Annotated in this window: 110 protein-coding genes and 2 pseudogenes (2 of these 112 cut by a window edge); 98 read left to right on the top strand and 14 right to left on the bottom strand. The window is 36.5% G+C overall.

Translation table 11 applies throughout. The annotated features are described in order from the left end of the window. On the top strand, positions 1–14 hold the 3' portion of the coding sequence (gene speE / locus ACZDYH_RS21190; RefSeq protein WP_000424696.1) for a polyamine aminopropyltransferase. Its footprint begins 814 nt before the window's first position; 14 of the gene's 828 nt are visible here — the last part of the coding sequence; its start codon lies off the left edge, out of view; its stop codon occupies positions 12–14. A gap of 217 nt (positions 15–231) precedes the next feature. Beyond that, positions 232–1,104, top strand: a complete 873-nt coding sequence (gene speB, locus ACZDYH_RS21185; protein WP_001209831.1) for an agmatinase — start codon at positions 232–234, stop codon at positions 1,102–1,104. A gap of 266 nt (positions 1,105–1,370) precedes the next feature. On the opposite strand, the gene ACZDYH_RS21180 is transcribed toward speB, so the two are convergent. Beyond that, positions 1,371–2,408, bottom strand: a complete 1,038-nt coding sequence (locus ACZDYH_RS21180) for a PTS sugar transporter subunit IIC (protein WP_000996319.1) — start codon at positions 2,406–2,408, stop codon at positions 1,371–1,373. 233 nt (positions 2,409–2,641) lie between these two features. Between ACZDYH_RS21180 and ACZDYH_RS21175 the strand changes: the two genes are divergently transcribed. Beyond that, positions 2,642–3,004, top strand: a complete 363-nt coding sequence (locus ACZDYH_RS21175) for a YxeA family protein (RefSeq protein ID WP_000779921.1) — start codon at positions 2,642–2,644, stop codon at positions 3,002–3,004. Positions 3,005–3,029: 25 nt separating this feature from the next. Here ACZDYH_RS21175 and ACZDYH_RS21170 read toward each other — a convergent pair whose 3' ends face one another. After that, positions 3,030–4,016, bottom strand: a complete 987-nt coding sequence (locus ACZDYH_RS21170; protein WP_044307119.1) for a S66 family peptidase — start codon at positions 4,014–4,016, stop codon at positions 3,030–3,032. 202 nt (positions 4,017–4,218) lie between these two features. Between ACZDYH_RS21170 and ACZDYH_RS21165 the strand changes: the two genes are divergently transcribed. From ACZDYH_RS21165 to ACZDYH_RS21150, 4 genes and pseudogenes are all read left to right on the top strand, one after another. After that, the gene (locus tag ACZDYH_RS21165; RefSeq protein ID WP_000414867.1) at positions 4,219–4,656 is read left to right on the top strand and encodes a YwiB family protein; all 438 of its coding nucleotides are present in this window, start codon (positions 4,219–4,221) and stop codon (positions 4,654–4,656) included. Further along, a complete protein-coding gene (argS, locus tag ACZDYH_RS21160) occupies positions 4,656–6,326 on the top strand; it encodes an arginine--tRNA ligase (protein WP_001086454.1) in 1,671 nt (556 codons plus the stop codon). Before ACZDYH_RS21165 ends, argS begins: the two co-directional genes overlap by 1 nt. 212 nt (positions 6,327–6,538) lie before the next feature. Beyond that, a pseudogene (locus tag ACZDYH_RS21155) lies at positions 6,539–6,757 on the top strand (sigma factor); the annotation flags it as partial. Continuing rightward, positions 6,756–6,896: pseudogene (locus ACZDYH_RS21150) on the top strand (anti-sigma factor); the annotation flags it as partial. The pseudogenes ACZDYH_RS21155 and ACZDYH_RS21150, both read left to right, overlap by 2 nt. A gap of 26 nt (positions 6,897–6,922) precedes the next feature. Here the strand turns inward: ACZDYH_RS21150 and ACZDYH_RS21145 are convergent. The 4 genes from ACZDYH_RS21145 to map all read right to left on the bottom strand — a co-directional run bounded on the left by ACZDYH_RS21145 (position 6,923) and on the right by map (position 20,259). Continuing rightward, positions 6,923–7,297, bottom strand: coding sequence for a hypothetical protein (locus ACZDYH_RS21145; RefSeq protein ID WP_000738221.1), 375 nt, complete (start codon positions 7,295–7,297; stop codon positions 6,923–6,925). Positions 7,298–7,443: 146 nt separating this feature from the next. After that, the gene (locus ACZDYH_RS21140) at positions 7,444–8,844 is read right to left on the bottom strand and encodes a M28 family metallopeptidase (RefSeq protein WP_434713185.1); all 1,401 of its coding nucleotides are present in this window, start codon (positions 8,842–8,844) and stop codon (positions 7,444–7,446) included. A 489-nt stretch (positions 8,845–9,333) separates the two neighbouring features. After that, complete coding sequence (locus ACZDYH_RS21135) at positions 9,334–18,687, bottom strand: SpaA isopeptide-forming pilin-related protein (protein WP_434713184.1); 9,354 nt, start codon at positions 18,685–18,687, stop codon at positions 9,334–9,336. A 777-nt stretch (positions 18,688–19,464) separates the two neighbouring features. Continuing rightward, positions 19,465–20,259 carry a type I methionyl aminopeptidase gene (gene map / locus ACZDYH_RS21130; RefSeq protein ID WP_003313889.1) on the bottom strand — a complete coding sequence of 265 codons (795 nt, stop codon included), beginning with the start codon at positions 20,257–20,259 and terminating at the stop codon, positions 19,465–19,467. Between the two features lie 157 nt (positions 20,260–20,416). On the opposite strand from map, the gene ACZDYH_RS21125 reads away from it, so the two are divergent. Genes ACZDYH_RS21125 through ACZDYH_RS21110 form a run of 4 tightly spaced genes read left to right on the top strand, consistent with a single transcriptional unit; the run spans position 20,417 to position 23,780 of the window. Then, on the top strand, positions 20,417–21,319 hold the full coding sequence (locus ACZDYH_RS21125) for an ABC transporter ATP-binding protein (protein WP_000411129.1): 903 nt from the start codon (positions 20,417–20,419) through the stop codon (positions 21,317–21,319). Next, on the top strand, positions 21,316–22,050 hold the full coding sequence (locus tag ACZDYH_RS21120; RefSeq protein ID WP_001202431.1) for an ABC transporter permease: 735 nt from the start codon (positions 21,316–21,318) through the stop codon (positions 22,048–22,050). The genes ACZDYH_RS21125 and ACZDYH_RS21120 overlap by 4 nt, the downstream gene beginning before the upstream one ends. Further along, a complete protein-coding gene (locus tag ACZDYH_RS21115; RefSeq protein ID WP_000570615.1) occupies positions 22,051–23,181 on the top strand; it encodes a sensor histidine kinase in 1,131 nt (376 codons plus the stop codon). After that, complete coding sequence (locus ACZDYH_RS21110) at positions 23,178–23,780, top strand: response regulator transcription factor (protein WP_000619259.1); 603 nt, start codon at positions 23,178–23,180, stop codon at positions 23,778–23,780. Before ACZDYH_RS21115 ends, ACZDYH_RS21110 begins: the two co-directional genes overlap by 4 nt. Positions 23,781–23,819: 39 nt before the next feature. On the opposite strand, the gene ACZDYH_RS21105 is transcribed toward ACZDYH_RS21110, so the two are convergent. Beyond that, complete coding sequence (locus tag ACZDYH_RS21105) at positions 23,820–25,571, bottom strand: M4 family metallopeptidase (RefSeq protein ID WP_016123892.1); 1,752 nt, start codon at positions 25,569–25,571, stop codon at positions 23,820–23,822. Positions 25,572–25,739: 168 nt separating this feature from the next. Here ACZDYH_RS21105 and ACZDYH_RS21100 point away from each other — a divergent pair, with 168 nt between their 5' ends. Then, positions 25,740–26,597, top strand: a complete 858-nt coding sequence (locus ACZDYH_RS21100; RefSeq protein WP_000542908.1) for a helix-turn-helix domain-containing protein — start codon at positions 25,740–25,742, stop codon at positions 26,595–26,597. Positions 26,598–26,685: 88 nt separating this feature from the next. Next, positions 26,686–26,832, top strand: coding sequence for a quorum-sensing peptide PapR (locus ACZDYH_RS21095; protein ID WP_000734744.1), 147 nt, complete (start codon positions 26,686–26,688; stop codon positions 26,830–26,832). 19 nt (positions 26,833–26,851) lie between these two features. Here the strand turns inward: ACZDYH_RS21095 and ACZDYH_RS21090 are convergent, their stop codons facing one another. The 3 genes from ACZDYH_RS21090 to cls form a co-directional block, all read right to left on the bottom strand. After that, the gene (locus ACZDYH_RS21090; protein ID WP_474887112.1) at positions 26,852–29,530 is read right to left on the bottom strand and encodes a DUF4084 domain-containing protein; all 2,679 of its coding nucleotides are present in this window, start codon (positions 29,528–29,530) and stop codon (positions 26,852–26,854) included. A gap of 123 nt (positions 29,531–29,653) precedes the next feature. Further along, positions 29,654–30,607 carry a UV DNA damage repair endonuclease UvsE gene (gene uvsE / locus ACZDYH_RS21085; protein ID WP_011110499.1) on the bottom strand — a complete coding sequence of 318 codons (954 nt, stop codon included), beginning with the start codon at positions 30,605–30,607 and terminating at the stop codon, positions 29,654–29,656. Positions 30,608–30,639: 32 nt separating this feature from the next. Further along, positions 30,640–31,833: a cardiolipin synthase gene (gene cls, locus ACZDYH_RS21080; RefSeq protein ID WP_000966423.1), complete on the bottom strand. Its 1,194-nt coding sequence runs from the start codon at positions 31,831–31,833 to the stop codon at positions 30,640–30,642. 447 nt (positions 31,834–32,280) lie between these two features. On the opposite strand from cls, the gene ACZDYH_RS21075 reads away from it, so the two are divergent. From ACZDYH_RS21075 to pyrG, 8 genes are all read left to right on the top strand, one after another. After that, complete coding sequence (locus ACZDYH_RS21075; RefSeq protein WP_001086776.1) at positions 32,281–34,392, top strand: (Fe-S)-binding protein; 2,112 nt, start codon at positions 32,281–32,283, stop codon at positions 34,390–34,392. A 9-nt stretch (positions 34,393–34,401) separates the two neighbouring features. Continuing rightward, entirely contained in the window at positions 34,402–35,685 is a 1,284-nt protein-coding gene (locus tag ACZDYH_RS21070) for an acetyl-CoA C-acetyltransferase (protein WP_002025101.1), read from the top strand. Between the two features lie 49 nt (positions 35,686–35,734). Next, complete coding sequence (locus tag ACZDYH_RS21065) at positions 35,735–36,586, top strand: 3-hydroxybutyryl-CoA dehydrogenase (protein ID WP_000538874.1); 852 nt, start codon at positions 35,735–35,737, stop codon at positions 36,584–36,586. 73 nt (positions 36,587–36,659) lie between these two features. Then, positions 36,660–37,790 carry an acyl-CoA dehydrogenase gene (locus ACZDYH_RS21060; RefSeq protein WP_001011179.1) on the top strand — a complete coding sequence of 377 codons (1,131 nt, stop codon included), beginning with the start codon at positions 36,660–36,662 and terminating at the stop codon, positions 37,788–37,790. A 21-nt stretch (positions 37,791–37,811) separates the two neighbouring features. Then, positions 37,812–38,951 (top strand): acyl-CoA dehydrogenase AcdA, encoded by a 1,140-nt coding sequence (acdA, locus tag ACZDYH_RS21055; RefSeq protein ID WP_049107313.1) that lies wholly within the window; start codon positions 37,812–37,814, stop codon positions 38,949–38,951. Between the two features lie 66 nt (positions 38,952–39,017). After that, positions 39,018–39,647, top strand: a complete 630-nt coding sequence (locus tag ACZDYH_RS21050; RefSeq protein WP_000238599.1) for a TetR/AcrR family transcriptional regulator — start codon at positions 39,018–39,020, stop codon at positions 39,645–39,647. A gap of 154 nt (positions 39,648–39,801) precedes the next feature. Next, on the top strand, positions 39,802–40,332 hold the full coding sequence (gene rpoE, locus ACZDYH_RS21045; RefSeq protein ID WP_000346280.1) for a DNA-directed RNA polymerase subunit delta: 531 nt from the start codon (positions 39,802–39,804) through the stop codon (positions 40,330–40,332). A gap of 257 nt (positions 40,333–40,589) precedes the next feature. Then, a complete protein-coding gene (pyrG, locus tag ACZDYH_RS21040; protein WP_000170460.1) occupies positions 40,590–42,197 on the top strand; it encodes a CTP synthase in 1,608 nt (535 codons plus the stop codon). Between the two features lie 31 nt (positions 42,198–42,228). Here the strand turns inward: pyrG and ACZDYH_RS21035 are convergent, their stop codons facing one another. Beyond that, positions 42,229–42,753 (bottom strand): DUF2529 domain-containing protein, encoded by a 525-nt coding sequence (locus ACZDYH_RS21035; protein ID WP_139848937.1) that lies wholly within the window; start codon positions 42,751–42,753, stop codon positions 42,229–42,231. Positions 42,754–42,954: 201 nt separating this feature from the next. Here ACZDYH_RS21035 and spo0F point away from each other — a divergent pair, with 201 nt between their 5' ends. From spo0F to ACZDYH_RS20960, 15 genes are all read left to right on the top strand, one after another. After that, the gene (gene spo0F / locus ACZDYH_RS21030; RefSeq protein WP_000398594.1) at positions 42,955–43,323 is read left to right on the top strand and encodes a sporulation initiation phosphotransferase Spo0F; all 369 of its coding nucleotides are present in this window, start codon (positions 42,955–42,957) and stop codon (positions 43,321–43,323) included. A 210-nt stretch (positions 43,324–43,533) separates the two neighbouring features. Next, positions 43,534–44,391, top strand: a complete 858-nt coding sequence (locus tag ACZDYH_RS21025; RefSeq protein ID WP_001131855.1) for a class II fructose-bisphosphate aldolase — start codon at positions 43,534–43,536, stop codon at positions 44,389–44,391. Between the two features lie 332 nt (positions 44,392–44,723). Then, positions 44,724–46,013 (top strand): UDP-N-acetylglucosamine 1-carboxyvinyltransferase, encoded by a 1,290-nt coding sequence (murA, locus tag ACZDYH_RS21020; RefSeq protein WP_000413254.1) that lies wholly within the window; start codon positions 44,724–44,726, stop codon positions 46,011–46,013. Between the two features lie 116 nt (positions 46,014–46,129). After that, entirely contained in the window at positions 46,130–47,095 is a 966-nt protein-coding gene (gene glpX, locus ACZDYH_RS21015; RefSeq protein ID WP_000442340.1) for a class II fructose-bisphosphatase, read from the top strand. A 718-nt stretch (positions 47,096–47,813) separates the two neighbouring features. Continuing rightward, positions 47,814–49,085, top strand: a complete 1,272-nt coding sequence (gene rho / locus ACZDYH_RS21010) for a transcription termination factor Rho (protein ID WP_001053903.1) — start codon at positions 47,814–47,816, stop codon at positions 49,083–49,085. Between the two features lie 749 nt (positions 49,086–49,834). Beyond that, positions 49,835–50,080, top strand: coding sequence for a type B 50S ribosomal protein L31 (locus ACZDYH_RS21005; protein WP_000643433.1), 246 nt, complete (start codon positions 49,835–49,837; stop codon positions 50,078–50,080). Positions 50,081–50,188: 108 nt separating this feature from the next. Continuing rightward, a complete protein-coding gene (locus tag ACZDYH_RS21000; RefSeq protein ID WP_000280859.1) occupies positions 50,189–50,776 on the top strand; it encodes a thymidine kinase in 588 nt (195 codons plus the stop codon). 266 nt (positions 50,777–51,042) lie between these two features. Then, the gene (gene prfA, locus ACZDYH_RS20995; protein ID WP_000887064.1) at positions 51,043–52,110 is read left to right on the top strand and encodes a peptide chain release factor 1; all 1,068 of its coding nucleotides are present in this window, start codon (positions 51,043–51,045) and stop codon (positions 52,108–52,110) included. Then, the gene (gene prmC, locus ACZDYH_RS20990) at positions 52,110–52,961 is read left to right on the top strand and encodes a peptide chain release factor N(5)-glutamine methyltransferase (RefSeq protein ID WP_001267065.1); all 852 of its coding nucleotides are present in this window, start codon (positions 52,110–52,112) and stop codon (positions 52,959–52,961) included. Before prfA ends, prmC begins: the two co-directional genes overlap by 1 nt. A gap of 112 nt (positions 52,962–53,073) precedes the next feature. Next, positions 53,074–53,934, top strand: coding sequence for a stage II sporulation protein R (gene spoIIR, locus ACZDYH_RS20985; protein WP_033692039.1), 861 nt, complete (start codon positions 53,074–53,076; stop codon positions 53,932–53,934). Positions 53,935–53,983: 49 nt separating this feature from the next. Beyond that, positions 53,984–54,442, top strand: a complete 459-nt coding sequence (locus tag ACZDYH_RS20980) for a GNAT family N-acetyltransferase (RefSeq protein WP_000758437.1) — start codon at positions 53,984–53,986, stop codon at positions 54,440–54,442. A 108-nt stretch (positions 54,443–54,550) separates the two neighbouring features. Continuing rightward, complete coding sequence (locus ACZDYH_RS20975) at positions 54,551–55,591, top strand: L-threonylcarbamoyladenylate synthase (protein ID WP_000557354.1); 1,041 nt, start codon at positions 54,551–54,553, stop codon at positions 55,589–55,591. A gap of 77 nt (positions 55,592–55,668) precedes the next feature. Beyond that, entirely contained in the window at positions 55,669–56,217 is a 549-nt protein-coding gene (locus ACZDYH_RS20970; protein ID WP_000142475.1) for a manganese efflux pump MntP, read from the top strand. A 19-nt stretch (positions 56,218–56,236) separates the two neighbouring features. Further along, complete coding sequence (locus ACZDYH_RS20965) at positions 56,237–56,368, top strand: hypothetical protein (protein WP_001037634.1); 132 nt, start codon at positions 56,237–56,239, stop codon at positions 56,366–56,368. 79 nt (positions 56,369–56,447) lie between these two features. Continuing rightward, positions 56,448–56,726 (top strand): DUF3935 domain-containing protein, encoded by a 279-nt coding sequence (locus ACZDYH_RS20960; RefSeq protein WP_000197472.1) that lies wholly within the window; start codon positions 56,448–56,450, stop codon positions 56,724–56,726. 172 nt (positions 56,727–56,898) lie between these two features. On the opposite strand, the gene ACZDYH_RS20955 is transcribed toward ACZDYH_RS20960, so the two are convergent. Then, complete coding sequence (locus ACZDYH_RS20955; protein WP_000949055.1) at positions 56,899–57,510, bottom strand: flavin reductase family protein; 612 nt, start codon at positions 57,508–57,510, stop codon at positions 56,899–56,901. Between the two features lie 158 nt (positions 57,511–57,668). Next, positions 57,669–58,055, bottom strand: coding sequence for a DoxX family protein (locus ACZDYH_RS20950; protein WP_000968616.1), 387 nt, complete (start codon positions 58,053–58,055; stop codon positions 57,669–57,671). 387 nt (positions 58,056–58,442) lie between these two features. Between ACZDYH_RS20950 and ACZDYH_RS20945 the strand changes: the two genes are divergently transcribed. The 20 genes from ACZDYH_RS20945 (at position 58,443) to ACZDYH_RS20850 (ending at position 72,875) form a co-directional block, all read left to right on the top strand. Continuing rightward, the gene (locus tag ACZDYH_RS20945) at positions 58,443–58,940 is read left to right on the top strand and encodes a PTS sugar transporter subunit IIA (protein WP_000473665.1); all 498 of its coding nucleotides are present in this window, start codon (positions 58,443–58,445) and stop codon (positions 58,938–58,940) included. A gap of 242 nt (positions 58,941–59,182) precedes the next feature. Next, the gene (locus tag ACZDYH_RS20940) at positions 59,183–59,623 is read left to right on the top strand and encodes a low molecular weight protein arginine phosphatase (RefSeq protein ID WP_088859685.1); all 441 of its coding nucleotides are present in this window, start codon (positions 59,183–59,185) and stop codon (positions 59,621–59,623) included. A gap of 97 nt (positions 59,624–59,720) precedes the next feature. After that, positions 59,721–60,164, top strand: coding sequence for a ribose 5-phosphate isomerase B (gene rpiB / locus ACZDYH_RS20935; protein ID WP_000869542.1), 444 nt, complete (start codon positions 59,721–59,723; stop codon positions 60,162–60,164). Positions 60,165–60,230: 66 nt separating this feature from the next. Beyond that, the gene (locus ACZDYH_RS20930) at positions 60,231–60,803 is read left to right on the top strand and encodes a TIGR01440 family protein (RefSeq protein ID WP_000136386.1); all 573 of its coding nucleotides are present in this window, start codon (positions 60,231–60,233) and stop codon (positions 60,801–60,803) included. Positions 60,804–61,056: 253 nt separating this feature from the next. Then, entirely contained in the window at positions 61,057–62,298 is a 1,242-nt protein-coding gene (glyA, locus tag ACZDYH_RS20925; protein WP_000349806.1) for a serine hydroxymethyltransferase, read from the top strand. 272 nt (positions 62,299–62,570) lie between these two features. Further along, positions 62,571–63,200, top strand: a complete 630-nt coding sequence (gene upp / locus ACZDYH_RS20920; protein WP_000517539.1) for a uracil phosphoribosyltransferase — start codon at positions 62,571–62,573, stop codon at positions 63,198–63,200. A 379-nt stretch (positions 63,201–63,579) separates the two neighbouring features. Then, positions 63,580–63,693 (top strand): DUF4024 domain-containing protein, encoded by a 114-nt coding sequence (locus tag ACZDYH_RS20915; protein WP_000232962.1) that lies wholly within the window; start codon positions 63,580–63,582, stop codon positions 63,691–63,693. 26 nt (positions 63,694–63,719) lie between these two features. Then, entirely contained in the window at positions 63,720–63,944 is a 225-nt protein-coding gene (locus ACZDYH_RS20910; RefSeq protein ID WP_001171223.1) for an AtpZ/AtpI family protein, read from the top strand. Then, the gene (locus ACZDYH_RS20905) at positions 63,944–64,336 is read left to right on the top strand and encodes an ATP synthase subunit I (RefSeq protein WP_000567600.1); all 393 of its coding nucleotides are present in this window, start codon (positions 63,944–63,946) and stop codon (positions 64,334–64,336) included. Before ACZDYH_RS20910 ends, ACZDYH_RS20905 begins: the two co-directional genes overlap by 1 nt. A 7-nt stretch (positions 64,337–64,343) precedes the next feature. Continuing rightward, positions 64,344–65,063, top strand: a complete 720-nt coding sequence (gene atpB / locus ACZDYH_RS20900) for a F0F1 ATP synthase subunit A (protein ID WP_000399871.1) — start codon at positions 64,344–64,346, stop codon at positions 65,061–65,063. A 56-nt stretch (positions 65,064–65,119) separates the two neighbouring features. Beyond that, complete coding sequence (gene atpE / locus ACZDYH_RS20895; RefSeq protein WP_000052064.1) at positions 65,120–65,338, top strand: F0F1 ATP synthase subunit C; 219 nt, start codon at positions 65,120–65,122, stop codon at positions 65,336–65,338. Between the two features lie 129 nt (positions 65,339–65,467). Continuing rightward, complete coding sequence (gene atpF, locus ACZDYH_RS20890; RefSeq protein WP_001142618.1) at positions 65,468–65,974, top strand: F0F1 ATP synthase subunit B; 507 nt, start codon at positions 65,468–65,470, stop codon at positions 65,972–65,974. Beyond that, positions 65,971–66,513, top strand: a complete 543-nt coding sequence (atpH, locus tag ACZDYH_RS20885) for a F0F1 ATP synthase subunit delta (RefSeq protein WP_000064683.1) — start codon at positions 65,971–65,973, stop codon at positions 66,511–66,513. The genes atpF and atpH overlap by 4 nt, the downstream gene beginning before the upstream one ends. Positions 66,514–66,524: 11 nt before the next feature. Beyond that, complete coding sequence (gene atpA, locus ACZDYH_RS20880) at positions 66,525–68,033, top strand: F0F1 ATP synthase subunit alpha (RefSeq protein ID WP_000027518.1); 1,509 nt, start codon at positions 66,525–66,527, stop codon at positions 68,031–68,033. Positions 68,034–68,108: 75 nt separating this feature from the next. Next, positions 68,109–68,231, top strand: a complete 123-nt coding sequence (locus tag ACZDYH_RS20875) for a hypothetical protein (RefSeq protein ID WP_000521150.1) — start codon at positions 68,109–68,111, stop codon at positions 68,229–68,231. 216 nt (positions 68,232–68,447) lie between these two features. After that, positions 68,448–69,308 carry a F0F1 ATP synthase subunit gamma gene (atpG, locus tag ACZDYH_RS20870; RefSeq protein WP_000157696.1) on the top strand — a complete coding sequence of 287 codons (861 nt, stop codon included), beginning with the start codon at positions 68,448–68,450 and terminating at the stop codon, positions 69,306–69,308. A 119-nt stretch (positions 69,309–69,427) separates the two neighbouring features. Then, complete coding sequence (atpD, locus tag ACZDYH_RS20865) at positions 69,428–70,834, top strand: F0F1 ATP synthase subunit beta (protein WP_001032593.1); 1,407 nt, start codon at positions 69,428–69,430, stop codon at positions 70,832–70,834. A gap of 20 nt (positions 70,835–70,854) precedes the next feature. Further along, positions 70,855–71,256: a F0F1 ATP synthase subunit epsilon gene (atpC, locus tag ACZDYH_RS20860; RefSeq protein ID WP_000847211.1), complete on the top strand. Its 402-nt coding sequence runs from the start codon at positions 70,855–70,857 to the stop codon at positions 71,254–71,256. Between the two features lie 139 nt (positions 71,257–71,395). After that, positions 71,396–72,181, top strand: a complete 786-nt coding sequence (locus ACZDYH_RS20855; RefSeq protein ID WP_000578820.1) for a DUF975 family protein — start codon at positions 71,396–71,398, stop codon at positions 72,179–72,181. 49 nt (positions 72,182–72,230) lie between these two features. Further along, positions 72,231–72,875 (top strand): DUF975 family protein, encoded by a 645-nt coding sequence (locus ACZDYH_RS20850; protein WP_000622462.1) that lies wholly within the window; start codon positions 72,231–72,233, stop codon positions 72,873–72,875. A 23-nt stretch (positions 72,876–72,898) separates the two neighbouring features. On the opposite strand, the gene ACZDYH_RS20845 is transcribed toward ACZDYH_RS20850, so the two are convergent. Then, a complete protein-coding gene (locus ACZDYH_RS20845; protein ID WP_088859684.1) occupies positions 72,899–75,628 on the bottom strand; it encodes an EAL domain-containing protein in 2,730 nt (909 codons plus the stop codon). A gap of 254 nt (positions 75,629–75,882) precedes the next feature. Here ACZDYH_RS20845 and nuoA point away from each other — a divergent pair, with 254 nt between their 5' ends. From nuoA to galE, 42 genes are all read left to right on the top strand, one after another. After that, a complete protein-coding gene (nuoA, locus tag ACZDYH_RS20840) occupies positions 75,883–76,251 on the top strand; it encodes an NADH-quinone oxidoreductase subunit NuoA (protein WP_000179273.1) in 369 nt (122 codons plus the stop codon). After that, positions 76,242–76,760, top strand: a complete 519-nt coding sequence (gene nuoB, locus ACZDYH_RS20835) for an NADH-quinone oxidoreductase subunit NuoB (RefSeq protein WP_000236331.1) — start codon at positions 76,242–76,244, stop codon at positions 76,758–76,760. Before nuoA ends, nuoB begins: the two co-directional genes overlap by 10 nt. Beyond that, positions 76,757–77,818 carry an NADH-quinone oxidoreductase subunit C gene (locus ACZDYH_RS20830; RefSeq protein WP_088859683.1) on the top strand — a complete coding sequence of 354 codons (1,062 nt, stop codon included), beginning with the start codon at positions 76,757–76,759 and terminating at the stop codon, positions 77,816–77,818. The genes nuoB and ACZDYH_RS20830 overlap by 4 nt, the downstream gene beginning before the upstream one ends. 2 nt (positions 77,819–77,820) lie before the next feature. Continuing rightward, positions 77,821–78,921 (top strand): NADH-quinone oxidoreductase subunit NuoD, encoded by a 1,101-nt coding sequence (nuoD, locus tag ACZDYH_RS20825; RefSeq protein ID WP_000621434.1) that lies wholly within the window; start codon positions 77,821–77,823, stop codon positions 78,919–78,921. Then, positions 78,921–79,922, top strand: coding sequence for an NADH-quinone oxidoreductase subunit NuoH (gene nuoH, locus ACZDYH_RS20820; RefSeq protein WP_000573426.1), 1,002 nt, complete (start codon positions 78,921–78,923; stop codon positions 79,920–79,922). Before nuoD ends, nuoH begins: the two co-directional genes overlap by 1 nt. Positions 79,923–79,947: 25 nt before the next feature. Beyond that, the gene (gene nuoI, locus ACZDYH_RS20815; RefSeq protein ID WP_000677191.1) at positions 79,948–80,367 is read left to right on the top strand and encodes an NADH-quinone oxidoreductase subunit NuoI; all 420 of its coding nucleotides are present in this window, start codon (positions 79,948–79,950) and stop codon (positions 80,365–80,367) included. Then, positions 80,364–80,888: an NADH-quinone oxidoreductase subunit J gene (locus tag ACZDYH_RS20810; RefSeq protein WP_001012812.1), complete on the top strand. Its 525-nt coding sequence runs from the start codon at positions 80,364–80,366 to the stop codon at positions 80,886–80,888. The genes nuoI and ACZDYH_RS20810 overlap by 4 nt, the downstream gene beginning before the upstream one ends. Beyond that, positions 80,881–81,195 carry an NADH-quinone oxidoreductase subunit NuoK gene (nuoK, locus tag ACZDYH_RS20805; RefSeq protein WP_000100079.1) on the top strand — a complete coding sequence of 105 codons (315 nt, stop codon included), beginning with the start codon at positions 80,881–80,883 and terminating at the stop codon, positions 81,193–81,195. Before ACZDYH_RS20810 ends, nuoK begins: the two co-directional genes overlap by 8 nt. A 30-nt stretch (positions 81,196–81,225) precedes the next feature. Beyond that, entirely contained in the window at positions 81,226–83,088 is a 1,863-nt protein-coding gene (gene nuoL, locus ACZDYH_RS20800; protein WP_000568233.1) for an NADH-quinone oxidoreductase subunit L, read from the top strand. Continuing rightward, complete coding sequence (locus ACZDYH_RS20795) at positions 83,085–84,587, top strand: NADH-quinone oxidoreductase subunit M (protein WP_088859682.1); 1,503 nt, start codon at positions 83,085–83,087, stop codon at positions 84,585–84,587. The genes nuoL and ACZDYH_RS20795 overlap by 4 nt, the downstream gene beginning before the upstream one ends. Positions 84,588–84,594: 7 nt before the next feature. Beyond that, positions 84,595–86,109 carry an NADH-quinone oxidoreductase subunit NuoN gene (gene nuoN / locus ACZDYH_RS20790; protein WP_474887161.1) on the top strand — a complete coding sequence of 505 codons (1,515 nt, stop codon included), beginning with the start codon at positions 84,595–84,597 and terminating at the stop codon, positions 86,107–86,109. 202 nt (positions 86,110–86,311) lie between these two features. Beyond that, on the top strand, positions 86,312–86,548 hold the full coding sequence (locus ACZDYH_RS20785) for a DUF1146 family protein (protein WP_000057889.1): 237 nt from the start codon (positions 86,312–86,314) through the stop codon (positions 86,546–86,548). A 51-nt stretch (positions 86,549–86,599) separates the two neighbouring features. Further along, on the top strand, positions 86,600–87,304 hold the full coding sequence (locus tag ACZDYH_RS20780) for a YwmB family TATA-box binding protein (protein ID WP_000767916.1): 705 nt from the start codon (positions 86,600–86,602) through the stop codon (positions 87,302–87,304). A 39-nt stretch (positions 87,305–87,343) separates the two neighbouring features. Further along, complete coding sequence (gene murA, locus ACZDYH_RS20775; protein ID WP_000411274.1) at positions 87,344–88,648, top strand: UDP-N-acetylglucosamine 1-carboxyvinyltransferase; 1,305 nt, start codon at positions 87,344–87,346, stop codon at positions 88,646–88,648. A gap of 206 nt (positions 88,649–88,854) precedes the next feature. Next, positions 88,855–89,874, top strand: a complete 1,020-nt coding sequence (gene spoIID / locus ACZDYH_RS20770) for a stage II sporulation protein D (RefSeq protein WP_000672663.1) — start codon at positions 88,855–88,857, stop codon at positions 89,872–89,874. Positions 89,875–89,973: 99 nt separating this feature from the next. Next, positions 89,974–90,981, top strand: a complete 1,008-nt coding sequence (locus ACZDYH_RS20765; protein ID WP_060851502.1) for a LytTR family transcriptional regulator DNA-binding domain-containing protein — start codon at positions 89,974–89,976, stop codon at positions 90,979–90,981. 182 nt (positions 90,982–91,163) lie between these two features. Continuing rightward, positions 91,164–92,006: an ABC transporter ATP-binding protein gene (locus ACZDYH_RS20760; RefSeq protein ID WP_088859680.1), complete on the top strand. Its 843-nt coding sequence runs from the start codon at positions 91,164–91,166 to the stop codon at positions 92,004–92,006. Beyond that, positions 92,006–92,713 carry an ABC transporter permease gene (locus tag ACZDYH_RS20755; RefSeq protein WP_088859679.1) on the top strand — a complete coding sequence of 236 codons (708 nt, stop codon included), beginning with the start codon at positions 92,006–92,008 and terminating at the stop codon, positions 92,711–92,713. Before ACZDYH_RS20760 ends, ACZDYH_RS20755 begins: the two co-directional genes overlap by 1 nt. Before the next feature lie 162 nt (positions 92,714–92,875). Further along, positions 92,876–93,781 carry a M23 family metallopeptidase gene (locus ACZDYH_RS20750; RefSeq protein WP_001214926.1) on the top strand — a complete coding sequence of 302 codons (906 nt, stop codon included), beginning with the start codon at positions 92,876–92,878 and terminating at the stop codon, positions 93,779–93,781. A 141-nt stretch (positions 93,782–93,922) separates the two neighbouring features. Beyond that, positions 93,923–94,057 carry a hypothetical protein gene (locus tag ACZDYH_RS20745; RefSeq protein WP_000008905.1) on the top strand — a complete coding sequence of 45 codons (135 nt, stop codon included), beginning with the start codon at positions 93,923–93,925 and terminating at the stop codon, positions 94,055–94,057. Between the two features lie 308 nt (positions 94,058–94,365). Then, positions 94,366–94,638, top strand: a complete 273-nt coding sequence (gene spoIIID / locus ACZDYH_RS20740; RefSeq protein ID WP_000544012.1) for a sporulation transcriptional regulator SpoIIID — start codon at positions 94,366–94,368, stop codon at positions 94,636–94,638. 160 nt (positions 94,639–94,798) lie between these two features. Further along, a complete protein-coding gene (gene mreB, locus ACZDYH_RS20735; RefSeq protein ID WP_000457978.1) occupies positions 94,799–95,800 on the top strand; it encodes a rod shape-determining protein in 1,002 nt (333 codons plus the stop codon). Between the two features lie 428 nt (positions 95,801–96,228). Further along, positions 96,229–96,663, top strand: coding sequence for a 3-hydroxyacyl-ACP dehydratase FabZ (gene fabZ, locus ACZDYH_RS20730; protein ID WP_000931959.1), 435 nt, complete (start codon positions 96,229–96,231; stop codon positions 96,661–96,663). A gap of 346 nt (positions 96,664–97,009) precedes the next feature. After that, complete coding sequence (locus ACZDYH_RS20725; protein WP_000467945.1) at positions 97,010–97,687, top strand: CpsD/CapB family tyrosine-protein kinase; 678 nt, start codon at positions 97,010–97,012, stop codon at positions 97,685–97,687. A gap of 261 nt (positions 97,688–97,948) precedes the next feature. After that, a complete protein-coding gene (locus tag ACZDYH_RS20720) occupies positions 97,949–98,692 on the top strand; it encodes a YveK family protein (protein ID WP_474887089.1) in 744 nt (247 codons plus the stop codon). Further along, positions 98,682–99,383, top strand: coding sequence for a CpsD/CapB family tyrosine-protein kinase (locus ACZDYH_RS20715; RefSeq protein WP_016099316.1), 702 nt, complete (start codon positions 98,682–98,684; stop codon positions 99,381–99,383). Before ACZDYH_RS20720 ends, ACZDYH_RS20715 begins: the two co-directional genes overlap by 11 nt. Before the next feature lie 112 nt (positions 99,384–99,495). Beyond that, positions 99,496–100,263, top strand: coding sequence for a tyrosine-protein phosphatase (locus ACZDYH_RS20710; RefSeq protein WP_050293046.1), 768 nt, complete (start codon positions 99,496–99,498; stop codon positions 100,261–100,263). A gap of 242 nt (positions 100,264–100,505) precedes the next feature. Then, on the top strand, positions 100,506–101,378 hold the full coding sequence (gene galU, locus ACZDYH_RS20705; RefSeq protein ID WP_075676672.1) for a UTP--glucose-1-phosphate uridylyltransferase GalU: 873 nt from the start codon (positions 100,506–100,508) through the stop codon (positions 101,376–101,378). Between the two features lie 56 nt (positions 101,379–101,434). Next, positions 101,435–102,088 carry a sugar transferase gene (locus ACZDYH_RS20700; protein WP_371862108.1) on the top strand — a complete coding sequence of 218 codons (654 nt, stop codon included), beginning with the start codon at positions 101,435–101,437 and terminating at the stop codon, positions 102,086–102,088. A gap of 25 nt (positions 102,089–102,113) precedes the next feature. Continuing rightward, positions 102,114–103,445 carry a UDP-glucose dehydrogenase family protein gene (locus tag ACZDYH_RS20695; RefSeq protein WP_075676668.1) on the top strand — a complete coding sequence of 444 codons (1,332 nt, stop codon included), beginning with the start codon at positions 102,114–102,116 and terminating at the stop codon, positions 103,443–103,445. Positions 103,446–103,515: 70 nt separating this feature from the next. Further along, the gene (locus tag ACZDYH_RS20690; protein WP_075676666.1) at positions 103,516–104,760 is read left to right on the top strand and encodes an O-antigen ligase family protein; all 1,245 of its coding nucleotides are present in this window, start codon (positions 103,516–103,518) and stop codon (positions 104,758–104,760) included. Positions 104,761–104,796: 36 nt separating this feature from the next. Continuing rightward, the gene (locus ACZDYH_RS20685) at positions 104,797–106,320 is read left to right on the top strand and encodes a lipopolysaccharide biosynthesis protein (protein WP_075676664.1); all 1,524 of its coding nucleotides are present in this window, start codon (positions 104,797–104,799) and stop codon (positions 106,318–106,320) included. A gap of 39 nt (positions 106,321–106,359) precedes the next feature. Further along, positions 106,360–107,280, top strand: a complete 921-nt coding sequence (locus ACZDYH_RS20680) for a glycosyltransferase family 2 protein (protein WP_078187511.1) — start codon at positions 106,360–106,362, stop codon at positions 107,278–107,280. Positions 107,281–107,331: 51 nt separating this feature from the next. Then, on the top strand, positions 107,332–108,210 hold the full coding sequence (locus ACZDYH_RS20675; RefSeq protein WP_075676660.1) for a glycosyltransferase family 2 protein: 879 nt from the start codon (positions 107,332–107,334) through the stop codon (positions 108,208–108,210). 13 nt (positions 108,211–108,223) lie between these two features. Next, positions 108,224–109,327, top strand: coding sequence for a glycosyltransferase (locus ACZDYH_RS20670; RefSeq protein WP_088859678.1), 1,104 nt, complete (start codon positions 108,224–108,226; stop codon positions 109,325–109,327). Between the two features lie 59 nt (positions 109,328–109,386). Next, positions 109,387–110,265, top strand: coding sequence for a glucose-1-phosphate thymidylyltransferase RfbA (gene rfbA / locus ACZDYH_RS20665; RefSeq protein WP_075676656.1), 879 nt, complete (start codon positions 109,387–109,389; stop codon positions 110,263–110,265). Positions 110,266–110,280: 15 nt separating this feature from the next. Beyond that, positions 110,281–110,841, top strand: coding sequence for a dTDP-4-dehydrorhamnose 3,5-epimerase (gene rfbC / locus ACZDYH_RS20660; protein WP_000706172.1), 561 nt, complete (start codon positions 110,281–110,283; stop codon positions 110,839–110,841). A gap of 4 nt (positions 110,842–110,845) precedes the next feature. Then, entirely contained in the window at positions 110,846–111,700 is an 855-nt protein-coding gene (gene rfbD / locus ACZDYH_RS20655; RefSeq protein ID WP_048568638.1) for a dTDP-4-dehydrorhamnose reductase, read from the top strand. A gap of 1 nt (position 111,701) precedes the next feature. Then, positions 111,702–112,730, top strand: coding sequence for a dTDP-glucose 4,6-dehydratase (gene rfbB, locus ACZDYH_RS20650; RefSeq protein ID WP_075676654.1), 1,029 nt, complete (start codon positions 111,702–111,704; stop codon positions 112,728–112,730). A 201-nt stretch (positions 112,731–112,931) separates the two neighbouring features. Continuing rightward, positions 112,932–113,846 (top strand): polyisoprenyl-teichoic acid--peptidoglycan teichoic acid transferase TagU, encoded by a 915-nt coding sequence (gene tagU, locus ACZDYH_RS20645; protein ID WP_050292989.1) that lies wholly within the window; start codon positions 112,932–112,934, stop codon positions 113,844–113,846. A 98-nt stretch (positions 113,847–113,944) separates the two neighbouring features. Next, positions 113,945–114,787, top strand: coding sequence for an SGNH/GDSL hydrolase family protein (locus ACZDYH_RS20640; protein WP_078187512.1), 843 nt, complete (start codon positions 113,945–113,947; stop codon positions 114,785–114,787). Positions 114,788–114,871: 84 nt separating this feature from the next. Then, positions 114,872–115,343 carry the 5' end (the start) of a UDP-glucose 4-epimerase GalE gene (gene galE / locus ACZDYH_RS20635; RefSeq protein ID WP_050292812.1) on the top strand. It continues 521 nt past the right edge of the window, so the window shows 472 of its 993 coding nt (coding positions 1–472); the start codon lies at positions 114,872–114,874; the stop codon falls past the right edge of the window.

Genomic DNA, 115,343 nt, shown 5'->3' with positions numbered 1-115,343 from the left:
ATTTAATTAAGTAAGAGAATTGTATCAAACAAATAAAGTGTAAGTAGCTCATTTAAGGTGTTTGTCCAGAAGACTTGAACATGCTAGCTACTTACACTTCTGTAGAGAAAATCGTCTTCTTGTTGTTAAAAAGAAGACCCGGTAAATCGAGAAAGAGGAGCAATTCGCTCCAAATTTGAGAAATAGTGAAAGGTTGGGATACCTTAAGTTCCACATAAGGAGGAAAAGAATATGCGTTTTGATGAAGCTTATTCAGGTAAAGTATTTATTAAAAGTCATCCAAGTTTTGAAGAGTCAAAGGTAGTTATTTATGGGATGCCTATGGATTGGACAGTAAGTTACCGTCCGGGATCTCGTTTTGGCCCTGCACGTATTCGTGAAGTATCAATCGGTCTTGAAGAATATAGCCCGTATTTAGATCGTGAACTAGAAGAGGTAAAATATTTTGATGCGGGTGATATCCCATTACCATTCGGAAACGCACAACGCAGCTTAGACATGATTGAAGAGTATGTATCAAAACTTTTAGATGCCGATAAGTTTCCACTAGGTCTCGGCGGTGAGCACCTAGTGTCTTGGCCAATTTTTAAGGCAATGGCAAAAAAATATCCGGATTTAGCAATCATCCACATGGATGCTCATACTGATTTACGTGAATCGTATGAAGGGGAGCCTTTATCCCACTCTACACCAATTCGTAAAGTGTGTGATTTAATTGGTCCGGAAAACGTATATTCTTTCGGAATTCGTTCTGGAATGAAGGAAGAATTTGAATGGGCGAAAGAAGTAGGTATGAACTTATACAAATTTGACGTATTAGAACCGTTAAAAGAAGTATTACCGAAACTTGCTGGCCGCCCAGTCTATGTCACAATCGACATTGATGTATTAGACCCAGCTCACGCTCCAGGAACAGGAACGTTAGAAGCTGGCGGTATCACATCTAAAGAATTATTAGATTCCATCGTAGCAATTGCAAATTCAAATATAAATGTAGTTGGAGCAGACTTGGTAGAAGTAGCTCCAGTCTACGACCATAGTGATCAAACACCAGTCGCAGCAAGCAAATTCGTGCGGGAAATGCTGCTCGGTTGGGTGAAGTAAAAGCGGAATCGGCTCGCCCAGAATGTGAGGGGGATGGAGCTTCAGACATAGAGGCGTTTTGTGCCTCGAAGGAAGAAGCGAAGCCACCGATCATTCTAGCCGCTGCAGCTAGATAAAGTAAGAGCCCCCTATATGATTAGAGGGCTCTTATTTTGTCGTTATATGTCGGTAAGTCGATATATTAAAAAAATCGCTGATATAATTTCATTTACCGTTATGCGACACAAAAAAGAGCTATTCCTAAACGATGGGAATAGCTCTTTTTCTTATGCAACCTTCTCTTCCGAAGTAACTCCGCGAATTTCATCAGCAGAGCGGATCGGATATTTACGGAACACAATAGATCCGATGTATCCGACAATAGTGGTAACGATTCCACATAATATAGCAGCAATTGTTACTTTTACAACGTCATTAAATCCGAATAAGACAAGAAGTCCTGGGATTGGTGATGCTGTTCCTGGTGCATTATTAACGAGCTGGAACAGAGAGGTAATAATACCAGCAAGTGCACCGCCAACGAAGTTTGTCGCATAAATTGGAATCGGATTTGCTGAAACAACATCGGCTTGTGTTAAAGGCTCGATTGCTACAGCAATTGTATCTTTCTTTGAACAAATTTTTAATCGTTTAAAGAAAATAAAGTTCATTGGGGCTGAAGCTGCTACAGCCAGACTACCAATTGCCATTGGTAAACCTGTTAATCCAAGCATTGCAGTTAGTGCCATAGAACTCAGTGGAGAGGTAGAAATAACTGTTATTAATCCACCAAGCATAATACCCATAATGATAGGACTTTCTGTAGTTGCAACTGAAATCATAGAACCGATTTTACCAAGTGTGGCGTTAACGAGCGGATCCATAAGCATTGCCATTCCGCGTGAGATTGGTGCAGCGATAAATAGGATTGCTAAAAATTCCACACCAGCTGGTAATTTCTTTTCGAGAAATTTCACGACGAAGGCACAAACGTATCCAGCGAAAAATCCTGGTAAAATACCGAATCCACTAGTAGCGATACCAATTAAAACAGCATATACGGGGGAAACACCGATTGCTAATGCGACTAAAATCGCTGCTGCGACACCGCTCATACTACCGGAAGCTTCTCCTACTGATTGTAAAAAGTCATTATGAAACATTTCTCCACCTATATAACGGTGAAATGCTTCAATAAGAAAACTTGCAATTGCTGCATTAGCTAAAGCACCCATCGCCTTCATTCCGTAAGGCGCACGGTAACTGAAAAGTGTAAATAGACAAAGTACAACAAGTAATAGTGCTAAACCTTGCAAGATAGCCATTTGAAAACTGTCTCCTTTGATTTTTGTAATAAAAATTCGTATCATTCAATAATAATATAAAAGTGTATGAAACGGAAAATTTTTTTCTTGGGAACTGGCTGTAAGAAAAAATCCCTTACAATAATGTAAGGAAAGTGTAAGACTTTTAGATAGAGTATAGTATGCTCTTTTCCGTATAATACAAGTATAGATATAATACTAGCGAGAAAGAAGTGCAAACAGGAGGTTCATGTATGAAATTGGTAATTAAAGTTTTAGCTGTATTCGCCATTATTCTAGGTGGAACAGCGTATTATTTGAATACAAAAACAGAAGGTGTACATGCTTTTGTAGACAACTTCTTTTCAAATAAAGAAATACAAGATTATTATGCGGTTATAGATAAAGGTGAGAAAAAAGACGGAGAATACTTGTATACTTTTAAAGGGTATACAGAAGATGGAAAGTTACAGGTTATTAAAAGAATGATGAACCGTGAATTGCATACGGGGGCGTTTATAAAAATTTATGCAAAAGGTATGCAAGGAAAAGGATGGGCTGAAATCCCGAAAGAATCCATTCCGCAAAAAGCGTTGGAAAAAATAGAAAAACCATAAAAGGAGCGACTCATTCGCTCCTTTTTTAGTGCGTTAAAATAGTGATAGATGTCTTCTCTTTGTGAGAAATAATTTTTGCACGTCCACCAATTGGAAAAGTGAAAATCGGGGTTGTATGCCCGAAACTTGCGTTTGCAATGATAGGGATATGTGCAAGTTCAGGTTTTGAAGCAATCATTTCTTGAATGTCTTCTATCGTACATTCTGCACCTTTTTGCATCTTTCCTATAACGATTCCCTTTATGTATTCAAAACCTTGCTGCTGCATAAGGGAATGTAAATAACGATCAAAAGTTTTAAGAGTAGATGTTCCAGTTAAACTATCTTCTTCAATAAATAAAATTTTCTCCTTTAAATTTGGCATATATGGTGTACCTTGCAGTAAGTTAAATGTGCTCATATTGCCACCGATAATATCTCCCGTAGCTTCTCCTTCTTGAATTGAAACATATCCTTCATTTTTAATAAATTCTCGATTTTCCTGATCTATATACCAAGAATCATCGCTCCATGTTTCAGATGGAAGGACTTCAATAGGCTCATTAGAAGTTAAGCACTTTAAAAAGTAATCGGTTGTATACCCGAGCCCTTTCTCCATTCCAAACGAAGAGAAATGGGGTCCTGAATATGTAACAAGCCCTGTTTTTGCGTAAATTGCATTATTTAAGGCAGTAATATCAGAATAACCACAGAAAAATTTCGGGTTTTCACGAATTAAATCATAATCGAGATGTTTCAATAAACCATTTGAGTTGTATCCGCCAAGTGTAGTCAAAATAGCTTTTACATTAGGGTCTCGAAATGCTTCATGGAGGTCTTGAATGCGGGAAGAAATAGAGGAGGAAGCAAATCGATCTATCTCATCAGCATATTTTGAGAATGTAACTTGAAAGCCCATGTCAGTTAATCTTTTTATAGCAAGTTTTCTATTTTCATTTGAAACAATACTTAAACTACACGATGGTGAAATCACTCGTATTTCAGCACCCTTTTTTAACTTTGTTGGTATCACTACATTCACCTCTTTAATTGAAAGAATATTTAGATTTAAAAAATATTTTATCATATGAAATAAAGTAGAAGTGAATTATTTTTTGAAATGGAGTTTTCCTGATTTTTCAGCAGACAGACAGAGTCTTTTTTTGATATGATAGGAAAAGTGATTTATTATAAGTAGTATTTAATATCTATAACATTTGAAAGGTGTGCAAGACGTGGAGAAACAACTTGCAGGCTTGCCGGTACACGTTCATTTCGTAACAGAAATCCGTGAAGGGGCGAGGAAGGAAACCGTTGCTTTTGAAGCAAATGGTCAATACTATGTAAAAGGTCAAGGTACATATGTAACATTCCAGGAGCCGAACGAACAAGGCGAAGTGAAAACAATTATTAAAATTCAAGATGAACAAGTTCTCATTATGCGTTCAGGTGCTGTTTCTATGCGTCAGACGCATGTGAAAGGTGAATGGACAACTGGTACGTATACGAGTGAACTTGGTACGTTTGCATTGCAAACAAAGACTGATAACGTTCTTTTTAAATGGTCGGATGAAAAGAAAAAAGGACAACTCTTCTTAACGTACGCATTGCTTCTAAGTGAACAAGAAGCTGGCAGATATACTATTACAATTAATTTGAAGGAGGCAAAATAATGAATTCCTTAGAACAGGTAAAAGGATTGATTAAAGAAGAAATTCAGGCTGCTGTATTAAAGGCAGAATTAGCGACAGAAGAACAAATTCCAAACGTTGTATTAGAATCTCCAAAAGATAAAACAAATGGTGACTTCTCTACAAATATGGCAATGCAACTTGCACGCGTTGCGAAAAAAGCACCTCGTATGATTGCAGAAGAACTAGTTGCAAACTTCGATAAAGCAAAAGCTTCTATTGAAAAAATCGAAATCGCTGGTCCTGGTTTTATTAACTTCTATATGGATAATAGCTACTTAACAGATTTAATTCCAACAATCGTAAACGCTGGTGAAGCTTACGGTGAAACGAATACTGGTAAAGGTGAAAAAGTACAAGTTGAGTTCGTATCTGCGAATCCAACAGGTGACCTTCACTTAGGACATGCACGCGGTGCGGCAGTAGGTGACACTTTATGTAACCTATTAGCAAAAGCAGGATACGATGTATCTCGTGAGTACTACATTAATGACGCTGGTAACCAAATTCATAACTTAGCTCTTTCTGTTGAAGCTCGTTACATGCAAGCTTTAGGCTTAGAAAAAGAAATGCCAGAAGACGGATACCATGGTGCGGATATCATTGGAATTGGTAAACGTTTAGCAGAAGAATTCGGTGATCGTTATGCGAAAGCTGATGAAAAAGAAAGCTATGAATTCTACCGTGAGTACGGTTTAAAATATGAATTAGCAAAACTTCAAAAAGACTTAGAAAGCTTCCGCGTTAAATTTGATGTATGGTTCTCAGAAACATCATTATACAAAAACGGGAAAATTGATCAAGCACTTGCTGTATTAAAAGAGCGCGATGAGATCTTTGAAGAAGACGGTGCAACTTGGTTCCGTTCAATGACTTACGGTGACGATAAAAACCGTGTATTAATTAAAAATGATGGTTCTTACACATACTTAACGCCAGATATCGCGTATCATCGTGATAAATTAGAGCGTGGTTTCGATAAGTTAATTAACATTTGGGGTGCTGACCATCACGGTTATATTCCACGTATGAAAGCTGCTATTCAAGCACTTGGTTACGATAAAGACACGCTTGAAGTAGAAATCATCCAAATGGTACAACTATACCAAAATGGTGAAAAAATGAAGATGAGTAAGCGTACGGGTAAAGCAGTTACACTTCGTGAGCTTATGGAAGAAGTAGGCGTGGACGCAATGCGTTACTTCTTCGCAATGCGTAGCGGTGACTCTCATTTAGACTTCGATATGGACTTAGCTGTATCAAAATCTAATGAAAACCCAGTATACTATGCACAATACGCTCACGCTCGCGTATGCAGCATCCTTCGCCAAGGTGAAGAATTAGGATTAGCTACAGGCGGAGATGTGAACTACAAACTTGTTACTTCTGAAAAAGAAGTAGAGTTACTGAAAAAACTTGGTGAATTCCCAGCGGTAGTTGCGGATGCAGCACAAAAACGTCTACCACACCGTATTACAAACTATGCATTTGAATTAGCAGCAACATTACACAGCTTCTACAATGCAGAAAAAGTATTAAACCAAGATAATTTAGAATTAAGTAAAGCTCGTTACGAGTTAATGAAAGCAGTACGCACTACACTTCAAAATGCATTAGCAATCGTAGGAGTATCTGCACCAGAAAAAATGTAATAAAGAAAAGCGGAAGCGGCTCGTTTAGAATAGGAGGGGGATGGAGCTCCTGAGAGAGAGGCGTACTTTGCCTCGGAGGAAGGCGCGAAGCCACCGAGTATTCTAGCCGCTGGAGCTGGACAATAAAGAAAAGCGGAAGCGGACTTTCGTTTTTAAATAAAAGGCAATCACACGATGTTGTGATTGCCTTTTTATGTGGAGATAATAAAAAAATAAAATTTTATCAAACAAAAAGGGAATTTGCGTCGTCTTATATAAATGACAGGAGGCTTATGATGGAAGAAAAGGTAGAAGAATTAATTGATATATATAAGAAGCAAATATATTCCTTATGCTATAAGTTAGCAAAGACGAAAGAAGACGCGGAAGATATTTTTCAAGAGACATGGATAAAAGTTTTTTCATCAAGGCACCAACTTTCTTATGTGGATAAAGGAGTTAAAGGAAATCTGTGAATCGAAAAAAGGTAGTTTTACAGTTACTTTAAAAGCAAATGAAGAGTATGTATTGAATATAAGCGGATTAAAAGTGAAAGATGGATTCGTAAAAGTGAATTGGCAAGAGAAATAAAAGGGGCCCTATAAAGGACCTCTTTTTTATTGAATAGTATAAGTAACAGAAAAACTAACAGGACTATAGTAAACGTAAGGTGCATGAAATTGAACATACATATTTCCATCTGTTTTTGCAGTGAAAATTCGGCCGTAACCATCAGAATAACGTCCAATTAGGTTATGATTTGAGTCATAAACACTGTAACTAGGAGTTTTGCTGTTAGGATGAATTGTTAGTTCTTGTCCTTTTTGAAGGAAAATAGGTTCTTGTTCAGAACTACCTCCAGTTTGCAAAGAATAAAATTTTGTAAAGCTTTGTTCTTGAGCGGCAGCAGCGACTTTTGTTTCAGGAATAAACGCAGTAGCTCCAGTAATTCCTGCTAAAGTTAATGCACCTGCTAAAATCATTTTTTTCATAATAGAAAAAGCCTCCTTATTAGTTGTAATCGGTGTTGTTACAGTTAATATTGTATACGATAATGGGTAGGATAAAATATGCTTTTATGCATATATATTTTTTCTCAATAAAAGACCACTGATAAAATCAGTGGTCTTTTAAATGATTAAGCAGCTTTCTGTTCAGTTTGAGGAACAGGTTTTTGAAGCGAGTTATAAACTCCTGTTCCGATAACGTCTAATGCCATTCTCATTCGTTCAGGTGAAATGTTTTCTAATACGTTATCTTGAGGTGTATGGTATACCTTCTCAATATGATAGATTAATGGATTCCAACTATCGACACCCATCCAAATGAATAGAGCAGCAGGAATACCAGCTTCAGCAAATGGAACATGATCACTAGAACCGAATTTACCTTGTAGGACGAGGTCATTATTTAGTTGTTTACCTGCTTGCAAGGCAGCGTCTGTTACAAAGTTTGTAGAGCCATCAGGTGTCATAGCGTATAAATTCTTTGCTTTATCATAATTTGTTGCAACCATGTCGGCGTTAAAGACACCTAAAATACGGTCGCGTTCTTTTTGGGATAGACTATTCACGTAATAATCCGAACCAAGTAATCCAGTTTCTTCAGAACCAAAGGTAATAAAGCGAATTTCTTTATCAGTTTCTACATTTTGAAAAGCACGAGCTAGTTCTAATACTAATCCAGTTCCAGAAGCATTATCATTTGCGCCAGGTGCTCCGAAAACACTATCATAGTGCGAGCTTACAACGACTGCTTTCTCATTACCTGTACTCTTTTTTGGTTTCTTTTTGGCGATAACATTTAGAGATGTTAATTTAGATTCATGTCTCGCTTTTAGGGAAAGAATTGTTGTCCCTTTTTTAGCGATTTCTTCTTTAAATGCATTTCCTTGCGCATAAGCAAGACCAAAGACAGGGATAGATTGCTTTTTCGTTAGGCGGGGATTGAAGGTTTGTCCATAATTTCCGCGTCCGCCAATTAAACTGTATAAAAGAACACCTTTTGCACCTTTGCTAACAGCATTTTCAACTTGTTTATTATAGTCTGTAACTGTCGTTCCTCTTTCAAATAAAACAATTTTACCGTTTACTTCATTTGGAATATCTTCTAATTTTGTCCCACCTTGAACAAAGATAAGGGGAGCTGTAACAGCTTCTGTAGAAATGAGTGCATTAGGAGCAGCACCAGCTTGCCAATTACGTTTCGTTGATAGTGGTGATTCAATGAATCCAACGTATTGATCGGGCACCTGAAATGGTTGATATTCTACGTCATAGCCCATTGATTTAAGCTGCATACCAATGTAACGAGAAGCCCATTCTTCGGATTTTGTTCCACCGGGGCGAGGACCAATTGTTTCAGATAAGAAACGAACATGTTCAATCGCGCGGTTTGGATCAATCTGTTTTGTAATAGATGGAGTTTGTGTAACCTCTGACGTGGAATCCGCTTTTGCTTGCCCAATTGGAGCTAAGCTAACAGCGAGTGATACAGCAAGCAAAGAGCTTACTATTTTTTGTTTCAATGATTTTCTCATTTTTTCCTCTCCTATTCTTCTATTCTCTCTGACTGACAAAAGAAGACGGATAATGACTTTATTTTACCTTTGCACCTTTTATTTTTCAATATTCTGACATTGAGAAATAAAAACGATATATGCATATTTGCATATTTTTGAGGGAGATATGTATGCTATCATTTTAAACGAAGGTTCGCTTTCTACTCTGAAAGCTCCTACATTGCATGAATCTAGTGTACCCAAACTTTAGATTATGTAGAGGAATGGAATCACTGTAGGGTTTCATTTCTCATGTTTGAATCAGTTGATGGTAATTATGTTTCCGCATTTCATAATTATTATCAGTGATATATGTAAGGCATCCATATGAAAATAAGAGGCTGTTCAAAGGTTTTCCGTACTTTTGGGCAGCCTCACCCCGTTAAAAGGACGATACTTTATGTATCGTCCTTTTTGTATAAAAAAACATCCAATCAATTGGGAGATTGATTGGATGTGAAAAAATTATTAATAATTTTTTTTGCGTTTTGTAGCCAAAATACTTAATAATCCAGCTAGTAGAAGAAGGATACCTACTGTTTGTGTAGGGTCTTCTTTATGACCTGTATTTGGAAGGTGTTTATCCGTATTTCGATCATCTTGCTGTTTGTTATCTGTTTTATTCGATGTTTCTTCGGAAGTTCCGTTTTCGTGTTTCTCAGATATTTCATTGCCTTTGTTTTCTTCTTTATTTGGAGGAGTAACTGGCTTGTCATCTCCACCTGAAGAAGATTCAATTTTTTTATTTGAAACTGTAATTTGTAGTGGCGTAGCTTGGGCTTTATCAATTGTAAAGTTTATTGGTGATGCATCTAATTGATAGCCTTTAGGAGCCTTTGTTTCTACTAATTGATAAGTACCAGGTTTCAAATCATTTACGATTACTTTTCCGTGTTGATCTGTTTTTAAACCTTCTCGGATAACTTTTCCATCTTGGTCTAAAATATTGAAAATGGCACCTTCAAGTGTTCCATGGTGATCAATATCAACTTTAGTTAACTCAATTGAACCTGTTGTTAAACTATTTAAGGCTGTAACAGAGGTAACCTGAGATTGTCCTTTCGTAATTGTGAAAGGAATTGGTTTAACGTTTAAATCATAGCCAGTTGGAGCTTTCGTTTCAATAAACTGATAATCTCCCGGACGTAAATCAGAAACAGAAATCTTACCATCTTTATCAGTAGTTAGATCAGAACGAACATCCTTGCCGTCCATATCTACAATTTTAAAGATAGCCCCTTCAAGAGTAGTACCATCGATGTCATCAACTTTAGTTAATTCAACTGCGCCTTTAGTTAAGCTGTTAGTAGCAGTAACAGAGGCGATTTTTTCTTGGCCTTTTTTAACTGTGAACTTAATAGGTGTGTCGTTTAAGTCATAGTGTTCAGGAGCTTTTGTTTCAATAAACTCATAGTCTCCTGGTGGTAATTCATCCACAACTAAACGGCCGTTTTTATCAGTAGTTAAATCGGTACGAACATCGTGTCCATCCTTATTAACAATTTTAAATACTGCACCTTCAAGTGTTGTGTTTTGCTTGGTATCATCAACTTTAATTAACTCCACACTACCTTTCGTTAAGCTATTAATAGCTGTAACGAAGACATGCTTTGTTTGACTTCTTTCGATTGTGAACTTAATTGGTTCTTCATTTAAGTCGTAATGTTTAGGAGCTTTCGTTTCAATAAATTGATAGTCTCCTGGTTGTAGGTCTTTCGCGATGATTTTACCATCTTTATTTGTAACTAAATTCGTACGAATGTCGTTACCATTCATATCAGTAATTTTAAATACCGCACCTTCTAGCATCTCTTTTTTATCTACAGAGTCAATTTTCGTTAATTCCACGCCACCTTTTGTTAGGCCGTTCTTAGCAGTAACAGAAACGTGAGTTAGTTGACTTCTCTCGATAGTGAAATCGATAGGTGTTTTATTTAAATCGTAATCTTTCGGAGCTTTCGTTTCAATGAACTGATAATCTCCCGGACGTAAATCAGAAACAGAAATCTTTCCATCTTTATCAGTAGTTAAATCAGAACGAACAATTTTACCCTTCGCATCGATGATGTTAAACACTGCATCAGAAAGTTTTGTATCTGGATTTATATCATCCACTTTTATTAATTCTACAGTACCCTCAGTTAAGCTATTTGTAGCAGTAACTTGGAGCTTTTCTTTTTGGCTTTTCTTAATTGTAAACTTAATAGGTGTACTATCTAATTTATAGTGTTCAGGAGCTTTCGTTTCAACAAACTGATAGTCCCCAGGACGTAAGTCAGAAACAGAAATTTTTCCATGTACATCTGTTGTAAGCTCAGTGCGAATGTCGTTACCATTCATATCAGTAATTTTAAATATCGCATCTTTAAGAGCAGTACCATCTACATCATCTACTTTAGAAAGTTCCACAGCGCCTTTCGTTAAGCTATTTGTAGCTGTAACGGAGATAGGATCAGCTTGGCTCTTTGTAATTGTGAATGGAATTGGCTCTTTGTTTAAATCATAGTGTTTCGGAGCCGTTGTCTCGATGAATTGATAATCACCAGGACGTAGGTCAGAAACGCTAATTTTACCTTGTTGATTCGTAACAAGATCTTTGCGAATTACAGTGCCATTCATATCCACAATTTTAAATACTGCGCCTTCAAGAGTAGTGCCATCGACATCATCCACTTTAGAAAGTTCCACGCCACCTTTTGTTAAACTATTTTTCATAGTAACGGTAGCAATATCTTTCTGGCTTTTTTCAATTGCAAATATAATTGGTTTTTTGTCTAAATCATAGTGTTCAGGAGCCGTTATTTCAACGAATTGATACGTACCAGGACGTAAGTTTTCGATAACGATTTTACCTTCACTGTTTGTTTTTAAATCTGTTTTAAGTACTTTGCCATCTTGATCTAGTAAATTAAATACCGCATCGGCAAGTTTTGTTTGAGTGTTTAAATCATCAACTTTAAGTAATTCGATACTACCTTGTTTTAAGCTATTTGTAGCAGTTAAAGAAATAACTTTCTTCTGTCCTTTTTCAATAGTGAATTTGATTGGTGTTTCATCTAAAACGTAATGCTTAGGAGCTTTCGTTTCGATAAATTGGTAATCACCAGGACGTAGGTCGTTAATTTCGATTATTCCTTGTTCATTTGTAACAAGGTCTTTATGAACTACATCACCGTTCATATTAACAATTTTAAATACTGCATCTTTAAGAACAGTGCCATCAACATCGTCTACTTTAGAAAGTTTAACTGCACCCTTTGTTAAAGCATTTGTAGCAGTGATATGAAGAGTTTCAGTTTGGCTCTTTTTAATTGTAAATACGATAGGTTTTTTATCTAAATCGTAATGTTCAGGAGCAATTGTTTCAACGAATTGATACGTACCAGGACGTAGATTTTCAACAACAATTTTACCTTCATCATTTGTTTTTAAGCCTTCTTCAACTAGCTCCCCGTCTGCATCTAATAAATTAAATACGGCGTTAGCAAGTTTTGTATTCATATCAATATCGTCAATCTTTGTTAGTTCAACGCTACCTTTTTTCAAAGCATTTTTGCCTGTAACATTGATCTCTTTCGTTTGACTTCTTTCAATTGTAAATGGAATCGTTGTTTCATCTAATACATAGTGCTCAGGAGCTTTTGTTTCAATGAACTGATAGTCTCCAGGGCGTAAATCAGAAACAGAAATTTTACCGTTTTTATCTGTAACAAGATTCGTATGAACTTCCTTACCATTCATATCAACAATCTTAAAGATTGCACCTTCGAGCATCGTACGATCGATGTCATCAATTTTTGTTAATGTTACTGCACCTTTCTTTAAACTGTTAGTAGCAGTAACAGTAATATTCTCTTTTTGACTTTTTTCGATAGTAAACGGAATAGAGTCTTTGCTTAAGCTATAGTCTTTTGGAGCTTTTACTTCAACAAATTGATAGTCTCCAGGACGTAAATCAGAAGCAGTAATTTTACCGTTTTTATCAGTCGTTAAACCTTTGCGAATTACCTTTTTAGTATCATGAGCGTCAACGATTATAAATTCTGCACCTTCAAGAGTAGTGCCATCAACATCATCAACTTTTGTTAAAGTGACGCCACCTGTAAGTAAACTATTTTTTACAGTAACAGGGATAGGAAGATCTTCCTTACTACCTTTTTTAATTGTGAACTTAATAGGTGTTTTGTCTAATTTATAATGTTCAGGGGCTTTTGTTTCGATAAATTGATAATCCCCTGGTGCTAAATCAGGAATAACTAATACTCCGTAATCATCTGTTGTTAAATCTTTCATAATTTCTTTGCCAGTTGCGTCTTGCAATGTGAATACAGCGCCGGCAAGAGCTTTACTACTTTCCACATCATCTTCTTTAATAAGTTTAACTTTTCCTTTCGTTAAACTATTTTTAAATGTAAGTGGAAGGAGTTTTTGTTGTCCTTTTTCGATTGTAAATTCAATTGGTTCTACATTTACATCGTAATAAGTTGGAGCCTTTGTTTCGATAAGCTTATAGTTACCAGGACGTAAGTCATCTACAACTAGCATTCCTTTACTATTCGTAACAAGGTCCGTACGAACATCTTCATTAGTATCTCTATTAACGATTTTAAATACAGCACCTTCAAGTGTTTCCTTTTCATCTGCAGCATTCACTTTTGTTAACTCAATACCGCCTTTTGTTAAGCTGTTTTTAGCGGTAACAGTAGCCTGAGTTGTTTGACTTTCTGTAATCGTAAATTTAATTGGTTTTGTATTTTTGTCGTAATACTTCGGTGCTGTTACTTCGATAAATTTATAATCGCCAGGGCGTAAGCCAGTAGCGATAGCTTTACCATCCGCACCAGTTTTTACATTTTCGCGAATAACTTTCTTTTCATCATTTGCATCAACAATTTTAAATACAGCACCTTCAAGAGCTGTACCATCGATATCATCAACTTTTGTTAATTCAACATCTCCTGGTTTTAAAGCATTTTCAGCTTTCACAAGTAGAGTTTCTTTCTGACTTCTATCGATTGTAAATTCAATAGGTTCTGCTCGTAAAACGTAATGTTCAGGAGCAGCTATTTCAATAAATTTATACGTACCAGGACGTAGGTTACTAACTTTAACTTTACCGTGTTTATCAGTAGTTAAGTTAGTGTGAGGGGAAACGTCATTATTATTTGTATCGACAAGTTTGAATACAGCACCTTCTAGTGGTTTTTTCTCACCAAACTCATCAACTTTTAATAATTCAACCTCGCCCGTTTTTAAGCTGTTATTTGCCGTAACAGTAGCAAGAGCTTGTTGGCTTTTATCAATTGTAAACTCGATAGGGTTTGTACTTAACGTATAATCCTTAGGAGCTTCTGTTTCGATAAATTTATAAGCACCAGGCTCTAAATCTTTAACGGTAACTTTTCCATCTGAACCTGTTTTTATATTTTCACGAATTACTTGTTTCTCGTCATTCGCATCGACAATTTTAAATACAGCACCTTCAAGGGCAGTGCCATCGACATCATCGACTTTCGTTAAAGTGACACCACCTTTAATGAGGTGATTTGTCGCTGTAACAGTAACTGCTTTTTTTTGACTTTTTATAATTGTAAACTCAATTGGTTTTTTATCTATGTCGTAATCTTTAGGTGCTTTTTCTTCGACAAATTGATAGTCTCCAGGGCGTAAATCTTTTGCTTCGATTTGTCCTTGATCATTTGTCGTTAATTTTTCATATCCACGAATTACTTTGTTATATCGATCGCGTACACTGAACTCCGCACCTGCTAAAGTTTTTCCATCTTTATCGAATTTTGTTAAAATGGCCGATCCTGGAATCAAACTGTTTGTTGCAGTTCGGTTTATTACTGTTGTTTGATCTTCTTTGATTGTGAATTGTATAGGTGTACTGTCTAATTTATAATGCTCAGGAGCAGTTGTTTCTTGTAAGTAGTAAGTTCCTGGTTTTAAATTATCTACAGTAATTTGTCCTTGATTATTTGTTGTTAATTTTTCGTGTTCTGAAATTATTTTTTTGTCTTTATCAAGTAGTGTGAAAACGGCACCTTGCAGTGTGACGTTTTTATTCAGGTCATCAGACTTTGTTAAAACTACTTTACCGACAAACTTCTTATTTGCAAGTTTATATGTTGTAGTCTCTTGTGTACCAAGTTCAACAATTTTCCCTTGTTTTAAATCCCAGCTAATTACATAGCCTTCAGGAGCCTTTGTTTCTTTTAATAAATATTTATCGCGTTTTAAATTATTAAATTTAGCGATACCGTCTTTGTCTGTTGTAATTTTACGGATAACAGTTTTACCTGTACGATCGTATAAAGTAAATTCTGCCCCAGCTAATAGTGCGTTCTTATTGTCGTTATCTACCTTTATAATTTCAAGGTTTCCACGGCCTTTAGTAGCAGATCCTCCGCCTGAACCAGAAGACATTCTCACTTCAATCGTTTCAGTAGTTTCTGTGTTTTTAACTGTCAACTTATTGCCTGTGATTTTCGCTTTATTACTTACTTTTTCTTTATCGTCTGCATTAATAAGTGAGCGATATTCTAAAATATAAGCTCGATCAATTTTTTTCAAGAAGGCAATTTCGAAATGTTGCTTTCCGGTATTATTGTCTGTTGTTATTTTGAGTTTATAGTCTGTTCCTTCTTTTAATTCGTTTACTGTATCTTTTGTTAAATTTCCATATGGATCTACAGTTGTAGGATATAAGTGGAATGAATCTTCCACAATTACCTGATTTTCGGTTGGATCATCTGTTACAACGGCATCTGCAATGGTTGATTGGCTTTCGTTAATTGCGATACTCCAATTAATATAGTTGTCGTCTTGCACAGCTTTTTTAGTAACGAAGCTGCCACCTTTATTTACTTGAGTGTCACCTGTAAGGGTGTTTACAATTTTAGAGCCATCTTTTAAATCTGCCTCGTTTTTGTAGGTGCCTTGGATAAGTTCACCATCAAGGCTTGTTTTAAAGATAATATAGTAAGGTGAATTAATTGATTGTTTGAAATGAACCTTTAGGGTGTTTTTATTTTTCTCTGTAGGTTCTTCAAGTTCATATTTCTCAGTTGGTACAGCATTACCAGGTTGTGCATTATCAGGATTTCCATTTAGAATCATATCGCGCACTTCAATGGATCCAGGCACTAATTTTTGTTTATCTTGTATTACGTCTATAACATAAGGATCTTTAATCTCAACATTATTATAGTTAAAGCCTATTATCCAAGTAATTTCCTTCGTTTGGGCGTTATAAGAACCGTATTTATAACCATTTGCCTTTGTGAAAGTATCAGGATCGAAATTAGCTTCAACTTTATTTGATTGTGGATTAGAATCCGTATCTATCCAAGAAAGGTTACCTGTATTTTTAAATGAAGTTTTACCACTTTCTAGCTTTGTATAATCAAAGTCTGTCGTATATTTTACGACTAATGTCTTTGTCATATTAGACTGATACGTACCTATAAGAGTAATTTTGAAGCCTTTATCTGTTACATCTAAAATATAGTCAGTCCCAGCTTGAAGGGTATAATTTCCGTCTTTAATTTCTAGTTTCTTATCTTTTAATTGTAATCCACCATGATCAAAGGTGTCCGTAATAATCGCGTTGCTTAATGGATAGTTGTTATTATTTACTATAATTGTCCAAGTTGTTGTTTTGTCTTTATAATTTGTTTCAGCTTTATTATTAGATTTAATAATATTTTGCTGCTTGAAGCTAGCTTCATTTTCTTTACTTGAATCATTATCAGCTGTAACTTTATTTTTTACTTTTCCATCTTCTATAACTTTATTAGTTGGCTTGGTTTTATAGGTAATCACATAAGCACTATTAATATCATCATTAAACTGTAAATCGAATCCATTCTTCTTGTTATTTACAGTGTAATTATTAACAGCGTCTCCTGTTATAAGCGTTCCTTTTTCATTATATGAAGCGTTTTTTACAACAATAGAATTTGCATCTAGTTCGTGTGTATCGTCAAAAATATCTTTTAAAATCGCATCAGCTTTTTTGATCTCTCTTTGATCACCATTGTAAGTAATTGTCCACTCAATTGTTTGCGTCTTTGGATCATATTTACTTGTTTTATTTAAGTGTGTACCACGAGAAACCGTTACAGTAGAACTTGCGTTTTGTTGCTTTTGATTATCACTCGTTATCGTAACGTTATTTCGGAAACTTTTAATATTTTCATCAGTAATTTTTGTGGCATATTCGATTTGATATGCTTTATTGATAGAATCTTTGAAAGCAATCTCCAATTTTGAGCCATCTGATGAAATAATATTGTAATCAGTTGGCTCAGCTTCTGCACCACGCGTTACATTCCCATTAACATCAACTTCTAAATAATAAACTTTAATAGAATCTTTATTTAAGCTTGTACCTTGTGGAATGTTATCTTTAAAAACAGCGTTTTTAAGGGGGTCTTTCGTTTTGTTCATCTCTACTTTCCAATTAATTTCATTTGTATTAATTGGTCTATCAGGTAAACCCTTTTTATTCGTAGCTGTTTGTACATTAGGCTTAAAGTCAACTGTAATAGAAACATCCTTATCTTTAATCGGGAAAGGAATTTCTTGTGTTGTTGTACCTTTAATTTCAGCTTTATTAAATTCTGTCTTTAATTGTAGGTTACCAGCAACATCTGGATGCTCTTCAACATAATCGTTGAATGTCATCGTGACTTTTCCATCTTTTGTAACAGTAAAATTACCAATTTGATGGTTTTCACTATCATATAAAGGACTGTTAATTGTATTGTAAATCTTAAAATGTTTAGGAAGATCAAAAATATAGTAATCTCCATTTTTCACATTCATTGATTTTAAAAGTTCCCATGTAAACTCAATATTGGCAGGGGAATCTGTACTTGGACGGTTATCCTCTGTAAATGGTTTTCCGTCTTTATCCGTCAACTTTACACTGGTTAAAATGTTTGTTGTTATTTGCTTTGGACCTGAATTTGTATTCTCAGCAGGGTCGCTTGATAGCTTTTGTTCTGGATTGTCAGTAGCAATTTTAGCTGCTGGGTTTTGTTCCGGATTATCAGTGGCAGTTTTAGCTGCTGGGTTTTGTTCCGGATTATCGGTAACAGTTTTAGTTGCTGGGTTTTGTTCCGGATTATCAGTGGCAGTTTTAGCTGCTGGGTTTTGTTCCGGATTATCAGTAACAGTTTTAGTTGCTGGATCTTGCTCCGGATTGTCAGTAACAGGTTTAGCTACTGGATCTTGCGCTTGTTTATTAGTATCCTGTTTGGTGCCATCTTCTTTAGAGATTTCTACTTGAACAGGAACTGATATAGGCTGAACCATTGTTCCTAAAGGAAAAGCGATTTGAACTGATTTTTCCCCAGGTTTTAAAGTTGAGTTAAACACGGTATCAACTTTAATTTTTCCTTTAGCGTCTTTCAAATTTTCTACTTGATCATTAAATATTAATTTTAATTTATTATCTTTAGCTGTTATAAAATATTGACCAATATTTTTTTGATCTGTTACTAAATCCCCTTGCAAATCTTTAGATACTTTTAATGCAAGTGGTATTTGAACTACTGCTGTATCATTTGCGTGTGCAACTTGTTGATCTTTTATTGACCAAGCGTATTCTACTTGAATGGTTGATCCTATCTTTATTAAATTGTTAGGATTTTTTGATTCGTCAATAATATGATTCGTTGCATCTTTCATTTCAACAGTGTCAAATAAGGAATCTCCTGTTAAGGTTTCCGCTCTTACTTGATTGTATGGAAAACTAGCAAGTTGCGAAAATAGTACGAATACAATTAAACATACATTAAAAAGTTTTTTCATTTTTCCTCCTCTGAACATTCATTTGTCCATTGGGGACTTATTCCACATGAACAAATGGAATATTAAAAGTATTTGTTATAAGCTATTTATTTTTGTTATCCCTCCGTTTCTATACGCGTTCTCAGACAAACAGAATTATGTTCAAAGCAATATTATTTAACGTAAAACAAAATGTATATTTACACAGTTCTATGGAAATATACACAATTCGACAAAAAATGTCGAAAAAAATACTGATATAAATAATGATATCAGACCTTTATATGTGAGATAGTTTTCATGTATATCTAGTAAAAAAGAATGGTTATAAAGGTAAGTTTTACGATACATACTAACCAAGGTAGTGTATCCCTTTGTGAAGGCTTATTTTTGCCTTAAAGTTATGTGGAAATAAAAATCTAGATAGGGTTGGTTTTGGTCAGAATGAAGACAATATGTACTTTGAAAATAGTCATTTATTTTGTCTAAAGAGAGTTGTGCGACTAGTGGACCGAAGTTGAAAGGTGATAGTTTCTTACATTGTTAGAGAAATATAAGGATTACAGAATATTCGACTAACACGTTACTACGGTCATTTTTGAGCCTGTTTAAACAATAAGAAAGAAGGTGTTTTACTCCTTAGTTACAATATCTTTTTAGTAAAGATAAGCTTAAGTAACCTCCGCTAAAGATTATATACTTAAATGATAAAGAGTTCAACAATGGTTCACATATTTTCCCAAAAATAAAAACGGCTGTTTTATGTGGAATAAATCTACAAAACAGCCGTTTTTGGTATTAGATTTCTGTTAAGATTATTGGCTCGCCGCGTGTTACGACAACAGTATGTTCACATTGTGCAACAAGACTTTTATCAGGTGTAACGAATGTCCAACCGTCGTCACCACGTTCAATAATATGATCAGCTTTCATAGAGATGAACGGTTCTACAGCGATAACAAGACCGTCTTTTAGAAGCGCATTATCCATTGGATCATAGTAACTTAAAATGTGATTTGGTGCTTCATGTAAGCTAAGACCAATGCCGTGACCAGTTAAGTTTTGAATAACATTGTATCCACTTTTATGTGCGAAGTTTGAAACAGCACGACCAATTTGATTTTGTTTTGAGCCAGCTCTAACCTTTTTCATTGCTGCCCAAAATGCATCAACTGCTGCTTGGCAAAGTTTTTCTTTTGCCTCGTCTTCTCCAAGAACAAATGAAATGCCTGTATCTGCATAATAGCCATCAAGTGCAGCAGATACATCGACGTTTACTAAGTCGCCTTCTTTTAATACACGATCTCCTGGAATACCATGAGCAACTTCCTCATTTACACTAATGCAAGTTACACCTGGGAAATCATATTCTTTTTCAGGTGCAGAAATAGCACCGTGCTCATCTAATACTTTTTTACCGATCAAATCAAGCTCTTTCGTTGTCATACCTGGCTTCGCTTGTTTTTTCATTTCTTCACGTGCAAGCGCAACGATGCGGCCGATTTTTCGTAAGCCTTCTAAATCTTGTTCATTACGAATAATCATGAAAACCACTGTCCTTCCTCGAATATATATCTTATCCGATTGTATCATGTTTATTTTCGTCCTGCTACTCGCTTGCGGTATGCGGGTTGATTCCTCTCATAAAGAATACATGACAATTGTCATATCGATGTCATGACGCATCATACTGTTTCCTAAGTTTTCCAAGTAATACAATGTAAATATAAGAAACAGCGGGGGTGGAGAGATGGAAAAGATTATTGAAGTAAATGGTGTTTCTAAAACATTTAAACATAAAAACGCAGTAAATAATGTTTCATTTCATGTAAATAAAGGGGAAATAGTAGCGTTACTTGGTCCGAATGGTGCGGGGAAAACAACGACGATGTCGATGATGCTTGGATTAAAGGACCCAACAGAAGGTAAGGTCTTTATATTTGGAAAGAGTCCAAAGCATAGAGATGTTCGTAATAGCCTCGGTGCGATGCTGCAAGAAGTAAGTGTCATTGATAGTATTACGGTGGAAGAGGCAATTGAGTTATTCCGTAGTTATTATACGAATCCTATAGCGAAAGAAACGTTACTGCAGTTATCAAATTTAGAATCAGAGCGAAAGCAAAGATGTGAGAAGTTATCAGGTGGGCAAAAAAGAAGGTTAAACTTTGCGCTTGCACTTGCGGGAAATCCAGATTTGTTATTTTTAGATGAGCCGACAGTCGGAATGGATATTACGTCTCGAAGAACGTTTTGGGAAACGATTCGAAAGTTAGCAAGTGAAGGGAAAACGATTATTTTAACGACGCATTATTTAGAAGAAGCAGATGCTTTAGCAAATCGTATCTTATTATTTGCGAACGGAAAGATTATCGCAGATGGTACACCAGACGAAATGAAAGCAACAATTTCGAGAAAAACAATCACATTTTACTCAAAGGAAAGCATTCCTACAAAATTACTAAAGGAATTACCAAATGTAACAGAAGTAAAGTCAAACGAAGGACGCTTCATTTTAACAACGGAGGATACGGATGCAACTTTAAAAGCCATTTATCAAAGGAGTTTACCTGTAACAGATGTTTCAGTTGAACGTGGAAGTCTTGATGAGGCATTTGAACAATTCGTTGCAAATCAGAAGGAGGAAATCGCATGAGAGCGTTATGGATGCAGTGCAAAATAGAAATTTTACGTACATTCCGCAATAAATTATTTATCTTTTTCTCATTATTAATGCCTGTTATGTTTTACTACATTTTCACAAATGTTGTTCAAGTACCACAAAACGGAGATGCGTGGAAAGCACATTATTTAATTTCGATGGCAACTTTCAGTATTGTAGGGACTGCACTCTTTAGTTTCGGTGTGAGACTTTCTCAGGAAAGAGGGCAAGGATGGACACATCTTCTAAAAATTACACCGCTTCCAGAGGGAGCATATTTAACAGCAAAAATTATCGCTCAAACAGTAGTAAATGCTTTTTCAATATTAGTTATCTTTATTGCAGGGATACTAATTAATCATGTTGAGTTAACGGTAGGGCAATGGATAGGTGCGGGGTTATGGTTATTGTTAGGGGTAACACCATTTTTAGCGTTAGGAACAGTAATAGGTTCCATTAAGAAGGCGGACGCAGCTGCTGGCTTAGCAAATATTTTAAATATGAGTTTAGCTATAGTTGGCGGGTTGTGGATGCCGATTGAAGTATTCCCAAAAATATTAAGAACGATTGGTGAATGGACACCGACATACCATTTCGGAAGTGGTGCGTGGGATATTGTAGCTGGAAAATCAATTGGATGGGAAAATATCGCGGTATTAGGAGGTTATTTCCTTATATTTGTTGTAGTATCAATATATATAAGAAAAAGACAGGAAGCGGTATAAATGATAGAGAAGAAGAGGATTGAGATTTTTCCGAAACATATGGGATTTTTTCCGTACATGTGGTTTGTTTATCTATTATTTCCAATTTATCACTTAGCACAAGCATCAGGATGGAAGCTTGTGCTAGGAAGCAGTATGTTGATACTTTTTATTATCACATACCGTCAGCTATATTTTGTTCAGAAGACGTTTATTTTATGGGCATGCATTCAAATGATACTCATCTTTTTATTTGCTTTATTTTATAATCCTTTTATGATATTTTTTGGCTTTTTCACAGCAAGTGCGATGGGATTTGCGCCAAATAAGAAAGTATTTCGAGTGCTGTTATGCTCGTTAGTTATAATGCTTGGAGCATTTTTATTTGTAAATATGAATCAACTAACAACTACAAGTTTAGTAAATATCGTTCCGATGTTTATCTTAATGCTTCTTACGCCATTTGGTATGCGTAATTTTAATCAGAAAAAGATGTTAAGAAATCAATTAGATGAGGCGAACGAGCAAATTAAAGATTTAGTAAAACGTGAAGAACGGCAGCGAATTGCAAGAGATCTTCATGACACATTAGGGCATACCTTATCTCTTATTACTTTAAAAAGCCAGCTCGTTGAGAAGTTAATTGTGAAAAATCCAGAGCGTGCAAGTGCGGAAGCGAAGGAAATTACACAAACTTCTCGTACCGCCTTAAAACAGCTTAGAGAATTAATTTCTGATATGCGTATGATTACGGTAGAAGAAGAGCTAGAGCAAATAAAAGCGATCTTACAAGCAGCTAATATTGAATTAGAAGTGAGGCAAGAAGCAAGATCGAGCTCGTTATCACCAATTGAACAAAATATTGTCGGGATGTGTTTACGTGAGGCCGTTACAAATGTTGTAAAACATAGTAAGGCAACGCGGTGCGCAGTTTCTGTATTAGAATCACAAGGTGAACTGATTTTGAAAGTAGAAGATAACGGAATCGGTTTAACAGATCAAAATCATGATGGAAATGGTATTCGCGGTATGAAAGAACGAATTGCTCTTATTGATGGATTTGTTGAACTAGGTACAATCAATCCAGGGACGTTATTAACGGTAAAAGTTCCAGTTGTTATTAGAACAGGAAAAGATGAGGTGAGGGCATGATTCGAATTATTATTGCAGAAGACCAGCGGATGCTTCGTGGTGCATTAGGGGCCCTGCTTGATCTAGAAGATGATATCGAAGTAATTGGGCAAGCTGCGAACGGGGAAGAGGCGTTAAAATTAATTGAATCGTTAAAGCCAGATGTAAGTATTATGGATATTGAAATGCCGATTCAAAGTGGATTGGATGTCGCTGAGACTTTAAAGAAAGAAAAATCATCATGCAAAGTAATGATTTTAACAACATTTGCACGGCCGGGATATTTTGAAAGAGCAATGAAAGCTGGTGTGCACGGCTATTTATTAAAGGATAGCCCAAGTGAAGATTTAGCGGCAGCAATTCGTAATGTAATGAAGGGGAAACGAGAGGTCTCCCAAGATTTAATGTTTGGCTTATGGCAGGAGCAAAATCCGTTGTCAGATCGCGAAAAGGAAGTACTGTTGCTTGCGAAAGAAGGAAAGACGGCAAACGAAATTGCGAAGGCACTTTATCTTTCGCCGGGTACAGTACGTAATTATATTTCTGAAGTATTAGCGAAGCTTGATGCGAAAAATAGAATTGAGGCAATTACAATTGCGGAAGAAAAGGGTTGGATATAAAAAGAAGGTTATCTATGAGAGGTAACCTTCTTTTTATAATTATTGTACTTCTATTACTTGATTTACTTTTTGTAACGGTTTGTAACCGTGTGCTTCAAATGCCTTTGCAAATTCATTTGATACGGCAGTGCCATATAAATCTTTTGAAGCTTGTACGATATGAGATTGAAGTGATTCAAAGTCTTCAGCGGAAGTTGCATAATTTTGCAATGCACGCATAACAACTTTACTTACTTTTTCATTTCCTTGTTTTTGAACAGCAATACCGTTATATGTTTTACCTTCAGCTAATTGATATAATACGTGACTGATAATACCAGAATTCACGTGTGATTCTTGATTATTACCATCGTTATAGAAATCTTGTAAATTTGTATATAGTTTATGACCGCCGTCACCAATTTCCCTTGGGATATCACGAATTGTTAGGCCACCTAATGTATCGCCCATAATCCAGTTTCCTTTATCTTTCTTTACGTAATATTCGATTTGTGTACCCCAGAAATCCGCTAATCCCTCGTTTAGTGCAGATGTTTCAGCGCTTGGATATCTCACAACTTTATTTTTCGTCGTGCCACTGAATACAGCATGTCCAAATTCATGAGCTGTTACATCAAGAGCGGATGTTAGTTTTCCGTCTAAACCATCACCAAATACCATTTGGTTCCAAGCGGGATGCCAAAATGCATTTACATAGTCTTCTTTTACACCATCACTAACTTCAGTAGAATCAAAACCGTGTACACTAGCAACAACTTTTGAATCTTTATTGTCGTAACTTTTTAGATTATGTTCTTTCTTAAAGTAATCGTAAATATCACTCATGTTCTTCATAGCGCCCGCGGCTTCTTTATCTGCAAAATTAGGAGTACTACTTGAAATTAGTGTCCCTGGATAACCAGCTTGACTATATCCTCCAAGGGAATCGGCGTAGTTTGCATTATAAATATAAATACCATTTCCGCGTGATAAATCCGCTAAATAAAATTTTCCATCAGTTCCTTTGGCAATATTGAAAGAGATGTTTTCTTGAAGTGCATTTTTTCCAGTTCCTTGCTCACTTGCAGGGGATAATCTAGGTGATGTTACTTGATTTATAGTCTTATTCTCTTTGTTTTTAATGAATTTTTCTTGAAAAAGTACTTCGCCAGTTTTTAAATCAACGATAGCATTGCCGTTTATAATTTGTTCATTGTTTTCATAAGTAAATGTAATAACAGTTGCGAATGTATAATAGCCATCTTTTTTCTTATAAACAACGGTTTCGCTAGAGAATTCAGTCTCAACTGCATCGCTTGGAATTTGAACTATATCGCGTAATTTAGATTTTACTTCATTTTTCGACAAAAAATTTGTTATAGTAAGATTAGGTTGTTGATTTAAATTTTGAATAACTTTACCACTAACAGTTGTGATCACTCCATTTTTATCTACTTTTACAATGAGATCTTGGCCATATACTTTATAGTTTTTATATGTTTGTGCAAGGCGAACTTCGGTTTGATTTTCTTTGGTTTCTTTATTGGTAGGTTGGAAATCTACATTTTTTTCAGTAGTGACTTGTTCTTGTTGAGCTTTCGCCCCATTTACCTCACCTTTTAAATACTTTTTAGCAATATTTTCTTTCGTATCATTTTGAGGTTGTGTTAATTTCCCGATTGTTAAACCAGGCTGAGCAATTTCAACTTTGACTGCACTTTTGTCTAATTCTTGAGCATGAATAGCTTCTGTTGATAAAGGGCAAAGAAGACCGAATGTAACGAAAGCACTAGCAAGTTTTCTATAATTCATCTATAACACTCCTAATCTATTATTGTATGTGAGATGAATTGTATGAAAAATTTGCCGAATTTTATATATATTATGCATTATTTCATATCAAAAATTGTCGAATTCACATTATTGTAGTGGTATGACAACTTAACAAATTAGATTGTTATAATGGGATGGTGAGTAAGTATGCACGCAGAGAAATTAGGAAGTGAAATTAAGAAAATTAGAGTGTTGAGAGGATTAACACAAAAACAGTTATCCGAGAACATATGTCATCAATCGGAAGTGAGCAGAATTGAATCGGGTGCGGTATACCCAAGTATGGATATATTGCAAGGTATTGCAGCAAAGTTACAAGTTCCCATTATTCATTTTTATGAGGTACTCATTTATTCCGATATTGAGAGGAAAAAGCAGTTAAAAGATCAAATCATTATGCTTTGTAAGCAAAAGAAATATAAAGAAATTTATAATAAAGTATGGAATGAGTTGAAAAAGGAAGAATATCATCCTGAGTTTCAGCAATTTCTTCAATGGCAATATCATGTAGCAGCGTATGTATTGAAGAAAAGTGATTATGAATATTGTATTTTAGAATTGAAAAAATTGTTAAATCAACAATTAACTGGGATTGATGTGTACCAAAATCTTTATATAGAGAATGCAATTGCAAATATTTATGCTGAAAATGGTTACTTTAAGAAGGGCATGGAGTTATTTGAAGGTATATTAAAGCAATTAGAGGCATTACCTGAAAATAAAGAGTTTGATGTGAAGGTAAGACATAATTATGCGAAAACATTATACTTAGATAATCAATATGAAGAGGCTCTTTATCAAATAAATAAAGCTATTGAAATATCGTGTCGAATTAATAGTATGGCATTGATTGGGCAGCTATACTATCAAAAAGGTGAATGTTTAGAAAAGCTAGGCTACGATGAGGTAGAGAGTGAAGAAGCTTATGAAAAAGCTTATTTCTTTTTTGATATACTAGAAATGCATACGTATAAAGAAAAGTTTATGAAAAAAATGACGAAATAAAATAACGCAAAAACTAAATATGCATAATTGCATAATGTATGGATAAATTTTCATGATATATTAAAAGAAAAAATGTGGGTGATGGAATATGAAGAAACTACTTATCGGTAGTCTATTAACGTTAGCAATGACATGGGGTATTTCATTAGCGGATACAGCTTTAGAGAAAAGCCAAGTAATTTCTCATGATGATCAAGAGGTACAATTAGCTTCAGATATGCCTTTTGAGTTTTAAAAAAAAACAACCGTCTTACTTAGACGGTTGTTTTTTTATGTAGTAACATCCAAACGTCTTTACTAGAAACAGGTTTGCTAATAAAGAATCCTTGAATGTGATCACAATTTTGTTTATGTAAAAATTCCCATTCTTCTTCCGTTTCTACACCTTCTGCAATCACTTTTAAATTTAGTTGCTTTGATAGTGTAATAATGGAAGAGACAATTGCTTCTTCTAAAGGACTAGTTGTAATTCCACAAATAAACTCTCGAGCGATTTTTAATGTGTTGATTGGATATTTTGTTAAATAAGCTAAAGAACTATAACCAGTTCCAAAGTCGTCGATTGAAATTTGAATACCGAGATTTTGAAGTTGTTCGAGTTTTGCAACTACAGATTGATTTTGATTAATTGCGATGCTTTCCGTAATTTCGATATCTAGTGCTTCTGGTTTCAGTTCTGTTTCTTCCAATACCTTTGAAATAGTTGGGATTAAATCTGCATGGTTAAATTGAACAACAGATAGATTTACACCAACTTTTAAGTGAGAGAAACCTTGATTATGCCATCTTTTTGCCTCTAAACAAGCAGTACGTAAAATCCAATTGCCAAGTTCAATAATAAAACCAGTTTCCTCTGCTAGAGGGATAAATTGGGCAGGAGATACGATACCGAGTTTTGGATGCTTCCAACGTATTAATGCTTCAAAACCGATAATTTGTTTTGTTTTTGTGCTTACTTGTGGCTGGTATTCAAGGAAAAATTCATTTTGTTGTAATGCTTTTGAAAGTTCACCTTCTAAGAATTGAATTTCATTTTGAGCGATACTCATTTCTTTTGAGAAGAAAACAAATCTGTTTTTTCCATTTGCTTTCGCACGATACATAGCCATATCAGCATTTTTCATTAACTCATTTACATCAGTTCCATAATCAGGGTACATCGCAATTCCGATACTTGGTGTAATAGAGAGTTCTTCGCCTTGAATGAAGAATGGTTTGTTTAAAATAGTTAAAATCTGTTCAGCTATAAAAATTGCACTTTTTTCTGAGTACATTTCTGGCAATAGAATTGTAAACTCATCTCCACCTTGGCGAGCGACGATATCTTTTGAACGCAAGCAACCGCGTAATCTTTTTGCTACTTCAATTAATAATAAATCTCCAACGTCATGGCCAAGTCTATCGTTAATTTTTTTAAATCGATCTAAATCAAGGAATATGACGGCGACATCATTTGCGTTAGTTTGGGCTGTATTTAAAATGGCTTTTAAATCTTTTTCGAACTTTCGACGATTTGGTAATCCAGTAAGTGCATCGTGAAAGGCTAAATGTTCTACTTGTTTTTGTTTTTCATATAAGGTGGTAATATCACGTGCTATCCCAAACATTCCGACCACTTCTTTGTTTATAAAAGTAGGGATAAGTGTAATATGGAGATAATAATAATAGCCTTCTTGTTCTTTTGTACGAACTTCTAACGTTTGTGGCCTACCTTCCTTTGTAATTTGTAAAGCCTTCTTTAGTAGTTCGTGGTCTTTTGAATCAATGAAGTGTACCAGAGAATAGCTTGCCACTTCGCAATAATAGGCAGTAAATAAGCTTTCGCACGCCTTATTAGATTGTTGAAAAATGCCATTCATATTTAAAGAGAAAACGGCATCGGGATGGTCCTCGAATAAAGATTTATAACGTTGTTCACTTTTTGATAATGCAAATGCACCTTCTTCAACTTCGTCCTCTAGTTGTGTAGTCAACTGTTCATATGTATGAATTAGTGCTTGATTATCTTTCCACATGTAAAGTTGCCGCAAGAATAACAAAATAAGTGATAATACGAGACCGATTAACATGAATTTATCATCCCAAGGTTGAATGATAATAAAAGAAAAAGTAATAATTATACTAAAATAAGGTAGTATAAAACGTACATAATCGAATCGATAATATTTTGTTTTCGTTTCATGCTGCATTGGTTTATCTAAAATATATAGTATGGAAGAAAGTCCAATTAATAAAATAGAAGCAGTGTGTATTAAATAATTAATTTCAGCAGAAGTTTTCATCCCAAAATTCAATTGAAACAGATGAATATAACCGTATACGAGTATAATAGTGAAACCGATAATTAATGCAATTCTACTAGAAGAATATTGTTCTCTTCTATATAGGCTAATAACGGCGTAAATTACTAATGATTGTGCAATGAAATACCCAATTAAAATCCAAGTATCCTTTGTTAACATGCGGAAGCTTGAAAGGTCTAAGATAAAAGTTAAGGTGAAATAAATGTTCATAATAATAATAAAGATGCTATCGAATGAAAATTGAGAAAGCCCCTTAATAGAATAATTTTTTATAAACTTTATAGCAAATCCAACAAAGAGCAAAATATATTGTATGATAAAAAAAGGTAATGCTTTATATGAAAATACAGATTGATTATGTATAGAAAGTGAACTAAGAAATAGGGTTATCTCCATAACTAATCCACATAGGCAAGTGCATAGTAATAAAATCCAAAATAGTTTATCACTGCGTTTCATTCTCTTAATAGCTTTATATAAACAGTGACAAGAAAAAAGTGCAGCGAAACAGAATAAGAAAAGAATTCCAATCTCCTTTATATGCGACTCATTTGGAATAAAGAGTATCCAAAGAGCAAATATAGATATGTATATTATGACAAATTGTACATATTTTTTTTGATTAATCATATTATGACTCCGTTTCAATAAAGTTGAATCTCGAGGGAATGCTAATTTAAATAATAGCATATAAAATAGGATGTTTTTTACTATAAAAATTACTTTTTTGAAAAAATGGTGCAAAGTTACAATTTACCACTGTAACATTGCACCACTTATTCTTTTAATTCCTCTTATAGCAGAAAGTTCATCTATTAATTGGAATAATGCTAAGTCTTTTTGTTTACTTTCAATCATAATATCGAAATTATGATTGTGTTTTTTTGCAATGTGTAAGAAAGGCTTAATAAACTCTAAATCGATATATTCAGCATGAGCCCTAAATTCTTTTTCCGATCTCGGGGAGGAAATGTGAACTTTAGGAGAGATATTTGTATGTGACCAAGTTTCAAAAATTGCAGGAAGCAACTCTTCTAGTGGTTCCTCGCAAAGATTGGCCATATGATGATGATAATCAAATACAAATGGAATATTTTCTTTTTGGCAAATTGATAAAGTTTCAGCGGTTGTATAGGTTTTGTCATCATTTTCAAGAGTCATTTGTTTTTTTATATGTGTAGGAAGTTTTTTTATGTTTTCATGGAAGCGCTCAATTGCCTTTTCTTTATTTCCATAGGCTCCACCTACATGAATATTAATGTAAGAAGAATCTGCAATGCCTATAGCATCCAATATTTTATAATGATAAGTCATATCCGTAATAGCGTTAGTAGTAATATGTGGCTTGTCGCTTGTAAATAGCGTAAATTGATTTGGATGAAAACTTATTCGTAAATTGTGTTCTTTAATTAAAGCCCCTATTTTACGCCAAAGTGGTGTGAATACCCCAATATAGTCAAACTCGACTTCGGGATGTGTTGCAAGTGGGACGATGGAAGACGATAGGCGATATAGTGGGATTTCATGCGCTATATTGTAATGAAGGATACGTATTGTGTGCTCTAAATTTTGCCTTATAACATGGTACAGTTTGTCTTCTCGCTCTTGCTTGCTGAGTTTCTTAAAGCTTGTAAACGTCATTGTTTTGGCAGGAGAACAGTCCCAGAGTGCCATTGCATGTGAGACATATCCAAACCGTATAAGCATATGAGATACACCTCTTTTATTCATTGTCTTTCCTATAAAAAGAAAGCAAACATTGTTCCAATCCATTCCTTTCCTCTATCGATAAGAGAAGGCGGGTTTACATCGCTATAGGAAAGTACAGATGCATTCTCTAGATCTTCATGGAATTTCTTTTTTACTGTTTGAATGAAATGTTTATTATATAACAGGCAGTTTATTTCATGGTTAATATATAAACTTCTCATATCAAAGTTTGCTGTTCCGATATCGCAAATATCATCGTCTACTATAATAATTTTGGCGTGAAAAAAACCTTGTTGAAATGCATAAATATTGCAACCAGCCTGTATTAATTTTCGGCAGTACGGAAATTTGGCTTCTCGAACAAGAGGGTGATCAGCTTTTTCTGGAACAAGAATTGTGATTTGAACCCCTCTTTCTCTTGCTTTTAATAAGGCATTCATAATTTTTTTTCCAGGAATGAAATATGGTGTACCGATACAGATTTCTTTTTTTGCCGCGTTAATTAAATGTAAAAAAGTATGCTGTAAATAAGCCCCATCAGTCGGAATAAATTGATGCAGGATGGTACCTGGGTTTTGTTTTGGAAAATAAAGAGAAGCATCTAATAAATTTTGTTTCGTATCATCAAACCAGTCATGCAAAAATTGCTTTTGTAAATCTTGAACCCCTTCTCCTGTAAGACGTAAATGGTAGTCTCGCCATAATCCTAAATATTCATTATGCCCTAGATACTCTTCACCGATATTAAATCCCCCGATATAGCCGGTTTTCCCATCAATCACTGTAATTTTCCTATGATTTCGTTGATTGGCAGAAAAGAAAGGCAGAGGAAATTTTACCTTATGACAAAATGAAAAAGATACACCATGTTTTTGCAGGGAGCGAATAGCTTCGTTTGATAAAGAATGGCTGCCAAATCGATCAAGTAAAAGTCGTACTTCAATTCCTTCCTGAGCCTTATCAATCAGCAATTTTAAAAATTCACGACTGATTTTATCGTTTTTTACAATGAAGAATAAAATATGAATGTGATGCTGTGCTTGTTTTATATCAGTAAATAAAGCGTCATACAAATCTTTCCCGTATGTATAAAGGTGAAAATCACTTTGACGTAAAGGGAAAGTGCGAGAGCTTACTCGTTTTAAATGAAGAAGTCTCCCGTATGAAAGGTCAATTGTAATCCAAAGAGCAACGGATATTAACAAAAGAGATAAGTAGAGCATTAGTGAATTCCCTCCTTCGCATTCTTTTCACCTTCAGTGTGTTACAAATGATACGGGTAGCGCGGCTGTTATTATAAATTTCTTTAGAGGATAGATCTTGTACTGGTTAAAGTGTCACTTTATCCCGCTTTAACGGGCAGTAAGCTTCCTATTTCAAAAATTGATGAATAAGCAGAAGCTAGTTTGGAAATCAACTGCCCGTAAAAGCCCGATTGGTTCAACTAATAATCAGCGGGGGATGAACCACCCCTGCTGATTAAAGTTTCACTTTATAGTTTCACCGAAATAAACAGCTTTATGAAAAAATGTGTTGTTCTATAACAAAAAACTGTTGACTGAATGCTCACTCATTATATAATGGGGATAGGGGATATAATTCAGAAAATTATATATTTTTGAAGATTCAAAAAAAGAAAGAAGGCTTACAAAGAGAGGGGTAGCATAAAAATGAATAGCTTACTGATCATTAATTGGCTGGCTGCCATTGCTGTTATTGCTTATGCAGGATATTTGTTTGTATATCTTATACGGACGAGAATGGCCTACATACAGTTAGGGAAAAAGATTGAATTTGACCGTCGTTTTAAAGAGCGTTGGGATCTCCTTAAGGTCAATGTTTTCGGTCAGAAAAAGCTGCTGAAAGATAAGAAAAGCGGCATCATTCACGTTATGTTCTTTTACGGATTTATTCTTGTCCAATTTGGAGCAATTGACTTCGTTTGGAAAGGACTCGCACCAGGATCACATCTTCCACTTGGACCACTATACCCTGCATTTACATTCTTCCAGGAAATTGTCACACTTGTTATTTTAATTGCAGTATTTTGGGCTTTTCATAGACGTTATGTAGAAAAGCTTGTTCGTTTAAAACGTAACTTCAAATCAGGTCTTGTTCTTATTTTTATCGGTGGTTTAATGATTTCTGTGCTACTTGGTAACGGTATGGGACTTATATGGCATGGCGAGGAGCTTTCATGGAGTGAACCAATTGCTTCTGCAATCGCTTACGTTTTTAGCGGGATAAATGAAACCGTAGCCATTTCAGTGTTCTATTTTTCTTGGTGGGTGCATTTACTAATTTTGTTAACGTTTTTAGTGTATGTTCCACAATCAAAACATGCGCATTTAATTGCAGGACCAGCTAATGTATTCTTCGGTCGTCTTTCAAACCCAGGGAAGCTTGAAAAGATTGATTTTGAAGATGAAACGCAAGAAACATTTGGTGTTGGTAAAATTGAAGACTTTAGACAAAATCAACTTATTGACTTATACGCTTGTGTAGAGTGTGGCCGTTGTACAAATATGTGTCCGGCAACAGGAACAGGAAAAATGTTATCACCGATGGACTTAATTTTAAAACTTCGCGATCATTTAACTGATAAAGGAGCTGCGGTAACATCAAAAGCACCGTGGGTTCCAGTAGTTGCCTTCAATAATACACAAGGAAATCAGTTAGCGATGATGGCAGCTGGAAAAGGGCAACAAGAATCAGCGTCTACAACGCTCGCTTACGATCCGAGTTTAATCGGAGATGTTATTACAGAAGAAGAGATCTGGGCATGTACAACGTGCCGTAACTGTGAAGATCAATGCCCAGTTATGAATGAGCATGTTGACAAAATTATTGACTTACGTCGATATCTCGTTTTGACTGAAGGAAAAATGGACGCGGAAGCACAACGCGCGATGACAAATATCGAGCGTCAAGGAAATCCGTGGGGGCTGAACCGTAAAGAGCGTGAAACATGGCGCCAAGGTGATGACGAAGTAACAGTTCCAACTGTAAAAGAAAAATCAAAAGCTGGGGAGGAATTCGAGTATTTATTCTGGGTTGGTTCAATGGGATCATACGACAACCGTAGTCAGAAGATTGCGATATCGTTTGCGAAGTTAATGAACGAAGCAGGCATTTCATTCGCAATTCTCGGTAATAAAGAAAAGAATTCTGGAGATACACCACGCCGCCTTGGAAATGAATTTGTATTCCAAGAGATGGCGACAAAGAATATCGAAGAATTTGAAAAGGCAGGAGTGAAGAAAATCGTTACGATTGATCCTCATGCTTATAACACATTTAAAAATGAGTATCCGGACTTTGGCTTGCAAGCAGAAGTCTATCATCATACAGAATTGTTAGCTCAGTGGGTGAAAGAAGGGCGCTTAAAGCCTGTTCACGCTATTGAAGAAACAGTTACGTACCATGATTCCTGTTATTTAGGAAGATACAACGAAGTGTATGAAGCGCCACGTGACATTTTGAAAGCGATTCCTGGAGTGAATCTTGTAGAAATGGCACGTAACCGTGAAACGGGAATGTGCTGTGGCGCAGGTGGTGGCTTAATGTGGATGGAAGAAACAACAGGTTCACGTATTAACGTTGCTCGTACAGAACAAGCATTAGCTGTACAGCCATCCATTATCGGTACAGGTTGTCCATATTGCTTAACGATGATCAGTGATGGAACGAAAGCGAAAGAGGTAGAAGAGAAGGTTCAAACTCTTGATGTGACAGAGATTTTAGAACGATCTGTTATCGGACAGAAAAAAGAAGCGATGTAGTTTGTAAGAATGTATACAACTTTAGAAAGAGGTGCAATGATTGCACCTCTTCTCAACGTAGGGATACCGAGCGAGCGCTCAGTGTTAAAAAATGAAATGGGGGAAAGAAACATGAGTAAAACAGTTATTTTAAGTGCTGCAAGAACACCAGTTGGAAAATTTGGAGGATCTTTAAAAGATGTAAAAGCGGCGGAACTTGGAGGAATTGCAATTAAAGCAGCGCTTGAAAGAGCAAATGTTGCGGCTAGTGATGTTGAAGAAGTTATATTTGGAACGGTTATTCAAGGTGGACAGGGGCAAATTCCATCGCGCCAAGCTGCAAGGGCTGCTGGAATCCCTTGGGAAGTGCAGACGGAAACAGTGAATAAAGTTTGTGCATCAGGACTTCGTGCGGTTACGTTGGCGGATCAGATTATTCGTACTGGCGATCAATCACTAATTGTAGCTGGCGGTATGGAGTCGATGAGTAACAGTCCTTACATTTTACGCGGAGCAAGATGGGGATACAGAATGGGCAATAACGAAGTTGTTGATTTAAACGTTGCTGACGGTTTAACATGTGCATTTTCAGGTACACACATGGGCGTTTATGGCGGAGAAGTTGCGAAGGAAGATGGAATTTCTCGCGAAGCGCAAGATGAATGGGCATATCGTAGCCATCAGCGTGCGGTTTCAGCGCATAAAGAAGGGCGTTTTGAAGAGGAAATCGTGCCAGTAACGATTCCACAAAGAAAAGGCGATCCTATTGTCGTTGCAAAGGATGAGGCGCCACGTGAAGATACAACGATTGAAAAGTTAGCAAAGTTAAAACCTGTATTTGATAAGACAGCGACGGTGACAGCTGGTAATGCGCCGGGACTAAATGATGGTGGTGCCGCACTTGTATTAATGAGCGAAGACAGAGCGAAGCAAGAAGGAAGAAAGCCATTAGCGACAATTTTGGCGCATACAGCAATTGCAGTGGAATCTAAAGATTTCCCAAGAACGCCAGGTTATGCAATTAACGCATTGCTTGAAAAAACAGGCAAGAAAATTGAAGACATCGATTTATTCGAGATTAATGAAGCATTTGCAGCGGTAGCAATTGCAAGTACAGAAATCGCAGGAATTGATCCGGAAAAATTGAATGTAAATGGCGGCGCGGTAGCGATGGGACATCCAATTGGAGCAAGCGGAGCGCGCATTATCGTTACACTAATCCATGCACTTAAGCAGCGCGGCGGCGGAATTGGAATTGCTTCGATTTGTAGCGGTGGCGGTCAAGGGGATGCAGTGATGATTGAAGTTCACTAATTAAAGTTCGAGGGTATAAAATTTATTAACAATTAAGGGGGAAGAAAAAATGGGTGTACAAAACATTGTTGTAATTGGTGCAGGGCAAATGGGATCAGGAATTGCACAAGTATGTGCAATGGCAGGATATGACGTGAAGGTACAAGATTTAAAGCAAGAGCAATTAGATAGAGGATTGGCTATCATTACGAAAAACTTAGCACGCCAAGTAGAAAAAGGACGTATGAAGGAAGAAGAGAAGGAAGCCACATTGAATCGTCTTACAGTAACGCTTGATTTAGATTGTGTGAAAGAAGCGGATCTTATTATTGAAGCAGCTGTTGAGAAAATGGATATTAAAAAGAAAATCTTTGCGAATCTAGATGAAATTGCTCCAGAACACGCAATTTTAGCGACGAATACGTCATCTCTGCCAATTACAGAAATTGCAGCGGTAACGAAGCGTCCGGAAAAAGTAATCGGTATGCACTTTATGAATCCAGTTCCAGTTATGAAGCTTGTTGAAATTATTCGTGGTTTGGCTACCGATGATGCGGTATATGAAGCAATTGAAGATATTACGAAAAAAATTGGGAAAGTACCAGTTGAAGTGAATGATTTCCCAGGTTTTGTATCAAATCGCATTTTGCTACCGATGATTAACGAAGCAATTTATACGTTATATGAAGGTGTAGCGACGAAAGAAGCAATTGATGAAGTCATGAAGCTTGGTATGAACCATCCGATGGGGCCTTTGACACTCGCCGATTTTATCGGTTTAGATACGTGTTTATACATTATGGAAGTGTTGCATGAAGGATTAGGAGATAGTAAATATCGCCCATGTCCGTTATTACGTAAGTATGTGAATGCAGGATGGTTAGGGCGTAAAACAGGTCGTGGATTCTACGTTTACGAATAAATGCCCCCTTTGTTACAACATAGTGGTCTTACCAAATTATTTAAAGGATATATAGCAAATGGAGGCGGAATATATGAACTTTCGTTTTAATGAAGAGCAGCAAATGATGAGGAAAATGGTTCGGGATTTTGCACAGAAGGAAATAGCTCCCTTTGTTCCTAGTATGGAACAAGGGGTGTTCCCGAAAGAGATTTTGCAAAAGATGGGTGAGCTTGGATTAATGGGTATTCCAGCGCCTGCAAAATACGGCGGGGCAGAAATGGACTTTATTTCTTACATTCTAGCAATTGAGGAAATCTCAAAGGTAAGTGCAACAGTTGGTGTAATTTTAGCTGTACATACGTCAGTTGGAATGAATCCGATTTTATATTTTGGAACAGAAGAACAGAAGAAAAAATATGTTTCTAAACTTGCAACCGGGGAATATTTAGGTGCATTTGCTTTAACAGAGCCAAATGCAGGATCAGATGCAGGGAGTTTGAAATCAAGAGCTGTGAAAAAAGGTGATCATTATATTATTAATGGATCGAAAGTGTTTATTACAAATGGTGGTGAAGCAAGTACATACATTGTATTCGCTTCTACAAATCCAGAGGCAGGAAAAAGTGGTATTTCTGCATTTATAGTAGAGAAAGATACACCTGGTTTAATCATTGGAAAAGATGAACATAAGATGGGACTTCTCGGTTCTCGTACAGTACAACTTACTTTTGAAGATATGAAAGTGCCAGCTGAGAATTTACTTGGGGAAGAAGGACAAGGATTCAAAGTGGCGATGGCGAATTTAGATGTTGGGCGAATTGGAATCGGTGCGCAGGCTTTAGGAATTGCTGAAGCGGCGCTTGGCTGTGCAATTGATTATGCAAAAGAAAGAGAGCAATTCGGGAAGCCAATTGCGGCGCAGCAAGGGATTGGCTTCAAGCTTGCAGATATGGCAACAAGTGTCGAGGCAGCAAGGTTACTCGTATATAGAGCGGCATCTCTTAGGGCACAAGGATTACCATGCGGTAAAGAAGCATCTATTGCGAAATTATTTGCTTCTAAGACAGCGGTTGAAGTCGCGATTGAGGCGGTGCAAGTATTTGGTGGTTACGGTTATACGAAAGACTATCCAGTAGAACGATTTTTCCGTGATGCGAAAATTACGCAAATATATGAAGGAACAAGTGAAATACAGAAACTTGTTATTAGCCGTGCTTTATAAAAGGGCGAGGGGGAGACGGAGATGCATTTTAAACTATCAGAAGAACATGAAATGATAAGAAAAATGGTTCGAGATTTTGCTAAAAATGAAGTGGCACCAACAGCAGCTGAGCGTGATGAAGAAGAGCGATTTGATCGAGAGTTATTTGATCAAATGGCAGAGCTTGGTTTAACTGGTATTCCATGGCCTGAAGAGTACGGTGGAATTGGAAGCGATTACTTAGCATACGTAATCGCTATTGAAGAATTATCTCGCGTTTGTGCTTCAACAGGTGTAACACTGTCTGCGCATACTTCACTTGCGGGATGGCCAATTTTTAAATTTGGGACGGAAGAGCAAAAGCAAAAGTTTTTACGGCCGATGGCTGAAGGGAAGAAAATTGGTGCATACGGCTTAACGGAACCAGGATCTGGATCGGATGCTGGTGGAATGAAGACAATCGCAAAGAGAGATGGCGATCATTATATTTTAAATGGATCAAAAATTTTCATTACAAATGGCGGTATTGCTGATATTTATGTTGTTTTTGCGCTAACTGATCCTGAATCGAAGCAGCGCGGTACGAGTGCATTTATTGTAGAAAGTGATACACCGGGATTTTCAGTTGGGAAGAAGGAGAGCAAGCTAGGGATTCGCTCTTCACCAACGACTGAAATTATTTTTGAAGATTGCCGTATTCCTGTAGAGAATCTACTTGGAGGAGAGGGGCAAGGGTTTAAAGTTGCGATGCAAACATTAGATGGAGGTCGTAACGGTATTGCGGCGCAAGCTGTTGGGATTGCACAAGGAGCTTTAGATGCTTCTGTAGAATATGCAAGGGAGCGCCATCAGTTTGGAAAACCAATTGCGGCGCAGCAAGGGATTGGCTTTAAACTTGCGGATATGGCAACAGATGTAGAAGCAGCACGCCTTTTAACATATCAAGCGGCTTGGCTTGAATCAGAAGGGCTTCCGTATGGAAAAGAATCAGCGATGTCAAAAGTATTTGCAGGCGATGCAGCGATGAAGGTGACGACTGAAGCGGTGCAAGTATTTGGTGGTTACGGTTATACGAAAGATTATCCAGTAGAGCGTTATATGCGAGATGCAAAGATTACACAAATATATGAAGGAACACAAGAGATTCAGAGGCTTGTAATTTCTCGTATGTTAACGAAGTAGGAACGAAAGCGTAGGTATTTTCCTACGCTTTTTCCTTCCAAAAAATAATAGAGAGAGGTGAAGAGAATGGTTAAACATAATGTGCATGCATCGGTGAAAGATGAAAAATTAGTTGCGTTAAGACGTGAACAAATGATTAAAGGTGCGGTGCAACTGTTTAAACAAAAAGGATTTCCGCGTACAACAACGAGAGAGATTGCAAAAGCGGCTGGGTTTAGTATAGGGACACTTTATGAGTACATTCGTACCAAAGATGATGTTTTATATTTAGTTTGTGATAGTATATATGAACATGTAAAAGAAAGATTAGAGGAAGTAGTGTGTACAGAAAAAGGGAGTATAGAAAGTTTAAAGATAGCAATAACGAATTACTTTAAAGTGATGGACGAATTACAGGAAGAAGTATTGATAATGTATCAAGAGGTACGCTTTTTACCGAAAGAATCACTTCCGTATGTATTAGAAAAGGAGTTTCAAATGGTAGGAATGTTCGAGAATATTTTAGAACAGTGTACGGAAAATGGAACATTTACATTAAATAAAAAAGAAATACAGCTTCTTGCGCATAATATTTTTATACAAGGACAGATGTGGGGATTTAGACGCTGGGCGCTGCAAAAACTGTATACGCTCGAAGAATATACAGAAATGCAAATTAGGTATGTATTGCAAGGGGCCCATATGCTTCCGAAATAAGGAACAGACAAATTATAATTTTACTACCCTATAAAAGTTTCCCGTTTTTTTTGTAGCATATTTGTGCGACTTTTGTTTATAATGAATAGTATGGATTTTTTTAAGCAGGCCGTTATATATAAGGTTATATTTGATGAAAGGAAGTGCCGCATAAGTGGATTTTAAGCAATATTCACCAGAAGAGCTAAAAGAATGTTCAATGATTGAAGTTGTACATAGCGTTTTAGGGGATAAAAAACAAGCAACGACATTCAACGAGTTGGTTCAAGAAATCGCTCAAGTGCTGGGACTATCTCAAGAGCAAGTTAATGCGAAAATCGCACAATTTTATACAGACTTAAACATCGATGGACGTTTCATTAATTTAGGAGAAAATCGTTGGGGACTACGCAGCTGGTACCCATATGAGCAAATTGATGAAGAAATCTTGCCTCAACCAAAACCGAAGAAGAAACGTAAAGTTGAAGAAGACGGTTTTGACGACTACATTGAAGAAGACGAAGATGACTTCGACGATGCAGACGTAAGTGAAGATGAAGACGATGTAGAAGATTTGGACAAGGTTCTTGAAGAAGAAGACGGAGATGACGACGATCTTGATGATTTAGACGAAGATGACGACGACTTCGCTGAAGAAGAACTTGAGTATGATGAAACTGAAGAAGAAGAAGAGGAAGAACTGTAGTTCTTGACTTTTCATTATCGTCCATGTAGAATCATTTTTGGGCTCTTTAAAAAAGGACGATAATACTTTTAAAGTGTAAATATAAAAGAAAATTGCTCCCTACTTATTACTTTTTGTGATGAGGGGAGCAATTTTCTTTTTTGTTTTTTGTTTAGAAAATAAAAAGAGTCTAACAATAAGATGGATACAGTGTTATCTACATACGTTGCGCTTTGCAACGGTGATTATATAACAGCAAAATAGAAGGGAGCTTTTTCATGACTAAGTATATTTTTGTAACAGGCGGTGTAGTATCGTCTTTAGGAAAAGGTATTACAGCAGCATCTCTTGGAAGACTTTTAAAAAATCGTGGTTTAAACGTAACGATTCAAAAGTTTGATCCATACATTAACGTAGACCCAGGGACTATGAGCCCATACCAACACGGTGAGGTATTCGTAACAGATGATGGCGCTGAAACTGACTTAGACCTTGGTCACTATGAGCGTTTCATCGACATTAACTTAAACAAATACAGCAACGTAACAACAGGTAAAATTTACTCTTCAGTTCTTCAAAAAGAGCGTCGCGGTGAATATTTAGGAGGAACAGTTCAAGTTATTCCTCACATTACTAACGAAATTAAAGAGCGCGTATATCGTTCTGGCCGTGAAACAAATGCGGATGTTGTTATTACAGAAATCGGTGGAACTGTTGGTGATATCGAGTCTCTACCATTCTTAGAAGCAATCCGTCAAATTAAGAGCGACATCGGTCGTGACAATGTAATGTACATTCACTGTACGTTAATCCCGTACTTAAAAGCAGCGGGTGAAATGAAGACAAAACCAACACAACATAGTGTTAAAGAACTTCGTAGCTTAGGTATTCAACCAAACATTATCGTTGTTCGTACAGAAATGCCTGTTTCTCAAGATATGAAAGACAAGCTTGCATTATTCTGTGACATCGATACAAAAGCAGTTATCGAAGCTCGCGATGCAGATACTTTATATGCGGTTCCATTATCTCTTCAAGAACAAAACATGGACCAAATCGTTTGTGATCACTTAAAATTAGACAATCCAGCTGCAGATATGACAGAGTGGACTGCGCTAGTTAACAAAGTGCGTAATCTTTCTAAGAAAACAAAAATCGCTCTTGTTGGTAAATATGTAGAACTTCAAGATGCTTATATTTCTGTTGTAGAAGCACTTCGTCATGCTGGTTACTCATTCGACACAGATGTAGAAGTAAAATGGGTAAATGCTGAGCATGTAACAGCAGAAAACGTAAAAGAATTAGTTGGCGATACAGATGGTATCCTTGTACCAGGTGGCTTCGGCGATCGTGGTGTAGAAGGTAAAATCGTTGCGATTCAATATGCTCGTGAAAACAAAGTTCCATTCTTAGGAATTTGCTTAGGTATGCAACTTGCATCAATCGAATTCGCACGTAATGTATTAGGTTTAGAAGGTGCTAACTCTTCTGAAATCAACCCTGACACACCATATGCAATCATCGACTTATTACCAGAACAAAAAGATGTAGAGGACCTAGGTGGTACACTTCGTCTTGGTCTATACCCATGTAAGCTTGCTGAAGAAACAAATGCTTACAATGCTTATAATGAGCCGGTTGTATATGAGCGTCATCGTCATCGTTATGAGTTCAACAACCAGTTCCGTCCTGATATGGAAAAAGAAGGATTTGTATTCTCTGGTACAAGCCCAGACGGCCGTCTAGTTGAAATCATTGAATTAAAAGACCACCCTTGGTTCGTGGCAGCACAGTTCCACCCAGAACTTGTTTCTCGTCCAAACCGTCCACAACCATTGTTCCATGACTTCGTAAGAGCTTCTATTACGAATAAAGAGAGCAAGTAATAAAAAAAGCGCCTGAAATAAGGCGCTTTTTTTAATATTCATTTAACATTTCATCGATTGTAAATTTGATTCCGTGATAAGCAAATAAAGCTACCATTAAACTTGGGAATCCGTAGCGATTACCTTCATCGTCTGGAATAAGACCTTTTAACAGTTTTGTATCAATATGTACGTCTGTATATCGTTCGAGTGATTCCGTACCTTCTTGAAGAGCAGAAATGCCGACAATAGAGTGTCCCTCTTCTTGTAGTTTTTTTGCAATTTCTACAACCGCTTCATCTGTTGAAAAACGGCTAATAAGAAGTACACGATCTGCAGAAGTTACTTCTACTTCTTTACCATTTTCAAATAAGCGTTTTGCTTGCTTCATTGGTTCAGCACCGAATAGTGCCTCGGCAACAACGCCCTCCATTTCATTTGTACCATGTAAATAAATGAAACCATCGCCAACTAGTGCTTGAGCAAGTAAACGAGCGCTATCTTCTATATTCATTTCTTCTTTTTGAGAAACTCTGGAGAAATAACCACTTAATTGAGTTGAAAAAATTTTTAACATAATGTTACTCCCTTCGTACGTGTTTGCCGGCTTTCATTATAATTTATTTTTTTAGAAAGGTGAAATCGTAGGGTAGCATAACAAAATAGGAAACGGTAAAATAAGAAAGAATAGGAAGGAATTTGCCAAAGAATAGCGAAAATAAATCGTTAAGATATAAGAAGCTTTAAATCTTGTACTTACACAGAAAGGTTGGGAATTATGGAAGGTAAAATTTTAATCGTTGATGATCAATATGGGATTCGTGTGTTATTACATGAAGTGTTCCAAAAAGAAGGTTATCAGACATTCCAAGCAGCGAATGGATTTCAAGCTTTAGATATCGTGAAAAAAGATAATCCAGATTTAGTAGTGTTAGATATGAAAATTCCAGGCATGGATGGTATAGAGATTTTAAAGCATGTAAAAGAAATTGATGAGAGTATTAAAGTAATTTTAATGACTGCTTATGGAGAGCTTGATATGATCCAAGAAGCAAAAGATTTAGGAGCTTTAATGCATTTTGCTAAACCATTTGATATTGATGAAATTCGTCAAGCTGTGAGAAATGAGCTCGCTGTAGAGGCGTAAAAATGAATTTTTTATAAAAAATATGGAAAAAAGCGTTTACATGGACTATTGTGCAGGTGAATACGGTTGAGTTTTTGAGTACAAGTTGTTATCCTATTGAGTGTAGAAAAAAGTCCGGTATGTAGATATACATATTTTACCTTATTCTGGTCATACTACCAGCGATAAGAACTTATCGGATACAAAAAACGTTTTTTAGGAGGATTCACCATGCCTTTAGTTTCTATGAAAGAAATGCTAAACAAAGCACTAGAAGGAAAATACGCAGTTGGTCAATTCAACATGAACAACTTAGAGTGGACTCAAGCTATCTTAGCTGCTGCGGAAGAAGAAAAATCTCCTGTAATCCTAGGTGTATCTGAGGGTGCAGCTCGTCATATGACTGGTTTCAAAACAGTTGTAGCTATGGTTAAAGCTTTAATCGAAGAAATGAACATCACTGTTCCTGTAGCGATTCACCTTGACCATGGTTCAAGCTTCGAAAAATGTAAAGAAGCAATTGATGCAGGTTTCACATCTGTAATGATCGACGCTTCTCACCACCCATTCGAAGAAAACGTTGAAACTACTAAACAAGTAGTAGAATACGCACACGCTCGTAACGTATCTGTTGAAGCTGAGCTTGGAACAGTTGGCGGACAAGAAGACGACGTAATCGCTGAAGGCGTAATTTACGCTGACCCAGCAGAGTGTAAGCACCTTGTTGAAGCAACAGGTATCGATTGCCTAGCTCCAGCTTTAGGTTCTGTACACGGTCCTTACAAAGGTGAGCCTAACTTAGGATTCGCTGAAATGGAACAAGTTCGTGACTTCACTGGCGTACCTTTAGTATTACATGGTGGTACTGGTATCCCAACTGCTGATATCGAAAAAGCTATCTCTTTAGGTACTTCAAAAATCAACGTAAACACTGAGAACCAAATCGAGTTTACAAAAGCTGTTCGTGAAGTATTAAACAAAGACCAAGAAGTTTACGATCCTCGTAAATTTATCGGACCTGGCCGCGACGCTATCAAAGCAACTGTTATTGGTAAAATTCGCGAATTCGGTTCTAACGGTAAAGCGTAAGAATAAAATTCCGTTTTGGAAACCGTCTAGTCTTTTAGACGGTTTCCTTTCGTTGTATAATGAAAGCGTGAACAAGTCTAAAGATTTTATCATTTTTGGTTTTTAAATAGAAAATAATGTGCATAGTCCTATTAATAAATGTGATAACGTATCTAAATTGATAAAGTGAATTCGATGAATAGTTGATCTTTATCTATTCGTGCTACAGGAGAAATGAAGATAATGGTTTCCTATTTATTGAGTTTTGGGATGGAAAGAGTAATTGAGATTCTTAAGGGGAGCTTTCTATAAAAAGATAGAAAGTAAATACATTCACAAGAAGGGAGCTCAATATGGAAAAATTGCTAATTGAAGGCGGAAGAGCTTTAAATGGAACAATTCGAGTAAGTGGTGCAAAGAACAGTGCCGTTGCATTAATTCCAGCGACAATTTTAGCAGATACTCCAGTAACTATTGGTGGTGTCCCTAATATTTCGGACGTGAAAATGTTAGGAGACTTACTAGAGGAAATTGGAGGGAAAGTAACTTATGGACAGGAGGAAGAGATGGTAGTCGATCCTTCTAACATGGTTGCAATGCCTTTGCCAAATGGAAAAGTGAAAAAATTGCGCGCTTCTTATTATTTAATGGGTGCAATGCTTGGCCGTTTTAAAAAAGCTGTTATTGGGCTTCCGGGTGGATGTCATTTAGGACCGAGGCCGATTGATCAGCATATTAAAGGGTTTGAAGCGCTAGGTGCACATGTTACGAATGAACAAGGTGCCATCTATTTAAGAGCAGATGAGCTACGCGGGGCACGTATTTATTTAGATGTTGTTAGTGTAGGAGCTACGATTAATATTATGCTAGCAGCTGTACGAGCGAAAGGTAGAACTGTTATTGAAAATGCAGCGAAAGAGCCTGAGATCATTGATGTAGCTACATTGTTAACAAGCATGGGAGCACGTATTAAAGGTGCTGGTACTGATGTAATCCGAATAGATGGTGTTGACTCTTTACATGGTTGTCACCATACTATCATTCCAGATCGTATTGAAGCTGGTACGTATATGATTCTAGGAGCTGCATCAGGAGGAGAAGTAACGGTTGATAACGTTATTCCTCAGCATTTAGAATCAGTTACTGCAAAGCTAAGAGAAGCTGGTGTTCAAGTTGAAACGAACGATGATCAAATTACGGTGAACGGTAATAGAAAGTTAAAAGTAGTTGATATCAAAACGCTTGTATATCCAGGTTTTCCAACGGATTTACAACAGCCGTTTACGACGCTTTTAACAAAGGCACACGGGACGGGAGTTGTAACAGATACAATTTACGGTGCCCGTTTCAAACACATTGATGAACTACGTCGTATGAATGCTCAAATTAAAGTAGAGGGTCGTTCGGCAATTGTAACTGGTCCTGTGTTACTGCAAGGTGCAAAAGTGAAGGCGAGTGATTTACGAGCAGGAGCGGCACTTGTTATTGCAGGGTTAATGGCAGATGGAATTACAGAAGTAACAGGACTTGAGCATATTGATCGAGGTTATGAGAATATAGTGGACAAGCTTAAAGGGCTTGGTGCAAACATTTGGCGAGAACAAATGACAAAGCAAGAAATTGAAGAAATGAAGAACGCATAAGTGATACTTCCGCAAGGGGGAAGCGAAGCATCACTACTTGCGGAAGTACACTTTATAGAAAAACACGGTTCACAAAATACGGCAGAAATATAAAGGCTTAAAGGAGAGGGATTATCGTGGAAAGAAGTTTATCTATGGAGTTAGTACGTGTAACAGAGGCTGCAGCTTTATCATCAGCGCGTTGGATGGGGCGCGGGAAAAAGGATGAGGCAGACGGTGCAGCAACATCAGCTATGCGTGATGTATTTGATACAATTCCGATGAAAGGTACAGTTGTAATTGGTGAAGGTGAGATGGATGAAGCACCAATGCTATATATCGGAGAGAAATTAGGTACAGGATATGGACCACGTGTAGACGTTGCGGTTGATCCTTTAGAAGGGACAAACATCGTAGCAGCTGGTGGCTGGAATGCTCTTGCTGTCATTGCAATTGCAGACCACGGTAATTTGTTACATGCCCCTGACATGTACATGGATAAAATCGCGGTTGGCCCAGAAGCAGTTGGGGCGGTCGACATTGATGCGCCTATTATTGATAACTTACGTGCAGTTGCGAAAGCGAAAAATAAAGATATTGAAGATGTTGTAGCGACAGTTTTAAATCGTCCACGTCATCAAGAAATTATCGAAGAAATTCGTAAAGCTGGTGCGCGCATTAAATTGATTAATGATGGAGATGTAGCTGGAGCGATTAATACAGCGTTTGATCGTACAGGTGTAGATATTTTATTTGGGTCTGGTGGAGCACCTGAAGGTGTATTAGCAGCAGTTGCTTTAAAATGTTTAGGTGGAGAAATTCACGGAAAACTATTGCCACAAAACGAAGCTGAATTAGCACGTTGTAAAAAAATGGGCATAGAAGACATTAATCGTATCCTTCGCATGGAGGACTTAGTAAAAGGTGACGATGCAATCTTTGCAGCAACAGGCGTAACAGATGGAGAACTATTACGCGGTGTTCAATTTAAAGGTAGCGTAGGAACAACGCAATCCCTTGTTATGCGCGCAAAATCAGGCACAGTTCGCTTCGTGGATGGACGTCATAGCTTGAATAAAAAACCAAACTTGGTTATTAAATAAGAAGCGTAAGCAGCTCGTTCAGAATGGGAGGGGGATGGAGCTTCTGACGTAGAGGCGCTTTTTGCCTCGTAGGAAGAAGTGAAGCCATCGACCATTCTAGCTGCTGAAGCTGGATTAAGTAAAAAGCGGAGGTGGCTTGCTCAGAAGGGGAAGGCATTGGAACTCCTGACGAAGAGGCGTTTTGTGCCTCGCAGGAAGGGGTGAAATGACTGACCCTTCTAGCTGCTGAAGCTAGATTAAGTAAAAAGCGGAGGTGGCTTGCTCAGAAGGGGAAGGCATTGGAACTCCTGACGAAGAGGCGTTTTGTGCCTCGCAGGAAGGGGTGAAATGACTGACCCTTCTAGCTGCTGAAGCTGGATTAAATAAAAGGCGTAAGCAGCTTGTTCAGAATGGGAGGAAGAAGTGAAGCCACCGACCCTTCTAGCTGCTGAAGCTAGATTAAATAAAAAGCGTAAGCAGCTCCTTCAGAAAGGTTAAAATGGTCGATCTTTCTAACTATCGGAGCTGGAACTAAATTAAATAAGAAGCGAAGACAAATTTTCTTGTCTTCGCTTCTTGTATTTGTGTTCCAACGTATTGATTAAAACTAGATAAAAGGGTTACAATAGTGAATATTACCCTACTTGAACTTATTGCCTTTCATTATTAATTATTTGCCTTCCGTATTTTTTCCCTTTACCCATGAAAAAAGAGAATAACGTTAAAGTGTGGTGTCTGAATGAATTTGTCAATTGCAGCATTAGAAAACATGAAATTAAAAGAGTTATACGAGCTTGCGAAAGAATTTAAGATTTCGTATTATAGCAAGTTAACGAAAAAAGAGCTGATTTTTTCTATTTTGAAAGCTCGAGCAGAAAAAGAAGGTTTCTTTTTCATGGAAGGCGTATTAGAAATTATTCAATCAGAAGGATTTGGATTCCTACGTCCTATCAACTATTCTCCAAGCTCAGAAGATATTTATATCTCAGCTTCGCAAATTCGTCGTTTCGATTTACGTAATGGAGATAAGGTTTCTGGTAAAGTACGACCTCCGAAAGAAAATGAACGCTATTTTGGGTTATTACAAGTTGAAGCTGTAAACGGAGATGATCCAGATTCAGCAAAAGAGCGTGTGCATTTCCCTGCATTAACACCATTATACCCAGATCGCCAAATGAAATTGGAAACGGAACCGAAAAAGTTACCGACACGCATCATGGATTTAATCGCACCAGTTGGATTTGGACAACGTGGTTTAATTGTTGCGCCTCCAAAGGCTGGTAAAACAAGTCTATTAAAAGAAATCGCGCACAGTGTTACAACAAATCATCCGGAAGCAGAACTAATTGTACTTTTAATTGATGAGCGTCCAGAGGAAGTAACAGACATTGAACGTTCTGTTAAAGGAGATGTTGTAAGTTCTACTTTTGATGAAGTACCAGAAAATCATATTAAAGTAGCTGAGCTTGTGTTAGAACGTGCGATGCGTCTTGTAGAGCACAAGAAAGATGTTATCATTTTAATGGATAGTATTACCCGTTTAGCTCGAGCTTACAACCTCGTTATTCCACCAAGTGGTAGAACATTATCAGGTGGTATCGATCCAGCTGCCTTCCATAGACCGAAGCGTTTCTTTGGAGCTGCACGTAATATTGAAGAAGGCGGTAGCTTAACAATTTTAGCAACAGCCCTTGTTGATACAGGATCACGTATGGACGATGTTATTTACGAGGAATTTAAAGGAACTGGAAATATGGAACTTCACTTAGATCGTTCATTAGCTGAACGTCGTATCTTCCCAGCGATTGATATTCGTCGTTCTGGTACACGTAAAGAAGATCTATTAATTCCAAAAGAACATTTAGACAAGTTATGGGGCATTCGTAAGACAATGCGTGATACACCAGACTTTGTTGAAAGTTTCTTACGTAAGCTTCGTCAAACGAAGACAAATGAAGAGTTTTTACAAAACATTGTTGCAGACTCGAAAAGGTATGTAACAACTAAGTAAAGGGAAAAAAATCAGGACTCGCTTATTTTATAGTAAGCGAGTTTTTTATGCTGTTTAGGTGATATTAAAGAGAGAGATAAGTGAAAGAACCTTAGCCAGTCAGAGCTGGATGAGCTCCCTCCAGCGGCTAAAATCTCCGGTCATTTCACTCTCTCGCATGAAGCAAAAAGCGCTTCAAGGTCGAGAGTTCGAAGTGTCCTGGATTCTGAACGAGCCGCTTCTGCTTTTAAATGATATCCAGTTCCGGTGGCTAGCTCTTCGCATCTAAGAACCTTCCGCCCGAAAGGTAAAAAGCACCTTTAGGGCGAAAGAACCTTAACTGGTCAGAGCTGAGCGAGCCACCTCCACTTTTAAGATAATACCAGCTCCAGCGGCTAGAATGGTCGGTGGCTTCGCGTCTTCCTACGAGGTAAAAAGCACCTCTACGTCAGAAGCTCCATCCCCCCTCCCATTCTGAGCGAGCCGCTTCTGCTTTTAAATTGTATCTAGTTCCGACGGCTAGCTCTTCGTGTCTAAGAACCTCCCGCACTAAAGGTAAAAAGCACCTTTTGTGCGAGAGAACCTTAGCCAGTCAGAGCTAAACGAGCCGTCTACACTTTTAATTTCAAAAGACAAAAACAGGTAGTTGCAAAATGAAGTTAGCCTTGTTATAATTTCATCATATGTGTTTCATCAATATAGTTGTGTATGCAGCTGAAGATGAAAAACTCTGTTTCGAAAATGATTCAGGGCGGAAGGAGATGAAAAGAATGAAAGCAGGAATTCACCCAGATTACAAGAAAGTTGTATTCATGGACACAAACACAGGCTTCAAATTCTTAAGCGGATCTACTAAAGGATCTAACGAAACTGTTGAGTGGGAAGATGGTAACACTTATCCATTACTAAAAGTTGAGATCAGTTCTGATTCTCACCCATTCTACACTGGACGTCAGAAGTTTGCTACTGCAGACGGACGCGTTGACCGCTTCAATAAGAAATACGGTCTTAAGTAATAAAAACATAAAACAGGCAAGTGTATGTATTCGCTTGTCTGTTTTTTTTGCGAAAATATTATACCTTTACCCTACTTTTAACTGAAAAGTAGATGAAAGGAGAGCTTCATGTACTTAATAAATCAAAATGGCTGGATTGAAGTGATTTGCGGTAGTATGTTTTCTGGCAAGTCAGAAGAGCTAATCCGCCGTGTGCGCCGTACGCAATTTGCAAAACAACATGCAATTGTATTTAAACCATGTATTGATAATCGATATAGTGAAGAAGATGTTGTATCACATAACGGATTAAAGGTAAAAGCAGTTCCTGTTTCAGCTTCAAAGGATATATTTGAACATATTACAGAAGAGCTGGATGTTATTGCAATCGATGAGGTGCAATTTTTTGATGGGGACATTGTGGAAGTGGTGCAAGTATTGGCAAATCGTGGCTATCGTGTCATTGTAGCTGGTTTAGACCAAGATTTCCGTGGTCTACCATTTGGACAAGTTCCTCAGCTGATGGCGATTGCTGAACATGTGACAAAACTACAAGCAGTATGTTCTGTATGTGGATCTCCAGCAAGTCGTACACAACGATTAATTGATGGAGAACCAGCGGCATTTGATGATCCAATTATTTTAGTTGGAGCTTCAGAATCGTATGAACCACGTTGTCGTCATTGTCATGCAGTACCTGCAAACAAAGATAAGTAAAACTCGCTGCGCAAGGCGGGTTTTTTTCAAAATAGAGAGAATGAGCGGTTTGAGCCGCTTGCGCTTTTAAATATATCTAGTTCTGGTGGCTAGCTCTTCGCATCTAAGAACCTTCCGCCCGAAAGGTAAAAAGCACCTTTAGGTCGAAAGAACCTTAGCTGGTCAGAGCTGAACAAGCCACCACCACTTTTAAATATAATTTGCGTTTTTTTGAGTAAGTACCATATACTATTTGTATTAGATACTAGGATGTAGAGGTGAATGATGTGTTAGATCGTTTGCAAGCTGTAGAAAATCGTTATGAGAAGTTAAATGAATTGTTAAGTGATCCAGCGATTATTAGTGATTCAAATAAGCTTCGTGAATATTCAAAGGAACAGTCTGATATACAGGAAACGGTAGAGGTGTATCGTGAGTATAAGGATGTTCGTGAGCAATTAAAAGATGCGAAAGCAATGTTAGAAGATAAGTTAGACGCAGAAATGCGTGAAATGGTAAAAGAAGAAGTTTCTGAGTTAGAATCACAAGATAAAACATTATCAGAGCGTCTGAAAATTTTACTTGTTCCAAAAGACCCTAATGATGATAAGAACGTTATCGTTGAGGTTCGTGGAGCTGCTGGTGGAGACGAGGCAGCTTTATTTGCTGGTGACTTATACCGTATGTATAGCCGTTACGCTGAGGTACAGGGCTGGAAAACGGAGATTATTGAGGCTAGTTATACAGAGTTAGGTGGATATAAAGAGATTATCTTTATGATTAATGGTAAAGGTGCTTTCGCGAAGCTGAAATTCGAGAATGGCGCTCACCGTGTACAACGTGTTCCTGAAACGGAATCTGGTGGACGTATTCATACATCTACAGCAACTGTAGCTGTATTACCAGAGGCAGAAGAAGTAGAAATTGATATTCATGAGAAAGATGTTCGTGTTGATACATTCGCTTCTAGTGGACCTGGTGGACAGAGCGTTAATACAACGATGTCAGCGGTGCGTTTAACGCATTTACCGACTGGTGTAGTTGTATCTTGTCAGGATGAGAAATCACAGATCAAGAATAAAGAAAAAGCGATGAAAGTATTACGCGCACGTGTTTATGATAAGTTTAGACAAGAAGCGCAAGCTGAGTATGATCAAAACCGTAAACAAGCTGTTGGTACGGGAGATCGTTCAGAGCGTATTCGTACGTATAACTTCCCGCAAAACCGTGTTACAGACCATCGAATCGGTTTAACGATTCAAAAGCTAGATCAAATCTTACAAGGTAAGTTAGATGATTTCATCAATGCCTTAGTGATGGAAGATCAGGCTCAAAAGATGGAGGCAGCTGAGTAATGCGTGTCTATGAAGCCCTGAAATGGGCTTCTTCTTTTTTACAGGAAAATGGACGAGATGAAAATGCGGGAGAAATTGTCCTTTGTCATGTATTAAAGGTGAACAGAACAGGATTACTTATGAATATGCGTGAAGAAATAACTGAGGAACAAGAGAAAAGCTTTACGGAGTTTATCCATAAGCATGTAGAAGGTATTCCTATTCAATATATGATTGGTTATGAAATGTTTTATGGACGGTCTTTCTTTGTGAATGAAGAAGTATTAATACCAAGGCCGGAAACAGAAGAGCTTATAGTGGGAGTATTAGAAAGAATCGAGCGCCATTTTGGTGATGAGAAACTACATGTAGCAGATATAGGTACAGGTAGTGGAGCGATTTCTATTACGCTTGCTTTAGAAAATAAAAATCTTCATGTGTATACAGTAGATATTGCACAAGAGTCGATTGAAGTTGCAAAAGAAAATGCAAAAGCTTTAGGTGCAGAAGTAACGTTCTATCACGGTGATTTATTGTCACCATTTCATAAAACGGGTCAAAAGCTAGATGTTGTTGTTTCAAATCCTCCATATATACCGGAAGAGGATTGGCGTGGTCTTTCTCCTGTTGTGAAAGAGCATGAGCCGAAGAGAGCACTTGTTGGTGGTGAAGACGGATTAGATTTCTATCGCCGTTTTATGGAAGAATTGCCGAATGTGTTGCAGAAGAAAGCGATTGTGGCGTTTGAAATTGGAGTAGGACAAGGTGAGGATGTAAAAAGATTGTTACAACAAGCTTTTCCACATGCTCATGTTGAGGTTGTTTTCGATATTAACGGAAAAGATCGTATGGTATTTGCAGAGATGGAGTAAGGTTCACACCTTACTCTATTTTTTTGTGGAAAAATTCATATAGATTTTGAATTTAATAGTTTAGAAAGATGAAAGTCTGTCCACACTGTTTGTAGAAGGGACGGTGGAGGAAATGAAAAAACAAGTTATTGCTTATCTTCTTATACTATTAATTGGTGCACAGTTACTTGTGCAGTTTGGATATATGAAAGCTGATGCGAAAGGGCCTTCAGTTATTCCGAAAGAGGCCGTTCGATTACGAATTTTAGCAAATAGTGATTCAGATAAAGACCAGGCATTAAAGCGTAAAGTGCGTGATGAAGTAAAAGCACAAATTGATGGATGGGTAGCGGATTTAACTTCATTTGAAGAGGCGCGCAAAGTAATTCAAAGTCATATTCCAGAAATCGAGAAAACGGTGGAAAATACGTTAAAAAGAGAAGGAAGTAAAGAATCATTTCAAGTGAAATTTAGTAAGAATGTAAAGTTTCCTACAAAGGTATATGGGAATTTTATTTATCCAGCAGGAGAATATGAAGCGGTATTGATTACAATTGGAGAAGGTGAAGGGGCGAACTGGTGGTGTGTATTATTTCCACCAATGTGTTTCTTAGATTTTTCGAGCGGGACAGCTGTAAGAAAAGAAGAGCACGTTGTGAAGGCGGAATCTCCTGAAGAGGAGCAGGTACAACTAGATGAGGAAGTAGTAGATACAGAAGAGAATAAAGTGGATGAGGTAAAAGAAACGAAAGTTGTAAAGCGGGAAGCAGTAAAAAAAGTAACAGCTTCTGAAAAGAAAGTAGTGAAAAATGAAACAAAAGTCGAAGAGCAGCCTGTAAGTAAAGAAGAAACAAAAAATGTGGAAAAAGTGGAGAAACCTGTGGAGAAAAAACAAGAACAGCAAAATGAGTATGTAAAAGTAGAAGAGGAAGAAGAAAAGCCAGAAGTTAAATTGTTTATTGTAGAAGCTTTTACATCTTTATTCTCTAAATAGTACTATTAATAAATCCCTCCTCATATATAAAAATGAGGAGGGATTTATTATGAAGAAAGTGTATTTTGCTACGAAAGCAGATGTGGAAAGATTACATTCTTTTTTCGGACAAGCTAATAAAAAAGATGATAAAATAAATGAGTTGTACGCACAATTTATGATTTTGGAAGAGGCGGAAGAAATACGAGCTGTAATTGGTTATGAACAAAGTGGGGAAGATGTACTTATTCGTTCTTGTTTATTCACACCTCATGTGGATAAACAGACTTTCTTATATTTTTTTGAAATGTTTTTGCAGTATATGAAAGAAAAAAGTGTTCAACAATTGTACTTACTAACAAATCATCCACAATCTGTACCGATCTTTCAGTTCTTTGACTTTTTTACTATAGAAAAGGATGAGGTTCCAGAGGGAATTCAACAGCTAGAACATTTTTGTAAAAATATAAAAGAGCAGAATGCAATAATACTAAATTGTCAGCTATTCACAAAGTTATCCACGGATTAATTAGGTTTATCCACATTTTGTGGATAAACCTTGTTTGTCTTTTGGATAAATCTCATAGTAAACTAAAAATAGACAAGTATTTAAGGCTAGAAAAGGACGTGGAAAAAAATGCATACAAATATGTGGGTTGTGGATAATGTTGTGGAAAGAAAAAAATATTATCCACAGTTACAAGAAGCAGCAAAATTATTAAGAGAAAATGAGGCGGTTGCTTTCCCTACGGAAACAGTATATGGGTTAGGGGCAAACGCGATGGATGATGAAGCAATCGCGAAAATTTTCGAAGCGAAAGGAAGACCGAGTGATAATCCACTCATTGTCCACATAGGTACAAAATCTCAGTTAGATGGGATTGTGAAAGAAATTCCACCAGTTGCAGAGAAGTTAATGGCGCATTTTTGGCCAGGACCATTAACAATTATTTTGCCGAGAAAAGAAGGAATTTCAGAGAAGGTGACGGCAGGACTTAATACGGTTGGAGTAAGAATGCCTGATCATCCAATTGCACTTGCTCTTATTGAAGAGGCGAATGTACCTGTTGCGGCACCAAGTGCGAATCGTTCAGGGCGTCCAAGTCCAACATTAGCTTCTCACGTATATGAAGATTTGAATGGGAAGATTGCAGGTATTGTTGATGGTGGTGCAACTGGAGTAGGCGTTGAATCAACTGTAATTGATTGTACAAGCACGGTTCCAACAATATTACGTCCAGGTGGGATTACGAAAGAACAATTAGAAGCGGTGATAGGTACTGTTTCTTTAGATCCAGCTTTAAAGGATGAGAAGGAAAAACCGAAATCGCCTGGAATGAAATACACACATTATGCGCCGAAAGCACCACTTAGTATTGTTGAGGGCTCACGTGAGTTTATTCAGCATCTTGTGGATGAGAAGAAGAAAGAAGGATTTAAAGTAGGCGTATTAACGACAGAAGAGTACCAGTATGTATATAGTGCAGATGTTATATTATCTTGTGGTGTTAGAAGTGACTTAGCTAGCGTTGCGACTAAATTATATGATGTACTTAGAACATTTGATGCAAGTGAAGTGGATGTTATTTTTAGTGAGTCATTCCCTAATGAAGGAATAGGGAATGCAATTATGAATCGTTTAACAAAAGCGGCAGGACATCATATTATTATTGAATGATAAGGTAAGATTAGCAAACAGAATATTTCTCCTTGGATAAGCATATTGTGAAGTAGCACGTCCAAGGAGGGGCATGAATGACGTTTGAACAGCTAATACCTTTAATAATTATGGCATTCGCCTTAGGGATGGATGCGTTCTCGGTGAGTCTTGGTATGGGGATGATGCCCCTAAAGTTAAGACAAATCCTGTATATTGGTATGACGATAGGTATATTTCATATTATTATGCCGTTTATAGGAATGGTACTAGGTCGTTTTTTATCAGAGAAATATGGAGATATCGCACATTTTGCGGGTGCTATTTTATTAATCGGACTAGGGTTTTATATTGTATATTCGACCATTTTACAAAATGAAGAGACTCGAACTGCCCCTATTGGAATTAGTTTATTCGTATTTGCATTTGGCGTCAGTATAGATAGTTTCTCAGTAGGGCTTAGTCTTGGTATTTATGGAGCACAGACAATTATTACGATTTTACTGTTTGGATTTGTTAGCATGTTATTAGCGTGGATTGGTTTATTAATTGGGAGACATGCGAAAGATATGCTCGGTACATACGGTGAGATAGTAGGTGGTATCATTTTGGTTGGGTTTGGATTATATATCCTTTTTCCTATATAATTTTATGTAGGAGGGAATTATGAACAAGCTATTGGAATGGTATGTTAAATTTTTAACCTTCTTTCCTCGATGGCTAAGAAGACTTATAATTTGGGGTATTATTTTGCAAATTTCGATGTTAGGTTGGATTAAGTTAATTCGTGAATGGTGAGATAGTTCCTTTCTGTGAATATTTTGTTTGTACTATATTTATTACGCTAAAAATTACAGATATAGAAAGGATGAGATGAATGACGAGATTGAAGCAAGTTTTTGGTATTATTATTAGTTTTTTTGTTTTTTGGTTTAGTATGCTCGGTGTACAAATGTTTGCTGAGTTTTTAGATATTGAGTCATTGAAATTTGTTGCGGGAAAGACTGAGGCGGCGCGTGCCTTTTACTCTCCGTACCCGTTTTTAATTGTTTTTCTTATTACATTGCTTTCCCTATACTTCTTCGTAATTAAGCTAGGGAAGCCGAAAAAAGAGAAAATGCCTACTTTAGAGGAAAAGAAGGAAGAATTACAATGATAAAATCCCCTGCTAAAAAGCAGGGGATTTTATATTTGAGTGATGGGAGGAATCTAGCCCCATTGCTTTTAAATATATCCAGTTCCAGGGGCTAGCTCTTCGCATGAAGCAAAAAGCGCTTCAAGGTCGAGAGCTCCAATGCCCTGCGATTCTGAGCGAGCCACTTCCACTTTTAAACTGGCCTAACCAATTCAAATTGTTCTCCTAATTTTGCATAGTTGTGTCCTGCTAGGCGGCTTATTGGTTTGAGTCCTTCGGCGTGAATGCGCCCTTTTTCATATAGATGTTCGGCAACGTGGAAACGAACGACGCGTCCAATTAGTAGATCACAAGCTGGTGAGTCTTCCGTTCCGCCAAGTGGAATTGCACGTTCTAATACGCATTCCATTCGAATATTTGCTTCTTTTACACCTGGAACGGAGATGACTTCACTTTCAATTGGTGTTAGTTTTGCTAGTTCAATTTCACTTTCATTTGGCGGGAGGTTAGCTGCTGTTTCGTTAATTGCTGCTACATATGATTCGTCAGAAATATGTACGACAAATTCTCCTTTTTCAATTGCGTTTCGGGAAGTGTCCTTTCTTTCTCCTGCTTTTCGTTGTACAGATACTGAGATAAGTGGTGGATTAGCAGCGACAATATTGAAATAACTATATGGTGCTCCGTTTAGTACACCTTCTTTTGTTACAGAAGTAACGAATGCGACAGGACGAGGGATGATACTTCCAGTAAGTAATTTGTAATTATCTTTTTCAGTTTGTTCATTTGGATTAATGGATAACATGCTTGTAATCCCCTTTCTAAATATGAATACTTATTGTTTGTTTACAAGATAACGATGAGAAAATCCTGCTGGAAATAATATTTTGTTTCATAAAAAGAACTTACTTCAATTGTAATGAAGTAAGTTCTTTTTCAAGAATCTCAAATTTGAGATAAAAATTAAAGTAAAACGTATGCGCCAGGTCCGATTAAAGCTACACCAACAGCAACAGCGATTAACATTAAGTTATATTCATATCCATTTTGTGTTACCCAGTAACCATTTTTTCCGTGAACAGTGAAGATAGCCATTAACATTGTTCCAACGATAAATAATGAACCAACTACAATGAAAATACCTGATGCGAATAAGAAACCACCTAGTAATTCAGTTGCGCCAGCCATAAATGCCATAAATACACCAGGACGTAAACCGATTGACTCCATCCAGCCACCTGTTCCTTTTAAACCGTAACCGCCGAACCAACCAAATAATTTTTGAGCGCCATGACCCATGAATGTAATTCCTATAATAAGACGAATAATAAGTAGACCGAAATCCATCATTTTTAAAAACCTCCTAAAAGTTATTAACTTATCTTACGTAAGCAATAATAAAATAGTTACTTACTATAGTCAAGTGGATTTTGAAAAAAGTTTGAATTAAATTTTACAAATTAACAACAAAAAATAAAATGTAGTAAAGACCTCTAGACAAGTTGGGCAAAAAAAGAGAAAATATAAATAGAAGTTAACTTCTAATTGTTATTCAGACAATCAGAATTGACTGGAATTTTGTGAAGCGCTACAATAAGAGTCTATTAGTAATGACATAATTTATTTCGAAAGCGTTTTTACAGTATAATATTCGAAGTATGAAGTCTTACATGTATCCCGAGTTTTACTAGGGATTGCCCTATAAACTTTTAGGTAAATTATAAGGAGGACTATCCTATGTTTAAAAAATTATTCGGTCTTGGTTCAAAAACAAATGAAGAAACAATCGTAGCTCCATTAACTGGAGCAGTGAAAAATATTGAAGAAGTACCAGATCCAGTATTTGCTGGTCGTATGATGGGTGACGGTGTTGCAATCGATCCTACTGAAGGTGTAGTTGTATCTCCAGTTGATGGTGAAATCGTACAATTATTCCACACAAAACATGCTATCGGAATTAAAGCGAAAAACGGTACAGAAATTTTAATCCACGTTGGATTAGAAACTGTAAAAATGGAAGGTGAAGGTTTCGAAGCTCACGTTTCTGAAGGCCAAGCTGTAAAAGCTGGAGATAAATTAATCTCATTCGACTTAGAATTAATCCGTGAAAAAGCGAAAAGCACAATTACTCCAATTGTTATTACAAACACAGATGCAGCTGAGTCTATTAAGACAACTGTAGGCGTAGCAGCTACAAAAGGTTCAACAGAAGTAATGAAAGTTACAATGAAATAATTGCAATATAAGAGGAATCCGTTTCGTATGAAATGGATTCCTTATTTTTGTTGCGTGTTCAGTATGTATGTTAAAATACTCTAGGCACTTGGAAATAGGGTTTCACATATATGTGGATAAGGCGCATTTTTCTTAGAAAAAATATAAGAGAAATGCGCCTTTTGTATATTCACATTTCTTTTGTTCTATTCTAATGTAAGTTATGATGAATGATAAGAAATCGAATATAGGGGTGGGTTTGAATGAAACGAGTGTTATTTGTTTGTACTGGCAATACATGTCGTAGTCCAATGGCTGAGGCGTTGCTTCGTCATCACGGAGGAGATAAGTTTGAAGTGCAATCTGCTGGTGTTTTCGCCTATCCTGGGAGCGATGCATCGGTACATGCGAAGGAAGCTTTAGCTGAAAAAGGAATTTCAATTGATCATGCGGCGCGGCAAGTAAATGAAACTTTGCTTGATTGGGCTGATATTGTCGTAACGATGACAGAAAACCATAAGCAAATTGTACTTGGGCATTATCCGAGCGTTGAAAAGAAATTAAATACGTTATATGGATTAACTGAAGGTATAGGCAAGGACATTTCAGATCCATTTGGAGGCTCGCTTTCTATTTATAAAGAAACGTTAGATGAAATGGAAAAACTTGTACAAACTTTACTGAAAAAACATTCAGTAGGTTGATGTTTCGTGTATAATACGATATTGGAGATCACTTCTTCCTATATGAGGTAGCGAGTGTGAAATGAAGATAATTGATTGAAACTTTGGAGGGGTAAAAATGAAAGTAGTAATAGCATCTGATCACGGCGGTATGAATATCCGCAAAGAACTTGTAAGTTTATTAGAAGAGTTAAATATTGAATATATTGATTTAGGTTGTGAATGTGAAGCTGGTTCTGTTGATTACCCTGACTTTGCGTTTCCAGCAGCTGAAATGGTAGCGAATGGTGAAGTAGATCGTGGTATTTTAGTTTGTGGGACAGGCATTGGTATGTCAATCGCAGCAAACAAAGTAAATGGTATCCGTTGTGCGTTAGTTCATGATACTTTCAGCGCTAAAGCGACGAGAGAGCATAATGACACTAACATGCTAGCAATGGGCGAGCGTGTAATTGGTGCTGGTCTAGCGCGTGATATCGCGAAAATCTGGTTAACAACTGATTATGAAGGTGGTCGTCACGAAAACCGCGTAGGAAAAATTAAAACATACGAAACAAAGTAATAGATTCTAACTATCAGTAGTGTGAAATATAATTTGGTGAACCAACCTGTGAAAGGAAGAGGCGTAATGACAGAAATCGTAAAGGTAAGAGAACAGCTACAAATGTCGCTTTCTGATTTCCAAGAACAAGCTTCATTACAAAGCGGTCAAGTTTTTGTAGTGGGTTGTAGCACGAGCGAAGTGCTAGGCGAAAGAATTGGAACATCAGGAACGATGGAAGTAGCAGAGGCGATTTTCTCTGAGTTAAAACAATTTCAAGAGCAAACAGGTATTGAATTAGCGTTTCAATGTTGTGAGCATTTAAACCGTGCTTTAGTAGTTGAGAGAGAAGTAGCGATAAAATATCAATTTGAAATTGTAACAGTTACGCCTGTTAGATCAGCAGGTGGTGCATTGGGGACATACGCGTATCACAATTTGAAAGATCCGGTAGTAGTTGAGTTTATTAAAGCTGATGCAGGAATGGATATTGGTGATACATTTATCGGTATGCATTTAAAGCATGTAGCTGTTCCGGTTCGTACAAGTGTGAAGGAAATTGGAAGTGCGCATGTAACGATGGCCAAAACACGTGGAAAACTAATTGGTGGAGCACGTGCTGTCTATGCGGCAGTGGAAGAGACTACCACTTGCCGTTAAATATGAGAAATTAGGAAGTCATATAGTACCTGTTTATCATAAGGTAAAAGGTATGTTGTCTGACTTTATAATAGAAGAAAGAAAAGACCGATTTTCGGTCTTTTTTTTCTTTTATGATATAGAAAGTCATGTTAGAATGTAGTTGAAAACATGAAGGTTCGAAAGAATTACAACCTGAATTTTCGTTTTTTCTGAATAAATAAGAAAAAACTGTTGGGAATCGATGTAATTCGTTCAGAAAAGGGGGATTTTGGTGGATCATTTAAAACGTCAAGATGAAAAGGTATTTGCTGCAATTGAGGCAGAACTAGGAAGACAGCGTTCAAAGATTGAGTTAATTGCTTCGGAAAACTTCGTAAGTGAAGCAGTAATGGAGGCACAAGGTTCTGTTTTAACGAATAAGTATGCTGAAGGATATCCTGGAAAACGTTACTATGGTGGCTGTGAACACGTAGACGTAGTAGAAGATATCGCACGTGATCGCGTGAAAGAAATTTTCGGCGCAGAGCACGTAAATGTTCAACCACACTCTGGTGCACAAGCGAACATGGCAGTATACTTCACGATTTTAGAGCAAGGCGATACAGTACTTGGTATGAACTTATCTCATGGTGGTCACTTAACACACGGAAGCCCTGTTAACTTCAGTGGAGTACAATATAATTTCGTAGAATATGGCGTGGATGCTGACTCTCACCGTATTAATTACGATGATGTATTAGCAAAAGCGAAAGAACATAAACCAAAATTAATCGTTGCAGGTGCAAGTGCATACCCTCGTGTTATCGATTTCAAGCGATTCCGTGAGATTGCAGATGAAGTGGGCGCTTATTTAATGGTTGATATGGCACATATCGCAGGTTTAGTAGCTGCTGGTTTACATCCAAATCCAGTACCACATGCACATTTCGTTACAACGACAACACATAAAACGTTACGTGGTCCGCGTGGTGGTATGATTTTATGTGAAGAGCAATTTGCAAAACAAATTGATAAATCAATCTTCCCTGGTATTCAAGGTGGTCCACTTATGCACGTAATCGCTGCAAAAGCTGTTGCATTTGGTGAAGCACTTCAAGATGATTTCAAAACATATGCACAAAATATCATTAACAATGCGAACCGCTTAGCTGAAGGTCTTCAAAAAGAAGGACTTACACTTGTTTCTGGCGGAACAGACAATCACTTAATCTTGATTGATGTTCGTAACTTAGAAATCACAGGTAAAGTAGCAGAGCACGTATTAGATGAAGTTGGTATTACAGTGAACAAAAATACAATTCCATTTGAAACAGCAAGCCCATTTGTAACAAGTGGTGTACGTATCGGTACAGCAGCTGTAACATCTCGTGGTTTCGGTTTAGAAGAAATGGATGAAATTGCGTCACTTATTGCTTATACATTAAAAAATCATGAAAATGAAGCTGCGTTAGAAGAAGTACGTAAGCGTGTAGAAGCGTTAACTAGCAAATTCCCAATGTATCCAAATCTATAATAGATTGAAGAAGACTGCCGAGACTTAATTGTTTTGGCGGTCTTTTTTTTGGACATATATTATTTTTAAAGTATGTATACAAATGATGAATAAATTTTGGCGATATAATGAAGGATACAGCTCCCATAATTGGTAAAGATACTAGATAGATTCATTGTAAAATCATGATTTTGCCAAATTTGCCCTTGAATATTAGTAGCGTTTTCTTTACAATCGTAAATAGTGTAAAAAAGCGTGCAAACGCATGAATATCATCTAAAGGAGAGATTCACATGGGAAAACTGTATGTATTTGATCACCCGTTAATTCAACATAAGATTACATATATTCGCGATAAGAATACAGGTACGAAAGATTTTCGTGAATTAGTGGACGAAGTAGCAAGCTTAATGGCTTTCGAAATTACTCGCGACCTTCCACTTAAGGACATTGAAATTGAAACACCTGTAAGCAAAGCGACAACAAAAGTGATCGCTGGTAAAAAACTTGGTTTAATTCCGATTTTACGTGCAGGTTTAGGAATGGTTGATGGAATTCTGAAATTAATTCCAGCAGCAAAAGTAGGACACGTTGGTTTATACCGTGACCCTAAAACATTGCAACCGGTAGAATACTATGTGAAACTTCCAACGGATGTAGAAGAGCGTGACTTTATCGTACTAGATCCGATGCTAGCAACAGGTGGTTCTGCGGCTGAAGCAATTAACTCTCTGAAAAAGCGCGGTGCGAAACAAATTAAATTAATGTGTATCGTTGCAGCTCCAGAAGGGGTAAAAGTAGTACAAGAAGAACATCCTGATGTTGATATTTATGTAGCAGCATTAGATGAGAAATTAAATGACCACGGATATGTAGTACCAGGTCTTGGTGATGCTGGTGACCGTTTATTCGGAACGAAGTAAGACAACTGACGAGCAGGGGAGATTCCCCAGCTCGTCTTTTTTGCTGTAAGCAAGTAGGGGAGGGGGAGAGGATAAATATACATCGTATATACAACATAAGTTGCATACACCTCACATATAATATAGAAGTCTTACGTCTGAGGAACACTATATTATGGAAGAAAAGCGTTATATCTCGAAAATATAATAGTGACAAACTTGTGAACATTTCCTTCTATTATAAAGAGAAAACTGTTAGAAATTGCATATATGTAACCAGTATTTAGAAGGGGAACGTTTTCATTTTTGGGAGGAAATGCCTAATACTCAAATTTTTAGATTTTTTACGATTTCTCGTTGACACTGTTAATACCCTATTGTATGCTAACAACGGGGATAGATGGTAGGGCTTTCAGTGACAAAATTACATCTATTCCGTGACGAAAATGTAAACTTTTTGTTTTGTATAGGATTTATGCAAAAAAATGAGTTATTATTAACACATCGTGAATGAGGGTTACATATTGGAGGGATGAATCCTTGCAAAAAAACGATCGCAGCCATATAAAAGCTTATGCTTTAATGTCAGGTATTCTTGCTCAATTAGTCGGTTCTATTCTTGTTGGAATCTTTGGTGGGCAGTGGATTGATAATAAGGTTGGAACGTTTCCGTTGTTTCTTATTATAGGGTTATTACTCGGACTAGGAACAGGGGTATACGCAATGATTCGACTCATTCGACATTACTATTCGGGAGAGCAATGATGATAGACGTACATGGACTTGTCCAAAGACAAAAGAAATATATGTACTACTTGCTTGCGCTTCTAGTGCTAGGATGGGGATTTACCTCTTACAAGGATGTATTTCTTGGACTGATTATCGGGACGATTTTCAGTTTTCTTAGTTTGCGCATCATTGCACGTAGAACAGACAAGCTGCTAGATCGCGTAACAAATGGAGAAAACGTGAAGTTCAAGGCAACAGCGGTAAGTACATATTCAAGATTCGCCACGATTGGGTTATTAATTTTATTTGCAGCCAAATATCAAGAGTTAATCGCGATGTGGGGCCTAGGTGTAGGATTGCTGACAGGATACCTTGTCATGATCATAGATTTTCTTTATTTAGAGTATAAGAGCAGGGAAGAGAGGTGAATTACTAGTGGAACACGGTAAATTAGTTGAATTTCTAGGTTTAACGTTCGATTTGTCATCAGTTATGATGGTTACTGTAGCAGCAGTTATTGTTTTCTTAATCGCTGTTATCGGAACTCGCAGCTTAGCTCTTCGCCCAACCGGGATGCAAAACTTCATGGAATGGGTGTTTGACTTCGTGAAAGGGATTATCAATAGTACGATGGACTGGAAAACAGGTGGACGTTTCTTAACGCTTGGCGTTACGCTTATCATGTTTATCATCGTATCGAACTTCCTTGGTTTACCATTCATGTATTCAGCAACTGAAGCTGGCGAACATATTGCATGGTGGAGATCACCAACGTCTGATCCAGCAGTTACATTAACATTAGCCGTGATGGTAGTTACCCTCACCCATTATTATGGAATTAAGATGAAGGGTACGAAAGAGTACGTAAAAGGTTATTTCCAACCTATGAAATTCTTATTCCCATTAAAGGTTATTGAGGAGTTTGCTAACACATTAACGTTAGGTCTTCGTTTATTTGGTAACATTTATGCAGGTGAGATCTTATTAGGATTACTTGCTAAGTTGGGCGGAGCATCAGTCCTTGGGGCATTAGGTGCGCTTGTACCAATGTTAGCATGGATGGGATTCAGTGTATTCGTTGGATCAATCCAAGCATTTATTTTCGTTATGTTAACGATGGTTTATATGGCTCATAAAGTAAGCCATGACCATTAATATAATTTAAGTAAGAAAAAATTTATTTTTTTATAATACAAAGGAGGACAAATTAAATGAGTTTAGGTGTAATCGCAGCTGCAATTGCAATTGGTTTATCAGCATTAGGTGCAGGTATTGGTAACGGTCTTATCGTATCACGTACAATCGAAGGTGTTGCTCGTCAACCAGAATTAAAAGGCGCACTTCAAACAATTATGTTCATCGGGGTTGCTTTAGTTGAGGCACTTCCAATCATCGGTGTAGTTATTGCATTCATCGTAATGAACAAATAAGGGAGACTCCCCTTACATAGATGGCGAAGAGTGTTTTTCCGAACTTTCTTCGCCATTGCTTTATGAATGAAACGTATGTCTTTTTTTTTCATATGATCAATTTAGATATTTTGAAGGGAGTGAATCCTTGTGCCAACTTTATTATTAGGTGCTGCCATTCCATTTGGAACGATTGCTTATACATTGTTCATTTTCTTACTTCTATTAGTAATGCTACGCAAATTTGCGTGGGGTCCTTTAATGGGAATTATGAAAGAACGTGAAGAGCATGTTACTAATGAAATCGACGCTGCAGAAAGAAGTAATGCTGAGGCGAAGAAATTAGTAGAAGAACAACGTGAAATGTTAAAACAATCACGTGTTGAAGCACAAGAGTTAATCGAAAGAGCGAAAAAGCAAGCTGTAGATCAAAAAGATGTTATTGTTGCTGCTGCGAAAGAAGAAGCAGAATCAATTAAAGCATCTGCTGTACAAGAAATTCAACGCGAAAAAGAGCAAGCAATTGCTGCTTTACAAGAACAAGTTGCTTCTTTATCTGTTCAAATTGCTTCTAAAGTAATTGAAAAAGAGTTAAAAGAAGAAGATCAAGTGAAGTTAATTCGCGATTATATTAAAGAAGTAGGAGAAGCGCGATGAGCAATGGGATTGTAGCAAAACGTTATGCTGTCGCTCTTTTTAAAATTGCTAAAGAAAAACACGTATTAGAAATGTTTGAAGAGGAATTACGCCTTGTACAAAACGTTTATGTAAAGAACGGAGAACTACATAGCTTTTTAACGCAACCGAACATTTCAAAGGAACAAAAGAAAACGTTTCTTGCAAACGTATTCGGATCTGTTTCTGAATCTATTTTAAATACGTTATATATTTTAATTGATAACAAACGCATTGATATCTTACCTGAAATTGCAGATGAATATGTTGTTCTTGCTAATGAAGAACGTAACGTAGCGGACGCAACTGTATATTCTACTCGTCTTCTATCAGAAGAAGAGAAGCTTAACATTGCAGAAGCATTTGCGAAGAGAACAGGAAAAGATGCAATTCGCGTGAAAAATGTTGTAGATGAAGATTTACTAGGCGGCATTAAAGTACGTATTGGAAATCGCATTTATGACGGAAGTTTACAAGGAAAATTAGCACGTATTCAGCGTGAATTAATGAAGAATAGATAGGGGTGAAGCACATGAGCATCAGAGCTGAAGAAATTAGCGCACTGATAAAGCAACAAATCGAGAACTATCAGTCTGAAATCGAAGTTAGTGATGTTGGTACAGTTATCCAAGTTGGTGACGGTATCGCGCGTGCTCATGGTCTTGATAACGTTATGGCTGGTGAACTTGTAGAGTTCTCTAACGGCGTTATGGGACTAGCACAAAACTTAGAGGAAAACAACGTAGGTATTATCATTTTAGGACCTTACACAGAAATTCGTGAAGGTGACGAAGTTCGTCGTACTGGTCGCATCATGCAAGTACCGGTAGGAAAAGAACTAATTGGTCGTGTTGTAAACCCATTAGGTCAACCAGTTGATGGTTTAGGCCCAATCAATACAACAAACACTCGTCCAATTGAAAGTCCAGCACCAGGTGTAATGGATCGTAAATCTGTTCATGAGCCACTTCAAACAGGTATTAAAGCGATCGATGCTCTTGTACCAATTGGCCGTGGTCAACGTGAGTTAATCATCGGTGACCGTCAAACTGGTAAAACAGCGGTTGCACTTGATACAATCATTAACCAAAAAGATGAAGATATGATTTGTATCTATGTAGCAATTGGACAAAAAGAATCAACTGTACGTAACGTAGTAGAAACACTACGTAAGCACGGTGCATTAGAGTACACAATCGTTGTAACTGCATCTGCTTCTCAACCAGCTCCATTATTATACCTAGCTCCTTACGCTGGTGTAACAATGGGTGAAGAGTTCATGTACAATGGTAAACACGTATTAGTAGTATATGATGACTTATCAAAACAAGCAGCGGCTTACCGTGAGCTGTCATTACTATTACGTCGTCCTCCAGGTCGTGAAGCTTACCCAGGGGATGTATTCTACTTACATTCTCGCTTATTAGAGCGTGCAGCAAAATTAAGTGATGCAAAAGGCGGCGGTTCTTTAACTGCACTACCTTTCATCGAAACACAAGCAGGGGACGTATCAGCATACATCCCAACAAACGTAATTTCTATTACGGATGGACAAATCTTCTTACAATCTGACCTATTCTTCTCTGGCGTACGTCCAGCGATCGATGCGGGTACTTCTGTATCTCGTGTAGGTGGATCTGCTCAGATTAAAGCAATGAGTAAAGTATCAGGTACACTTCGTCTTGACCTTGCATCTTACCGTGAGTTAGAAGCGTTCGCTCAGTTCGGTTCTGACCTTGATAAAGCAACTCAAGCGAAATTAAACCGTGGTGCTCGTACTGTTGAGGTATTAAAACAAGGATTACACAAACCATTACGTGTAGAGAAACAAGTTATCATTCTTTACGCTTTAACACGTGGATTCCTAGATGATATCCCAGTAGTAGATATCACTCGTTTTGAAGAAGAATTCCATGCTTGGTTAGATTCTAATGCGACTGACTTATTAGAAGAAATCCGCACAACTAAGAAACTTGCAGATGACGACAAATTTGCAGCAGCAATCAATGGATTTAAAAAAGTATTCGTAGCTTCTGAATAATAATAAAAAGTGAAGCCGACTGTTCAGCCTCATCGGCTAAGGTTCTTTCTCACAGAAGGTGCTTTTTACCTTCTTGTGGGGAAGGTTCTTAGACGAAAGGGGCTAGGAGGCGGAACTAGATTAATAAAAGCGGAAGCGGCTCGTTCTGAATGTGAGGGGGATGGAGCTTCTGACGAAGAGGCGGTGTTTGCCTCGTAGGAAGAAGTGAAGCCACCGAGCATTCAAGCCGCTGGAGCTAGATAGTATATATAAAAGGCATCTCGGGCTCTGAGATTGCTAAAGGTCATGTAAAGGAAAAGAGTAGGTGCACCTATTCTTTTCCTTCAATCATGAGCAAGAATATCTTGCAACGTAGATTAGGAAGAGGATTCTTACTAATCGTGCCAACTTCCGGAAAAAAGGTGGTGAAAACCTGTGGCATCTTTACGCGATATAAAAGCGAAGATTAACTCGACAAAGAAAACGAGTCAAATTACGAAAGCGATGGAGATGGTATCTGCATCTAAGTTAAACCGTGCAGAGCAAAATGCTAAATCTTTCGTTCCGTATATGGAAAAGATTCAAGAAGTAGTAGCGAGCATTGCGCAAGGAAGCAAAGGGATTAATCATCCAATGCTAAATGCGCGTCCTGTAAAGCGTACAGGATACATCGTTATTACGTCTGATCGCGGACTAGCAGGTGGTTATAACAGTAACGTATTACGTACAGTAAGTAACGTAATTCGTGAACGTCATAATATGGATTCAAACCAATATTCTATTATTGTGCTTGGACGACTAGGACGTGATTATTTAAAACGTCGCGGCTTTAACATTATTGATGAAGTAGTTGGATTATCTGACCACCCATCATTTACTGATATTAAAGACCTTGCTTCTCGAGCAATTGCGATGTTTGCAGATGGTGCTTATGATGAGCTGTACATTTACTACAACCATTACGTAAGTAAAATTTCACAAGAGGTAACGGAAAATAAAATTTTACCGCTTACTGATGTGGCGTCTGACAAACCGACGACAGCTTATGAATTCGAACCTTCTGAAGAAGAAATTTTAAAAGTACTATTGCCACAATACGCAGAAAGCTTAGTGTACGGTGCATTACTAGACGGTAAAGCAAGTGAACACGCAGCGCGTATGACAGCAATGAAGAGTGCTACAGACAACGCAATGGAAGTTATCGATTCACTTACACTTTCATTCAACCGTGCGCGTCAGGCAGCGATTACGCAAGAAATTACGGAAATCGTTGGTGGAGCAGCAGCGTTAGAATAGTATTAAAAAGCGGAAGCGGCTCTGTCAAAAGAGTCGCGTAAGCTATAAACCAATAAAAAATTAAAAGCTAGCTGCTCGTAGAAAGTTGGCTAATTAAAAGAAAGCTAGGAGGGAACCCGATGAATAAAGGGCGCGTTACGCAAATCATGGGTCCGGTTGTAGACGTTAAGTTTGATGGCGGAAAGCTACCAGAAATCTACAACGCCCTTACGGTAAAACAAAGCAACGAAAACGGAAGTATTAACTTAACATTTGAAGTTGCACTTCATTTAGGTGATGATACAGTTCGTACAGTTGCAATGTCTTCCACAGATGGACTTGTTCGTGGCACAGAAGTAGAAGATACTGGTAAACCAATCTCTGTACCAGTTGGTGATGTAACACTTGGTCGCGTATTTAACGTATTAGGTGATGCAATTGACTTAGATGGTGAGGTTCCTGCAGATGTACATCGTGATCCAATTCACCGTCAAGCACCTGCATTCGAAGAATTATCTACTAAAGTAGAAATTCTTGAAACTGGTATTAAAGTAGTAGACTTACTTGCTCCTTACATTAAGGGTGGTAAGATCGGCCTATTCGGTGGTGCCGGCGTAGGTAAAACAGTATTAATTCAGGAATTAATTAACAACATCGCACAAGAGCACGGTGGTATCTCTGTATTCGCTGGTGTAGGTGAGCGTACTCGTGAGGGTAATGACTTATACCACGAAATGAGCGATTCTGGCGTAATCAAGAAAACTGCGATGGTATTCGGACAAATGAACGAGCCACCTGGAGCACGTCAACGTGTTGCATTAACAGGCTTAACAATGGCTGAGCATTTCCGTGATGAGCAAGGACAAGACGTACTTCTGTTCATCGATAACATCTTCCGTTTCACGCAAGCGGGTTCTGAAGTATCTGCCCTTCTTGGTCGTATGCCATCTGCGGTAGGTTACCAACCAACACTTGCAACAGAAATGGGTCAATTACAAGAGCGTATTACATCTACAAATAAAGGGTCTATCACGTCTATCCAAGCGGTATATGTACCAGCCGATGACTATACTGACCCAGCACCAGCTACAACGTTCGCTCACTTAGATGCAACAACAAACTTAGAGCGTCGTTTAACGCAAATGGGTATTTACCCAGCCGTAGATCCATTAGCATCTACATCTCGTGCACTTTCTCCAGAAATCGTAGGAGAAGAACATTATGAAGTAGCTCGTCAAGTACAGCAAACTTTACAACGTTATAAAGAGCTTCAAGATATCATCGCTATCTTAGGTATGGATGAGTTATCTGAAGAAGATAAGTTAGTTGTACATCGTGCTCGTCGTATTCAATTCTTCTTATCTCAAAACTTCCACGTAGCTGAGCAGTTTACAGGTCAAAAAGGTTCTTACGTACCTGTAAAGAATACAGTTAGTGGTTTCAAAGAAATTCTAGAAGGAAAATATGATGACCTTCCAGAAGATGCATTCCGCTTAGTAGGTGGCATTGAAGAAGTTATTGAAAACGCGAAGAAAATGATGGCGTAAGGCCTTAGGAGGGACGAAGTATGAAGACATTTCCAGTCAGTATTGTAACTCCTGATGGACCGGTTTACGAAAAAGAGGTAGAAATGGTAAGTGTAAAAGCAGAGAGTGGGGAAATGGGGATCTTACCAGGCCACATTCCAACTGTTGCACCATTAAAAATTAGTGCAGTTCGTCTGAAAAATGGTGGACACACTGATTATGTAGCAGTAAGCGGTGGCTTTATCGAAGTTCGTCCAGATAAAGTGACTGTATTATCATCATCTGCTGAAGAAGCAAACCATATCGATATCCATCGCGCAAATGAAGCGAAGCGTCGCGCTGAGCAACGTCTGCAAGATAAACAAGCACATGTTGACTTTAAACGTGCAGAAATGGCATTACAACGTGCTGTGAACCGTTTGAACGTTTCCGATATGAAGTAAAAAAATCCGTAAGGGCTTTGCCTTTACGGATTTTTTTTTGTGTATTTTATGGATAATTTTACAAAACTGGTATAATTATATTGATGCTTGTATAAGTAGAAGTGTACAACAATTTATATTTCATAAAGGGGATGGATCAATGATTGGTGAAATGAAGCGAGAAGCATTGTACTCTTTAAAGGGAAAATGGGGACTAGGTGTTGGATCAACAATTTTATATTTTATTTTAAGTTATGTTGTTTCGCTGGCTGCAATGCTTATACTATTAATTCCAGGAATTATTATATTTCTCTCAGTTGTAAGCTTAACTGGATCATTTGAAGAGGAAACGATGTCAATTGGAGCAGGTATTACCTTTGGAATTTTTTATTGCATTATGATAATTTTGAGTAACGCATCGTATGGGATTACGTCATATGGTTATACAAATGTATTTTTACAGATTAGTAAACGAGAAGATGCTAAAGTAGATTACTTATTCGAAGGATTTCGTGGCTTTAAAAGAATGATGAAAACAATGTGGGCAATGCTTGCGATTTTGTTATATACAGGTACATGGATTCCGATGCTGTTAATAGGCTTATTTGCATTGTTAGGTGAAGAAGGGAATACGTCATTTGCAATAGCTTTCTTCGTACTATTAGCAATTTCAATTGTTGGTATGATTGTGATGTATTTTTCTTATGCACTGACGTACTATGTGATGATTGAAAATCCAGAATATAGTGTTTCGCAGGCGATGAAGGAAAGTAAGAATCTTATGAAGGGTCATAAGTTAGATTTGTTTCTTTTATGGCTGAGCTTCATAGGATGGGCTATTTTAGCGCTGCTTACTTTTGGAATAGGATTTCTTTGGCTTAGTCCGTATATGAGTACGACGACAGCACACTTTTATCGCTACATTTCAAAAGGTGAATTTCAATAGGAACATGCTATACTAATAGAATTATTGTGTATAGGAGGCGAGGCTACGCATGATTAGTGATTTAAAAGGAGAAGCACTAGATTCATTAGAAGGGAAATGGGGATTAGCTGTTGGAGCTACACTACTCATTTCAATTCTTATCACGGCTTTTAGTTTTAGTGTTGATTGGGGATTTTCTTTAATTTTCGGTTGGCAAAAAACAAATGGTTCACTTTCAACGAATATTCTTTCATTTTTTGTTACTGGACCGTTAACTTTAGGTGGATATTACCTTGGTTTAAATATCCTTCGTGAAAAGCAAGCTAGTATTGGTAATGTATTCATTTGGTTTTCAGAGGGAAAGAGATTTCTAAAATCATTTTTATTATATTTATTAGTAAATCTTTATCTTTTCTTATGGACGTTATTGTTCATTATTCCAGGTATTATTAAATCATTTTCTTATGCGATGACATACTTTATTATAAACGATCATCCTGAGTATTCACTGAACCAAGCTATTACAGAAAGTCGTCGTATGATGGATGGACATAAGATGGAGTATTTCATTTTATGTTTAAGTTTTATTGGCTGGTTTATATTAAGTTGTATTACGTTAGGGATTGGATTCTTATGGTTAATTCCATATTTCTATACGACATCTGCAGCTTTTTACGAAGAGATTGCAGAAGAATATTATGAGAAAAAAATTTAGCACTATAAAACCCCCAGTATGAATTATTTGTTCATACTGGGGGTTTTTTGTAGAAATTTTATAAATTGATTACTAGTAAGTGGTTTACTGAAATAGTAACCTTGCATATATTTACAGTTATGTTTTTGCAGAAACTTAAGCTGTTTTTCAGTTTCAATTCCTTCGGCAACGACTGAAAGATTTAAAGTATTTGCGAGGGAAAGTATTGTAGAAACGATGGCTCGTTCTTCAGGACGATGATCAGCTAATTGTGTAAATTCTCTCGGTACTTTTAATGTGTCGATTGGAAAAATTGATAAATAAGCAAGAGAAGAATACCCAGTACCGAAGTCATCAATGGAAGTTTGGATACCGTACTCTTTTAATTGCTTCAGTCTCAATAACGTTTCTTTCTCGTCAATCATTGCAATTCTTTCTGTTAACTCAAGTGTTACATATTTTGGGTTGACTTGCACGTCGTTTAATATTTGTGAAATGTTTTCGATTAATTGATCTTGCCGGAATTCTTTTGCGGATAAATTAACACTTATTTTTAAATTTTGGTAGCCAAAGGTATGCCATATTTTTAATTGGAGACAAGCTTCTTGTAATACCCAATGTCCAAGTGGGACTACTTGTGGCGTCTCTTCTACAATTGGAATAAACTCACATGGTGAAATGTCACCTAATAGCGGGTGTTTCCATCGTATTAAAGCTTCAGCACCGATAATTTTATTTGTTGTCGTATCAATTTGTGGTTGATAAACGAGATAAAATTCTTTGTTTACTAAAGCGATTGGCAAATCTTTTTCAATTCGAGCTTTTCGTTCCATTTTTTTATATAGTTCTTTCGTGTAAAGAGAGCTACCGTTTTTTCCTTTATTCTTTGCCTCGTACATGGCCATATCAGCATGCTGCAAAATGGATAGCGCATCTTCACCTGCTTCAGGATATATTGCAATTCCGATGCTCGGTGAGATTTGTAAATGTTGATTTTCGATTTCAAATGGCTCATTCATGGCCGCTACAATCCTATCAGCTATTTTTTGGACATCTGGCTTTTTTTTGTAATTCTCGATAAGGATTGTGAACTCATCCCCAGCTAGCCGCGCGAGTTTCATATTTGATGTTGCTATTCTTTCGAGCCTTTTTGCTACTGCGATGAGCAATAGGTCTCCTACTCGATGACCGAGGGTATCATTAATAACTTTAAAACGGTCTAGGTCGAGAAACATAACAGCAAAAGGCTTTTTCGATATTTTTGCTCGTGCAATTGCCTGTTCTAAATGTTGATGAAATGCACGTCGATTTGCAAGCTCTGTTAAAGTATCATGGTATGCTAGGAAGTTGATTTGTTCTTGTTGTTGTTTGCTTTCTGTAATATCTTTAATCATTAAATAAACCCCAGAAATTTTCTCCTTTAAAAAGATCGGTACGGCGGTAACGTGCAAGTAGTAAATATCTCTGTTTTTATGGTAAGCCCGTATTTCTAAAGAAATAGAATATCCCTTTTTCACGCGATGAAAGGCGTTAATCATTTCTTCTAAATCTTCTTCGTATATGAGTGAATAGTAAGGCTGGTTTAATAATTCATTCGTTTGATAACCGAGTAAAGTAGTACCAGCGTTATTTACTTTGAGAAAATTACCGTACAAATCTAATGTAAAAATTGGATCTGGATGATGCTCGTATAAAGATTTAAACATTTGTTGATTATGATAGAGTTCATTTTTCTGTTCTACTAAATCTTCTGTACGTAGTTTAATTTGTTTCTCGAGTTCTGAGTTGAATTGCATTTGAGCGATCAATAATATTTTATTTTGTTTTCGAACTAAACTATGACGTATGAGAACGAAAGAAAAAGTTATTATAAGTCCGATTACTATAATAGGCGCAAAAACGTATTCAACTAATATAAAAACAATAAGCATTACTACCGAAATATACGGTAATGATAATCGGATTGATTCGCCAATTTTAGGTGTTAGTAGTACTTGTTCTTGTTTTTCAGGCTTTTTTGTATGGAGAATACAGGCGATTGCTACTAGTACTAAGGTTACTTGATAGAAAGGAGTAACTGTAAACATAGAATACTCTGGTATGAAGTATTTTATATAAGCATAAATCGCATCTGTAGTAGCATATAAAATTAAAGCACTGCCAAGAAGTGCACCGACCTTTTTAGGTAATAAGGATAGTGGTTTGAATAAAAGGTTGATTCCTATTAAGAGAAAGAGTAAATCAGCCATTGGATAGGTAAGTTGAACAAATATGTCGATATAGGATGTTGTAAAGATATGAATAGTTCGTTCAATAAGTAAGTAGTAACTTAAAGTAAATTGGGCTGTAACGATAATACAAATATCACATAGCATAAAAAGTTTTTCTAATAAATCTCGGTTATAAATGATTTCGTATAGAAAGGCAAACGTAAAGCTAACTAAAAAAAGTAAGTAAAAAAAGTCAGATGGATCAACGAACGTATAGAAGTCCTTTACAATTAAACGCTGATAGGCAACGACTATATCACCGATAAAATAAGAGAGAGCTCCAACAGATAATATGATCCAAAATAAACGAGATAGCCCTTCTTTCATGTTTGAAAAATAAAGTATATAACTACAAGCGATAATATCAATTAATAGGGTGCTCGTTCCGATTAATAGCTGAAAAGGAAATGAGTATTCATATACAAAAGGCATTGCTACATAGTGAAGCGTTATAGACAGCAATACAATGCTTATAAGAATACTTACATGTGTTTGTTTTTTCATTTATATCACCTACGGTTTCTTGAAAAGCATATATAAGTTTTATATTTATTTTGCACAATTATAGCAAGTTGTAAAGATAGATTTTAATAATTCTTGTTTCTGTCTCCCAACATATCGACATAGGAATTTGAAGTTTGCTATAATGATTAGAATAGTTGCATTATTTAGAAAAATTTAAAAATAATAATTACTGCAACTAGGACATATTGTTTACTATGTGAACTTGTTCTTAATTTAGGGGGGAGGGTTTCACAATGGCAAGTGTATATGAAAATAGTTATATGATCGTTTTGATTTTCTTGCTATTAGGTATATTGCTGCCGGTAGTGGCTCTTACATTAGGAAGGATGCTGCGCCCAAATAAACCAAGTGCAGCAAAGGCGACGACGTATGAGAGTGGAATTGAGCCTTTTCATGATGCAAATATTCGGTTTCATGCTCGTTATTATATTTTCGCTTTATTGTTTGTGATCTTTGATGTAGAAACTTTATTTTTATATCCTTGGGCTGTTGCGTATGACAAGCTAGGTTTATTTGCATTAATTGAAATGCTCATCTTTGTTGTAATGTTGCTAGTTGGATTAGCGTATGCTTGGAAAAAGAAGGTGTTACAATGGTTATAAATTTTGAGGAATTACATCCAAATGAGCGAGCAGAATTAGAACGAAATATCTTTTTTTCTACATTGGAACAGTTGAAAGGATGGGCGAGGAGCAACTCTTTATGGCCGATGACATTCGGACTGGCATGCTGTGCAATTGAAATGATGGGGGTAGGCTCATCACATTACGATTTAGATCGATTTGGGTCATTTTTTCGAACTTCACCAAGGCAATCGGACGTCATGATTGTATCGGGAACAGTAACGAAGAAGATGGCTCCTATTGTTCGGCGTTTATATGATCAAATGCCCGAACCGAAATGGGTTATTGCGATGGGATCTTGTGCGACAGCAGGTGGTCCGTATGTAAATTCATATGCTGTTGTGAAAGGTGTAGACCAAATCGTACCAGTTGATGTGTATATTCCTGGTTGTCCCCCAAATCCAGCTGCTTTAATCTATGGAATTAATAAATTAAAAGAGAAAATTCGTTACGAGGCAAAGACCGGAAAGCAGGTGACGAATAAATGAGTAATCCAAATAAAGATTTAGAGGATCTGAAAAAAGAAGCAGCTAGGCGTGCGAAAGAAGAAGCGAGAAAACGCCTTGTAGCGAAACACGAGGCGGAAATAAGTGAACTTGAGGAGGAAGATCAAGAAAAAGAGAAAGCGCTACCAAAAAATGATGATATTACTATAGAAGAAGCAAAGCGACGTGCAGCAGCTGCTGCAAAGGCAAAAGCGGCGGCGTTAGCGAAACAGAAAAGAGAAGGAACCGAAGAAGTAACGGAAGAAGAAAAAGCGAAAGCCAAGGCGAAGGCAGCAGCAGCTGCAAAGGCAAAAGCGGCAGCATTAGCGAAGCAGAAAAGAGAAGGAACCGAAGAAGTAACGGAAGAAGAAAAAGCGAAAGCCAAGGCGAAGGCGGTGGCGGCCGCCAAGGCAAAAGCGGCAGCATTGGCGAAGCAGAAAGCCTCGCAAGGTGATGGGGATTCGGGAGATGAAAAGGCAAAGGCAATTGCAGCGGCAAAAGCGAAAGCAGCAGCGGCTGCAAGAGCGAAGACAAAGGGAGCTGAAGGTAAGAAAGAGGATGAGCCGAAGCAGGAAGAACCGTCCGTAAATCAGCCGTATTTAAATCAGTATGTTGAGGCTATTAGGGAGAAGTTAGGAGAGGATGCATTAGTAGATTCCTACATTAATAAACTGTCAAAGGATGTGCCAACTCTTGTGGTGGATCCCGAAAAGTATTATGAAGTGATGGAGTCACTGCGATTCCATGAGGGACTTGCTTTTGATTATATGTCAGAGCTACATGCGACGGATTTTGTGACACATATGGAAGTGTATGTTCATTTGTTTTCATATGGCAAGAAACAATCGGTAGCGGTGAAGGTAAAGCTAGACCGGGAAGCGCCGCAAGTCGAATCTGTGACAGCGCTTTGGAAAGGAGCTGACTGGCCGGAGCGAGAAGCATACGATTTGCTCGGCATTGTATTTAAAGGGCATCCGAATTTAACGCGTATTTTAATGCCAGATGATTGGGTAGGATATCCGCTTAGAAAAGACTATGAACCGTATGATGTGGAGGTGTAGCTATGATCCGCACGGAAGAGATGCTTTTGAATGTAGGACCTCAGCATCCGAGTACACATGGTGTGTTCAGGCTCGTAATTAAGATTGACGGGGAAATTATTAAAGAAGCTACACCTGTTATTGGATATTTGCATCGCGGGACGGAAAAGATCGCTGAGAGCTTACAGTATACGCAAATTATCCCTTATACAGATCGAATGGACTATTTATCAGCCATGACGAATAATTACGTCATTTGCCATGCTGTAGAGACGATGATGGGGCTTGAAATTCCAGAGCGTGCCGAATACTTGCGAGTACTTGCGATGGAGCTAGGAAGAATTGCGAGCCATCTCGTTTGGTGGGGGACGAATCTTCTTGATATAGGAGCGGTCAGCCCGTTTTTGTACGCGTTTCGTGAACGAGAGATGATTATAAATTTATTAAATGAATTATGCGGGGCACGGCTTACTTTTAACTATATGAGAGTTGGCGGTGTGAAGTGGGATGCGCCAGATGGTTGGATTGAAAAGGTGGAAGAGTTTGTTCCGTATATGAGGGAGCAATTAGCAGGTTATCATGATCTTGTTAGCGGTAATGAGATTTTCTTAAATCGTGTGAAAGGCGTTGGTATATATAGCGCGGAAGAAGCGATCTCGTATTCTTTAAGCGGAGCAAATTTGCGGTGCACTGGAGTAAACTGGGATCTTCGCAAAGATGAGCCGTATTCGATTTATGATCGTTTTGATTTTGATATTCCTGTTGGAAGCGTGGGAGATGCTTGGGATCGCTACGTTTGCCGAATGCAAGAAATCGAGGAGTCTTTAAAGATTGTTGAGCAAGCGGTTCAGCAGTTCCCGAAAGATGGAGCTGTGCTGGCAAAAGTACCGAAAATTATTAAGGCACCTAAGGGAGAAGCGTTCGTACGTATCGAATCGCCGCGCGGAGAGATTGGTTGTTATATCGCAAGTGACGGAAAGAAAGAGCCGTACCGTTTGAAGTTTCGTAGGCCATCTTTTTATAACTTGCAAATTTTACCGAAGTTATTGAAAGGTGAAAACATCGCTAATTTAATTACGATTTTAGGTGGAGTTGATATTGTACTTGGGGAGGTTGATGGCTAATGATTGAGACGCTCTTACAATCACCTTCAAGCTGGACGAATTTCTTCATTTTTTTCGGATTAGCGGTACTTCTACTATTTGCAGTCCTTGGCTTCGTTACATATGGAATTTTGGCAGAACGGAAAGTGATGGGATTTATGCAAGGGCGGATTGGACCAAACCAGGTTGGAGGCCGATTCGGTTTACTGCAAACGGTAGCTGATGTTTTAAAACTATTATTGAAAGAAGATAGTATTCCGAAAGCAGCCGATAAACCGCTGTTTATATTAGCGCCTGTCATTGCATTTGCACCAGCATTTATGGTGCTTGCAGTTATCCCGTTCACTGATAAATTTCAATTTGCAGATATTGGAGTCGGGCTACTTTATTATATTGCTGTTTCCGGTATTACGACGATAGGTGTTGTAACTGGAGGATGGGCATCGAATAATAAATATTCCCTTTTAGGAGGGATGCGTGCGGCGGCGCAAATGATTTCTTATGAGATTCCGCTCGTAATGAGTGTAATTGGTATCGTTTTGCTAGCTGGTAGCCTGAATTTAAATGAGATTGTAGCGGCGCAGGAGAAAGTTTGGTACATTTTCGTACAGCCAATTGGCTTCGTCGTTTTCTTAATCGCAGCAGTTGCAGAGTTAAATAGAACGCCATTCGATTTGCCAGAAGCGGAGTCAGAACTTGTTTCTGGATATCATACGGAATACTCAGGGTTTCGCTGGGCGTTTTTCATGCTTTCAGAGTACGTATATTTCTTCGGGATGGCATCGTTAATTACAGTGCTCTTTTTAGGCGGATGGAATCCAGTCATGTTTCTTGGATTTATCCCAGGTGCCGTATGGTTTGCTTTGAAATTTAGCAGTGTAGTCTTTCTATTAATTTGGTTCCGCGTTACGTTCCCGCGTATAAGAGGTGACCAGTTAATGGAGTTTGGTTGGAAAGTATTATTGCCGATTGCACTTGCAAATATTTTCTTAACGGCATTGATTAAGGAGTTATTCTTCTAATCTATGAGGGGGGTGCCAGTAAGAGATGAAAGGACTATTTAAAGGATTAAAATATACATTAAGTAATTTGAGCAAGAAGAAGGTAACGTATGATTATCCAAATCAACCGTTGCCGTTGCCAGACCGTTTTCGGGGGATTCAAAAATTTTATCCGGAGAAATGTATTGTTTGTAATCAGTGCTCTAACATTTGTCCGACAGACTGTATTCAGTTAACAGGAAAGAAACATCCGGATCCTACGAAAAAAGGAAAAATTATCGACACGTATGATATTAATTTTGAAATTTGTATTCTTTGTGATTTATGTACAGAAGTTTGTCCGACAGAGGCAATTGTCATGACAAATAACTTTGAACTCGCGGAATATTCACGTGATGACTTATTTAAAAATTTGCAGTGGCTTGACGAAAACGACGAAAACGTCAGGAAGGAGAATAAGGCATGAATGGCGAGTTTGTAGCATTCTTTATACTATCCTTGTCTGCAATTATCGGCGGTGTTCTTATGTTGAACTTAACGAAAGTTATGCACATGATGCTAGCTCTCGTTCTGACATTTCTCAGCATTGCAGGTTTGTATTTTCTTTTGTCAGCCGAGTTTATAGGCGTTGCACAAATTTTACTTTACTCTGGTGCAATCACAATTATTATGATTTTCGGCATTATGTTAACGAAACATAACGCGGAAAATGAATCGCGTCTTACTCTTCGAAAATGGATTATCTTCTTTGCAGTTGTAGCATTTGGAGCGGTTATGTATTTCGCTGTTAATAATGTTGATTTTGCAAATGAAAGCACACAAGGAAGTTTACCTCTCCATGAAAACAACACACTTCAAATCGGTACGCTTCTCTATTCAAAATATATTATTCCATTTGAACTAACTTCAGTTATTTTACTTGTAGCACTCGTTGGCGCAATTATACTTGCGAAAAAGGACGAGAAAGAGGAGGATTCCAATGAGTAGCGTTCCAGCTTCTGCATATTTAACACTTGCGATTATTTTGTTTTGCATCGGTCTATTTGGAGCTTTAACAAAGCGGAATACAGTAATCGTATTAGTTTGTATCGAATTAATGCTGAATGCTGCCAATTTAAACTTAGTGGCGTTTAGTAAATTAGGCTTATTTCCGAATTTAACAGGTCAAATTTTCTCACTGTTTACGATGGCTGTAGCGGCAGCGGAAGCGGCGGTAGGACTCGCTATTTTAATTGCTTTATATCGTAATCGTACGACAGTTCAGGTGGATGAAATGGATACGCTCAAAGGATAGCATTGTGACCGAAAAAGGGGGAAGGAAACAATGATCGATTATGCATGGCTCATACCGCTTTTCCCACTCGTTTCGTTTTTGTTACTTATTATATTCGGGAAGAAAATTAGAGAAGGAAGCAGCGTACTTAGTATTTTTTTCGTCTTTCTCTCCTTTATACTTGCGGTACTTGTGTTAATAGAAAGGTTTTCAGAAGCAAGCGTGAAGCATAAGTGGGTGTGGCTTAGAGCTGGAGATGTGGATATATCATTCGGCTTTGAAGTGACTGCATTAGGAGCTTTAATGTTATTTATCGTGACGCTTGTGAGTCTACTTGTACATGTGTATTCGAAAGGTTATATGAAAGGTGATGAACGATTACCGACCTTTTACGCATATTTAGGACTCTTTACATTTGCGATGTTAGGGCTTGTTATATCAACGAATTTATTACAACTTTATATATTTTGGGAATTAGTTGGCCTTGGCTCATTTTTACTTATCGGTTTTTATTTCTTTAAAGAAGAAGCGAAGGCTGCTGCAAAAAAGGCTTTTATTATGACCCGTATTGGGGATGTTGGTTTATTTATCGGGATGATTTTAATTTTTTGGTACGCAGGTAGTTTTGAATATGACGCAATATTTAGGGCGATTTATACAGGGGATCTACCTCCTTACATGATTACAATAACAGCGATATTAATTTTTATCGGGGCGATGGGGAAATCAGGTCAGTTCCCGCTTCATACGTGGTTGCCAGATGCAATGGAGGGGCCAACGCCCGTTTCGGCACTTATTCACGCGGCGACGATGGTCGCAGCTGGCGTATATTTAGTAGCGACGATGTTCCCTCTATTTTCAGCAAGTACAGTGGCGATGCAGACAGTGGCAATCGTTGGAGCTTTCACTGCAATCTTTGCGGCCTCTATCGGTCTTGTGCAAACAGATATAAAGAGGGTGCTTGCTTATTCTACAGTTAGCCAGCTCGGGTACATGATGCTCGCTTTAGGTTCTGCCGGTTATGTAGCTGGTATATTTCATTTAACAACACATGCTTTTTTTAAAGCACTACTATTTTTGGCGGCAGGAAGTGTAATTCATGCTGTGCATACGCAAAACATTAATAAAATGGGCGGTTTACAGAAGAAGATGAAAGTAACTGGTACGCTATTTTTAATAGGTACCCTTGCCATTAGCGGTGTTCCGCTGCTTTCCGGTTTTTTCAGCAAAGATGAAATTTTAGCGGCGACGTGGATGAATGGCAATTACGTTTTATTTACTTTAGCGGTAATTGCGGCGTTTTTAACAGCGTTCTATATGTTCCGCCTATACTTTCTTGTCTTTACTGGAGAAACGCAGACGAAGGAAGAAGTGCATGAATCGCCTCGCGTTATGACGTATCCAATGATTGTTCTCGGCGTTCTCGCAGTAGTGGCAGGATATATAAATACACCATGGTTTGGGACGTTTCTCGGAGATTGGTTGACGAAAGATGTAGGGTTTAAGGTTGAAGAAACGCATGGACCAGTTTGGATTATGATTGTTGCGACACTCGTTTCATTTGCGGGAATCGCTCTTGCATATTTCATATATAGGAAGAAATCAATTTCTAGGAATTGGGCTGGGGGTACGGAAACATCGCTTTATAATCTTTTGAAAGAAAAATATTATGTGGATGAACTATACAACATGACGGTGATCCCTATTACGAAAGGAATCGCTCATGTGCTTCGCTTATTTGAAGTGTATGTAGTCGAAGGAATTGCAGTTTTAATTGCAAGTGTAGTGAAAGGCACAAGTAACCTTGGATCGAAACTTCAAAACGGGAATGTACAAGTGTACGGTACTGTAACGGCGGTTTCGCTCGCTGTACTCGTCATTATTTTGCTCTATACGGGAGGGGATTTACGATGAATGATTTGTTGTTAACGTTCTTCATTTTTTCCCCGCTTTTAGGAATTTTATTGCTTGTATTAACACCGAAAAAGGAATTGCGTACAGTGCGAGCGCTTGGCTTATTTGGAACGGCACTGCCATTTGGAATCGCTATCGTCCTCGCTTGTACATATGCCTCTGGAAAGAATTTGTCACTATTTGATGAAAAGATGAAATGGATTAAGTTCGGAGATTTTACAGCGGTAGATAAAAGGTGGTTTTCTATTTATTACGAGCTTGGTATTGATGGTTTGTCACTTGTCATGATGGTACTGACGGCTCTTCTAGCGATGCTTGCAGCAATTGCAGCCTTTTCTATTAAAAGAAATTTAAAAGCATTTTATATGCTGTTACTCATGCTAGAAATAGGAATGCTCGGCGTCTTTGCTGCTCAAAACTTAATGTTGTTTTTTATCTTCTTTGAAATTACGTTGCCACCAATGTTCTTATTAATTGGAAAGTGGGGAAAATTGTCGAGTGAAAAGGCTGCGTATAGTTATTTAATATATAACGGTATTGGCTCAGCTATTTTGCTCATTGTTTTCTCAATTTTGTTCGCGAAAACAGGTACAACAAATATTGTGGAGCTGAAAGAGATATTAAGAAGCGTAAACGCAGAGGGAGCACTCGTCATCCCAAGTAGTTTGCAGCTTAGTGTATTTATTGCCATAATGATTGCTTTTGCAATTAAACTACCTGTTTTTCCGTTGCACCGCTGGATGGTCAATGTACACATAGAAGCGCATCCAGCTGTAGTTATGCTTCATGCGGGTGTTTTGCTGAAGATTGGAGCGTACGGTATTATTCGCTTCGGGAAAGGGCTATTCCCGGAATATTTTCACGATGTTGCAACACTAATTGCGATATTAGGCGTAATTAATTTATTATACGGTGCCTTTTTAGCGCTCATCCAAACAGACTTTAGGAAAGTACTGGCTTACTCTAGTATTTCGCATATGGGAATTGTGTTAATGGGACTTGCGTCACTTAATGCACCTGGTACACAAGGAGCGTTATTCCAAGTTGTATCACATGGTTTAATTGCAGCCTTGCTCTTCTTCCTACTGGGTGTTATAGAACAACGATTTGGAACTTCGGATATTACGGTGCTAGGCGGACTTGCGAAAAGTGTACCGATACTTAGCGGATTCTTTTTAGCAGGAGGAATGGCCTCGCTTGGATTACCAGGGATGTCTGGGTTTGTTAGCGAATTTCTTGCCTTTCTCGGTTTATTTCAAGGAGAGCCCGTCATTGCTGCAGTCGGTGTGATTGGCATCATTTTAACCGCTGTATATGTATTAAGGGCGACACTTCAAGTGACATTTGGAAAGAAAGAGTGGGAAGCAAAATCTGATATACACGGATGGGAGTATGTCCCTGTTTTACTACTTATCTTTTGTATTATTGCAATTGGAGTTATGCCAGAGATACTAGGAGATCCGCTTCAAAATACATTGAAAACATTGGGGGTGAAGTAGGATGGATATGAATACGTTACTTAGCTTATCGTGGCATCTAATGGTGCCAGAATTTATTATTCTCGGCGCCGCCATCCTCCTTTCCATATGTGATTTGTTTTTTAAGCTGAACCATAGATATGTAGCTCTTGGTGCGATTGCTGCCATCGTATTAGCAATCGTGTCATTAATTACTCTATATAGCGAACCGGCAGGAGATATTTTAAATGGATCGTTTGTGTTAGATGGATTTTCAAAAGGGTTTAAAACGTTGCTATTAGGTGCCTCAGCCCTCATTTTATGCACCGCAATGAGCGATGATAAGAAGAATCCAATCGAAGATAAAGGTGAATATTATTACTTATTTTTAATGGCACTTCTTGGTGCGATGTTCATGGCTTCTAGTGTTGATTTTATTACCCTTTTCGTTGGTTTGGAGTTACTTTCACTTTCTTCTTATATTTTAGTAGGAATACGAAAAAAGAGCCGTGCATCAAATGAAGCGGCAATGAAATACGTCATTAGCGGAGGAATTGGAACGGCGATTACGCTCTTCGGAATGAGTTATTTATACGGTATTACAGGTTCAACTAACATTGTAGATATGCAAAAGGTACTCACTGGGGAGCTCGCTAGTGGTATTCAGTTATTGTTAGCTCTCGCATTTCTTTTATTGCTAGTTGGTCTCTCATTTAAAATTGCCACAGTGCCGTTTCATATGTGGGCACCTGATGTGTATGAAGGAGCGACTACACCTGTTACTGCTTTTCTTGGAACGATTTCTAAAATTGCTGGGTTCCTACTCATTATTCGTTTGTTCCTTATGATCTTTGCAAGTGTATTAATACAAGGAGATATGCAATCTTTATATGGGCATATGAGTATATATATTGCAGTGCTAGCAAGTATTACGATGATTGTTGGGAATGTAGTCGCGTTAAAACAATACAATATAAAGCGTTTATTTGCTTATTCAGGCATTGCACATGCAGGATATTTACTCGTTCCACTTGTGGCATTATCACCATTTACGCTAGATAGCATGTGGTTTTATATGCTGGCATACATGCTTATGAATATAGGCGCATTTGCCATTATCCACGGCTTAATCTTACAAAATGATGAGGAAAATATAACAATTTTCACAGGTTTATATAAAAGGTCGCCATTTACAGCGATAATGATGACAATTTTTATTTTATCGCTGGCTGGGATACCAGGAACGGCTGGATTCATTGGAAAGATTAACATCTTTTTAGGCACACTTCATGTAGAGCCAGCACATTACGTACTAGCTTCGATTATGATGGGTACGACAGTTGTTTCATTCGTATATTATTTCCGTATTTTACAACAAATGTTTTTCCGCACAGGAGAGACAGAAGAGAGAATACGGTTACCGTTAAATATAAAGGTTGTTATGAGTCTTTGTGCAATTTCGATTGTAATACTAGGGATTATGCCGATGATTGGGTACAATTTCTTTTATGAATATTTTCCATTAATGAAAGATTTCTTCTTCTTAGGGAACGTGGTACAATAGTGAAAATAAAAGGTGTGGAGTCAGTACTCTGCGCTTTTTATTTTGTGTTAACTTGTAATGTAGATATACGTTTTTGGAAAGAAAATCACGATGTAAAATGTAAGATGTCTATGTGCATTTGAAAAAGTGTAGCTCCTACTTATTATGGTATCGTTTTTATATTCTTTCATAAGTAGTAGCTGAGTAAAAAGGGGTCGATTTTTTGGCACAACTTTTAGGGCAACAAGCACTGATTGCCATTGTTTCGCATTTATTGTTTATTACCATTACGTGGTGGGCCTTACAAGGCATTCACATTGAGCGTTTAATGAAGTCCGGAAAAGTGCTGCAGACGCGAGTATTACTCATCTTAATTACAATTGCAATTGGGACATCTGTAAGTAACTTTTTCCTTGATTATTTAGGCTATTCGAAGAGTTTAACGTATTTAGTAAAGTAAGTGTATAGAACCTCAAATCTCCGTTAACAATGGGGATAGGAGGGGATGAAATTGAAGCTTAAAGCCATTCTTATTGTTGCACTTAGTGTTGTTTTATTTTTGGTTGGATATAGAGAGATGAAACCGATAAGCGATGAACAGAAAATGGAGAGCATGATCAAGGCTTTAGAGAAAAATGATGCTAAAGTAGAAAAATGGTCATGGTTAGCGAGAGAAACAAAAACAATTTCTAACATACATACGTTTCAAAAGTTGTTAAACGATGTGAAGGAAAAGGCAAATATTCAAAAGTGGGAAGTAGAGCAATCTCCAGATGGATATAAAGCTACATCCTATAAAAAGCTTTCTTCTTATGAAGAACGAGTAGTAGTAACTTGGAGTAAAGAAAATACTAAAGAAAACACTTTCATTATCTTTGAAGTAAGTGGGGCGAAATGGGACCCGAAGTATGTTCAAAACATGAATAAAATTTTTAGTGAAAAACCTATAATTTACACTTGTGTTCAAGGTGTACTGAATGATAAGATTGAAGGTGTTTTGCAAAATAAAACCAATCAGGTTTTGAAAGATCTTTCAGCAAGAGCGATCGAACAAGTAGAAGAAAGAGCATTTGTGTCAGTCTCCGCATACAATAAAAAGTGGGATGACGCTCTTTCAACAAATAGAGAGAAAATAAATGTGCAAATAGCAATACGTTCTACAGACAACAAAGATACAATTGTGGTTGGCACACCGATCATAACTTCTGAGTATTGAGTGAATAGATACTGAAAAAAGGACACGGAGGGGAATAATTTGGAAAAGATCATCGTCCGTGGCGGAAAGCGGTTAAACGGCACAGTGCGTGTTGAGGGCGCAAAAAATGCTGTATTACCTATAATCGCTGCAGCCCTATTAGCGAGTGATGGAAAGAATGTACTATCTGAAGTACCAGTTTTGTCTGATGTATACACAATTAATGAGGTATTACGTCATTTAAATGCTGAAGTCGTATTTGAAAATAATCAAGTAACAATCGATTCTTCTAAAGAACTAAACATTGAAGCACCATTTGAATATGTACGTAAAATGCGTGCATCTGTTCAAGTAATGGGACCATTATTAGCACGTAACGGTCGTGCTCGTATTGCACTTCCTGGTGGATGTGCAATTGGTTCACGTCCAATTGACCAACATTTAAAAGGCTTCGAAGCAATGGGAGCAAAAGTACAGGTTGGTAACGGTTTTGTTGAGGCATATGTTGAGGGAGAACTAAAAGGAGCTAAAATCTACTTAGACTTCCCAAGCGTAGGCGCGACAGAAAACATTATGTCTGCAGCTACATTAGCAAAAGGGACAACAATTCTTGAAAACGCAGCGAAAGAACCAGAAATCGTTGACTTAGCTAACTTCTTAAATGCGATGGGAGCGAAAGTACGCGGAGCTGGAACTGGAACGATTCGTATCGAAGGCGTTGATAAATTATATGGTGCAAACCACTCTATTATTCCTGACCGTATTGAAGCGGGAACATTCATGGTTGCAGCAGCAATTACTGGTGGAGACATCTTAATTGAAAATGCTGTACCTGAACATTTACGCTCAATTACAGCGAAAATGGAAGAAATGGGTGTTAAAATTATTGAGGAAAACGAAGGTGTACGTGTTATCGGCCCAGATAAGTTAAAAGCGGTTGATATTAAAACTATGCCTCACCCAGGTTTCCCAACAGACATGCAATCACAAATGATGGCATTATTACTACAAGCTGATGGAACAAGCATGATTACAGAAACGGTATTCGAAAACCGCTTTATGCACGTTGAAGAATTCCGTCGTATGAATGCTGATATTAAAATTGAAGGTCGTTCTGTTATTATGAACGGTCCAAACAGCTTACAAGGTGCTGAAGTAGCAGCAACTGACTTACGTGCTGCAGCTGCATTAATCTTAGCTGGTTTAGTATCAGAAGGTTATACTCGTGTAACTGAGTTAAAACATCTTGACCGTGGCTATGTAAACTTCCATAAGAAATTAGCTGCATTAGGTGCAACTATTGAACGTGTAAACGAAAAAGTAGAAGAAGTGAAAGAACAAGAAGTTTCTGATCTTCACGCTTAATTGAAATAGTCTCTATGTCTTTTGACATAGGGGCTATTTTTTTGGGTTATTACTGTTATAGTCAATAAACTCTATACTTATGCATGTACCAGTAAAAATATTTAGAAAATTTCCGTTTTATACTCTTCCCCTTAAGTATGTTCTAAAAGAAAGAGTTGTTCCATAAGAATGAATGGAGTAAAGCTTTTATATTGGGGGAAAATAGGATGAAATTTTCAAAGCCACTTTTTATTACAGTAGCGCTCTTAATAGCGCTCGTTATCATTGTACCTGCAGCCCTTGTTATTCCATTTGCGAAAGCAAAAGTAGGGGAAGAAACGGCCTCTAAAACTCCTCCAGCGATAGAAAGCATACCAGCTCCAGGAAAAGTAGATACAGCTGTTCAAGTTGCTGTATATCGCGAAAAACAGAAGAAGGTAGAAACATTACCAGTGGAGGAGTATGTGACAGGTGTAGTAGCTTCTGAGATGAATGCCAGTTTTGAAATAGAGGCACTAAAGGCGCAGGCATTAGCAGCGAGAACATTTGTAGTACAACGTATGCTAAGCGGAGGAAAGAAAAATAATGCGGACGTGACAGATACGGTGAAAGATCAAGTGTACAAAAGCAAAGATGAATTGAAGAAGCAATGGGGTAATAACTACGAAAATAATTTGAAGAAAATCGAAGAAGCCGTTTCGAAAACAGCAGGACAAGTTTTAACGTATGATGGAAAACCAATTTCAGCATCCTTCTTTTCAACGAGTAATGGCCGAACAGAAAATGCAGCTGACTATTGGGGAAATGATTATCCGTACTTGAAAAGTGTAGATAGTCCGTGGGATCAAGCCTCTCCAAAGTTTACGAGCGAGCAAACATTTACAGTAGCTGATTTTCAAAAACGTCTCGGTGTGAAAGTGCTAGCAGACGGGAAGGTTGGAAATATTAAAGACCTTACGGAAGGAAAGCGCGTAAAGGATGTAGCTTTTCAAGGAAAAACATTAACTGGAAAAGAAGTTCGTGAAAAGTTAGATTTACGTTCTTCTGATTTTACGTGGAAACAACAAGGAGATAAAATCATCGTTACGACGAAAGGTTTCGGTCACGGCGTTGGTATGAGTCAATACGGGGCGAACGGCATGGCAGCGGAAGGAAAGAAATATACAGATATCGTCGCTCATTACTATAAAGGCGTTGAAATAAAGACGATGAATGATTATGAAGGGAAATTGATGGTGAAGAAATAGGTGTCAGAACTCTGGCACCTATTTTTTTTGTTTAAAATATCATAATTTTCCATTAACTGTTTGATATAATAGGATAAAAAGGCATTTGGGGGAAATGAAATGGCGTTACTAGAGTTGAAACAATTAGGGAAGACGAACCAGTTACCGGCAATTGAGCTAAAGGTTGAGAAAGGACAATGTATTGTTTTGCAATGCAATAATCATACAGCTAAAGTGTTACACCGCATTATTATTGGTGAAGAAGAAGCTTCGACTGGCAATGTACTGTTTGAAGGAGAAGTGATTGGAAAGAAAAATTATTCCCGCATCGGTTTTTGTTTTTTGAAAGATGAGGCATATGATCGTTTGAAGGTGAAGGAATACTTTAAGTTTTTAATAGGGCTTTATGAATCAAAGATAAGTATAGAAGAAGTTGTGCAGTCTGTTGGTCTCCTAGATAAGCTAAACGTTAAAATAGAAAAACTATCATTTTCAGAGAAACGTCGTCTTCATATTGGACGAATGATGATTCATAACCCGGATTTAATCATTTTGGAAGAGCCAGAGCAAAATGTAGATATAGAGAGTACGGTTATTATTCGAAAAGCAATTATGAAAATGAAAGAACAAGGAAAGGCAATTTTTATTACGTCATCATTTTTATCGGATGCCCTTTCGTTAACAGAGGATGTATACATATTAAACAACGATTGTGTGAAAAAGATAGAAATTGAGCAAGAGGAAGTGGAAGAAGTCGGTGAAGAAAAAGTCATTCAAATGATTCCGCAAATGAAGTTAGAAAGAATACCTGCGAAAGTGAACGATAAAATCATTTTACTTGATCCGATGGAAATCCATTTCATTGAAACGCAAAACGGGGTGACACATATTCACGTTCGTGAAGGTGATTTCGTATGTGCATTAACATTAAGCGAACTAGAAGCAAGGTTAACAGGTTTTGGTTTCTTTAGATGTCACCGCTCGTATCTTGTGAATTTACAAAGAGTACGAGAAGTGATTACATGGACTCGTAACAGTTTCAGTTTAATTTTGGATGACGAAAGAAAAAGTTCAATCCCGCTTTCAAAAGGACGCATGGATGAATTAAAAGGCGTGATTGGGCTATAAAAAAGTGTTCCAATAAGCTCAACATGCGATTCATTCACCGGTAAAAATACTCCTTTTACCGGTATTTTACTGCGTAAACCCTTTGCTTTTCATATGATTAAGTCAAGAAAAGCGAAACAAACGAACGAAAAGCGCTAAAGCGACTTTCATCTATAAAGAAGAAAAACAAAGGGGATGAAGAAATGACATTGGCAATTGAAATGAAAGATGTAATGAAAAGTTTCGACGGAAAAACGGCACTTCGAAATGTAAATATTGAGGTGAAGCGAGGAGAGATATTCGGATTCCTCGGACCGAGTGGATCTGGTAAGACGACAACAGTAAAAATTTTAACTTCTCAATTGCTTCATAGTGTTGGAACGGTAAGAGTATTAGGGAAAGATATTACAGGACCAAGTAGCATCGATTATAAACGAATTGGTATTTTAACAGACAACAGCGGTTTATACGAGAGACTTAGCATTTATGATAACTTACTATTATTTTGTGACTTATATGATTGCAAAAAAGAACGAATCGATGAAGTACTAGCACAAGTGAATTTATTAGATGATAAAAAAACACCAGTAAAAAAATTATCAAAGGGAATGAAGCAACGCGTCACACTAGCGAGAGCAATCCTTCATAAACCAGATATGCTCTTCTTAGATGAACCAACATCTGCACTTGATCCAGTAAACGTACAAAACATTCATAAAATCTTAAAAGACTTAAATGAAGAAGGAACGACGATTTTCTTAACGACTCACAACATGGATGAAGCAGAAACGCTTTGTAACCGTATTGCCTTCCTTTGTGGCGGAGAAATTGTAGCGCTTGATACGCCAGAGAACCTGCGCTTACAATACGCTAAGGATCAAATAGAGGTCGTATTAAAAGGTAAACGAAAAGAAGTAGTGCAAAAAGATGAATTAGGCGCAAATCGTATTTCAGAATGGATGAAAAAGGGCGAACTGTTATCTATTCATTCATACGAACCAACGCTAGGCGATATCTTTATTGAAGTTACTGGGAGGGGATTATAATGACATTTTCAATGAGACGGTTTTCGGCTATTGTAAGAAAAGAAATAAGTGATGCAGGTAAAAACTCACAAGTTATATTAATGGCGCTATTACCTATTCTACTTGCTGTATTTTATAGTAATATGGATTCTATAAAAGAGTTCTTTGCAGGTTTTATTATTGTAATGACGATTACCATGGTGGGAAGTTATGTGCAAGCAATTATTATTGCAGAGGAGAAGGAAAAACACACGTTACGAGTATTGATGTTGTCTCCAGCAAGTCCAATAGAAGTTATTTTAGGTAAAAGTGTATTAACTGTATTTTTTGTACTAGCATCTAGTTTTATTAGTTTAGTGATTTTAGATACTTTTAAAGGAAATATTAGTATGCTAGTTATTATTATTTTAATAGGAACATTGTTATGTGTCGTTTTAGGTACTATAGTTGGCTTACTATCCCAAAATATAGCACAAACATCTATATTGGGGCTTCCGATTTTTATAATATTCATAATGGGGCCGATGCTACAAGAAATGGTTAAGAATGAGTTTATTATAAAAGTAGTTAAGCTTCTTCCGACAAATCATGTTATGGAAGCATTGCAAAAAGTTATAAAGGGAGAAGGATTTATTGCGATTCAAGAACATATTTTAAACAATACAATTTGGACTATATGCCTTATCATTCTTTGTATTATTGTATACAAAAAGAAACAATTAGACTAAAAACTGAGCTAAAAGTGCTCAGTTTTTTCTTTTTTCTATCATTTCCTCGGAAATTTTACAGTTCTTATACATATTTTTACAGATTTTGTCGAAAAGTAATTAGTTATACGTTGTATAGGATACGTGAATATTGTTCAAAATGATTGCTGAGGTGATGATGGAATGCGAGGAAGAAATAATAAAAAGTCGCAAAAGGTAGTACATTTATTTCAAAAAAGATGGGTGTTTCCGGCACTATACATTGCTTGTGCAGCGGTAATCTTAATGGTTGCGCTATGGTTCCAAGGAGCTAATCCGAAGAAGACTCCAAACCACGATCAAGCAACACCGTATACACAATCGGAAGATCCAGCAGTACCAGTAACGAAATCTTCAGAAGTAGTGAAAATGCCAGCTGCCGCGAATGCGGAAGTAGTCGTACAGAAGAAATTCTATGAAGATGCAGCAACTGAGGCGGAACAAGAAAAAGCACTTGTCTTTTATAACAACACATATTCCCCAAACAAAGGAATTGACATTGCTGCGAAGAATGGAAAAGAATTCAATGTTGCTGCTGCTTTAAGTGGTACAGTAACGAAAGCTGAAAAAGATTCACTTCTTGGTTATGTTGTAACAGTTGATAGTGGAAATGGTGTAGCGGTATCTTATCAAAGCTTAGGCAGTGTGAAAGTAGAAAAAGGTGCAAGAGTTGCACAAGGTGAAGTATTAGGAACATCCGGTCTAAGTGCAATGAATAAAGAGGCAGGCTCTCACGTTCACTTTGAAGTACGTAAAGACAATGTGGCTGTGAACCCTGAACGTTACTTAAATAAATCAGTAACAGAAATTAAAGCTGATGCAGGTGCTGCAAAGGCTACGAATGCTTCTGGTAAAAAAGCTGATGACAAATCTCAAAAAGAAGAGAAGTCAACGAGCACGAAACCTGAAAGTAAAACAGAAGACAAGTCTCAAAAAGAAGAGAAATCAACAAGCGGTTCAACTAGTGACAAAAAAGAAGAACCGAAGAAAGAAGAAAAATCAACAAATGGTTCTACAGAATCATCTAACGATTCTTCTTCACAAGAATAAGAAAGTGAAAAAATCAGTTCTCACTAGGAGAGCTGATTTTTTTATTTCCATATAAAAATACTCAATTTCGAGAAAAAAGTTGCAAAAACAAGGAAAAATGACGAGATTCTCGAATATATATTACAAAAGGGAGGGGATACTGTGTCATTTTTATTTGTTCTGTCGACTGCTATTATTTTATTGTTTGTTTTATTCACCTTATATTATTATATTGCCAGTAAGAAAGAGGTTCCCCACCATCAATTATTAGAAGAAGAGTTTGAAAGAGAAGAATGACGCCTTATATATAAGGTGTCATTTTTTTTCGCCAAAATAGTCACTGTTAACGTATTTCTCACAAAAAAATGTAATTTTTCTTAACTTAGTCCGCAAAAATAGTGAACATGTAGCATATATCAGTAGTGCGGGCAATACAATGGTATAAACCAAAGCAAAGAGAGTGTTTGAGGTGAGAAATCGTGAATCATTTCATTATAAATCCAAGAATGTTTAACGCTTACAAACAGCACTCACACTTACTTCTTAGTCGTATGCAGCGAGGCTCATTTCACCCTTCTCACATCCAAATTAGGGAGGCGAGTGGTGTGCACGATTACATCAAAGAGAGAACTATCAAGATTGGTAAGTATATCGTGGAGACAAGAAAGACAGTGCGTGTCATTGCAAAGGAATTTGGGGTATCAAAGAGTACAGTCCATAAAGATTTAACAGAACGTCTACCAGAAATTAATCCAGAGCTCGCAAATGAAGTGAAAGAAATTCTTGATTATCATAAGTCTATTCGTCATTTAAGAGGTGGAGAAGCAACAAAGCAAAAGTATAGAAAAGAAGATGTAGAGAAGCCTGTACGTCAATAATGTTACGGTAGCAAACATTCCGTTCACATTCGGTAATATTTTTCAGAAGAATTCTTTTTGCGAATATTACGTTTCTGTTAAATTTATGATAAAATCAGAAATTAGGTGAAAAGAATTCGGGTGTAACCTGATTTTGAATATCGAGGAGGAAAAAACGGGAATGTTTGCGCGAGATATCGGAATTGACCTAGGTACGGCTAACGTATTAATTCATGTTAAAGGTAAGGGTATTGTATTAAATGAGCCATCTGTTGTGGCAATCGATCGTAATAGTGGTAAAGTATTAGCAGTAGGTGAAGAAGCGAGAAGCATGGTGGGACGTACGCCTGGTAATATTGTAGCAATCCGTCCACTTAAAGATGGTGTAATCGCAGATTTCGAAATTACAGAAGCAATGTTAAAGTATTTCATTAACAAATTGGACGTAAAGAGCTTCTTTTCAAAACCTCGTATTTTAATTTGTTGTCCAACAAATATTACATCAGTAGAACAAAAAGCAATTCGTGAAGCTGCTGAACGTTCAGGTGGTAAAACAGTATTTTTAGAAGAAGAACCAAAAGTAGCCGCAGTTGGTGCTGGTATGGAAATCTTCCAACCAAGCGGTAACATGGTTGTTGATATTGGTGGAGGTACAACAGATATCGCTGTACTATCTATGGGTGATATTGTTACCTCTTCCTCTATCAAAATGGCTGGCGATAAGTTTGATATGGAGATCTTAAACTATATTAAACGTAAGTATAAGCTATTAATCGGAGAACGTACTTCAGAAGATATTAAAATTAAAGTTGGTACAGTATTCCCAGGTGCACGTAGCGAAGAGCTTGAAATTCGCGGACGTGACATGGTAACAGGCTTACCACGTACAATTACAGTATGCTCTGAAGAAATTACAGAAGCATTAAAAGAAAATGCAGCTGTTATTGTACAAGCTGCAAAAGGCGTATTAGAGCGCACACCACCAGAATTATCTGCAGATATCATCGACCGCGGTGTTATTCTAACAGGCGGTGGAGCTTTACTACACGGTATCGACATGCTTCTAGCAGAAGAACTAAAAGTACCAGTATTAATTGCTGAAAATCCAATGCACTGCGTTGCGGTTGGTACAGGCATTATGTTAGAGAATATCGACAGATTACCAAAGCGTGCTTTGAGATAATTTGAAAGAACTAAGGCTGACGCCTTAGTTCTTTTTTTCGTTTTTATATTTTTTTATTTTGTTTTTTTGCGAAAATGGAAGAAAAATAGAGAAATGTGAAGGAAACAGGTAAAATATTCATATATATGGTTAAATTTAATATTTCCTTAATTGAAAACGTTTATAATATAATGAGTCGAATACGACATTAAGGCAAATAATGTTTCAATACATATTGCCTTTCCCTAATTTGGGCATACACTCCTTTCCACCTCCGTGTCAGTTGCAAAAATGTGCAACTATTTTAATGGAATAGAGTGTGTGCATTTTTTTTAGGAAGTTGTGCTAAATATAAAATGTTACTTTGTAATGACAAACAATAAACAAAATGGGATAATAGCAATATGTCCAAGTGGTAAGACCAATATTACAAAAGGGGCGATTGTTACATGCTAAATATAGAACAAATTAAAGAAATCATTCCTCACCGCTATCCATTTTTACTTGTTGATAAAATATTAGAAGTAGATGAAGGCAAAAGAGCGGTTGGGATTAAAAATGTATCCGCAAACGAAGAATTCTTTAACGGACACTTCCCTGACTATGCAGTTATGCCTGGTGTACTTATTGTAGAAGCATTAGCGCAAGTAGGAGCAGTTGCAGTATTAAAGAAAGAAGAAAACCGTGGAAGACTTGCTTTCTTTGCAGGTATCGACAATTGCCGTTTCAAAAAACAAGTACGCCCAGGTGATCAGCTTCGTCTAGAAGTAGAAATGACACGCGTACGCGGTCCAATTGGAAAAGGAAAAGCAATTGCAACAGTAGATGGTGAAGTTGCATGTGAGGCAGAAATTACATTTGCAATTGGTGATAAAAAAGAATAGATAGTACTAAAAAATCTCCTTGTGAAAAAGACAAGGGGATTTTTTTAATTTATGCTATATAACGATGAAACAATAATATACAAACTAATCAGAAAATATCTTGTAAATAGATGGTAATTACCATATACTTACTTTATTATTTATTTAGAAAACAGGATAAGCGATAAAGGTATTAAAGAAATAAAGGCATTGTCATATTGTTAAGGTACTTAAGTAAGACAAATTAGAATGTTATTGATTATGATGAGATATGGGGAAATCAGCAAAAATATTAATTAGACGTATGAAATCGAGCATAAAAGAGAGAAAAGGGAAATGTCGCATTTCACAAAAGGAGATTATGAATATGTTCGGGAGAAAGAAAAGAAAACCATTACGACAATTAATTACACATAAAGAGCCTAAATCGCGTATTACAGAACAATACCGTAACATTCGTACAAACATTGAGTTTACATCTGTAGATAATCATGTTCGTTCTATTATTGTTACTTCAGCCGACCCAGGTGATGGGAAAACAACAACAATCGCAAACTTAGCAGTTGTTTTCGGACAACAAGGAAAGAAAGTTTTATTAATTGGAGCTGACTTGCGTAAGCCGACGATACAAAACTTATTTGCTATTCATAGTTCAAATGGGTTAACGAACTTATTATCAGGACAAGCGAAACTTATGCAATGCATTCAAAAAACAGATATAGAGAACGTATACTTAATGGCAGCAGGTCCAATCCCGCCAAACCCAGCAGAACTGTTAGGGAGCCGGGCAATGGACGAGGCGTTGCTAGAAGCGTATAACATGTTTGATATTATATTAATCGACACACCACCTGTCCTTGCGGTTACGGATGCGCAAATACTTGCAAATAAATGTGATGGAATCGTACTCGTTGTACGCAGTGAAAAGACGGAAAAAGATAAAATCGTAAAAGCGAAACAAATATTAGATAAAGCATCAGGCAAACTACTTGGAGTCGTTTTAAACGATAAAAGAGAAGAAAAAGAGCAATATGGTTATTACTAAAATATGAAAAAGCCAACAAAAATTTTGTTGGCTTTTTGTTGTTTTCTGAAAATTCTTTATCAAGTTACACAATGTGAAAAAAGTGATAAAATAAAAATTTTGGAAAATGATTGGAATGTGTTGTCATATTTAAGATAATTTTGTAAGATTAAACTTGTTTCTTGTGAACAAATATAAAACTGAATTATTAAAAATAAAAAATGTAAGATTTATATGTTATAATTTTTCCTATGTGTAAATTTTAGAAAGTTGGAGGAACCTATGGAAGAAACAATTAGTCTAAAAGAGTTATTTCATATCTTAAAAAAACGTTTAGCAATGATCCTCGTAATCGCCTTTGGTGCAGCTATTGTAAGTGCTATCATTAGCTTTTTCTTCATGACACCAATCTATCAATCTTCGACGCAAATTCTTGTTAATCAGAAGAAGCAAGAAGGGGCAGCAATTCAGTACAATGAAGTACAAACAAATATTCAATTAACAAATACATATAAGGTTATTATAAAAAGCCCTGTTATTTTGGACCAAGTAAAAGAAAAATTAGGTTTGAACATAACAACACAAGAGTTGAACAAAAAAATCGAAGTGGCTAATGAAAAAGATTCACAAGTCGTAGCGGTAACTGCGCAAGACAAAGATCCGAAATTAGCTCGTGATATTGCTAACACAACTGCAGAAGTATTTAAAGGTGAAGTTGCGAAGATTATGAGTGTGGATAATGTTACGGTACTTTCTAAGGCTGAGTTATCAGAAGAATTATCACCAATTAAACCACGTCCAATGTTAAACGTAGCAATCGCTTTCTTTGTTGGTTTAATGGCTTCAATTGGTCTTGCATTCTTACTAGAGTACTTAGATAACACAGTGAAAAAAGAAGAAGATGTGGAAAACTTACTTGGCTTACCAGTATTAGGAATTGTAGCTCGTATGGATGAAGAAACAATGAACGTGAAATCACACGCTCCATCATCAAGAAAAGTGAGGGGACAAACAATTGGCTCTTAATTTATTTAAAAAGAAAAAGAATCATCGTCAACGCCGTCAATTAATTGCTCATCAACAACCGAAATCACCAATTTCAGAACAATATCGTAATATTCGAACGAATATTGAATTTGCGGCTATTGATACGAATTTACATTCATTAATGGTCACGTCTGCAAACCCAAGTGAAGGGAAAACAACAACGACGGCGAATATGGCAGTGGTGTTTGCTCAACAAGGAAAAAAAGTATTATTAATTGATGCAGATATGCGTAAACCAGCAATGCATCAAATGTTCCAAGTAGATAATATTTTTGGACTAACAAATGTATTAACACATAGTGAACGTTTAGAAAAATGTGTGCAAACAACATTAGTTGATAATCTACACTTTTTAGCTTGTGGTCCAATCCCACCAAATCCGGCCGAATTGTTAGGTTCAAAATCAATGAAAGAGCTTCTTGGACAAGCATACAGCATGTACGACTTAGTTATTTTTGATATGCCACCTATTTTAGCTGTTACCGACGCACAAATTATGGCAAATGTATGTGATGCTTCTATTCTTGTTGTTCGTAGTGAATCAACAGAGAAAGAAACAGCGGTAAAAGCAAAAGGATTGTTAGAATCGGCTAAAGGTAAATTGTTAGGTGTCGTTCTAAATGACCGTGAACGTGAACAAGGATTATATTATTATTACGGTGCAAACTAATTAAAAGAGTGAGATATGGTTGAAACATATCTCCTTTTTTCCCTTGAATATGAGAAATCTCTCATATTCAAGGGAAAAAAGATCTTTATAGGAGAGAGGGAGGATGAAACAAATGATAGATTTACATTGTCACATTTTACCTGGTATCGATGACGGTGCACAAACAGTAACCGATAGTTTAGCGATGGCACAACAAGCCGCTTCAGAAGGAATACATACAATTGTCGCAACGCCGCACCATCAAAATGGAAAATATGTAAATGAACGTACCTCAATTATTCATCACGTAAAACAATTAAATGATGAACTACAACAACATAATATCCCACTTACTATTTTACCGGGACAAGAAGTCAGGTTATATGGTGATTTATTAGAAGACTATGAAGCTGGTAAAATCGTTACTTTAAATGAAACAAATAAATATATATTCATTGAATTTCCGTCGAATCACGTACCTCGTTATGCCGAACAATTATTATACGAATTACGTGTAAAGGGAATGATTCCAATTATTGTTCACCCAGAACGTAATGCCGAGTTAATCGAGCGGCCAGATAAGTTATATAACATTGTAAATAAAGGTGCATTAACACAAGTAACAGCAGGTAGTTTGCTTGGGAAATTTGGTAAAAAGATTAAAAAATTCTCACTACAGCTTGTGGAACATAATTTAACACATATGATTGCATCAGATGCACATAACACAACGTCAAGAGGATTTCATTTAGCAGAGAGCTATGAATTAATCGAGAAAGAATTTGGAATGAATGTTATGAGTGATTTGAAAGAAAATCCGTACTTAATAATTAGCGGGAAAGCAATTTATAAAGAAGATCCAGAACAAATTCGCCGTAAAAAATTGTTCGGTATTTTTTAATTGAAGAGTTTGGGTGATGTCTCCTAACCGTTATCAACGGGGGCACTCGGTCGTGCTGTGGGTAGAAATTTTTATTTCGAGCCTACCTTAGACGCTTGTCGTCGGGAGTATGACGTGAGGGTGGGTTAGATGCCCATAATTTATTTATGTTAGAAACTCTACTTATGGAGTTGTAAAGACGACCCTATAAGTAGGGTTTTTGTTATTGCTACATATAAATATTTAAATGCGGAGGGTCATAATTGAAAAAAGTAAGAAAGGCAATTATTCCAGCGGCTGGTCTTGGGACAAGATTTTTACCAGCAACAAAAGCGATGCCAAAAGAAATGTTACCAATCGTCGATAAGCCCACAATTCAATACATAGTGGAAGAAGCAATAGAATCAGGAATTGAAGATATTATTATTGTTACTGGAAAAGGAAAGCGTGCCATTGAGGACCACTTTGATCATTCTTTCGAGCTTGAGCAAAGCCTTTTAGAAAAAGGAAAGTATGAAATGCTTGAAAAAGTACAAGCTTCCTCAAAAATTAACATTCATTACATAAGACAAAAGGAACCAAAAGGGCTAGGACATGCAGTATGGTGCGCACGTAAATTTATTGGAAATGAACCATTTGCGGTACTACTTGGTGATGATATTGTGCAAGCGGAAACACCATGTTTACGCCAATTAATGGATCAATATGAAGGTACACAGTCATCGGTTATCGGTGTACAAACAGTACCAGAAAACGAAACACATCGTTACGGCATTATCGATCCAATTGAACAAAACGACCGTCGTTATCAAGTGCGCCAGTTTGTTGAAAAGCCAGCGGTAGGTACAGCACCATCAAATTTAGCGATTATGGGTCGTTACGTATTAACACCAGAAATTTTTATGTTCCTTGAAAGTCAACAAACAGGTGCAGGTGGGGAAATTCAATTAACAGATGCGATTCAACGATTAAATGAAATTCAACGTGTATTTGCATATGACTTTGAAGGTATTCGTTATGATGTAGGCGAGAAGTTTGGCTTTATTAAGACGACAATAGAATTTGCCTTGCAAGATATAAATTTAAAAGAAGATATGATCACTTACATGAATGAAGTATTAAAAAATAGTAATTAAAAATAATTTAACTGGGGGAGTGTCAATTGAGTAAAACTTCATTGGCTAAAGTTGAAATTTTAGAAAATGAGGAAGTACATATAAAAAAGAAAAGTACATCCTATGTTTTTATTAAGAGAGCTTTAGATATTATAGGAGCTATTATTGGGTTAGTTATCTTCTCTCCATTTTTTCTAGTAATTCCATTTTTGTTTTTACTAGGAGAAAATAAGGGGCCTGTTTTCTTTAAGCAGGTAAGGATAGGCGAAAAAGGTAAAGAGTTCCGAATATATAAGTTTCGTACTATGATTGTAAACGCAGAAGAAAAATTAAAGAAAAATAAGGAATTATACAGGAAATATTTAGAGAATAATTACAAATTAGAACAACATGAAGACCCAAGAATTACTGGGTTAGGCCGATTTTTAAGAAAAACTAGCTTAGACGAAATCCCACAATTTCTTAATGTATTAAAGGGGGAAATGAGTCTAGTTGGCCCACGCCCAGTAGTTGTAGAGGAGTTAGAGGAGTACCAGGAGAAAGTACATGAATTTTTATCTGTAAAACCAGGGGTAACGGGTTATTGGCAGGTAAGTGGTAGAAGTGATGTAGGTTACCCTGAGCGTGTAGATTTAGAATTATACTATGTTTATAATGCATCTGTTTGGTTTGATATTAAAATTTTACTATTAACAGTAAAAAATGTTTTATTAAGTAAGGGTGCATACTAATTATTTAGTGTAAGGAGATTGGAAAATGAAAATATTAGTAGTTGGTACAGGATATGTTGGTTTAGTTTCAGGAGTTTCTTTGGCTGAAATTGGTCATAATGTTACATGTTTAGATATTGATGAAATGAAAGTTCATAAATTGCGAGAGGGTATTTCACCAATTTATGAACCAGGGATTGAAAAATTAATTAAAGATAATCTAGATAAAGGCACACTGTCTTTTGAAGTAGCGAATAATAATAGTTATAGAGATGCTGATGTGATTTATATTGCGGTTGGTACGCCAGAAAAAGAAGATGGTTCAGCAAATTTATCATATATTTATAAAGTTTGTGAGGATATTGCGAATTCAATTACAAAAAATGTAGTTATAGTAGTGAAAAGTACGGTACCAGTTGGTACAAACCATAAAATTAAAGCGTATGTCGAGGAGAATTTAAGCGATAAGGAACTAGTTGTTCAGATTGTTTCAAATCCAGAGTTTTTACGAGAAGGTTCTGCCATTGAGGATGTGTTTAATGGAGATCGTATTGTAATTGGAGCAGATAATAAAGAGGCTGGAAAGATAATTGAAGAAATTAATAAACCTTTTAATACACCTATCTATATGACGAATATAAATAGTGCAGAAATGATAAAATACGCATCAAATGCATTTTTAGCTACAAAGATTAGTTTTATCAATGAGATTGCTAATGTTTGTGAAAAAGTAGGGGCCGATGTAGAGAGCGTAGCATATGGAATGGGATTAGATAGCCGAGTAGGGAATCAGTTTTTAAAAGCTGGACTCGGATATGGAGGATCTTGTTTTCCAAAAGATACAAAGGCCTTAAGAAAAATTGCAGAAAATGTGGATTATGATTTTTCTTTATTAAGTGCTGTAATTGAGTTTAATAATAAACAGCAGAGAAGGCTTTTAAATCAAGCTATAGAAGATTTTGGAACTTTAAAAGGGAAGTCTATAGGAATATTAGGTCTTGCATTTAAACCAAATACGGATGATATTCGTGAGGCTGCTTCATTGGCAATTATACCAGAACTTATAGAAATGGGAGCAGAAGTAAAAGCATATGATCCTGTTGCTATTGAGAATGCAAAAAAAGTACTATCACCAAAAGTAAGATATTTTGAGGACCCAATTGAAACAATAAAAGATACTGACGCAGTGTTTATTTTAACTGAATGGAACGAGATTAAATCTTTAAGTATAGAAAGCTTCGTAGAAGAAATGAAAATACCAAATATATATGATGGTAGAAATTGTTTTGATTTAGAAAACATAGAAGAATATAAAGTGAACTACTATTCAATAGGTAGGAAAAACATTAGCAGAATAAACAGAGATATTTTGGTGTGAATATAAAATAAATAGATAAATTCCAATGATTTTTTGTTAAGTAATTATTGGAGATATAAGGAAGGTTTTAATGAATTATAAAGGATTAGTAAAGTATATAGATTATCTATTATTCATGATGCTTTTCTACTTGACATCAATAGGGATTATTAGGACGGTTTTTCCAAAAGATAGTATGATTTTACTAATCTATGGATACTATAGTGTTCGAATTATTTTATATATCTTTTTAGAAAAAGGAAAGATTTACTTTTCTAAAAGTATAGTGTGTATTTTAATATATGCATTTGTATCTTTTATGTGGTCAAATTATCCAAGTGAAAGCTTTAAATCTGCAGTTTTTTATTTGATCATGCCTACGCTAATAATGTTTTTTTTAATTAGCGTATATAAGTTTAAAGAGATATTGCGCCTTATTTTTGTGGTAGGCTTGTTTATTACTGTTGTTTCACTATTCACTATTCAAATAGAACCAGATAAAGGTATTGCATCCAACGGTGAGTGGATTGGTGTGTTTGTACATAAAAATCCATTAGGCTTTTCAATGTTTTTATATGCTGTTCTCACATTTTTCTATTTTCTTGATTCTGAAAAAATGTATAAAAAAGGAATTTATTTATTGATAATGCTTGTCCAGGGAATAATTCTTTTTAACAGTGGTTCTGTAACTAGCTTAGTAATATTATTACTAGGTATTTGCTTAACCATAACTTTAGCCTTATACCGAAAGGTGAAAAATAATTATTTAAGAATGATGTTTACCTCGCTTACTTTAGGAGCAGTTTTTACCTTTGGGATTTATTTAGCTATGAATATTAATAATATATTCGGGTTATTAGGAAGAGATCTTACTTTTACTGGAAGAACGAGTATATGGAATGCTATTTTCACAATGATGAATAATCATTGGATATTAGGATATGGATTTGATAGCTTTTGGATTAAAGATAGTGCAACCAAAAATTATGTTGATTTTTATATGTACACAGATGTTCCACATGCACATAATAATTATATTGATATCGTTGCTAATATGGGGATTATTGGATTATTAGTAGTGGTACTAAGTTTTATTTGTTATGTAATAAATAATATGAGAATAAATGCAAATAAAAAGGAGCTAATGGATTACTTTTCAATTGTATTTTTGATTTTATTATTTATTCATGAATTTAATGAAAGTTATTTTATTAGGCCTATGACCGTAAGTAATGTTTGGTGTCTGTATGTTCTTATGTATATGGGAATTAAGTTGAAATTGAAAAATATTAAGGTCTATAGAAAAAAAAATAGTAAACCTAATGGCGATATTTAGTGCTAAGGAAGTTTTTAGAGTGCAGGGGTTTTAAAGATGAGAACAAAAAAATCTTTTATAAACATAATTTATAATTTGTCATTTAATTTTATTAATTTGTTTTTGGGTTTCTTTTCTAGGGCCATATTCTTACAGATTTTTAATACTGATTATCTAGGCTTAATTACTATCGTAACTAATATCATTGGCGTAGTAAGCTTAATGGAATTGGGTGTGTCTGCTGCTATTGCATACACACTTTATTCTCACCTTCAAGATAAGAATTTTAAGAAGATAAACGAGTTAATGAAATTTATAAAAATAACCTATAGTATTATAGGTTTTTTAATATTAGGAGTTGGAGTTTTAGTAATTCCTTTTTTTGATATTATTTTTAAATCCAATCTTAGTAGTATAGAGGTTTATGTAACGTATTTATTATTTTTAATAACTACAGCCTTTTCATACTTCATGACATATAAGCATGTATTAGCTATTTCAGATCAAAATGCTTATGTTATTACAAGAACAACGGGGATAATAAGAATAGTAAAAACAGTTATCCAAATTACAGTAATACTATATACTAAGAATTTTTTGGCATGGGTTATTTTAGAATGTTTAGGAAATGTAATTACTTATATTTTAATTAATAGAGAGATTGATAGAAAATATTCTTGGTTAAATCTTACATCATTAAAAAAATATAAGGAATTAGCGAGAGATAATAAAGGTGTTTTAACTAATATAAAAAATATTATGGTGCACAAAATCTCGGGAACAGTTACTACACAAACTGATAGTATAATAATTTCAATTGTTTCAACTACAAGAGATATTGCATTATATTCTAATTATTTACTGATAGTAAATGGATTAACAACTATTATTTCGCAAATATTTAATGGGTTTACTGCTAGCATAGGTAATTTAATATCTGAAGGAAATAATAAAAAATCTTATAAAGTATTTTTACAGTTATATTATTTAGAATTTTTTATTGGTATAAGTGCTTCATATACGTTTTATAAGCTAGCAAACGAGTTTATTGGGGTATGGATTGGAAAAGAGTATGTTTTTACTCAAGCATTAGTTTTTGTTATTGCGTGTAATTTCTTTATCCAAGTTACTAGAAGAACGGTAGATTATTTTAAAGACGGTTATGGGATTTTTTGGGACGTATATGCGCCATTGATCCAAGTTATTATAAATTTATTTGTTTCAATTTATCTTGGTGAAATGTATGGTGTTATAGGAGTGTACTTGGGGACTTTAGCGAGTAGTTTACCTATAATTGTATTTTGGAGGCCGTATATATTATTTAAAGCAGGATTCAAATGCAGTGTTAAGTCCTATTTTATGCACTTTACTTTATTAACAAGTATCTCTCTTGGAACTATAATCGTCGTGGAAAATATAATGAGTTGGTTCACTATTAAAGTGAATGGCATAGGCACTTTATTGATAAATGGAGTTATGATTTTTTCTTCTATAACGATTATATTGTTTATTTGCTTGTTGCCAATTTCATATTTTAGAGCAGTGATATTTAAAATTTTAAACTTTTTAGTTAAGCGTTAAGTTATGTATAACTTTTAGTCAGAAAAGACGGTGGTTAAGATGGAAAAAACATTAATAAGTGTGGTTGTACCTACTTATAATAGAGGGGACTTGATAAGAAGGACAGTTGATAGTGTATTATCTCAAACATATTCTAATTTTGAATTAATAATTGTGGATGATGCTTCAACTGATAATACAGAAGAAATTATTAACAGTTATAAAGATAGCAGAATTAAATATATAAAGTTAGAAGAAAACACTCATGGCACTAGACCAAGAAATACTGGGATTCTGCAAAGTCAAGGTGAATATATTGCTTTATTAGATTCGGATGATGAATGGTTACCGAATAAGTTAGAAAAGCAAATAGATTTTATTAAACATAGTGGACAAACAGATAATATAGTTTGCTTCACTGGTTTAATAGTAAAAGATGATGAAAAAGAAACCCTTTCTACTAATAGAGATTTAGAAGAGCATGAGGATATTATGGACTATATGTTCATTAATAATAATGGTACTTGGGTTCAAGCAAGTACTTATATGTTTTCTAGTCAATTAGGCAAGAAAACATTATTTAACCCAGAATTAAGAAAGCATCAAGATATCGATTTTTGTTTGCGTTTAAGAAATAATGGAGCAAAGTTTATAAATTTCAAGGAACATTTGACAATTTATCATCATGAGAAAAGGGAAGGAAGGGTAGGAAATAATAATAAGTTCTACCTATCTATTGAGTGGGGAGAAAATGTAAAAAAAGACTTATCTATAAGGGCATACCACTCATTTTTATTGATGTTTGTAGTATATCATTTGCTAGCTAATGGAAGAAAGAAAGAAGCGAGTAAGATTTATTATAAGGCATATAAAAGTAAAACAATTGATATCAGTACCTGTATTAAAGGTTTAATTAAATGTAGTATTCCGACAAAATTTTTAATGTATATATGGAATAAAAAAGGAACGGAATTTACATAAAGATTTGAAAGAGAAAATATATAGCTAACTAATTAAAATGAGGTAAAAATAATGAAAAAAGAAGTTTGTGCTGTTATTGTTTCTTATAATCCCGAAGAGAATATATATCAAAATGTGAAAAAAATAAAAAATTTAATTGATTTCGTTGTAATAGTAGATAATGGAAGCTCTTCCGATCAGAGTAAACATCTGTTGAAAAAAATTGAGAGAGATATAGAGAACTGTACTATTATTTATAATGAAAAGAATTTAGGTATAGCTACAGCTTTAAACCAAGGGTGTGAATACGCTGAAAGAAATGGTTTTCAGTGGGCATTAACATTAGATGATGATAGTTCGGTACCTGAGAATATGATAGAGAATCTCTTAAAGGCATATAATGATAAAAAAGATGAAAAAATTATGATTTTAGCACCAGTTATCACTGATTATAATGGAAAAGGTAAAAATCGTGGTAGTGGATATATAGATGCGGCTATAACATCTGGTAGTCTTATTAATACAAAATCATTTTCTCTTGTTGGATGGTTTAAGGACGAATATTTTATCGATATGGTTGATATTGAATACTGTTTTAGATTGAAAAAAAATGGATATAAAGTTTATCAAGTTGAGGATGCTATTTTGCGTCATAGGTTGGGAAGAGAGAAACATATATTAAAAATCGGGAAAAAAGAATGGAAAGCCCTTAATCATAATGAGATAAGAAAATATTATATTTATCGTAATACAGTTCAGTTATATAAAGAATACCTTTTTAAATACCCAATTAGAGTATTTTTATCTACTAAAGGTGTTTTTAAAATTATGCTTGATACTATTGTCATTGAAGAAGACAAGTTTAAAAAAATAAAAATGATGGGTAAAGGCTTTATTGATGGACTTCGTAATAATATGGGAAGTTTGAATAACAAGGAAATATCCAGATAGGGAGAATTGAAAAGTGAAAATCTATTTTTGTACACCGACTGGTAGAAGAGGTGCAAGTTCTAGATATAGAGTGTTTCAATTTCTGCCATATCTAAATATTCAATTGGAAAAAGAAACCTTTCAATTTTTAGATGATACTACATATAGTTTATTTAAGAGTAATAACTTATTTAGTGTCTTTTATCGCTTAATATTTTTATTGTTTAAGCCATTATCTTTAATTTTTAAGGTAAAAAGGGGAGACATTCTTTTGGTTCACAGGGACATATATCCCTTTGGATTATTTTGGTTAGAACGGTTATTAAAGCGAAAGGGAGCTAAAATTATCTTTGATTTAGATGATGCAATCTTCTTAGATGACACCTCAGAGATAAGTAATAAAAAAAATAAGTTACTTTATAATCTGAAATATGGAAAGCGTTATGATAGGATAATTAAAATTTCAGACATGATTATTTGTGGAAATGAATTCTTGGAATCTTATTGTAAACAAATAAACTCCAATACAATTATTATACCGACTGTTATTGATTTGAGCTGTGTAAAAAATATAGATAGAGATTCAAGTTTAAAAGATAAGATTGTTTTTGGATGGATAGGAAATCCAGGAAACTCATCATACTTTAAAAAGATATTACCTATTTTTGACAAAACGGCTGATAAATATAAGAAGCAGATTGTATTTAGGTGTATAGGTGGAAATTTGAATTATATACCCAACTCACCATATTTTGTTGTAGAGGAGTTAGCTTGGTCCGAAGAAACCGAATATAAGAATTTAAGCCAAATTGATGTTGGAATCATGCCGTTGGAGGATTCAGATTGGTCCAAAGGAAAGTGTGGTTTGAAGATATTACAATATATGAGTGTTGGAAAAACAACTATTGCTGATGCAGTGGGTGTTAATACAAGCATAATTGATCATGGGAAGAACGGCTTTTTAACGCATAGTTTAGATGATTGGGAAAAATATATTGAGCTAGTAGTTAAGGAACACGAGACTAATATGTTAGAAGAAATGGGAATGCTCGCTGAGGAAAAACTTCAGGCTGAGTATTCTTTACAAGTACATGTTTCTCGCCTTAAAGAAGTAATTGATAAAGTTGCATCAAGTTAATTTTAAAATATAGTATTTTAAAAGAATAAATATTAAGTTGAAGGTAGAGGAGCGGAATTATGAAAGGTATTATTTTAGCAGGTGGAAGTGGAACGAGATTATATCCATTAACAATGGTTACAAGTAAACAACTATTACCGATATATGATAAACCAATGATTTATTATCCATTATCTACATTGATGTTAGCGGGAATTCGTGAAATTTTAATTATCTCAACACCTGAGGATACACCGCGTTTCGAAGCTTTATTAGGGGATGGATCTCAATTTGGAATTTCCCTTCAATATAAAGTTCAACCAAGTCCAGATGGATTAGCACAGGCATTTATTCTGGGTGAAGAATTTATTGGTGATGATTCTGTGGCTATGGTATTAGGGGATAACATTTATTATGGTAGCGGAATGAGAAAAATGTTACAGCGAGCTGCCCAGAAAGAAAGCGGAGCGACAGTATTTGGCTATCATGTACATGATCCAGAGCGTTTTGGTGTGGTTGAATTTGATGAGAATGGAAAAGTATTGAGCGTAGAAGAAAAACCAGAAGAACCAAAATCAAATTATGCAATTACTGGTTTATACTTCTATGATAATCGTGTAGTTGAAATTGCTAAGAATGTTAAACCATCAGCACGTGGTGAATTAGAAATTACGTCTATAAATGAAGCGTATTTAGAGAATGGTGAATTAGAAGTTGAATTATTAGGTCGTGGCTATACATGGTTAGATACAGGTACACATCAAAGCCTTGTAGATGCAACAAACTTTGTGAAAACAGTTGAAGACCATCAAGGAATTAAAATCGCTGCCCTTGAAGAGATTGGCTTTATTAATGGCTGGATTAATAAAGAAACTCTAATTGAATCAGGTGATCAATGTTCTAAAAATGGCTATGGTCAATATTTATTAAAAGTAGCAAACGGTGGTATTAAATACTAATTTGGAGTGAACATAATGAAAATTGTAGATACAAATTTGTTAGGTGTAAAGGTAATTGAACCAAAAGTATTTGGGGATCACCGTGGTTGGTTCATGGAAACTTTTAGTGATCAGGCAATGAGAGAAGCAGGTATTGATTTACAATTTGTACAAGATAATCAATCATTTTCTGCAACCAAAGGAACACTTCGTGGTTTACACTATCAATTAAATCCTAAAGCACAAACTAAGCTGGTACGTTGTACACGTGGTTCAATATTTGATGTTGCAGTAGATATTCGTAAGGGAAGCCCTACATACGGTCAATGGTTCGGTATTGAGTTAAGTGCTGAGAATAAAAAACAGTTATTAATTCCAAAAGGATTTGCACATGGATTTATGACATTAACAGATGATGTTGAGGTGCAGTATAAAGTTGATGAATTGTATGCACCTGAATGTGATCGAGGAATCATTTGGAACGATGCTGAGGTTGGTATAGAATGGCCAATGGAAATTCAACCAGTGCTATCTGAAAAAGACGAAAAAGCACCTTCATTAAAAGAAGCAGAAAAAAACTTTGTATACGGGGAGTAAAAAAATGAAAATTTTAGTAACCGGTTATAATGGTCAGCTTGGATATGACGTAGTAAAACGTGGAGAAAAGCAAGGGCTAGAAATGCAAGGTATTGGAATAGAAGATTTAGATATTACAAACGAAGCAGCGGTTTATGAATTTGTAGATAAAGTAAAACCAGATGCAATTATTCATTGTGCAGCATATACGGCTGTTGATAAATCTGAAGATGATAAAGAACTTTGTTGGAATGTGAATGTAGAAGGTACAAAATACCTTGCTACAGCAGCAAAAAAGTTAAATGCTAAATTTGTTTATATTAGTACAGATTATGTATTTGATGGAGAAGGAACTCATGCATTTGTAGAAACTGATGCGCCTAATCCGGTTGGGTACTATGGTTTAACAAAGCATGAGGGGGAAAAAGTAGTTAGAAGTTTAATAGATAACAACTTTATTGTGCGTATTTCATGGGTATTCGGTATTAATGGAAATAACTTCATTAAAACGATGCTTCGTTTAGGTGAGACACGTAATGAACTGAACGTTGTTGGGGATCAAATAGGATCACCAACTTACACATATGATTTAGCTCGGTTGTTAGTTGATATGGTTGTAACAGAGAAATATGGTACATATCATGCTACAAATGAAGGTTTCTGTAGTTGGGCTGAATTTGCGCAAGAAATCTTTGAAATAGCAGGACAAGATGTGAAAGTAAATAGTATTACAACAGAAGAGTATCCTACTCGTGCAGTACGTCCTAAAAATTCACGTATGTCTAAGCAGAAATTAATTGATAATGGATTTGAGCCATTACAAGATTGGAAGAAAGCAACAAAACATTATATTACACAATTACAACAAGAGGTGAAATAAGATGGAAAAAAAGAAAGTATTAGTAACAGGTGGCGCAGGTTTTATTGGAGGAAACTTTGTACAGTATATGGTAAATAAATATCCAGATTATCATATTGTAAATTTAGATGTATTGACATATGCAGGAGATTTAACAAAGCATAAAGATATTGAGAACAAAGATAACTATTCATTCGCTAAGGTTGATATCGTAGACCGTCAAGCGGTAAACCAACTATTTGAACAAGAAAAATTTGATTATGTTGTGCATTTTGCTGCAGAGAGTCATGTGGATCGTTCTATTACTGAACCTGAAGTATTTATTAGTACCAATGTATTAGGGACACAAGTATTATTAGATGCAGCAAAAGCGTTTGGTATTACTAAATTTGTTCATGTATCGACAGATGAAGTATACGGTGAATTAGATTTTGATCCAACTACATTCTTTACAGAAGAGACGCCTCTACAACCAAATAGCCCATATAGCGCAAGTAAAGCTTCTTCTGACCTATTAGTTCGAGCGTATCATGAAACATTTGGTTTACCAATTAATATTACACGTTGCTCAAACAATTATGGACCATTCCATTTCCCAGAAAAATTAATTCCATTAACAATTTCACGTGTATTAAATGATGAAAAGGTTCCTGTATATGGAGATGGTAAAAATATTCGTGACTGGTTACACGTTATTGATCATTGTGCAGCAATTGATTTAGTTATGCATGAAGGCATAAATGGTGAAGTGTATAATGTTGGTGGGCATAATGAACGTACAAATTTAGAAGTAGTTCAAACAATTATTAGTACGCTTGGTAAATCAGAAGACTTAATCGAGTTCGTTCAAGATCGCTTAGGTCATGATAAACGTTACGCAATTGATCCAACAAAGCTAGAAAAGTTAGGTTGGAAACCAACTTATACATTTGAAACAGGAATTGCTCAAACGATTCAGTGGTATTTAGATAATGAAGAATGGTGGAAAGCGATTGTAACGGGCGAATATCAAAACTACTTTACAAAACAATATTCATCATTGGAAAAGTAATAAAATAATTAATTTATAGAGATAACACCTGACTAGTGTTATCTCTATATTTATTATTTGAATTATGAAGTGAATGTAAATTTACTTTGTAGTACAATAACTCATTATACTTTAATGATTTACAAGCCATATATATGGAAGTATAGTATTATAGGTTCATATGTGAATTATTAAAATTGTTAACCGAAAGAAGGAAAAACGATGAAGAAAAAGATTCTATTTTGGATTCTAGGTATCATTGGTGTTCTTGTTATTGCTGGTGGTGTATATGCATATACTGTTTACTCTAATGTATCTAATACGTTAAATACGGTGCATAAGCCTTTGGATCGCGATAAGTCTGATAAACGAGATAAGAAAGTAGACGTTTCGGATAATAAACCTATCTCTATTTTACTGATGGGTGTAGATCAGGAAGATAATGGGACAGGTAGATCAGACTCACTTATGTTATTTACCTTAAATCCAAAAACAAAATCTATGAAAATTACGAGTATTCCACGTGACTCTTATACGGAGATTGTAGGTAAAGGGAAAAAAGATAAAATCAACCACGCCTATGCATTTGGTGGTATTGATATGTCTGTAAAAACAGTTGAGAATTTCCTAAATGTACCGGTTGATCATTACATTGAAGTAAATATGGCTGGATTTAGAGATATTGTAGATGCTGTTGGTGGTGTTGATGTAAATAACGATTTGGAATTTACGTCAAGAGAGCAACATTTTGCTAAAGGGAATATCCATTTAAATGGTGAAACAGCATTAAAGTATACTCGTATGCGTTATGAAGATCCGCGCGGTGACTTTGGCCGTCAAATGCGCCAACGTCAAGTAATCCAAGCAGTAATTAAAAAGGGTGCTAGTGTTTCTTCATTAGCAAGCTACGGTGATGTATTAAAAGCAATTGAGAAGAACGTTAAAACAAGTTTAACTCAGGATCAAATGTTTGATATTCAAAAGAATTATAAAGATTGTATGGAGAACAGTGAAGAAATTCAAATCCCAGGCGACGGTCACAAAGCCGCTGATGGTATTTGGTACTACTATGTTCCGGATGCAGCGAAACAAGATATAACAAATAAGTTACGAGCACATCTTGAATTAACTAAGTAATATGTAATAACCCAACTCCTTTGGAAGGAGTTGGGTTTATTTTTGCATGGATTTATATTAGTATTATATATTGTGAGATTAATAGATGAGGTGAATCGATGAATAAGAAAGCAGTACTTGTCCTTGTTATTTTTGTATTGTTTGTAGCTTCGATTGTGAGCGGTAAATTGTACTGGAATAAGAAGATTGCGAATGCAACAGGACAAACGAGTGAAGTAACGAAAACAAAGGCTGAAGTGAAAGATAGCGGAGCCAAGAAAGAAGAGAAAAAGGAAGAGAAAAAGGAAGAGAAAAAACAAGATGCGAAGTCATCTTTTAATGAGGCATACGCGAAGAACTTGCCAGATGCAGTGAAAGAGAAGTTAAAGAAAGCTGCTGAGGATAAAAAGGCAGTAAATCTTGTTATTGTTGGTGATGAAGCTTCTTCATCCGAAAAAGGTGCTTGGGCAGCTAAGTTAACAACTAATTTAGAAACTGCTTACGGTAAAGGTTTATGGAATGTGACTGTAAAGGAATATAAGGGTGAAAGCACAGAAGAGTTAATTACGAATAAACGTGATAAAGAGATTGCGAAAGAGAATCCAGATGTGATTTTATTTGAACCACCATTTATTACTGATAATGGTAAAAGTGGTAACGGAAACTCTGTAGCAAATACACAGAAGTTCGTTCAAGCACTTTCTACTAGTGCAAAGGGTGCTACAATTATGATTCAACCATCAAATCCAGTGTATGGTGCGAAGAATTATCCAAAAGCGATTGAAGCATTAAAACAATTCGCGACGCAAAATGGTTATACATATGTTAATCATTGGGAAGCGTGGCCTGATGCATCTACAAAGGCGATTTTACCATATTTACAAGAAGAGTTTGGTTTCCCAAGTGCAAAAGGACATGAAGTTTGGGCGAAATATGTAACTGATTATTTTGTAGCTAAGTAATGAAGGAGAGATAAAAGGTGTACGAGTTCTCGTATACCTTTTCCTTTTATAATTAAGAGATTTGAAAATAGTAGGAGGAAAACAATGAACTCAATCCTAATCTGTGGCGGAGCTGGCTACATCGGTTCTCACGCTGTGAAAAAATTAGTAGACGAAGGCTTATCTGTAGTAGTAGTAGATAACTTACAAACTGGTCATGAAGATGCAATTACGGAAGGCGCGAAGTTTTATAATGGCGACCTTCGTGATAAATCCTTTTTAAGGGATGTTTTTAAACAAGAAAATATTGAGGCGGTTATGCACTTTGCAGCAGATTCTTTAGTTGGAGTTAGTATGGAGCAGCCCCTTCAATATTATAATAATAATGTGTATGGTGCACTTTGTTTATTAGAGGTAATGGATGAGTTTAAGGTAGATAAGTTTATTTTCTCTTCAACTGCGGCAACGTATGGTGAGGTAGATGTTGATCTTATTACTGAAGAAACGATGACGAATCCAACGAATACGTATGGAGAGACGAAGTTAGCAATCGAGAAGATGCTTCATTGGTATAGCC

It is taken from the genome of Bacillus sp. EB V-12, assembly GCF_056158125.1.
Note: the sequence above shows the minus strand (reverse complement) of the source record. Positions and strands in the feature narration are given on the sequence as shown.

Excerpts from the sequence above, each read along its gene's own strand:
- tagU (WP_050292989.1), top strand. The coding sequence starts at position 112,932 with ATGAAGAAAAAGATTCTATTTTGGATTCTAGGTATCATTGGTGTTCTT.
- atpA (WP_000027518.1), top strand. The coding sequence starts at position 66,525 with ATGAGCATCAGAGCTGAAGAAATTAGCGCACTGATAAAGCAACAAATC.
- upp (WP_000517539.1), top strand. The coding sequence starts at position 62,571 with ATGGGAAAACTGTATGTATTTGATCACCCGTTAATTCAACATAAGATT.
- ACZDYH_RS20750 (WP_001214926.1), top strand. The coding sequence starts at position 92,876 with ATGCGAGGAAGAAATAATAAAAAGTCGCAAAAGGTAGTACATTTATTT.
- atpE (WP_000052064.1), top strand. The coding sequence starts at position 65,120 with ATGAGTTTAGGTGTAATCGCAGCTGCAATTGCAATTGGTTTATCAGCA.
- ACZDYH_RS20830 (WP_088859683.1), top strand. The coding sequence starts at position 76,757 with ATGAGTAATCCAAATAAAGATTTAGAGGATCTGAAAAAAGAAGCAGCT.
- rfbC (WP_000706172.1), top strand. The coding sequence starts at position 110,281 with ATGAAAATTGTAGATACAAATTTGTTAGGTGTAAAGGTAATTGAACCA.
- atpH (WP_000064683.1), top strand. The coding sequence starts at position 65,971 with ATGAGCAATGGGATTGTAGCAAAACGTTATGCTGTCGCTCTTTTTAAA.
- ACZDYH_RS20950 (WP_000968616.1), bottom strand. The coding sequence starts at position 58,055 with ATGATGGATTTCGGTCTACTTATTATTCGTCTTATTATAGGAATTACA.
- nuoD (WP_000621434.1), top strand. The coding sequence starts at position 77,821 with ATGATCCGCACGGAAGAGATGCTTTTGAATGTAGGACCTCAGCATCCG.
- ACZDYH_RS21180 (WP_000996319.1), bottom strand. The coding sequence starts at position 2,408 with ATGGCTATCTTGCAAGGTTTAGCACTATTACTTGTTGTACTTTGTCTA.
- ACZDYH_RS20965 (WP_001037634.1), top strand. The coding sequence starts at position 56,237 with ATGAACAAGCTATTGGAATGGTATGTTAAATTTTTAACCTTCTTTCCT.
- ACZDYH_RS20960 (WP_000197472.1), top strand. The coding sequence starts at position 56,448 with ATGACGAGATTGAAGCAAGTTTTTGGTATTATTATTAGTTTTTTTGTT.
- nuoK (WP_000100079.1), top strand. The coding sequence starts at position 80,881 with ATGAGTAGCGTTCCAGCTTCTGCATATTTAACACTTGCGATTATTTTG.
- nuoB (WP_000236331.1), top strand. The coding sequence starts at position 76,242 with ATGGTTATAAATTTTGAGGAATTACATCCAAATGAGCGAGCAGAATTA.
- murA (WP_000413254.1), top strand. The coding sequence starts at position 44,724 with ATGGAAAAATTGCTAATTGAAGGCGGAAGAGCTTTAAATGGAACAATT.
- acdA (WP_049107313.1), top strand. The coding sequence starts at position 37,812 with ATGCATTTTAAACTATCAGAAGAACATGAAATGATAAGAAAAATGGTT.
- rpiB (WP_000869542.1), top strand. The coding sequence starts at position 59,721 with ATGAAAGTAGTAATAGCATCTGATCACGGCGGTATGAATATCCGCAAA.
- ACZDYH_RS21090 (WP_474887112.1), bottom strand. The coding sequence starts at position 29,530 with ATGATTAATCAAAAAAAATATGTACAATTTGTCATAATATACATATCT.
- ACZDYH_RS21050 (WP_000238599.1), top strand. The coding sequence starts at position 39,018 with ATGGTTAAACATAATGTGCATGCATCGGTGAAAGATGAAAAATTAGTT.
- ACZDYH_RS20975 (WP_000557354.1), top strand. The coding sequence starts at position 54,551 with ATGCATACAAATATGTGGGTTGTGGATAATGTTGTGGAAAGAAAAAAA.
- ACZDYH_RS21145 (WP_000738221.1), bottom strand. The coding sequence starts at position 7,297 with ATGAAAAAAATGATTTTAGCAGGTGCATTAACTTTAGCAGGAATTACT.
- nuoI (WP_000677191.1), top strand. The coding sequence starts at position 79,948 with ATGAAAGGACTATTTAAAGGATTAAAATATACATTAAGTAATTTGAGC.
- ACZDYH_RS20725 (WP_000467945.1), top strand. The coding sequence starts at position 97,010 with ATGTTCGGGAGAAAGAAAAGAAAACCATTACGACAATTAATTACACAT.
- pyrG (WP_000170460.1), top strand. The coding sequence starts at position 40,590 with ATGACTAAGTATATTTTTGTAACAGGCGGTGTAGTATCGTCTTTAGGA.
- ACZDYH_RS21000 (WP_000280859.1), top strand. The coding sequence starts at position 50,189 with ATGTACTTAATAAATCAAAATGGCTGGATTGAAGTGATTTGCGGTAGT.
- ACZDYH_RS21025 (WP_001131855.1), top strand. The coding sequence starts at position 43,534 with ATGCCTTTAGTTTCTATGAAAGAAATGCTAAACAAAGCACTAGAAGGA.
- map (WP_003313889.1), bottom strand. The coding sequence starts at position 20,259 with ATGATACAATCGGATAAGATATATATTCGAGGAAGGACAGTGGTTTTC.
- spoIID (WP_000672663.1), top strand. The coding sequence starts at position 88,855 with ATGAAATTTTCAAAGCCACTTTTTATTACAGTAGCGCTCTTAATAGCG.
- ACZDYH_RS20955 (WP_000949055.1), bottom strand. The coding sequence starts at position 57,510 with ATGTTATCCATTAATCCAAATGAACAAACTGAAAAAGATAATTACAAA.
- ACZDYH_RS20675 (WP_075676660.1), top strand. The coding sequence starts at position 107,332 with ATGAAAAAAGAAGTTTGTGCTGTTATTGTTTCTTATAATCCCGAAGAG.
- nuoN (WP_474887161.1), top strand. The coding sequence starts at position 84,595 with ATGAATACGTTACTTAGCTTATCGTGGCATCTAATGGTGCCAGAATTT.
- rfbB (WP_075676654.1), top strand. The coding sequence starts at position 111,702 with ATGGAAAAAAAGAAAGTATTAGTAACAGGTGGCGCAGGTTTTATTGGA.
- ACZDYH_RS20855 (WP_000578820.1), top strand. The coding sequence starts at position 71,396 with ATGATTGGTGAAATGAAGCGAGAAGCATTGTACTCTTTAAAGGGAAAA.
- ACZDYH_RS21175 (WP_000779921.1), top strand. The coding sequence starts at position 2,642 with ATGAAATTGGTAATTAAAGTTTTAGCTGTATTCGCCATTATTCTAGGT.
- nuoH (WP_000573426.1), top strand. The coding sequence starts at position 78,921 with ATGATTGAGACGCTCTTACAATCACCTTCAAGCTGGACGAATTTCTTC.
- atpC (WP_000847211.1), top strand. The coding sequence starts at position 70,855 with ATGAAGACATTTCCAGTCAGTATTGTAACTCCTGATGGACCGGTTTAC.
- rfbA (WP_075676656.1), top strand. The coding sequence starts at position 109,387 with ATGAAAGGTATTATTTTAGCAGGTGGAAGTGGAACGAGATTATATCCA.
- ACZDYH_RS20640 (WP_078187512.1), top strand. The coding sequence starts at position 113,945 with ATGAATAAGAAAGCAGTACTTGTCCTTGTTATTTTTGTATTGTTTGTA.
- ACZDYH_RS20685 (WP_075676664.1), top strand. The coding sequence starts at position 104,797 with ATGAGAACAAAAAAATCTTTTATAAACATAATTTATAATTTGTCATTT.
- ACZDYH_RS20765 (WP_060851502.1), top strand. The coding sequence starts at position 89,974 with ATGGCGTTACTAGAGTTGAAACAATTAGGGAAGACGAACCAGTTACCG.
- ACZDYH_RS21035 (WP_139848937.1), bottom strand. The coding sequence starts at position 42,753 with ATGTTAAAAATTTTTTCAACTCAATTAAGTGGTTATTTCTCCAGAGTT.
- ACZDYH_RS20845 (WP_088859684.1), bottom strand. The coding sequence starts at position 75,628 with ATGAAAAAACAAACACATGTAAGTATTCTTATAAGCATTGTATTGCTG.
- ACZDYH_RS21060 (WP_001011179.1), top strand. The coding sequence starts at position 36,660 with ATGAACTTTCGTTTTAATGAAGAGCAGCAAATGATGAGGAAAATGGTT.
- ACZDYH_RS20980 (WP_000758437.1), top strand. The coding sequence starts at position 53,984 with ATGAAGAAAGTGTATTTTGCTACGAAAGCAGATGTGGAAAGATTACAT.
- ACZDYH_RS21065 (WP_000538874.1), top strand. The coding sequence starts at position 35,735 with ATGGGTGTACAAAACATTGTTGTAATTGGTGCAGGGCAAATGGGATCA.
- ACZDYH_RS20850 (WP_000622462.1), top strand. The coding sequence starts at position 72,231 with ATGATTAGTGATTTAAAAGGAGAAGCACTAGATTCATTAGAAGGGAAA.
- ACZDYH_RS21120 (WP_001202431.1), top strand. The coding sequence starts at position 21,316 with ATGAGAGCGTTATGGATGCAGTGCAAAATAGAAATTTTACGTACATTC.
- ACZDYH_RS20680 (WP_078187511.1), top strand. The coding sequence starts at position 106,360 with ATGGAAAAAACATTAATAAGTGTGGTTGTACCTACTTATAATAGAGGG.
- ACZDYH_RS21115 (WP_000570615.1), top strand. The coding sequence starts at position 22,051 with ATGATAGAGAAGAAGAGGATTGAGATTTTTCCGAAACATATGGGATTT.
- prmC (WP_001267065.1), top strand. The coding sequence starts at position 52,110 with ATGCGTGTCTATGAAGCCCTGAAATGGGCTTCTTCTTTTTTACAGGAA.
- ACZDYH_RS21100 (WP_000542908.1), top strand. The coding sequence starts at position 25,740 with ATGCACGCAGAGAAATTAGGAAGTGAAATTAAGAAAATTAGAGTGTTG.
- rfbD (WP_048568638.1), top strand. The coding sequence starts at position 110,846 with ATGAAAATTTTAGTAACCGGTTATAATGGTCAGCTTGGATATGACGTA.
- argS (WP_001086454.1), top strand. The coding sequence starts at position 4,656 with ATGAATTCCTTAGAACAGGTAAAAGGATTGATTAAAGAAGAAATTCAG.
- ACZDYH_RS21125 (WP_000411129.1), top strand. The coding sequence starts at position 20,417 with ATGGAAAAGATTATTGAAGTAAATGGTGTTTCTAAAACATTTAAACAT.
- ACZDYH_RS21005 (WP_000643433.1), top strand. The coding sequence starts at position 49,835 with ATGAAAGCAGGAATTCACCCAGATTACAAGAAAGTTGTATTCATGGAC.
- ACZDYH_RS20695 (WP_075676668.1), top strand. The coding sequence starts at position 102,114 with ATGAAAATATTAGTAGTTGGTACAGGATATGTTGGTTTAGTTTCAGGA.
- ACZDYH_RS20755 (WP_088859679.1), top strand. The coding sequence starts at position 92,006 with ATGACATTTTCAATGAGACGGTTTTCGGCTATTGTAAGAAAAGAAATA.
- atpD (WP_001032593.1), top strand. The coding sequence starts at position 69,428 with ATGAATAAAGGGCGCGTTACGCAAATCATGGGTCCGGTTGTAGACGTT.
- speB (WP_001209831.1), top strand. The coding sequence starts at position 232 with ATGCGTTTTGATGAAGCTTATTCAGGTAAAGTATTTATTAAAAGTCAT.
- ACZDYH_RS21095 (WP_000734744.1), top strand. The coding sequence starts at position 26,686 with ATGAAGAAACTACTTATCGGTAGTCTATTAACGTTAGCAATGACATGG.
- ACZDYH_RS20720 (WP_474887089.1), top strand. The coding sequence starts at position 97,949 with ATGGAAGAAACAATTAGTCTAAAAGAGTTATTTCATATCTTAAAAAAA.
- cls (WP_000966423.1), bottom strand. The coding sequence starts at position 31,833 with ATGCTCTACTTATCTCTTTTGTTAATATCCGTTGCTCTTTGGATTACA.
- fabZ (WP_000931959.1), top strand. The coding sequence starts at position 96,229 with ATGCTAAATATAGAACAAATTAAAGAAATCATTCCTCACCGCTATCCA.
- ACZDYH_RS21075 (WP_001086776.1), top strand. The coding sequence starts at position 32,281 with ATGAATAGCTTACTGATCATTAATTGGCTGGCTGCCATTGCTGTTATT.
- ACZDYH_RS20930 (WP_000136386.1), top strand. The coding sequence starts at position 60,231 with ATGACAGAAATCGTAAAGGTAAGAGAACAGCTACAAATGTCGCTTTCT.
- ACZDYH_RS20760 (WP_088859680.1), top strand. The coding sequence starts at position 91,164 with ATGACATTGGCAATTGAAATGAAAGATGTAATGAAAAGTTTCGACGGA.
- spo0F (WP_000398594.1), top strand. The coding sequence starts at position 42,955 with ATGGAAGGTAAAATTTTAATCGTTGATGATCAATATGGGATTCGTGTG.
- nuoL (WP_000568233.1), top strand. The coding sequence starts at position 81,226 with ATGATCGATTATGCATGGCTCATACCGCTTTTCCCACTCGTTTCGTTT.
- spoIIR (WP_033692039.1), top strand. The coding sequence starts at position 53,074 with ATGAAAAAACAAGTTATTGCTTATCTTCTTATACTATTAATTGGTGCA.
- ACZDYH_RS20690 (WP_075676666.1), top strand. The coding sequence starts at position 103,516 with ATGAATTATAAAGGATTAGTAAAGTATATAGATTATCTATTATTCATG.
- rho (WP_001053903.1), top strand. The coding sequence starts at position 47,814 with ATGAATTTGTCAATTGCAGCATTAGAAAACATGAAATTAAAAGAGTTA.
- ACZDYH_RS21135 (WP_434713184.1), bottom strand. The coding sequence starts at position 18,687 with ATGAAAAAACTTTTTAATGTATGTTTAATTGTATTCGTACTATTTTCG.
- mreB (WP_000457978.1), top strand. The coding sequence starts at position 94,799 with ATGTTTGCGCGAGATATCGGAATTGACCTAGGTACGGCTAACGTATTA.
- nuoA (WP_000179273.1), top strand. The coding sequence starts at position 75,883 with ATGGCAAGTGTATATGAAAATAGTTATATGATCGTTTTGATTTTCTTG.
- ACZDYH_RS20795 (WP_088859682.1), top strand. The coding sequence starts at position 83,085 with ATGAATGATTTGTTGTTAACGTTCTTCATTTTTTCCCCGCTTTTAGGA.
- ACZDYH_RS20915 (WP_000232962.1), top strand. The coding sequence starts at position 63,580 with ATGGTAGGGCTTTCAGTGACAAAATTACATCTATTCCGTGACGAAAAT.
- ACZDYH_RS21140 (WP_434713185.1), bottom strand. The coding sequence starts at position 8,844 with ATGAGAAAATCATTGAAACAAAAAATAGTAAGCTCTTTGCTTGCTGTA.
- ACZDYH_RS20940 (WP_088859685.1), top strand. The coding sequence starts at position 59,183 with ATGAAACGAGTGTTATTTGTTTGTACTGGCAATACATGTCGTAGTCCA.
- ACZDYH_RS20905 (WP_000567600.1), top strand. The coding sequence starts at position 63,944 with ATGATAGACGTACATGGACTTGTCCAAAGACAAAAGAAATATATGTAC.
- ACZDYH_RS20710 (WP_050293046.1), top strand. The coding sequence starts at position 99,496 with ATGATAGATTTACATTGTCACATTTTACCTGGTATCGATGACGGTGCA.
- ACZDYH_RS20970 (WP_000142475.1), top strand. The coding sequence starts at position 55,669 with ATGACGTTTGAACAGCTAATACCTTTAATAATTATGGCATTCGCCTTA.
- ACZDYH_RS20810 (WP_001012812.1), top strand. The coding sequence starts at position 80,364 with ATGAATGGCGAGTTTGTAGCATTCTTTATACTATCCTTGTCTGCAATT.
- ACZDYH_RS21110 (WP_000619259.1), top strand. The coding sequence starts at position 23,178 with ATGATTCGAATTATTATTGCAGAAGACCAGCGGATGCTTCGTGGTGCA.
- ACZDYH_RS21105 (WP_016123892.1), bottom strand. The coding sequence starts at position 25,571 with ATGAATTATAGAAAACTTGCTAGTGCTTTCGTTACATTCGGTCTTCTT.
- ACZDYH_RS21070 (WP_002025101.1), top strand. The coding sequence starts at position 34,402 with ATGTATACAACTTTAGAAAGAGGTGCAATGATTGCACCTCTTCTCAAC.
- ACZDYH_RS20945 (WP_000473665.1), top strand. The coding sequence starts at position 58,443 with ATGTTTAAAAAATTATTCGGTCTTGGTTCAAAAACAAATGAAGAAACA.
- uvsE (WP_011110499.1), bottom strand. The coding sequence starts at position 30,607 with ATGCTTATACGGTTTGGATATGTCTCACATGCAATGGCACTCTGGGAC.